Source organism: Brucella ciceri (assembly GCF_041930145.1).
Lineage (GTDB): Bacteria > Pseudomonadota > Alphaproteobacteria > Rhizobiales > Rhizobiaceae > Brucella > Brucella intermedia.
The window spans coordinates 65,134-180,476 of record NZ_JBHEEV010000005.1 but is presented as its reverse complement, the minus strand read 5'-3'; the positions used below and the strand labels follow the sequence as shown (position 1 = coordinate 180,476).

The following is a 115,343-nucleotide window of genomic DNA, read 5'->3' as shown; positions in this document are numbered from 1 at the left end:
CAGCAAGTTTTTCGATCTTGGAGTCGTCGAAGGTAACGTCGCAGGCAACACGAACTCCATTATCAATCTCTACGCAGGGGATTTGCTGTGCATCATGCCGCGCAATCACACCCTGGCACAACACGACGTGCTTGAGATGGCTCATTTCGATCGTCATGATCTCATCTATTATTCCGAAGAAGATTCCTATCGCCGCCAGATCGACGCGCAGTTCGATGCAGCAGGCATTGCGCGTAATCTGGTCGTAGAAACAACGACGGCAACCTCGATCGGCACAATGGTTGCCGCCGGAATTGGGGTCTCGATTATTAATCCACTAAGTGCGCTGGCTTTCGAAAGCGCGGGGGTTGTTCTCCGGCCGCTCGCCCAACCCATCCCTTATTACCTGAATATATGGCAACCGGACCCTTTGCGTAGAAGCCAGCTAGGAGAGCGTTTCATCGAGACCATCGTTAACACGATGAATTCAACTGTTGACGCCCTTATCGCGCGAAATCTGTGCGCTCCACGGTCGAATTGAACAACAGCGGAAAACATATCCTGCTTGAATGAAACTATCATCAAACGATATTTTCCAAGTTTTGTTCATGAAGATATAGTCTACACCCGGCTTGCATCGTATAGGAGACCTGTATCTAAGATGAAAATTGGAATAGGTGGCTTTCAGCACGAGACCAATACTTTCGCACCCGGTACAACAGGTTGGGCCGAGTTCAACACGCCCGGAGGGTGGCCTCCACTGACATTGGGAGCCGCTATCCCCGAAGTCACGAGGGGACGCAATCTGCCTATTGCGGGCATGATAGACGAGGCAATTTCACAGAACGTCGAATTCCACCCGCTTGTCTGGTGTCAGGCCGAGCCGGGTGGAACCGTCGAGCGGCTGGCATATGAGCAAGTGGTCGCCCTTTTTCTTGATGCGATTGCATCGAAAGGGCCTTTCGACGGACTATTACTGGATCTCCATGGAGCGATGGTCGTCGAAGACATAGGAGATGGAGAAGGCGACTTCTTGCGTCGTATCCGCGAGGCTGTCGGGCCTGAAGCCCCTATCGCCTGTAGTCTCGACCTTCACGCCAATATCAGCCCGGAAATGGTAGGCCACAGTGATTTCATGTCCGCCTACCGCACTTATCCTCACGTCGACATGAGAGAAACAGGACGGCGGACAGCACAGGTTTTATTCAACATGTGCAGAAGTGGCACGCGTTTTGCCAAGGCGCTGGTTCAAACGCCCTACCTCATTCCCATTCCATCTCAATGTACATTGGCTGAGCCGACATCCTCGATTTATACCCGGCTGGAGCAAATCGAGCGCGAGCATCGTTTGCATCTCAGTTTTGCGCCTGGGTTTCCGCCCTCCGATACCTTGGATTGCGGTCCGGCGATAGTTGGATACGGCAGGGAAGAAGCCCCCGATCTCGACCGGCATATGCAGTCGCTTGCCGATTGCATCCTGAAGGCAGAAACAGACTACGCCAGAGACCGCGTATTCAATGAAGGAGAAGGTGTCAGTCTGGCGCTGGAAGTGGCGCGTTCAACGACAAGGCCGGTAATTCTCGTCGATACACAAGACAATCCCGGCGCCGGTGGTACGGGTGACAGCACCGGCCTGATCCGCCAACTCTTGGAGCAGAGGGCAGGAGATGCAATCGTCGCTTTTGTTTTCGATCCCCAAGCCGCAGAGATTGCACACCGGCAGGGGACTGGTGCCCGGTTCAAGACGGAAATTGGCGGGCGTTCAGGGCCGGATGGCATTACGCCACTCAAAGCAGAGTTCGAGGTCCTTGCTCTGGGAAACGGAAAATTCAATGGAACTGGTGAATTCTATGCGGGGAGCGCAATTGACATTGGTTTGACGGCTTTGCTCCGAATTTCCGGTACCGGTGTTTCTGTAATCGTGGGCAGCAGGCGGTCGCAGGCAGGAACACAGGCCATATTCTTTCATCTCGGCATAGATCCAAAAAGGGTAGGAATCATCACCCTTAAAAGCTCGGTACACTTCAGGGCAGACTTCCAGTCGATAGCCGAGCGAATTATTGTGATAAAGAGTGCGGGATTTAATACGGCCGATCCATCTGAACTACCGTATCGTAAAATCCGGCCCGACCGGCGTCTTTGTCCCGAACCATCGTCCATAATCTCAACACCGTAAGGATTAATCCATAACACCTGAAATGAACCAGTTCTCGGTGTTATGAAAATCGATCAGTTCCGGTTAAATCGGAATCGCGGAAATGCTCTTGCGGTGAAATTTGCATTCACCGAACCACATATTTTGCCAAGTTATCGTATCGCCGTCTTGAGACAGCACAAGCTGAGCTACCTTATCGTCTTTGCCCCACCAGCGTTCCGGAGCCTTCAGCGAACGCAAGGGATATGTACCGGCAGTATCGGCTTCCATGAGGCAATATTGGTAGTCCGGCAAGAGCTCAAGCGAAGTCGTCAAACAGCCGTTGCGGGCTTCGATCCGCAAAGCACCCATCGGTCCGCCTTCAAAAACGCCGGCAATGGAAGCATCAACTGGAGCCGGCTTCATATTGCGCCAAATGGATTTGCGATATTGTGATTGCCTTCCCGCCAAGGAAGAAACCGCTTGCCCATAAATTGTCGCAACCGCTTCTGCCTCACCACGATCGAGCGCCACGGCAAGATCGGCAGCTGCATTGCGGAAATCTTCAATCTCTGTGCCGCTTGCATTGATGGAAATGAAGATTCCGAACCCGCTATCGGGCACCAGACGAGTGAGAGAAAGTACACCGCCAATAGCGCCGGTATGATCCACAACAGTTAAATCGTTACCGCTGCCTATGCGCCAACCGAGGCCGTAGCCAAGGAAAGTGTTCTCCGGGGTGGTTCGGGAATGAATGCGCTTTAGTTCTGCAAGCCTGGCCGCTGGCAGAACCGCGGCGCCATTTGGATGAGCGTTCAGATTGAACAACAACCACTGGGCGGCGTCATTGGGGCTTTGTGAAACCGACCCCGCTCCGATGAGGTTGGAAAGCTTTTCCAAGGCGACAGGTAGCATTGCATCGCCATTTCGCACATGCGGTCGAGCGAAACGCGGATCGGTTTCCAGATCGGGCCGATCAGCGGATGCCGTGGTCATTCCAAGGGGCTCGAATATATATGCCGCTGACGCATCGGCAAATGTCTTGTCGCTCACCCGGTTACATACTTCGGCAGCGACGGTGAAATGGAGATTTGAATAGGAATATCGATCGCGAAAAGGGGCGATCATTGGAACACCCCCAGCGCCGTTGACCACTTCTTCAAAAGACAGGATGGAGCCGTACTCTACAGCGGTTGCCTGGCCTATGCCCGTCCGATTGGAACACAGGTCCCGCAACGTTACCTGTTCGGAAATAACCTGGGGACCAAATGCAAATTTCGGCCATATCTCCTGGATCGGCCGATCCCAGTCCAGCTTTCCTTGTTCCGACAGGACCGCGCATAAAGTGGTCGTAAAAGCCTTTGAACAGGATGCAACGGCAAACAGGCTATCCGCCGTGACGTTGCGCTCGGTGCCCGCCTCCAGAACGCCGATGCCGCCCGTATAGAGAACCTTTCCCTGGCGAACGATGGACAGTCCTATGCCGGGAATACTAAGCGGCCCGCTTTGTTCGCGCAAAAACGTTAGCAGGCGATCAACGAGAGTATCATCGGAGATGCGGGTCATAGGTATCCAATCCGTTCAAAGCCGATCGAAGCTCGATCATGTTTTTAAATGGCCAGTGAAGCTGCGGCGCAGTGCAAAATCTTTCCAGTCTTGAAGCTCGTCAAGCTTCCGCGGGCACTTCGCTAAGCTTGACGCCTGGAAAATGGCAAGCGGCATGATGCAGACCGACATCCCCGGAAAGTACTGGTTCGTCGGTTCGGCAAATATCCCGTGCGCAGGGGCATCGAGTGTTGAAACGGCAGCCCTTGGGCAGGTTCATCGGGCTGGGTATTTCACCCTTCAAAAGCGGGCGGGCCCTGTTGCGCTGGTGCGGATCAGCACGGGGCACGGCGGAAATCAGGAACTGCGTATAAGGGTGCTGCGGATTGTTGAAGATTTCTTCCGTCGTACCCACTTCAACCAGACGCCCAAGAAACATGACACCGACACGGTCGGCGAATTGTCGTACGACACTCAGGTCATGCGTAATAAATAAGTATGTAAGCTGTAGTTGTTCTTGCAAGTCTCGAAGGAGATTAAGAACCTGGGCCTGGATCGAGACATCCAAGGCAGAAACAGCTTCATCGCAGACAATGAATTCCGGATTGTTGGCGAGCGCACGTGCAATACCGATGCGTTGGCGCTGCCCCCCGCTGAACTGGTGCGGATAGTGATTGATCAGATGCGGACGCAGACCGACCATATTGAGGAGCTCTTTACAACGCGTCTCAATTTGCTGGCTGGTACCGAAATTGTGCGCGCGCAACGGCTCGGCCAGAATATCCCTCACCCGCATTCGCGGGTTCAATGATGCGTAAGGGTCCTGAAACACAATCTGGATCTGTTTGCGCAGTTCGCGCATTCGTGCTTCGTCAAGCGCATAAATATCCTGGCCTTTAAAGCTTACCGTACCGCTACTGCGCTCCAGAAGCCGCAAGATGACGCGTCCAAGAGTAGACTTGCCGCAACCGGATTCTCCGACCAGTGCGAAGGTCTCCCGCTCATAGATTTCCAGCGAAACGTCATCGACTGCGCGAACCACTTTCTCGTCAAACGAAAACAATCCCTTGCCGAGCCGGAAGTGCTTGCTCAGTTTTTCGGTGGAAATGAGAACCTTGTTCATAGAGAGGCTCCTGCTTTGTCATGCAGCCAGCAGCGTGCTTTGTGCCCATTCTCCAATAGGTTCAGATCAGGCGCCTTAAAGCTGCAAACGGACATGGCATCACTGCAACGGGGATTGAAACGGCAGCCACCAGGAAGTCTGGCCAGATTGGGCACCATACCGTTGATGCTCTTCAGACGCGTACCGTCCGGCTTCTCGTTGGCCTTCGGTATCGAGGCCAGCAGGCCACGGGTGTAAGGATGAGATGCACGATCGAAAACATCGTATACATTGGCCTGCTCGATGATCTGACCCGCATACATCACATTCACTTCGTCACACATTTCGGCGATGATGCCCAGATCATGAGTGATCATGATGATGGCAGTGCCGACGCGGTCGCGCAGTTCCATGATGAGACGCAGTATCTGCGCCTGCGTCGTGACGTCCAACGCTGTTGTCGGCTCATCAGCAATCAGCAATTTGGGTTCACAGATCAATCCCATGGCTATCATTGCCCGCTGGCGTAGGCCGCCCGATAATTCATGCGGGTAGGCGTCCAGGCGGGCTTTCGCTTCGGGAATGCCAACCATCTCAAACATTTGCCGGACTTTGTCGCGAACGTCGCGTTTAGAAAAATTGCCATGAATCTGCAGCGGTTCACCCACTTGCTGCGCCATGGTTATGACCGGGTTGAACGAAGTCATCGGCTCTTGGAAGACCATCGACATGTCGCGGCCTCGTTTCGAGCGGAGTTGATCTTTGGTGAGGGTTGTCAATTCCACGCCATCCAGCATGATACTGTCAGCGCTAACGGTCGCGGGGGGTGATGGAACCAGCCCCATCAGGGACAAAGCCGTCATGCTTTTGCCGGAGCCGGACTCTCCCACCAAACCGACAATCCGGCCCTGCCCGACATCAAAAGATACATTGTCGAGGATGCGGACTGTTCCGCGATGTGACTTGAATTCAGTGCGCAGGTTGCGCACTCTCAACAGAGGCCTTTGATCGGTCATATCAGCCGCCTTAATCTTTCATGTAAGGATCGAGAGCGTCACGCATCCCATCGCCGATGAAGTTGAATGCCAGCACCGTGATCAAAATTGCCACGCCGGGCATGATGGCAACGAGAGGAGCAGCAAAGAGATATTCCTTTCCCTTGGCAACGAGCAGGCCCCAACTTGCTTCAGGGGGCTGCACACCAACGCCAAGGAAACTGAGACTCGATTCCCACATGATCGCTTCAGGAATGCTGAGCGAGAACAGAACGATCAGCGTAGGCACTACATTGGGAAACAGATGCCGGAACATGATCGTTGTCTTCTTCGATCCGTTGGCGCGAGCGGCCTCGATAAACTCCTTTTCTTTCAATGCCAGCGTCTGGGAACGTACAACTCGGGCTACACTTGCCCAGCCGACCAGGCTGAGAGCTATGAAGATGTTGAACAAATTCGCGCCAAGTGTGTACATCACCACCATTGCCAGCAATAGCGACGGAAAGGCGATCATCATGTCGGCAAGGCGCATGATCGTAAAATCGATCCGTCCGCCATAATAGCCGCTGACGATGCCCATGATGGCGCCGATTATCAACGATATGAAGCTCGGAACGATGCCGACCACAAGCGAAATGCGCGCACCGTAAAGTATGCGTGTTAAAACGTCCCGTCCAAAATTATCAGTGCCGAGCCAGTGTGTGAGCGATGGCGACAGGAATTGCTCGTTCATATCGACGCGATATGGATCATGAGGACTTATATAAGGTGCAAATACTGCCGTCAGCACCAGAACGACGATAATAATCAAGCCCGTCATTGCCATTCGATTGCGACGAAATATTCGAACTGTGTCGCGCAGAAAGCTGGCGCTCTCCGTTTCTTCGACATAGGCGTCGTTTGCCTGAGCGAGTTCGGTCATTTCGCCCCTCCCTTCATCTGATGGCGAATACGGGGGTCAAGAACGGAATAAAGTATGTCAGCAACCAGATTGCCGATCAGTACCAGTACAGTGGCAAACAGAACCGACCCCTGAAGTAGAGGCATATCGCGCGCCTGAATTGCGTTAACTGATATGCGGCCAATACCCGGAATGCCGAAAATCGCTTCCGTAATGACTGCGCCAGACAACAGTCCGGCAACTTGGATTGCCATGATTGTCACAACGGGAATAAGAGCATTTTTAACGGCATGGCGAAGGATGACGAAAATCTCGCGCAGGCCCTTTGCGCGCGCTGTTCTCACATAGTCGTTTCGCATGACTTCCAGCAGGCTTGACCGCGTCAAACGCGCGATAACGCCTGCCGAACTCCAGCCCAGCACAATAGCTGGCAGAATGACATATTTGAAGCCGTAGAAGCCCGATACCGGAAGCCATTTCAACTGCATGGCAAAAATATACTGCAACAGGAGCGCGGACCAGAAAACCGGCATCGAAACGCCCAGCAGCGAGAAACCCATGAAAAAATGATCGAGCGCTGAATCGCGCTTTACGGCTGACAGGATGCCGACCGGAATGCCAATCATCCATGATACGAGGGCCGCACAGGCCGCCAGATAAAGCGTGTTGGGAAACGCTTGAAGGATCAGGGTCGTGACATCGCGATTGAGCTTTATGGAAACACCCAGGTCGCCTTGAACCGCAGCGAACAGAAACCGGAAGTAACGAGTGATCAGTGGATCATCAAGATGCATCTGAGCTCGCACGCGCTCTATAACTTCAGCGCTGGCATGCTCTTTCATCAGCAAGGCGATTGGATCGCCTGGAATGATATTCATCATGATGAAGAGCAGTACGGTCACGCCGATCAAGACGGGAATGGAGACCGCAATACGCTTAATCAGAAAGGTCAGCATTGCGTGGAGGCTTTCATCTGTATGGCTAAGATAACGCCGCACGAGCATTATCTTCGGCTGACATGAATTGACGAGCTGGAGCTGGCTCATCAATTCATGCTGGGATGGAGCTGTAAGAATGGAAGTATGACCGAGGAGTAGGCATGACTCCTCGGCCAGTATGATTAGTCTTCAACTTCCATCTTATAGTAGCTCATGCTTGTCCATCCGTTCCATGGGACCACAAAATTCTTCACCCGCGGCTGTACGACAAACAGATGGTTGAGACTATACATTGGAACCCACGCAGCATCCGTCTGGACAATACGCTCGGCGAGCTTTGCATACAGTTCGCAGCGCTCGTCGGGGTTGGTCATGCTCCGGGCTTTTTCGATGCCGTCGAAAACTTCTTGATCTTCGTTATTGAAACCACGCACCGAAGTGCCGGTCTTGCTAAAGAAGGTGTAGAAGAAGTTATCCGGATCATTGAAATCGGCAGACCAGACCTGGGAATAATTGTTGATGGTGCCGCCTTTGCGCATGGCGAAATATGCCGATTCATCAACGACTTTGATTTCAGTGTTAAAACCGGCTTCTTTCAACTGCGCCTGAACGAGCTGATTCAGGTCAACCCACTTTGACGACCAGCTGCTCACTTGAGAAAAGGCAATGTCCACCCCGTCTGGATAACCTGCTTCGGCCAGCAGTTCCTTGGCCTTTTTGGGGTTATATTCAATCGGCGTGGCCGGCTTGTAACAGGTGAGACCGCTTGGAAGAACACCATTCTCGAGCTGTCCTTCACCATAGAACATCTTGTCTAGTATTTCCTGACGGTTAATACCCATCTGGAAAGCTTTTCTCACCCGCACATCGTCAAAGGGCTTAATCTTCTGGTTGATGTGGTAATAATCCAAGCCGGCAATCGGACCCTTTCGAATCTGGTCCTTCCATTTTTCGTTCTTCATAAAATATGGAACTTGCGTGATAGCTGAGTCCGTATCGAAAACGTCTATCTCGCCAGATTCGAACAACATACGCATGGTTTCCGCGTCGGGAACAACACGGATGAGAACGCCATCCAACTTGGAACGGCCTTTGAAATAATTCTCATTGGCTTCCATCATCTGGCTGTCGTTCAGATTATACTCTTTCAAAATGAACGGGCCGGTACCGTTAACAGTCTCAGGCGACAGACCATATTTGTCACCGAGTGGCTCGGTAAATTTGCGATTATAGATTGATGCCTGTGGACTGGCGAGCAGTGCAATGAAAGCCGAATAAGGTTGGACCAGAACAATCTTGACTGTATATTTATCAACAGCCTGCAAACCTGAGACGGACTGCGCTGAGCCATCAAGCCGTTCTTTCGCCCCTTCGACGAAGTCCAGGATATCGGTGTTCAACGCTTTGGTTGCAGGATTCAGCATGCGGTCATAGGTGAACACGACATCGTCGGCTGTCAGTTCCTCGCCATTATGGAACATAACGCCTTTGCGCAAATGCAAAGTGTAGGTTTTCCCGTCTTCAGAGACTTCCCAGCTTTCAGCAAGCGATGGAACGATTTCCGACTGCCCGGGAGCTACCGTTTCTGCTTCCACCAGCCGGTCATATACATTCAGCGGAATTGTATAGTCATTCGTCGTCATCTGGACGTCTATGGTCCGAGGATCGTCAGAATTCGCCAAACGTAGTATCTGATCAGCGAGTGCTGGTGACATCAAAGTCAAATTGACCAATCCGGTGGCCACTAGCAATCTAGCTCTTGTAAGCATTCTATCCCCTTTTATACATTCAACCCGAATATTCGGTTGTGTTTTGTTTTTCAGGCTTTGTGGTTCATTTCCAATGTAGACTTAAATATATTGGAAAAAATAATCATAATATCCAATAATATTTGAGTTTATTTAATTCTCCTGCGTCGAATTTACTTCATTTGCAATTGAAGGCGCGACGTCGCCGACCGAAGATAGATCGATGGCCACAAATTGAAGCAACCCTTGCATCTCCTTGAGAGCACATGGCGTTGAATACAGCTGCCCTGTGCTCCGGTTTACGTAGCCAGGTATCGCTAATCACTGGTCGCAACTCTCATTTCCCCATTTTTAGTGAAAAGCATGCGGTAGGTGGGTACAAATGTAAAATCCCAAATGGGTATGGTGTTATTCAAACCTGATATGAATCTACTAACTAAGAGACGGCCTATCTCCAAGAAAGATATGTTAGAAACAGCAGTGGATGGTTAGCCTTAAGCATTCTGTTCTCAGGCTCAGCGGACCCCGTTAAATTACAGAGTATCCGCGAGCCGTTCGAGCAGGAATGAGGGAGTTCAATCCCTGAGGAAAAACTCTTCGCGCTCAATAAGGGTTCAATATGAAGCATGACGATCGGCGTTCCCACTGTGGAAGTCGCGCCTGATATCGGCTGGCGCTGCAAGTCTTACATTGCGTTGATTGGCAACCTTATGAAACAGCCGGCGGAGTACAGCCCGCTTGGCAGGCTGAGGGTAGCAGCGCCGCCAAGCTTGCACTTAAGATTGGCGCACGTAATGCGTTGGACTGATCTGGTTCATTGGTAGATGAATTGGCACAAAATCCGGCGCCCTTACGGCACTCGGAATTTCATCCGACATAGGTTCGCGGCCGATTGGACGCCGTGCGGGGTCGGCAACAGGAACGGTCGAAAGCAGCTTCTTGGTATACGGGTGCTGAGGATTGTTAAAGACCGAGCGGCGATCTCCGATTTCCACGATCTCGCCCAGATACATGACTGCAACCCGATGTGCGATGCGTTCGACGACAGCCATATCATGGCTGATAAACAAGATTGCGATACCGATATCCCGTTGAAGGTCCATCAGCAGATTGATGACTTGCGCCTGAATTGTCACGTCAAGTGAAGCAACAGCTTCGTCCGCGATGATCAGGCGCGGATTGAGCGCCAGTGCGCGAGCAATACAGATACGCTGGCGCTGACCACCGGAAAAGGCGTGCGGGTAGCGGTCAAGGTGGTCAGCCGGGAGGTTGACCCTGGCGAGCAGATCAACAGCCCGTTCCCGCAGTTGTTTTGTTCGTCCTGCCCGATGGACACGCATGGGATCAATCAAGGCCTGTTCTATAGTCATGCGCGGGTTGAGCGATGAGAACGGATCCTGAAATACCATCTGTGCTTCGCGACGAAATCGTGTGAGCGCCGCTTTGGATGCGCCGATGAGTTCGGTTCCATCATACCGGATCGAACCGGACTGCGGTTTGTCCAGTTGCATGATGCTCCGTGCCACCGTGGACTTGCCGCAACCGGATTCGCCCACCAGCGCCAAGGTTTCGCCGGGGAAGATATCAAAGGAAACACTCTCGACCGCATGGACACGGCCGGTAGTACGTCCCAAAAGGCCGCCCTTGAGCTCAAAGCGTGTAATGAGGTTACGAACTTCAACAAGAGGAGCTTTAGCAATATTTTGCATGGCAGCATCATTCATTGCGCCACCTCCGTCAGAACCAGATCTGGCTCGTAAACAAGGAGAGGAAATTTTTCAGGTCCGTCCTTATCTGCCATGCTGCCAAGCCGCGGGACAGCCGAGATCAATGCTTGTGTATACCGATGCCGCGGATTGTTGAATATCTCGTCGACAGGTCCGGTCTCAACTATCTCCCCCTTGAGCATCACACACACGCGATCCGCGATTTCTGCAACAACGCCCATGTCGTGGGTGATGAACAGAACTGCCATACCGATTTCCCGTTGCAGCGCTCGCACCAGATCCAGTATTTGAGCCTGGATAGTAACGTCCAGCGCCGTCGTGGGCTCGTCGAGGATCATCAACGACGGCCGACATGCCAGAGCCATCGCGATCATCACCCGTTGGCGCATACCGCCAGAAAGTTGATGCGGATATTGGTCCAGCCGCCGCTCGGCATCGGGCACACGGACAAGTTTTAGAACATTTAGTGCTATCTGCCTTGCATCATTTGGCGTTTTTTTCTGGTGCCTGATAACGGCTTCCGCAATCTGATCCCCGACGGTGAAGACGGGGTTCAGGCTAGACATAGGATCCTGAAAGACGATTGAGAGTTCAAAGCCGCGCAGCCCCTCGACACGCCTTTCGGAAAGTTTTACCAGATCTGCAATCGAACCGTCCTTCAGCCGCATCAGGATTTGGCCATCAGTAATCCTCGCACCATCAAATTCAGTCAGGCGCATTACCGTCATCGCCGTCACGGATTTCCCCGAGCCGGATTCTCCCACCAGCGCGAGGGTTTCTCCATGCCCGATCTGAAACGATACTTTGCGCACGGCGCGCACGGGCTTTGCAGCGTTCGGGGCGAAACACACTTCGAGATTTTCAACGGACAGGATGATGTTGTCGGGAAGGGCTAAACTACTTGTCGATATCCTGGTCAAACTGGTTCCCCTTGCGATTGGCCCGCTTTTTGGGAACATCTAATGCTTTGTCCAAAGCTCGTGTCAACATACCGTCTTCGTAACAAATGGCTTGCCGCGGGGACAAACAGCTGGCGGGAAGAGACCAACCATGCCTATTCAATCAAAAAATCCGGCCGAGAGTGCTTCTGAAAAAGGTTATGCAAACTTTGCATTACCCTCTCTGTTTTCGCATGGACACTCTCAGCGCAGCTTAAGTGCGGGATCGATTAGGCTGCGCGCGCGGCTCTGGTTTTCTGCGAGATATTTCCAGAATGCCTCTGCATCCCGGTCTTTCGCGCCAGCGCGCCGGAAGATTCGAATTTCTATCTCCAAGGACATTTGCTGGCCGCCGATTTGAGTCAATTCGTTCTGGCTGATCGATTTCTGCACACATATCTGGGGCAACCACGCGATCCCTTGACCGGCGATAGCCATTTGTTTGAGGCCCTCCGCAAGCGAGGATTGATACACGGTGCTGAGGTTGAGCGGACGTCGCCAGCGTGACTGGATGAGAGAAATGAGCTTTCCCAGATAGCCGTCATTCCATGAATAGGAAAGGTAAGGAATTCTTTCGCCCTCAACCGTGTCCAGATCGTAAAGAGGTTTGCCTGCTGCATCAGTTCCCGAGACGAGGATGAGACGATCTTTTCCAATCTGCAAAGATTCGAACGGCCCCGCTTCGAGAACGGGTGGCCCATCAGGGTGGTCATAAGTAATCGCGAAGTTACATTTTCCAGAAGACAGGTGTTCAATACATTCGAGAAAATCACCCGTGTGCATACTGCAGCGAACAGGGGAACTCGGAAATCCGGAACCGCTGATCCAGTTCGGGAAGAAGTAGATCGCCAGTGTGTGCAGGGCGGCGAATGTAAGAAGCTGCGAATTGGCGCCCGCAACATTGTGGCAATCGGTGCGAAGACGGTACATGTCTCTAACGAGTTCCTGACAGCGCGGTACGAACATGTTACCAGCACTTGTCAAATGCACCGGATAGGTACTTCGATCAAGAAGATCTGCGCCGACCCATGACTCCAGCGACCTGATGCGCCGACTGAACGCTGGCTGCGAAATATTTCGCGATGCAGCAGCCGTGGAGAAATTCCGCGTCGCAACAATTTCCAGGAAGTCCTCGAGCCAAGCTAGCTCCATAACGACCTCATGCGTTATTTGCATAATTCATTCTAACTACGCATTGGACACCGATGCAAGTGTGCTCCTAGCTTAAATTCAAAAGAAGACTGCAAGACCAAATAGGGGAACATATCCATGAAACGTGCTTTGGCTCTGGCCCTTTCCTGTGGCCTTGGCCTGGCGGTGGCGCCTGCTGTCGCGCAGACCAAGAATCCAGGAACATTTGTCTTTCTTTGGACTGACGATATTCAGTCCTTCGATCCGGCCTATATTGCAAATACGCCCAGTTCCTACGGCGTGCTGAACGTCTATAGTCGCCTTCTCAATTATAACGGTTCACAGATTTCGGAATTTGTGCCCGCCCTTTCCAGCGAGGTGCCGACGCTGGAAAACGGACTTATAAAACAGGGCAGTGACGGATCGATCAGCTATACGTTTCCCATCCGCAAGGACGTCCACGCTCACAAAGTAGGGATTAAGGGTAGCGACGGTAAGATAACCTGGCAAAACTACGACGGTTTGGCGGGTGACCAGAAGGCGAAGATAGAACCTGGATATGGCCAGATCACACCTGAAGACGTGCGATACTCGCTGTTGCGGGCTATTCTCATGGGTCAATCATGGATGTCGAACGCCATCACCGAGGTGGTAACAGCCGGGAAATATCCGGATGTCACGAAGTGGGTCGAGACCGAGGCAAATGTCAAGGATATCAAAGACGCCGATCCTCAAGCCCTCCGCAATGTTTATGACCAGCTTGCATCACAAATTACCGTCGAAGGGGACAATGTCGTCCTGAAACTTCCGAAATCCTTCCCGGCTACGCTCGGTGTTCTGGCTCTCCCTTTCGGTGCTTCCATTGTTGACAAGGAATGGGTTGCTTCGGTCGGCGGGTGGGATGGCAATGGTGATACGTGGATAAAATATTATCGTCCCGAGCTTGGCGACGACCCGTTGTTTGCCCAGGAAAACGGTACCGGGCCTTTCATGCTCGAAGAATGGGATCGTACTGATCGCCGCATCACGCTCAAGCGGTTCGATAATTACTTCATGGGACCAGCAAAGCTCGAGCGCGTGGTCATGCGCACGGTGCCGGAATGGACGACACGACGCCTGCAACTCCTTTCGGGGGACGCCGATTTCGTCACGGCTCCCGTTGAATTTCTTGATGAACTCGGCAAGACCGAGGGTGTCAAGGTTGTTGACGGACTGCCTAAGGTTTTCAGTCGCGGACTTTATTTTGCGTGGCCTTTGGATGACGCGGACAATCCCGCACTCGGCAGCGGCAAGCTTGACGGAAACGGTATTCCGCCGGATTTCTTCGCCGACATTGATGTGCGCAAAGGTTTCAACTACGCACAGAACTATGATGCGCTTATCAAACAGGTTCTTCTGAACAAGACCGTCCAGTCGCGTGGCCCGACCGTGCGCGGCATCATGGGCTATCGTGACGATTCTCCTATCTATAGCTACGATCCGAAGAAGGCCGCAGAACATTTCAAGAAGGCTTTCGGCGGCAAGCTCTGGGAAACAGGCTTTACCTTCACGGCCTATGTACAGGAAGGCACGCCGCAGGGTACAGCCGCATTGTCTGCACTGCAGCAGGGTTTGCAGCGCATCAATCCCAAGTTCAAGATGAAGATCCAGTCGCTGCCTTGGGCATCGATTTCGGACAAGCTCAATAATCGCGAAAAGCCGGCGTCTCCGCTGACCTATATGGGCTGGGGCCCAGACTATTCCGATCCAGGTGGTCCGCTCGGTGCAGCAACTTACTATCTTTCACCAACAGGTCTCGTTGGCGGCATGCTCGGCGATGGTTATCGGGGGCTGATGGCCGAAAAATTCAAACCCTTGCTGGACGAGGCTTGGGCTTCCTCTGACCCTGCCGTTCGCGAACCAATCTATGCAAAACTGCAGACGATGTCTCACGACTACGCAACCACCCAGTTCCTCTGGGAAGATTTCGGCTACATCGTTACCCGGAGTAATATCGACGGTTACGTACATAACATGATCCTCTACGGTGCCTGGGATTTTTACCCGGTGACCAAGGCTGACTGAGCCCTTGCTGAAACGTGCCGGGCGATACGATCGCCCGGCTCTTTTCCCCAACTCCAAGCGAAACGGATTCTGGTGTGCTGAATTACGCTTTGAGGCGGTTGCTGACGCTTCCCGTCGTCCTTTTTGCCTTGTCATTGATGCTCTTCGCGCTGCAGATGTCGCTATCGCCAACACAACGGCTGGCGGCTTACGCTCCTTCGCCTGACTTTCTCAAAGGGGGACAGGAGAGCATCCGGCGCATGATCGAACAATACGGGCTTAACGATCCCTTCCACGTTCAATACGGCAGATGGATCGGTAATATCATGACCGGCAATCTCGGTTGGTCCGAGACTGCACGTCAACCTGTATCCCATGCGCTGACGTCTCTTTTGCCTGCAACACTGGAGCTGGTTCTACTGGCCTTCATTCCAAGTTTTCTGCTTGCGATCTATCTGGGCTCGCGTGCGGGCATTTATCTCAACAAATGGCCGGATCACCTTATCCGTATATTCACCATTCTGGGGTGGTCGTTTCCTGTCTACGTCTTTGGACTGTTGATGCTGCTGATTTTTTATTCCGCGCTTGACTGGTTTCCGCCGGGAAGGCTCAGCCAATGGGCGCAAGCGACTGTCATGTCCCCGGATTTCACCAGATATACCGGCGCCAATACCATTGATGCGATCCTCAATGGCAATCTTCAGATATTCTGGGATTCCCTTCGTCACCTTGCAGCCCCTGTCATTACGTTGACCTATGTCAATCTCGCCAGCATGACCCGTGTGATGCGAACCTCGATGCTGGAGACCCTCCGTCAGGATTATGTGCGTACTGCACGAGCCAAGGGTATGCCTAAACGCGTTGTGGAACTGCGCCATGCCCGCCGCAATGCGCTTCTACCCGTTACCACAATTGCTGGCATGGAGCTGGCGACGATGATGGGCGGCGTCGTTATCACGGAAACCATCTTCGATTATGCCGGGCTTGGTCAGTTCGCCGCCAAGTCTGCCGCCAATCTGGATTTTCCGGCAATTCTCGGCTTCAGCCTCTATTTCGCGATCGTGCTTGTACTAATGAACCTGATCGTTGACCTGATTTATCCGTTACTCGATCCAAGGGTGAAGACACGATGAAATTGCTGCGATATCTGCTGCGTAATCCTGTCTCGCTCATTGGAGTCCTGATTTTGCTGGCCTTTGTGCTGGTGGCAATATTCGCGCCGGTACTGGCGCCGCCGCAGGAATTCCAGATGTCGGTCTATGACACGCCGCGAGCCGGCTTTCTGGCGACACCGCAACCGCCCTCCGCCGAAGCGATCTTCGGGACCACGGAAGGTCAGTATGACATCTATTATGCAGTCATATGGGGCACCCGTACGGCCTTCAAGATCGGCCTCGGTGTGGTCGCCATTTCCGTGTTGATCGGAACATTGATCGGTTCTGTCGCCGCCTATTACGGCGGTGCAGTCGATGAGATTCTGATGCGCATTGTCGACGTATTCATGGCTGTTCCATTCCTGATTGCAGCCATGGTCCTGACCGCCCTTCTTGGAAAGGGCATCGGTCCGATTACGATCGCGCTGACAACTTTTGGCTGGATGGGATACGCCCGCGTCATCCGCAGCGAAATCCTGCGTATTCGTGAGATGGATTATGTCCATGCCGCCCGAAGCTATGGAGCCGGAGATCTTCGTCTTATTGCGTTGCACATTCTGCCCAACGCCTTTTTTCCCGTCCTTGTTCTGGCCACCATGGCGACGGGCTCAATGGTACTTTCGGCTTCAGCGCTCAGTTTCCTTGGTGTCGGCACTGAGGAAGGCTATGCAGACTGGGGGCAATTCATCGCGTATTCGCGAAACTGGATCGTGGGTCAGCCGGGAAACCCTTTCCAATACTGGTACACGCTGGTCTTTCCCGGCGCTGCAATCTTTCTCTTTGTTTTGTCATGGAACCTTGTCGGCGACGCGCTGCGAGATGTTCTTGATCCTCGCCACTCAAGCTGAACCTCGGGAGTATTGTTGTGTCCAAGCTTTCAAATCAATCAATTGAACTCTTCGAAAGCCTTATCCGCCATGAGGTGGAAGACAAGACCATACCTTCAATTTCCTATGCACTTGTTGATCGGGACGGATTGCTGGCGGAAGGGCATATTCAGCATCCCGAACGACATTTCGAGATGAATGCTCGAACATGTTTCCGTATCGGTTCGATTACCAAAACCTTCACTTCGGTCGCGATTATGCAATTGGTCGAGAAGGGCCTTTTAGACCTCGACGTGGATGTTTCTGAATATCTTCCAGGTTTTCAGCCTATCAATCCGTTCGTCGGTCGTGAAAGTGGGCCTTTCGGCTCCCATATCAGCCTTCGCAAGTTGATGAGTCATACCGCCGGTATCGTCCGGGAACCCAAAAGCGGCCATTATCTTGACGCCCATCGCCCTCCGCTTGCAGATACAGTGGCCGAGCTTGCAACTTCAACACTCAAACAGGACCCCAGCGCCGGAACCATGCATTATTCCAACGCCGGAATTGCGGTAGTTGGACTGGTTATCGAGAAGGTAACACGCAAGAGCTATGCAGACTATATAACTGACAATATCCTCAAGCCTCTCGGTATGTATGACACCTCCTCGGGTATGGCAGAGGGTATTCGCGAACGTCTCGCGCCTGCTGAGATGTGGACTATAGACGGGGATAGTCCCGCGCCGGTCTTCAGCCTCGGTGGTTCTCCTGCTGGAAACATTTTCTCAACTAACCGTGACATGGCAAGCTACGCGAGATGTCTTCTGCGCGGTGGTTTTACGCCCAATGGTCATTCCGTTATCAGCCCTGCTTCATTGCGGGAGATGTGGACGCCGATTGGAAGGCGACCAACCGGCCACGACCGAACCCAGAACGGCTATGGACTGTGTTTTGGTGTTGGCGACATGGATGGCTGGACTTCAGTTGGACATGGCGGAGCGGTTTATGGTTATGCATCCCAGATGACCTTGCTCCCCCGTGCTGGATTTGGCGTTCTTATCTTTGCCACACTGGATTTTGCCAATCAGATTGCCTCGCGCCTGGCTGGCGATGGTTTGCGTATTGCATTGTCGGAAAATGGTATGGGCAAGCGCCCGCACGGCGTCCAGGTGCCGCCCGCTATAACTGACGAGCAGTTTGCCACCCTTCCAGGCCTTTACCGTCAGGTTGAAAGTGGTGAAGTTATCGAGGTAAAGGAAAAGGCAGGCAAACTCTATCTCATGGGAGAGGGTGTGCCTCTGCAAATTCGTCCGAAGTCCAAGAACCATTTTGTCATTGACGGTCGCATCTACGGTCGTGGAGCAGACTATCCTCATATGGATGTCTCGTTTCCCGAACCCGGCAAACTCGATTGGAAAGGTCAGGAGTGGCTGAAAGCCGATAGCCTTCCTACAGAGCAAGTTCCAACGGAAATAGCCTCTCATCTGGGCAGATACGGGCCAGACTTTAACATCACATACCTGACTTATAGCCACGGCCAACTCAAATGCCTGATCGAGTATTTCTGCACGCATACTTGCGAACCTGTCGATGGCAACCGGTACCGCATGCGCGGGTTGCTTTATGAAGAAGAAATACTGGAGCTGGGCGCAACTGACGAGGCCGGGCGAACCGGTATACGGGTCGGACCGATGTTTCTGGAACGTCGGGAAGCCGGAAAGGCCGCCTGAAAGAGGGCTCGCGGCCAGCCAAGTTAGTCTCAGAATATTAACGCACCTTCGGGCGCACGTATGCGGATAAGGAGCGAAGTCATGAAAATATTCATAAGCGCGGATATCGAAGGTACGGCTGGTATCACCAACTGGGACGAGGCGCGAAAAGGGCATGCTGACTACGAAGAGTTTCGCGAATATATGACAGACGAACTGGTCGCCGCCTGCGAGGGTGCACGGGCAGCAGGTGCGAAGGAGATCGTGGTAAAAGATGCACACTCTACCGCGCGTAATCTGATCCTCTCGAAACTTCCCGACTATGTTCGCATCGTCCGGGGCTGGAGCGGGCACCCCGACGCCATGATGTTTGGTATTGACCGCAGTTTCAGTGCGGCGCTGTACACCGGTTATCACAACAAGGCTGGCACCGATACCAATCCGCTAGCTCACACGTTGACTGGCACTGTTTCGCGAATGCTGATCAACGGCGAAGTTGCTTCTGAATTCACGCTGAACGCCCTCTGTGCGGCACGCTATGGCGTACCTTCGACGTTTCTTTCGGGGGATTCGGGAATGTGTAGCGAAGCGCATGAATTCGTGTCTGGTATTCGCACGGTCGCCACCAGCGAAGGACATGGCCCCGCAACCTCCTCTTTGTCACCGCAGGCTGCCGTTAAAGCAATTCGCGACGGCGTTGAGCGGTCGTTATCGCGCGACCTGTCCAAATGCCTTCCAAAACTCGCAAACACGTTCGAGCTCATTGTGGAATACACAAACCCAATCGAAGCCTATCGAGGCAGTTGGTATCCGGGGATCGAACATCCGGCCCCCCGCACACTGCTTTTCAGAGCTAATGACTTTTTCGATATTCAGCGTGCAATTCGATTTGTCGTCTGATTATGCTGAAATTTTGCAACTGTGTCTGAGTTGGGCTTTGATGCGTCGATTTATTGAGGTTCGTGTTGAGATTGTAACGAGCGTCGCACATGGTCTTGACTGTAAAGAAGTATGGTACTCGCAATCGAGCGCCATAATTCGATCTATCAGGACCAACAGGGAAGGCGAACGACACAGTGACTGCCACATTGTGTGATCTTGCCCGCTGAAAAATGCCAAGCTGAAGCGTTTCGCTGCGATTTTACGAGAAGCCATTAAAACTCATTATACCAGATTGAGGCTTTTCATCACTTTGCGCAGGGTTGAAACGCTTTGATAGCCCGCTTCCACGCTCGCCATGGCCAATGGGACACCTTCAGCCTGACGACGCATGACATGGGAAGCACGCAGGCGCTGACGCCATTCAATAAAGCTCATCCCAGTTTCCTGGCGAAACTTGCGCGTCATCGTCCGGCGGCTCATGCCCACCTCTTCAGCCCAGTCATCGATGGTAAGGTCCAGACCCGGATTTCCAAGAAGATTCCTGCACAGCTTTCGGAGCTGCTTTTCTGTCGGAAGCGGTACCGTCAAAGGCTGCCTGCCCGCGCAGCGGATTTCGTCCAAGATGAGAGCGGAAAGATGCCTGCCACGTCCGTTTTCGTCATAGAGCAGGGGCTCCTTGGCAAGCGCCTGTATGCTGGCGTCGAGCAAGGCGGAAACTTTGAGGACCCGCGTCTCCTCCCATAAGTCGCGTGAAATGTTCTCTTCAACATAGACCGAATACATTTCCGTTTCGCCGAACGTTTCCACCGCATGCGGCAGATCTGGTCTCAATAACACCGCGTAACCGCTTGGAAGCATGAACGCGCCCTCTTCGGTCAGCGCCGTCATGTAACCGGTATTCCCGTAGAGCAATTGACCGCGCCGATGACTGTGCCAGCCAAAATTCATGCCGGTTTTATATTCACGCCGCATGACCGCCAGAGGCCGCGGTAAATTCTGATAGTCGATGGCGTGTTTCGGTCGCATGCAGATTTCCGTTTGGCCCAATTTGACTGAAATTGTCATATTTAGCGGAAATTGCAGAATTTTGACCCAATTGCAACGGAGTTTGGCCTGACTCCATCAAGGTTGCTGAAATATATTCAGCTGCGTAACGCGTTCATTGATAAGCACAAATTAGAATTATTCTGAAATTCGAGTTTGCGCAACGCCAAAATCATCGCATAACCCGCAGCCACGATCAGCTAGCGGGAGAAAGTGCCGTCGGCTGGCCGGGCGGCAAGGAGAGCCGAATTGAATACGAGTGGTGCTGCGCGCAAACAGGGCACAACGAACCCACGCCGGACGAGCGTCAAGTCTCTGCTGGAAACCGTAATTTTGGGTGGTGCGGCTTCCATCGCAATCGCATCGCCATCCGCAGCGCAGGAGACCGGAATCCTCAAGCTCGACACGATCGAGATACAGACGTCGGATGGGAAAGGTCCGCGTGCTCCTGTAGAAGGTTATGTTGCCGAGCATAGCCGTGCCGCAACCAAAAGTGACGTGCCGATCCGGGAAGTCCCCCAGTCTATTTCGGTTGTGACCCGTGACAACATGAACGACCGCGCGGTGCAGTCGGTCAGCGAAGCTATGCTCTATAGCGCCAATGTGAACGCACAGCGTTATGGTGCCGATGTTCGTTCGGACTATTTTACGGTGCGCGGCTTTCCGGCCGATCTTTATCTGGATGGCCTGCGCATTCCCCAGATTGCCAGCCAATCTGGCGGCTATTCCGGCTTCGTCGTCGAACCTTATTCTTTGGAAAGCGTGGAAATCCTGCGCGGCCCGAGTTCCGCCCTGTTCGGTCAGAGCAATGTGGGCGGCATCGTCAATATGGTCAGCAAGCAGCCGCAGGCCGAAGCTTCGCGCGAGATTTATCTGCGCGGTGGAAGCTTTGAACGTAAGGAATTCGGTGCCGATATTACAGGGCCTATCAACAACGATCCGCGCTTCACCTATCGTCTGAACGGAATTTTCCGCGATAGCAACACATCCTATGATCTGGGCAAGAATGATCGTATTGCAATCAACCCCAGTTTCGCCTGGCGGCCGGATGCTGATACCAGTCTCGTGGTTTCCGGCGGCTATCTGAAGGATGATATGGGACAGGCCGGCGTCATAATCCCGGCCTATGGCAGCGTGTTGCCAAACCCGACCCGACAGACGATCTCACGCGACTTTTCCGATGGAGATCCGCGCAATGCGATCTACAAGAAAGAGATCGGTTATGCGGGCTACGATTTCGAGCACCGTTTCAACGACACGTTCACTCTGCGCCAGAATTTTCGCTACTCGCATATGAAGACGGATTATCGCAATCTGTTCACAGGCGTCATCCCGACAAAGGGCTGGGACGGGCATACGATTCCCCGCACCAACTATCTGGCCCAGCCCGAACTGGATGCGATTGCCTTCGATACGCAACTGGAGTCGCGTTTCGATACGGGACTGGTGGCTCATACGCTTCTTGTGGGCTTCGATCAGCAATGGCAACGTCTCGACAATTATACTGCCTCGGCAAGCGGCCCCACGCAGGATCTTTTCAATCCGACCTATGGCCAGCCTCTCGCGGAGCTGTCGCCGACAACGCGGCTTTTGCAGAAGCAGTACCAGACCGGCATTTATGTTCAGGACCAGATCGAAGTCGGCAAATTGCGTGTCACGCTGGGCGGCCGCAAGGATTTCGTCAGCATCCGTTCCGAACAGACCGCACTCGCATCAGGGAAGACCACGGATTACGAACAGGATCCGGACAAGTTCACAGGCCGCGTGGGGGTGGCTTACCTGTTCGATTCAGGCCTCGTTCCATATGCCTTGTACTCGACTTCGTTCCTCCCGACATTGACACTCGCCGACACGCCGCTCAAACCTACTACCGGCACCTTGAAGGAAGTGGGCGTGAAATATGCACCGGAGGGAGAGGATTACACCGTCACACTTTCGGCTTTCGAGGCTGAGCAGCAGAATGTCGTGAACCGCATCTCCGGGGTTTATTACCAGACGGACGAAGTGCGGGTTCGCGGGATCGAGCTTGAAGGAACTGCACGTCTCTGGGACAGGCTGAACCTCACCGCTGCATTGAGCTTCCAGGACCCCGAAGTCAGCGAAAGCCAGAATCCTGACCAGATCGGCAAATTGCCTTATACCGTGCCGAAGAACCAGCAATCCTTGTTCCTGAGCTACGACATGCCGTTGCCGGGCAATATCGAAGGCAACCTTGTCGTCGGTGGCGGTGTGCGTCGCATCGGAAAGACGGCGGGCGACACGCTCAACACCTTCTATGTGCCGTCCTATACACTGGTGGACGCGTTTCTGCGTTACGACATCGGCAATTATCGTTTGCAGGTCAATGCTTTCAATCTCGGCGACAAGAAATATGTTGCCGGCTGCAATTCCACCAGCCAGTGCTATTATGGTCAGGGTCGTTCCATCGTCGCGACGACGAGCGTTCGATGGTAACAGTTTTTTCTCGGCGTGATATTCTTGTAGGGGCGGCCTTGGCTGCCCTTACATCTGTCGCCCGCGCAGAGTCCTCGAAAGTTGTAACGCTGGAATGGGCTGCAACTGAAACTCTCCTTTCGCTCGGCATTGTTCCTGTCGGGGCTGCCGATCTGGCTGGGTATCGCCAGTGGGTGAACATTGGGAACGATAAGCTTTCCAGTGCGGTCGATGTCGGCGGGCGTCAGCAGCCAAGCCTTGAGGCCTTGATGCGTCTCAAGCCCGATCTCATTGTCACATCCGCATTGCGCCATGGCGCCATTGCAGATCGCCTGAACGAAATTTCGCCAACCTTGCTGCTCGACGAAGGTTCCGAAAAGTCCGACTTCTACGACAACATCAAAGCCGGGCTTGTGGCTTCGGGCAAAGCGGTGGGGCGAGAGCCGGAAGCACGTGAGGAATGGGTCTCTTTTGAAGAGCGTCTTTCCTCAGCGCGGTCGAAGCGCTTGCCGCAGGAAACCAGGATTGTCATTGCGCAGCCACTGCCGGGCGTCGCCCGTCTGCGCATCTTTACATCCAATTCCGCCGCGATGACGACGCTGTCAAAAGCCGGATTTTCCACGGCTGTCGATCTTGGCAGCCAGTCCTTCGGTTTCACCACGCTGGGGCTGGAAGATCTCGCCGTGCTCGATGCTGACACGCATCTCTGTCTTCTTGGCGATGAGCCTTCGCGGGAACTGACGGAAAGCGCCCTTTGGCCGGTCCTGCCAATGGTGGCGAGCAATCAGGTGCACGCAATAGGTCCTGATATCTGGCCTTTCGGGTCCACACGGTCGATGTTGCGTCTGCTGGATCGCGTGGAAAGCGCGCTCCCCGCCTGACCCAAACGCGATGAGCATTATCTTACGCAAAACCATTCTTGCGGGCGATGGTCCGGCATTCCGGGCCGGATACAAGCAGAGGTTATCGCGATTCACGGCGCATCAGCAGAATGAATAACGGCGCTCCGATGAAGGCGGTGACAATCCCTGCGGGAATTTCCTGCGGCGCTATCAGGGTTCTTCCAAACATATCCGCGAAGGCGGTGAGGATTGCTCCGATAAGCGCCGTAACAGGCACGAGCTGGCGATAGCGGGCGCCGCTGCACAACCGCGCGGCATGCGGAGCGATCAATCCCACGAAGCCTATTGCGCCAACCGTCGCCACAGCACCCGCCACCGCGAGCGAGGCCAAAAGCATCGTCCATATTCGGGCGGACATTGTGTTGAGACCAATGGATTCCGCTTCGTCCCGCCCCATTGCCAGAATATCGAACCACCGTGCGAGTATCATCATCAAGGGGATGAGGACGAGCCAGGGAGCAAGTGCCGTGACATCCTGCCAGTTGCGGCCGTGCGTGGACCCCGCCAGCCAGGAAAGCGCCTCGGCGACCTGCAATTTGGCTTCAATGACGATGATTGTGCTGACCGCCGCGAGACTGGCGGCGACCGCAATGCCGGTCAGCGCGGTGCGCTCGGGCGACATCCGGATCGAAAGAAGCGAAATGCACAGGACGACCAGGCCTGCACCGAGCAAGGCGAGAAGCGCGAATAACGGGCTGCCGGGCACGACCCCGATCAAAAGTCCGGCAAGACCGGCAAGCGCAGTCCCTTGCGACAGGCCCAAGGTTTCCGGACCCGAAAGCGGATTGCGGGTGACGAGTTGAAGCAGCAGGCCAGCGCATGCAAGCAATGCTCCCGCCCCCATGGCGATCAACACGCGCGGCATGCGCAGGGCGTAGACGGTATTCCAATCGGTTTGCCAACCGGCCACTCCGTCACCGAAGAGCAGGCCGAGCAGGAAAGCCGCCACCATCAATCCGGCGAGAACGGGATAGAGCACTGTTTTCCGCTGAAACAAAACCTTATGCGAAACGACGTTTGCGCGCGTACGCGTCTCCCCTTTGATCCTGCGAAGAACCAGAATCAGGACGGGGGCAGCGAAACAGGCGACGAAAACTCCAGCGGGGATGATCGTGCCATGGCTGCTCAACAGCTGTGCCGCAACATCGGCAGCCAGAAGTGCGACAGCCCCCAAAAGCGCGGCTGCCGGCAGAAGAAGACCGTGTTTGTGAAAACCAACAGCCCGCAGGAAATTCGGGACGGCGAGGCCAATGAAGCCAATCGGTCCCGCGATGGAAACCGCCGCGCCGGAAAGGACGACCGTAGCCAGCAAACCGATGATGGCCGGCGCTTTCCCAAGGCCGAGACCCGAGGCCATGTCGTTACCGAGCGCCATAACATCGAATTGTCGCCCCAGGAGTGCAAGCAGCAATATTCCGGCTAGTATTGCTGGCGCCAGCGAAGCAACCCTGGTCCAGCCGGATTGCTCCAGAAGACCGGAAGACCACAAAAGAATGCCCGATGCCCGATCGTCGGCCATAAGCACAATCGCTGATGAAAGAGCCGAGAAGGCGAGGGAGATTGCCACCCCTGCAAGCGCAAGCCGAACCGGCTGCGCGCGCAATCCGCCTCCCACCAGAAGACAGAGACCTCCGCCGATAGCTCCGCCGAGGATCGTTGCGAGAAAGCCCGGAAATGCGAATGGAAGCAATAGACTGGCAATAATGAGGGCCAGCTGGGCACCGCTGGTGACAGCCAGTATGTCGGGTGCGGCCAAGGGGTTGCGCAGCACCGTCTGCATGATCACGCCCGTGGCTGCAAGGGCGGCCCCGACAAGAACAGCGGCAAGAGCCCGGGGCAGGCGGATGGTTTCAATGATGATCTGCGCCAGCGACTGGGGCCGCGACGGCGCTTGCAAAACGTCGGACAGCGTGACGTTACCACTGCCGACAAGGAGTTCGGCGATAATCAGCCCCAGCAGTAGCACCGACGCCAGTAAAAACAGGCCGAACACATGGGTTCGGGGCTTGGCAGCTTCCGCGACGGCGTCCCGTGACCTCATCTCGCGGCCTGATTTTGATCATCGACAATCCAGCGCGGCAGACAGAAGGAGATCGGCAGCACAGGGTGGGCGATAACGTCCATGTCGAATTCAAAGGCTTCCTTGAGATGCTGTCTCGTCAGGACGCTTTGCGGGTCGCCGGAAGCCATAAGCCGCCCCTTGCGCATTAGAATGACATCGTCAGCCAGCTCAATTACCTGATTGAGATCGTGAAGTACGGCTATGATGGTGAGATTACGCTCTCGGTTGAGCTTTTTCAGAAGAGTTAGAAGCTCGGACTGATGCCGTATATCGAGAAAGTTCGTCGGCTCATCAAGGAAGAGTACGGAAGGGTTCTGCGCAAGAGCAAGGGCAACCCAGGCCCGTTGCCGTTCGCCGCCCGACAATGAAGCGACCTGCCGGTGCCGAAGGTTTTCCAGTCCGACCTGTGTGATCGATTGTGCGATGATGGCCCGGTCGGCCTGCCCCAGGCGCGAGAGCAGCCCCCGATGAGGATGGCGACCATTTTCAACGAGTTCCTCGACCGTAAGGCCTGCCGGAACTTCAGGCATCTGCCCAAGTACTGCGACCTTTCTGGCAAGTTCGTGGCGGCGCATGCCACTGATGTTCCGTCCTTCGAAAAGCACGGTGCCCTGCGAGGCTTTTTGCAAGCGTGCCATGCAACGCAACAATGTGCTTTTGCCGGAACCATTGGCGCCGCATATCGCAGTTATCCGACCGGCGCTGACAGAGACATTAACGGATGTCAGCGCAGGCGAACCGTCATAGTCGACGGATAAATCGTTGACCTGAATGACTGCCGGCTTCGTCTCCATTCTCGAATTCTGTTCCGGCAAGGTTCACGCGGCTTTCATTGAAACTAGGACGATCTGAAATAATAACTTTTCTCAACAGAGGCAAGCGGGTTCCTGATCGCGCAGAAATGGTCAAGTCAAGCTATTAAACAATATCTCCTCGCAACCGCGCCTGGGCGAACGAACCCGCCGCGTAGAGACGGTTGCTAGGGCGGTTCCTGTTCTGACAGAATCGCCGGAACCGCTCTAACTATTTGTTTTATCGCATTATCCAACGCAAAACCGTTTCACACTTTTGCTGGAAATGCTCTATGGAAAGCGGTAGATTGTAGCCGCTAATTGGCCCAGCAATAGCCGAAAGCGCAGCCGGAAATGGTTACTTTCTGGGATACTGCGAAGGGGTTTTCATTCTCAAGCGCGATGCGGATCAACCGAGACCGGTCACGTGGACGGAACATGTTCTGGAACTCCGCGGGCAGGGCATCGGCAACGGTCAATATAGTTTCGATTTTACCCTTGGCAGACTGTGCTCCACCGGAAACATTCACCGTCATGCCTTTGCGGACATTGAACAGATATTCATCCGGCAGGTATGCGAGAATATAGGATTCTCCGCCATTGATCTGCATAAGCTCGTCACTGAACTTCACCACCTGGCCCGGGAGAGGCACCTTGGCGCCCACGGTTCCTGCCATGCTGGCACGCAGGAAACCCTGATCATAAATCCCATTCAGTTTGTCCATCGCCTGACGATAGATGGCACGCGATTGCTGAAGGAGCTTCAGTTCGTTTTCCGTAGCTGCCTTTTCGCTTTGCAGTTGGGCAACACGTTCAGCGGCTTGCAGGCTGTTGCGAAGCGCGTCGTCCTTGGCAAGCGAAGACACGATGCCTTTCCCTGAAACAGTATCGAACTGGCTCGAAGTGCCTTTCGTTTCGCGTGCGGTGCGCTCTGCCAGAGGAAATACAGCAGTGATGGAGCCGAGTTTGCCTTGAAGCTGCCCCTCACGGATAGCGAGATCGCTGTCCCGGAAGGCGATATTGGCGAGTTCCTGAATCATCTCGAATGACTCAATGCGCGCAAGCTGCGTACCGGCTTGCACTTCATCACCTTCCTTGACAAAAACCTCTGTCACCTTGCCTGGATAGTTGGCGCTAACCAGATAGCGCTCTTTCAGGACAGTGCCATCGATAGACAGGACGAACATGTTGCCGATGAGGTAATAAGCGAGCGAACCTAGAAAAACGAAGACCAGGCCGAGATAGATCATACGCCCGAGTTTTCCGGAGGACGAGCGCTTCTGAGCATCGAGAACATCGATGCGAGTTTGTTTGCGTAGACGTTTCACTTGATTTTCCGTTTTTACCAGGGACGTTGCATGCGGACTTTCACCGGTGTGTAATTGTCACGGTGAGAGCCGGAGAACACCCATTCGTCAATATAGGCAATGAGTCTGACGGGGCGCATGACATAAGTCATGAACAGGGAATAACCCGGCAGGAACAAGAGGTTGCGCAGGAAAACATGCCGACCCGTACACCAGGCGGAAGCAGCCAGAATGAGCACATCGATTGCCAGCAGACCGATCTGCATTGCGATCAGGATTGCTGGTGTGAAGGCTCCATACTGGATGAACAGCCAGACCAGATAGACCGGGAAGATAAAAGCTCCCACGACGTTGAAGAGCAGGAAATCCCACTGATGGACGGCCTCGGTGATCCGGAATGCGGGCGATAGCGGGTTCATCAGCTGAACGTGCTTGCGATAGCGAATCCAGATCGCGTCGCGTTCCCACCGCAGGCGTTGCCGTATGTACTGATAAACAGTCGTAGGCACATCGGTATAACACACCGCCTCGGGGGCGTATTCGATCCGCCAGCCCTTCAGGCGAAGTCTGATTGTCGTATCCAGGTCTTCCCCGCCGCCAACATCAAAGCCACGGATGTCGTCCAGAGCCTTGCGCCGGAAAGCACTGAAGGCGCCTGACGCGCAGACGACCTGATTGACCGCGCTGGCAATGCGCTTGCCGACTGCAATAGATTGCAGGTATTCGATTTCCTGAAACTGGCTGATAACACTCGCATCGCTGTTGCGAGGAGCGATATCCCCACAGACGGCGCCCACTGCAGGATCGGAAAACGGCCTCAGCAGATATTCGAATGCGTATCGGTCGAACGAACAGTCACAGTCGACATTGATTATGATATCGCCCGAAGCGTAGGCGCATGCTAGATTGATGCCGCTGGACTTGCCGCCGCGCAGACTGGTGGATAGCACTTTCGTTGCCAGTCCCTGTTTGACGAGGGATTGAGCGACCTCGACCATGCGGTCAGTAGAACCGTCGCTGACGATGACGATCTCAAAGTTCTGTATAGACTGCTCGTGCAGAGAGCGGACGCAAGCCTCAAGCGCATCTTCCTCGTTATGCCCCACGAGAATGACACTGACGCTGGGATGCTCGCTGGCCGTGCCGTCTTCTTCGATCAGCGCCTCGGCATCCGGCGAACGCATGACCATTCCCGCCACGAGAAATGGCAGGATGTAGCGTGGAAATTCGAAGATCAACGTGTACCAGAAGACCGACATGATACTAAGGGTCGTCTGGCTCAGCAGAAATGCGAAGCCCAGTTCCAGCGTGTTCACGGTCAGCCTCTTCCGAGACGTTGTTTCACCGTCAACACGGGAGACAGCTTGACACGTAGGACTTCCTCGCTGCTTCGCACGGTGTCCTGCAACTCCCGCTCAAGGACCGCATCAAAGCGTTCTGCCAGAAGATAGGCCATATCACCATCTACAAAGAGCGAAGCGGCAACGCCCAAACGGTTACGCAGATTCTCGAAAAAGAGATCCCGGGACTTGTCGAATGTGGGGCGGCCATTGACCGAGATTACCTGTTCGCCATCGGCGAACCGAATTTCTGCCAGGGCTGCATTCGCACCCGCGGATGCATTGATGCGGTCGATCTCTCTTTGCAGCGGAACTGGTAGAGAAGAGTCGGTCACGGAAAGCCTGCCCTCCAGAAATGCCGCACCGGCGTCCGTCAGGAGATAGCTGTGGAGATCCACTTGCTGGATTGCTTCACCATCCGTACGGGCATTGCAATCCAGACAGACGAACCCGACTTCGACTTCCGACGATGTAGCTTCACATGTGTTGCAAGTATACGCTTCGCCCGGGCGATCGTAGTCTTTCCCGTAGTTGCGAAGCTGGCGCTGGCATTTGGGGCAGACCAGCGACATTCCCTGCCGGAATTGCTCTTGCGGCAATATGGTCGCACAATGGAAATGATGAATGAGCGGACTTTCGCGCAGATCGGCCGAGCGGCAGGATGGGCATTCCTCGCGGACGGACAGACGACGCGAGTGGCAGTTTGGACACTCGTGCAGCCGATCGAAGAAACGCCGTTTCAGGAACCCGCGCAACACAAGGCTTTCGGCAAGCGGGACGATCTTCCCGGCCGAGTAGAATCCCGGATAGCAGACGGCTTCCGGTGCCAGCGGATAGCGCATTGCTCGCAGCTCTTTGTTCGAAACGTACATGTGCGCCAGCAATTGGATCTCGGGATCCACCGACTGACGGAACTGCAGGGTCAGTGCGTCCCCCTGCTGACGAAACTTGAGGATGCGCCGGGCGGTTTCTGTCCACGTCCGGGGCTCTTGCAGGTCGAAATGCGCGTCAGCAAAATCGCCGGCACGCCCCTTGAGGTCTATGAGCGGGGACTGAAGTGAGCCGACAAAATCGCGAATGTTGTGCAGAGGCGACGAACGCCGCTCGTCGGCGAACAGAATGGCATCGACATGCCCGTCTGCGTCCGTGTCAAATAGCAGGCCGAATATCTCGTCCAGATGTGCAGGCATACGTGGAAACCAACGGGCGGTAGGTTTCCACGTCAGGCCATTGTCCTGCCAGACGGCGCGGATCTGGTTGGCAAGTTGCTCGGGGGTGGCGAACCCGCCATGTGCCAGACGTTCGTGGCCATTCGTAGGAAGAGTCATTCTGAGCTCGTAGTGATTAACGTGATGCGATTGACCGGGCCTCAGAGAGGCTCCAGTTCTGTGACGGCTATTGGGACATCCAAGATGAACCGAGCCTGAACATGTTCCTGAAATGCGTTGTTCCCCCCTTTTAGGGGGAGAAATCGCAGACCTCATATAAACAGCAATCGGAAAAAGCAATGGGGTGAATGTGGCGATTATGCAACTTTTAGTGGACCGCGTTTATCCACGGTAACGATCCGCTTCAGATAACGTCCAAATTGAATGAGAACGTGAGATGAGAACGTCTCGATAGACAATTCTCTAAAGTCCCCGGGACCAACCGTCACCGGATTGGAACGACCGCGAAAACCTCATTGCCTTCACTGAACTCCTGCTCTCCTCAGAAACCTAGCGCCTTGCGTTCGTAATAAGAGTGATTGAACGGGCTGCCGCCGTCACAAGAGGCGCATATTTCTCTTCTGCTTCCTCTGGCGTATAGCGGCTGCGAGATACAGCAATATTGATTGCGCCATAGGGATGGCCCCGAGCGTCCAGAATAGGCGATGCGAAGGAAAGATCGCCGTGGAAATATTCCTCAAATGCAGTTGCATAGCCCTTGGCTGCGGCTTGCTTGAGCTTTGCATTCAACTCGTCGCGATTCCATGTGGTGTGGGGTGTGTAGGGATGCAAATGAGAGCGATCCAGCACTGCGTTCGCTTCATCTTCCGACAGGGCCGAGAGGATAGCAATGCCGGGTGCCGTGCAGTAAGCCGGTAGACGCATGCCGGTGACGACATCGTTGTTCAATACATGGCGGCTCATGAATCGCTGGACGAAAACGATGTCGGTCTCGTCCAGAACGGTCAGGTTTACCGTCTCTTCCGTGGTTTTGCTCAGGTGAAGAAGATAAGGCGTACCCCGTTCGACGAGCACACTGGCGCGGCTGTAATGGTAGCCGAAGTCCAGCGTCTTTACGCCCAGTTCAAAACGCTTCGTTTCGCTGCTCTTGGTCAGATAGCCCAGTTTGGTGAGTGTATAAGTGAACCGCTGCGCCGCTGAAATATCCAGCCCGGTCTCTTCCGCGATCTGAGACAGGCTGAGAGTTGGCCTGCTGCCATCAAAGGCCCGCAAAACACGAAATGCTTTTTCGACGGATTGCACGAGCAGTGGATCGCGATCACTGCCCACGCTTTCATTGACTGATTTCACTGACTTTTCCGCTTTGCGTACCATCAAAAACTCGCCTGAGATAATCGTCGTTTAATAGCAGAATTATCAAGAATCTGAAAAGATGCTTGACATTATAATACAATAAAATCACCATAACATAATAGTTATTGCAATGCAATAAAAGATTTGTAAGCGCATAACCCCAAAGGGAGAACACAATGGATCGCTTTATCCTGACTGAGCGTCGAGGCGAGGTCGGCATCATCACGCTCAACCGTCCCCACATCCTCAATGCGTGGCACAGCGCGATGCGCCGCCAGCTCATCGAGGCTTTCGATGTGTTTGAAGGCGACGCCGATATCCGTGCGATCATTCTGACCGGGGGCGGCGACCGTGCGTTCAGCGCAGGTCAGGATCTCAATGAAACCCGGACGTTCGATGCCGAGCGCGGCAAGGAATGGGTTGGCGAATGGGAGCGTCTTTATGATCGCATGCGTTCGCTCTCCAAACCACTGATCGCGGCGCTCAACGGTGTCGCTGCCGGGTCTGCCTTTCAGGTAGCGCTTCTCTGTGATTTCCGTATCGGCCATCCGGCCGTCCGCATGGGCCAACCGGAGATCAATTCCGGCATCGCCAGCACCACCGGCCCGTGGATCATGCGCGAGATCATCGGTCTTGCCCGCACCATCGACCTCACGCTGAGCGGGCGCCTGATGGATTCCGAGGAATGCCACGCCATCGGAATCATAAATCGCATTGTCGATCAGTCCAAGGTCCTGGATGAAGCTGTCGCGCTCGGACGGGAACTCGGCGCCAAGCCGCCGGTAGCCATGCGTCTCAACAAGCAGCGTTTCCGCGAAATGACGGAAGCAGGCTTCCGCGACTGTCTGGCTGCGGGATCGCGCATTCAGAAGGAAGCCTATGCATCGGGTGAACCGGCTCGCATGATGGAGCAGTTTCTCGCCGAGCGTGCGGCCCGCAAAGCTTCCTGACCAACCAATGTCCGTCCGTCCCAAAAAGGGGCGGACGGTTTGATATCGCATACCGAATGACATGCCGGAGGGAAAACAATGAAAAATGGGAAGACGATTACAATTCATCGCCGGAATCTACTGAAGCTCGGAGGCGGGCTCGGCATAGCACTTGCTACCCCGGCCATTCTTACGCGTCGGGCTTCAGCCGCGGAGCCACTGACGGTAGCCGATCCGGGTGGACCTTACAGCCCCGGCTATCGCAAGGCATTCTATGATCCCTTTGAGAAGGCGACAGGGATCAAGGTGGTCAATGTAGCGCGCGATGCCGAACCTACGGCGCAATTTCGCGCCATGGTCGAGACCGGTTCCTATAGCTGGGATGTCTGCACGCTGACGCTATCAGCACGCGATATTCTCCAGAAGCGTAATCTGCTCGAGCCGATCGGTATTGTCGCCGCCGATGCTCCGGGCCTGATGCCGGATTCGCTGACCGAAGTCTGGCTCGGTGTAGATGTCTATTCAACGATCATGGCCTATCGCACCGACCGATTTGACGATGCGGCAGCGCCAAAATCCTGGGCGGACTTCTGGAACGTCGAAAAGTTTCCGGGCCGCCGGTCGTTGCGCAAGAACCCAATCGATACGCTGGAACAGGCATTGCTCGCCGATGGCGTTCCGCTCGACAAGCTCTACCCGCTCGATATTGAGCGCGCCTATGCCAGCCTCGAAAAGATCAAGCCGCATGTGGATGTATGGTGGACGGGCGGCGCCCAGTCGAGCCAGCTTATCCAGAGCGGCGAAGTGGACATGATCGCCTTGTGGAACGCACGTGCGCAAGCCGTCATCGATGGGGGCGCTCCGGTGAAAATCGGCTGGAACCAGGGCCTTTATTCCATCGAAGGTTGGGGTATCCCCAAAGGATCGCCGCGTGCCGATATCGCCCGTCAGTTCGTCAAGTTCTGCACCGATCCGAAACAGCAGGCGCTGTTCACGGAGTTTCTCGCTTACGGCCCGACCAACCTGAAGGCCTACGAGCATATTCCGGCGGAACGGGCATCGTCGTTGCCGACCTTCGAAGCCAATCTGAAACAGATGAGCATCGCCAGCGAAGACTGGTGGAGCGCCAATCGTTCGGAAATGACCGAGCGCTTCAATGCCTGGATACTTGGCTGAGCTGCACTTGAGCAAAGCTGAACCTGGGCGACCCATGCGGTCGGACTGACTACGCAATATGAAAAACAAAAGATGGAGCAGCGGCCGGCGAGGTCGCTGGCTCCGGGTTTAAGGGGAACGACATGCTTGCCAAACCCGAACACGCTCTTGAGCCGAAACTTCTCGTTGACGGACTATCCAAGCGCTATGGCGAAACCATCGCGCTCAAACCGACAAATATTGCGGTGAAGCCGGGCGAGTTCTTGACGCTTCTTGGACCCTCGGGGTCCGGTAAGACGACGCTCCTTCAGATGATCAGCGGTCTCGTTCTGCCGAGTGAAGGCCGACTCTTCATCGATGGCAGGGACGAAACGGATACGCCGGTGCATAAGCGCGATATCGGCCTTGTTTTCCAGCATTACGCGTTGTTTCCGCATCTTACTGTCGAGGAAAACATCGCCTTTCCGCTAAAGATGCGGGGTCAGAAGTCTGCTGACGTCAAGGCTCAGGTGCAGCGCACGCTGGATATGGTGCAGCTTGGTCATCTTGCCTCGCGATTCCCGCGTGAGCTTTCGGGCGGCCAGCAACAGCGCGTGGCTCTCGCCCGCTGCTTTGTCTACCAGCCGTCCATCATTCTCATGGATGAACCGCTGGGAGCGCTCGACAAGAAACTGCGCGAGCATATGCAATTCGAAATCAAGCAATTGCATCGCCAGACAGGTGCCACCATCGTTTATGTGACCCATGATCAGGAGGAGGCACTTGCTCTCTCGGATCGCATTTGCCTGATGAACCACGCAATGGTCGAACAGATTGCGCCGCCGCAAGAAATCTATTCCCGTCCCACGACAGCCTTTGCCGCAGACTTCATCGGGATCTCCAACATATTTCGCGGCAATATCGAAACCGGCAGTGACGGTCGCCCGCACCTTTCGACTAAAAATGCGAAGCTTCTTCTCGATAAGGCATGTGACATTCACGATGGCGAGATGGCGCTGGTGGTGCGGCCTGAACATATGGAACTCGGCGATGCCGGCGCAAATCGCGTTCGCGGCCGGGTAGCGGAAGTGGTCTATGCAGGTTCTGAAACGCGCGTATTGGTGGATGCAGCCGAAGCGCGCCTTCTGACTGTACGGGTGCTGCCGGGTCGGCCTATCCCAGCGCTCGGCGAAAATGTTACCCTGAGCTGGCAGCCGGAAGCGGCTGTTCTGGTGACGCCATGAGTGTTGCTGCAGTTTCTCAGGCGGGTACGACACGTGCTCGCTTCCGTTTCGGTCCGCTTTGGCTGGTCGCGCCGGGACTTGTCTTCCTGATCATTTTCTTTCTGGTGCCTGTCGCGCGGCTGATGGGCTTGAGCTTCGAAAACGCGGACACCGGTGCGATTACGGGAGCGCATTACACGCGAATTTTCGACACGGATGTATATTTTCGTGTTTTGCTTATCACGTTTCGCATTGCGGCCCTGACCACGATGTTCTCGCTTCTGTTCGGCTATCCGCTCGCCTATTGGCTGTCGCGCCTGCCGGAGCGCAAGCGCGGCATGATGATTTTGCTGGTGATGGTGCCGTTCTGGACGAGTTATCTCGTTAAGAGTTTTGCGTGGGTTATTCTTCTTGGACGCACCGGGGTTATCAATCAGCTTGGTCTCGGTTCGGGCGTGATAGGCTCGCCGTTGGAAATGTTACACAATGAGTTCGGCGTCATGATAGGCATGGTTCATGCCATGCTGCCGCTTGCCGTATTGACCATGCTGCCAGTCATGAGCGGGATCGACCGCAGGCTCACACAGGCTTCGGGCACGCTGGGGGCGGATTCGGCCAAGAGTTTCTGGCTGGTTTATTTCCCGTTGTCCCTGCCGGGCGCGGCTGCGGCCGGTCTCCTCACCTTTATTTCTTCCCTCGGCTTCTTCATTGTTCCCGCCCTTTTGGGCGGACGCCAGCAGACCATGCTCGCGCAGTTGATTATCGTCCAGGTGCAGGAAATCCTGAACTGGGCCTTCGCGGGGGCGCTGGCTGCCATGATGCTGGTCGCGGCCCTTGTCACATGCTGGGTCTATGATCGCGTCTTCGGCCTTTCAAGCCTTTCAGGTGATACGGGAGCTGCACACAAAGGCAAGAATGGTATTCTGCGAAATATCGGCTTGCGTATTCTGGAAATCAGTGCACTTGCGTCCAGCCGCATTGCCATGGCTGTCCGCACTTTGCTCGGACAAGCCATCACGAAGCGTCTATTGGGAATTTACTGCTTTCTGTCCTGCGCGTTTCTGATGCTGCCGACGCTGATCGTGATCCCGATTGCTTTCACCAGTTCGCAGTTTCTGGAATTTCCGCCTCCCGGTTTCAGTCTCGACTGGTTTCGAGCCTATTTCACCTCCGACCTCTGGTTATCCGCAACCGTGCGGTCGTTCGGTGTGGCTTTTGCAACGGCAATCCTCGCGACAGTCATCGGCGGCTTTGCTGCGCTGGCGCTGGCTCGCTCGCGGTCCCGTTGGGCCGGGCTGATATTCGCATTCTTCCTCGCTCCCATGATCGTTCCACGTATCGTTATCGCGGTCGGCCTGTTTTATCTGTTCGCCCAGATCGGCCTTGTGGCCACGAATACCGGTCTCGTGATCGGTCATACGGTACTGGCCTTGCCCTTTGCCTTCGTTGCGATTGCGGCAATCCTGAAAAATTATGACTGGCGTCTTGATCAGGCCGCGGCAACGCTCGGCGCGAACAAGGTACAGGCGTTGCGTTTCGTGACCGTTCCGCTCATCCGTAGCGGTCTGACCGCGGCATTTCTCTTCGCCTTCATTACCTCCTTCGATGAACTGACGGTGGCGATCTTTGTCAGCGGCGGCATAAAGACCACTCTGCCCAAACAGATGTGGGACGACATGATCCTCCAGCTCAATCCGACGCTCGCAGCGGTATCAGTCGTCGTATTCCTCATCGTCACAACACTTCTTCTGGCGGCGGAAAAACTCCGCCGCTCCTCCTGACCAAACAGAGTGCCTCCCATGACTATGAAATTTGAAGGCTTCCTTGGAAGCTTCCTGACCAAGGCTGCGCAAAAGCCGGACCAGAACTTTGCACTTTTCAATGGCCAGCCGATCACGTTTGCCGCCATTGACCGTCAATCGGCGGCGCTTGCATCGCATTTCAACGCTCGTGGACTGAAGCGCGGTGATCGGGCCGCCGTGATGATGCGTAACTCAGAACTTTCGTTGACAGTGTTGTTCGCCCTTGCCCGCGCAGGCATCGTGTGGGTGCCGGTTAATGCGCAGCAGCGCGGCGAGGGGCTGCGCTATATTCTGGAACATTGTGAACCTGGCGTGGTCATCTGCGACCCGGATGCGCAGGAAACGATCCGCGAATGCGGTGCGGAATTACCAGCGCATGCCTTTATCCTGACTTCCGGGGAAGGATCGTTACAGGATATTGTCGCTCAGGATGCGTGGGGCCCAGCCGAAGAATTGCCGGTGGCGGACGACCTCTTCGCAATCATGTATACGTCCGGCACTACCGGGCGGCCAAAGGGGGTACTTGTTACCCACGGCATGATGCGTCTTGCTGGAGAAGCGGTACGGCAACTGACTTTGGTGCGTCCGGGCGACGTATTTTTTGTCTGGGAGCCGCTTTATCACATCGGTGGTGCGCAGCTTATTGTTCTGCCGACGCTGGAAGACGTCACACTCGCGATGGTCGACCGGTTCAGCGCCAGCCGCTTTTGGGCACAGGTCCGCGAATATGGAGCAACGCATATCCATTATCTGGGCGGCATTCTGCAAATTTTGCTGAAGCAGCCGGAGCGCGCTTCTGATCGAGATCACCCCGTGCGCATCGCCTGGGGCGGCGGGTGCCCGAAAGAAGTCTGGCCGCTTTTCCGCGACCGCTTCGGGGTGGAAATGCGCGAATGCTACGGCATGACTGAAGCCTCCAGCATCACCACCTGCAACGATAACGGAACAGTCGGTGCTGTCGGCAAGCCAATGCCGTGGTTCACGGTCGAGCTTCTCGACGAAACAGGAAAGCCGGTGGCTGACGGTGAGAAAGGTGAGATCGTTGTGCGGTCTTCCATCGAAGGCGCGTTGTTCCAGGGATATCTGCACAACCCTGAAGCGACTGCAAAGACATTGCGCAACGGCGCGCTTCATACCGGCGATTCCGGTTCGTTCGATGCGGATGGCAATCTCTGGTTCCATGGTCGACTGACCGACAGCGTGCGCTGCAAGGGCGAGAACGTTTCGGCATGGGAAGTCGAACATGTCGCCGGAGCCTATCCATCGGTGGAGGATTGCGCGATTGTCGGCGTTGCCGCCGAAATCGGCGAGCAGGACATAAAGCTGTTCGTCAAGCCGAAATCCGGCTGCGAAGTTGATCCGGGGGCGCTTTCGGAATGGCTGACGAGCCGTCTCGCGGCCTATCAGAACCCTCGTTACATTGCGGTGGTCGAGGAGTTCGAACGCACACCGAGCCAACGCATCATGAAGCACAAATTGTCAAGGGACCTTGGCGATTGCTGGGACCGATATGCGGCCGCGGGTCGGTAGCCAAATCGCAAGCGGCTCATCATAAGAGCGGGAAAACGCTGAAAAGTTGGCTTTCGCGGATTTCGCGAAGGCCATGACATTTGATCATGGACGATCAAGAAGTCTTCGCAGCCTCGTGTTCGAGGGCTGCCGTTGTTGCAAAAGCAACACTGTGTTCCTTCCCCTGAGGCTGGTGCTTCGACCCAAACTCATCATACTGAAGCATAGCGCGTATGAAGAAAAACAAGGAGGCCCGCGTGAAGGGGAATAATGTATTTGCGATGCGCCATATCTGGTTGCACGCGTTTGTACTGGCAATCATCTGTATTTCCGAACTGATCGGTATACGGAAAATATCCATCGGCATCGGTGCCGTAATCTTTCTGCCGATGCTCTATGCCTTTGCTCTCGGTGTCATCCTGAATCCAAATATCTTGAAGGCGACGGGGAAAGTTCTGAAGTCTGACTCGGTCAAGCTGTCAGGCACAATGATCACCATTGCTATCATGCCGTTCATCGCCAAGTTCGGAACGACGGTCGGTCCTCAGATCGAGAATATTATTGCTGCCGGACCTGCTCTCGTTTTGCAGGAGATTGGCAATCTGGGAACGATTGCCGTCGCCTTTCCTATCGCCGTTTTCCTGCTGCGCATGGGACGGGAGACCATCGGCGCAACCTATTCGATTGACCGGGAGCCTAACTTGGCCCTGATTGCTGACAAATATGGTCTGGACAGTCCGGAAGGTGCGGGCGTGATGGGAGTCTACGCTACCGGAACTCTGATTGGCACGTTCGTTTTTGCCTTGATGCCGCCGCTCGTCAACAGTCTGGGGCTTTTTGATTTTCGTGCGCTGGCCATGTCGTGCGGTGTCGGTTCGGGCAGCATGCTTGCGGCCTGCACGGGCGGTCTGGTCAGCGTCTTGCCGGAACAGAAGGATCTCATTCTGGCGCTGGCTGCCGCCAGCAACATCCTCACCTATGCGACGGGACTATATGTCGGCCTGTTTGTGGCGCTGCCGCTCACGGAATGGCTCTATAAAAAGTGCCGCCCCGAAGAATATCGCGACGCGGCGTAAGGGAGAGACTGATGACTTCAAAATCAGTGAAAAATACGATCGACCATCTGACCCTGTCTGTCGAGACGACTGACGAACGCAAGATCGATATTGTAGAAAATGCCTTGCTTCTGGTTATTGCCTGCTTTCTCGGATTAGTCGCGAACTGGGTCGGCACGGGCGTGACACCTGCACAGGCGCTGCCGGGCATGGCGGTGCTTTACGCTGCATCCATCGGCGGCTTGATATTGGCCCGTTATATGCCTTTCTATCTGCCGAGCGTTGCCTGGGTTTCCCTCATTGCCATTGTCATCACCATTCCCGGCGTCCCCGGATCGGAGTTTGTTCTGGCGAAAGTGGGGGAACTGAACTTTCTCGCGCTGGCAACACCCGCGCTGGCCTATGGCGGTCTGGCGTTGACGCGCAACGAATTCGAGATTGCTCGCCGTTCCGGCTGGAAGATCGTCGTTGTCGCTATCTGCGTGATGATCGGCACTTACCTTGGTTCGGTAATCATCGCAGATCTGACGTTGCGCATTACGGGTTAAATGCATCATGGCAGGCTCGATCCGCGGGCCTGCCATGAATAATATAGGGGAATTGCTCGCATGGCTGTTTTTCTCAGTGAAGCCGATATAGCGGAAGCAACGGGATGGCGGCATGATCTGCACCGGCATCCCGAACTTGCTTTCGAGGAAAAACGCACAGCCGCCTTCATAGCGGAAAAGCTCCAACTCTGGGGGTTTAGCGTCCGGTCCGGCTTTGCGGGAACGGGCGTGATCGGCAGCCTGACGCGCGGTACGTCGAAACGCGCTATCGGCATCCGAGCGGATATGGATGCCTTGCCGATCATCGAAAAGAGCGGTGTCGGCTATGAATCGGAGAGACCCGGCAAAATGCATGCCTGTGGTCATGACGGACATGTAGCCATGGCTCTTGCTGCCGCAAAGGTGGTCAGCAAACTTGAATTTGACGGAACCGTACGCTTCATTTTCCAACCGGCCGAGGAAAACGAAGGCGGCGGTCGCGAAATGGTGCGTGGGGGACTGTTTACGGACTTTCCAGTCGATGCGGTTTACGGCTTGCACAACTGGCCGGCGCTCGATGTAGGGACCTGCGTAGCTCGTGACGATGCGATGATGGCAGCATTCGGGACGTTCGAGATCGAACTGATCGGCAAGGGAGCGCACGGGGCGATGCCGCATGAGGGCGCAGACCCGGTGGTCGCCGCCGCGCAATTGGTCACGGCATTGCAGACTATTGCCAGCCGCAATGTTTCGCCGCTGGAATCCGCGGTTGTTTCCGTCACGCAGATGCATGGCGGTGACGCCTGGAATGTCATTCCGGAAAGCATGGTGATCCGCGGAACCACCCGCTGGTTCTTGCCCGATGTCGGGGAGACGATTATCCGCCGGATGCAGGAGCTCGCTGCTTCAATCGCAAGTGGTTTTGGTTGTACGGCACGCGTCGATTACGAAAAACGTTATCCTTCAACGATCAATACAGCAGACAATGCCCGCAGAATCCGTGAACTCGCTGTGTCACCCGACCTTGGCCTCGAGGTTCTTGATGTGGCCCCGAGCATGGCAGCCGAAGATTTCGCTTTCATGCTGCAGGAGAAACCGGGTTGTTACTTCTGGCTCGGTAGCCGTCGTGACGGACGCAATCCGGGTCTGCATTCACCATATTATGATTTCAATGACGCCCTTCTGCCGATAGGTGCCAACTTCTGGATCAAACTGGTTGCAAGCGAACTGGCGTCAGGCTGATGGCTGCTCGGCCTCGTTCCCATCTTCCCTTGATCCCGGACACCAATCAAGCAACATAGTGCCATGGAAACGCTCGATGCGAAAGAATTGCGAATGTTCATGGCGGTTGTTCGGATCGGGTCGATTCGAGGTGCCGCCGAGCATGTGAACGTTGCGCCTTCTGTCGTGAGCCGTCAGATTGCCGAAACAGAGCGCAAGATCGGTTTGACCTTGTTTGAACGAAACGCACGCGGCATGGCTTTGACAGAAGCTGGCGAGCTGGTCCTGGAGCATAGCAGGCGTGTTCTGGAAGAACACAGTCTCCTGAGGGAGCAACTGGGCTTTCTTAAAGGTGTGCAGCAAAGGCGGGTCCGCATCCTGTGCGGCGAAGGGTTTCTCGCTGACATTCTGCAACATGGACTTGGTTCCTTTGTCAGGATCTATCCGGACGTGCAGTACGATCTACAGCTGGGCGGCACGGAAAGCGTGCTGGACGGGATTGCCAACGGAGACGCCGATATTGGCATCGCCTATAATCCGCTGACGGATGCCCGGGTTCGGTCGCTTGCCATTTCCAAACAGCCGCTCTGCGTGGTCGCACCGCCAGGCCATCCGGTATTGGCAAAGGACCGGCTGGAACTCGCTGACTGCGCAGGTTTGCCCAATGCGTTGCTAGGGCCAGGCCATGGCATTACACAACTTGTCACGCGGGTCGCAGCTGATCGTGGATTTGCAATTTCACCCCTGGTCGAAACGACATCGATCGATGTCTTGAGGCGGTTCGTGATTGCAGGGCTTGGCATATCTTTTCTGCCCCGGTTCGCCGTATCCACGGAACTGGCTCGCGAGGCCGTCGCCATACGCGAACTGTCCGACCCGCTTCTGGCTGAAGCGAGTGCACATCTGATGGTGCGTGCGCGGCGCCGACTGCCGCTATCGGTAGAACGGTTGAGCGGGTTTCTCGCCAACAACATGGCAGCGTTTCGATAGGTCTTGCGTGTTGCTGTTGCGCATGACGGGACGCAGCGTTGTCTGCAAACCGGCTATGCGACCGCGCGCTTTGGTGCGAGCTTTTCTCCATTCGAAACGCGATCTGCCGCACGGGGGTCGAGGAGCAATGGAGATTAGGAATGGCGCAACAGGAACTCCCGGTGATCGGTGTGGTCGGCCTCGGCAGCATGGGGCTCGGCATGGCGCAAACCCTGGCGGCAAAGGGGTTCGCTACGCTGGGATTCGATTTGTCGCCGGAGCGTAAGGCATTGGCCCAGAAGGTGAATGTGACGCCCGCAGATACGCTCGACAAACTGTTCGAGAACGCTGATTTTCTGGTTTTCTCACTTCCAACTGCGCGTGATGTCGAGACGGTTGTCAATGCGCATATCCACCAGTTGGGTGCTGGGCGCAGCCGCGTCGTCATTATCGATACATCAACATCCGAACCGGATGTCAGCCGCGCGCTTGCCCAGAAGCTCGATGCGCTTGGTCATGGCTTCCTCGACGCCCCTGTGAGCGGCGGCCCGGCCGGGGCTGCGTCGGGTAAACTGACAATGATGATCGGTGGCAGCGATGCGGATCTGGCACTGGCTCAGCCCGTTATCGAAACCATGGCCGCCAAGGCATTGCATGTGGGACCGAGCGGCGCGGGCAATGTTGCAAAACTCGTCAACAATCTGCTTGCAGCAGCCCACATGGTGACCACCAGCGAAGGCCTGAAGCTGGCGCTTGCCGCTGGAATAAGCCCCGAATCCGCACTCCGTGTTCTGAATGCAGCTTCAGGAAAATCCATGATCAGCGAGGTTCACTTTCCGACTTGGATAATGAACGACCGTTTCGACAGTGGTTTCACGATGGGCTTGATGCGCAAGGATGTGCGCTTGGCGCAGGAACTGGCCGAACGCACCGGGGCAGATATCCCCCTGACATCCGTCGTGGCGAAGCTCTGGGCTGGCTCGAACCATCTTGAGGATCGCGACGACTTCACCCGCATGGGTGCTTTCCAACCTGACTCGTCCAAGTAAAGGCCAGAATAATGACGCACCCAATTGACCCCAAAGCGCAAGCCGCGCGCATTGCCGAAATTTTCCAGAGCTTCTTCCCGAAGAGTGAGATCGGCAGCTTCGTGAATGGAGAAATCGTTGTCGGAAGCGGTGACGAACAGAAACTGACCGATCCGGCGACCGGCAAGGTATTCGCGTCCTTCAGGGATGCCGACCAGTCGATTGTCGATGCGGCAATGGACGCTGCCGCCCGCGCTCAAAAGGAATGGATGGCCCTGACAGCGTCCGCCCGGGGCCGCGTGATGAACGAGATTGCCCGGCGCATTCGCGAACATGCTCCTTTGATCGCTGAAATCGAAAGCCGTTCTGCCGGTCGCCCCATTCGCGATATTCGGGGTGAAGCAGTGCGTGTCGCCGAGATGTTCGAATATTACGCCGGCTGGTGCGACAAGCTCTATGGCGATGTCATCCCGGTGCCGAGCAGCCATCTCAACTATACGCGCCATGAACCCATCGGCGTCGTTACACAGATTACGCCGTGGAATGCGCCTCTGTTCACCGGCGGGTGGCAGATAGCACCGGCAATTTGTGCGGGGAACGGTGTCGTCATCAAGCCATCCGAGTTGACGCCGCTCTCCACGCTTATTCTCGGCCTCATGTGTGAACTGGGTGGCGCGCCGCGTGGTCTGGTGAATGTGATTGCCGGGCAGGGCCCGACCGCCGGACAGGCTGCGGTTTCCCATCCAACTACAGGCCTGGTCGTTTTCGTCGGTTCGGCACAGGCCGGTTCAGCGATCGCGGCAACGGCGGCGAAGAACGTTGTTCCGTGTATTCTCGAACTGGGCGGGAAATCCGGCAATATCGTCTTCGCGGACGCCAATATTGACCGTGCACTGATCGGTGCGCAATCGGCCATTTTCAGTGGGGCAGGCCAGAGTTGTGTCTCCGGTTCACGCTTGCTGGTTCACCGTTCCATTCATCAGGAATTTGTGGAGCGTTACGCCGCTGCCGCAAACCGTATCGTCGTAGGCGACCCTTATGACGACAATTCACATATCGGTCCGATCAACAATGCGCGGCAATGGTCGAAGATCGACCAGATGGTCCGGGACGGCGTGACGGATGGGGCGGTGCTCGCGGCGGGAGGCGGAAAGCCGACGGCCCTGGAGGAAACCGGAGGCTACTATTATGCGCCGACAATCCTCGATCATGTCGATCCGGCAATGACGATTGCCAGGGAGGAAGTGTTCGGTCCGGTTGTGGCCGTCATGTCTTTCGATGACGAAGCGGAAGCAATTGCGCTCACCAATGACAACGCCTACGGACTCGCAGGCGCTGTCTGGACGGAGAATGTCGCGCGAGCTCACCGTGTTGCAGCCAGTGTTCGGGCCGGAACCTTCTGGATCAACGGTTACAAGACCATTTCCGTCATGTCGCCGTTCGGCGGTTTCGGTCGCAGCGGCTACGGTCGCTCGAGCGGTAAGGATGCGTTGATGGCTTATACGCAGGCGAAGAGTATCTGGGTGGAAACAGCCGAAAACCCGGCTGCAACCTTCGGTTACTCGCCAGAAGCCTGAATTGGTCGAATGGCAGCAAGATGTTGCAAATCTTGCTGCCGCAACCTCCCGATCGAAACGAACCCGTGACGTTGTGATCAGCCCCAATTTCAGAATTCGCAAAGGCGGGTGCTTACCGCCGGATATCGGGCAACGAGGGCAGGTTTATAGGTTCACGAAAGGTGCGGTGCAGTTGCCCCCAGCCCGGGTCATGCATATGGCTTTGCAAGCCCGCTCTCGCCACCAGCGCAAGCGCTTCCGCTTCACCGAAGGCCAGCGCTTCATGCATATTGGCGGTGAGCACCTTGCCATCCTCCATGAGGATTTTTCCGTCCACGATCACGGTATCCACGTCGCTTCCCAGCGCCTGATGGATCAGACGGTGAACCGGCATCCAGTTGGGTGTCAGATGAGGCTTGCGCATATCGATAATGGCGATATCGGCCTTTTTGCCTTTTTCGAGAGACCCGATCTCGTGATCCATGCCGATTGCACGCGCCGCGTCGATGGTGATCATTTCGAAGACTTTGCCCGGCGGGAGGATATAGCGATCGTGATTGTGCAGGATATGCTGCGTCGACTGGGCGATGCGTGCGATTTGCAGCATGTCAAAATGGCGGCTGGGAGCCGCGCCGTCCGAAGTGATGGCGACAGGAACGCCTCGGGCCATCATCTGCATGATCGGTGTCGAACGGCCAGGCGGAGCGTGGGTGACATGCGTGCCTGTCTCGGCAAGGATGTCAATCTCTTCATATGAAATACCCCAGCAATGCTGGAGGTGCACGTCGGGGCCGAGAAGCCCATTCTCCTTGTCCTGCCAGGCCATGCGGATTTGTCCGGCAAAAGCGTCGGAATGGATACGCACACCCCATTTGCGCGCGGTTTCACGAATGCGCCTTGCCTGCATCCGGTCATCCTTGGTCAATGTTACGGCGAAATCCGGCGTCGACGCGTTCGACGGTTCAACCGACGGGACGATGGTGAAGGGCGTCAGAAAGACCTTTATGCGTCCATCGGCGGTTCCGTTCAGGCTTTCGATCACGGCCTCGGCACCATCCATCATTTCCTCGAAAGAAACGCTGTGTCGCTCCGGTTCGCCTCTATCCCAACGTGTAACCGATTGCGGCCATGGCAGGCCCCCGGGGCCGACGCAGATGATCTCCCGTAAACCGAGTTCTGAATAGGCGCGAGCATGATTGATTGCGAAGGCCGGATCATCGCTGCGCGGCATGGAGGTGATGACGCTGGCGGATGTCGTTACACCGGCGCACAATCTTTCGAGGCCAGAGACCAGACCATCAGCGTACCAATAATCGCGCGTGACATAGTGATAGTAGGTTGGAGTGACGATCCGCATCCACAGCGAGTTGGTGTCAGCACCGATGCTGCGGATCAAGGCATGCCCAGCATGCCCGTGAGCGTCGACCAGTCCGGGGATGATCAGTTTGCCGGTGCAGTCCATTATTTTTTTACTGGCATGCCGGACATGGAGTTCTTCTGCCGTGCCGATATCGACGATCCTGTCCTTTTCGATCGCCAGACCACCGTCCTCAATGATCCGCCGCGTGCTGTCGACCGTTACGATTGTCCCGTGGAGCAGCAGAAATCCATCCATTCACTTTCCCCTCGTTGTCCGTTTCCCTGCGCGTTTGCCGCATTGAAAACCGCTTTTTAGTGTCGATGTTCTAAAGCATAATTGGCAACAATATCGTTGACAATAATGAAACGGATTATGATACTGCTTAAAAATTCGGACGAACGAATTTGATCGTTACTCATGAAGGGAAGAGCATGACGCGTCTAAACAGATTTCTCATATCGGCGCTGACCGCAGCGGCTGTCGCTGCTCCACTCGCGGTTTCATCGGCGGGTGCGGCTACATTGCGCTGGGGCAGCCGCGCGGACATCTACTCCCTTGATCCGGATTCAGTTCCTTCGACTTCCAATCTCGCGTTCTTGAACCATATTTACGAAGGACTGATCCGCTACGGTCCGAATTTCGAGATTGAACCGGCGCTTGCGACGGAATGGAAGCTCGTCGACAACAAGTACTGGCGCTTTACCTTGCGCAAGGGCGTGAAGTTTCACAACGGTGCGGACTTCACGGCTGACGATGTTGTCGCATCGATGAACCGTGTTTCAGATCCGACCTCGCCGCTGCGTGGAAATATTCCGCTCTATGTCGGCGTGAAGAAAGTGGACGACTTCACAGTAGATATCGAAGTTTCGTCGCCAACCGCATTGTTCCTGAACGACATGACCAACGTCTTCATGTTCAATGCAAAATGGCTCAAGGACAACAATGCCGAAAAGCCGACCGATATCGCCTCCAAAACCGAAAATTATGCCACCCACAATACCAATGGCACCGGTCCATTCAAGCTGGACAGCCGCGTTCCGGATTCGAAAACGGTTCTCGTGGTCAACGATCAGTGGTGGGATGAGAAAAAGCATAATCTCGACCGCATCGAGTATGTCCCGATCTCCTCTGCTGCGACCCGCGTTGCTGCATTGCTTTCCAACGAAATAGATCTGGTTGACTCCGCTCCTATTCAGGATCTTCCAAGGCTGGAATCTTCACCGGGTATCAAGGTGAGCAAGCGTACCGAACTGCGCACGGTCTTCATAGGTTTCAACGGCAAGGAAAAACTTGAGGATGGGCGTCCAAACCCGTTCCTCGACGTTCGCGTCCGCCAGGCAGTCGAAGCGAGCATCGACCGCGATCTTATCAACAAGAAGATCATGCGCGGTCTGGCGCGGCCTTCCGGTTCGCTCATAGCACCGGAAATCGCGGGTTATGCCAAATCCCTCGACGTCTATCAGCCCGCAGATCCCAAGCTTGCACAAAAGCTGCTGGAAGAAGCAGGCCAGAAGGGGTTGACCTTCACCTATCTGTGCATGAATGACGAGAGCATCAACGAGGAAGATATTTGCTCTGGCATTGCAAACATGCTGAAGCGTTCCGGCTTCGAGCCGACCATCGATATGGGTCCGCGTGCCGTGCAACAGCCCAAGCGTACGAACGGCAAAGCTGATATGTTCAATCTGAGTTGGGCCAACGAGCCGACCCTCGATGCCTATTCGTTGCTTTCCCAGGTTCTCTCGACACGCAGCGGTTCCACCGGTGTTTCCAATTATGGTGGATGGTCCTATCCAGAACTTGACGAACTGGTGAAAAAGGCGGCTCAGGAGCCGGACACCGCCAAACGTCTGGCGCTGGAGGAGGAAGCGCTGAAGTTCGCCAAGGAGAAGGCCATCCTGATCCCGCTTCACCAGCAGCCTATCGCCTGGGGAATGCTCGACAAGGTCCAAAACGTGGATTTCCGTGCCGACAACAAGCCGCGTCACTGGCACACCATGATGGCTGAGTAAGGTTAGTCACCAGATAATTGGAAAAATGGAGCGTTTCATCTCGATGAGACGCTCTTTTAGTATCCGGACGACCGTGACATCGGAAGATGCAGGCGAGCAGAAGCGTCAACATCGCTGCCTTTCGTCCCGACACATTTATATGACGCCCAGCATCGGCCCGGCTACGGCATTTGGTGGTAGGCGGTTCTGATAAAGACAGCTTGGAACGCTGCCCCCATCGGCGATCTTTGTCGACATATCAGCCGCGCAAATATAATTATATTGTCAACAATCACGTTGACAACTTTTGACTAATAGCCATACTGTCCCTCGTGGCCAAGAAGCAAGCCGGAAAGGCAGGCCCGTGTTGGAGGGAGGAAAATCACAATCAATGCGAAGCGTGCCATAGGGGTGCGAAGTCACCATGCGAGCCATGGTTGCGGCTATCCATGAAAATAGACCTCGAAAAGAGGCGCAAATTTCCAGAAGCGGAGCAAATCAATGTTGAAAAAACTGGGCCTTGCGGCGACCGTGCTGGCGAGCCTGACCCTGTCAGGCCACGCGGAGACGCTGAAATGGGGGGCATCGCGCGATATCTACTCGCTCGATCCATACTCCTATGGTGACAGCTATACCTTGTCTTTCCTCAATCATGTTTATGAAGGTTTGGTGCGTTACGATGCCGAACTGAAAATCGAGCCTGCACTTGCCGAATCCTGGGAAAATGTTTCGGATACGGTGTGGCGTTTTCACCTGCGCAAAGGCGTAAAGTTTCATGACGGTGCCGAGTTCAACGCAGATGACGTCCTCGCTTCATTGAAACGCGTGAGTGATCCAGTCTCGCCATTGCGTGGAAATCTTCCTGCCTACAAGTCCTCCAAGAAGGTAGACGACCATACGGTCGATATCGAGTTGAGCGGGCCTTACCCGCTGCTGCTCAACGACCTTACCAACATTCATATCTTCGATGCCGGCTGGTTGAAGAACAACAATTCGGAAAAGCCGACGGATGTCGGCGCGAAAATTGAAGGATATGCCACCTACAACACCAATGGCACCGGCCCGTTCAAGCTTGAAAGCCGCGTGCCGGATTCCAAAACCATCCTTGTGAAGAACGCGGACTGGTGGGACAAGTCGCAGTCGAACATCGATCGGATTGAGTTCACACCCATTACCTCGGCGGCGACCCGTGTGGCGGCCCTTCTCTCTGGTGAAATCAACTTTACGGAGAACGCGCCGTCGCAGGATCTTCCGCGTTTGCAGGCCCAGCCGGACCTCAATGTGCTCGAGCGTACGGACTTGCGCACGGTGATGGTTGGCTTCAATCGAAAATCGAAGCTTGCCAATGGTTCGGAGAACAAGTTCAACGATCTGCGTGTGCGCCAGGCTTTTGCCCATGCGCTTGACCGTGACCTGATCCAGAAGCGCATCATGCGGGGCAAGTCGCGCACGGCAGGTGCCGTAGTCGCGCCGGAAATTCCGGGCTATACGCCGGAATTGGACACCACGCTCAAATATGACCCAGAGCTCTCGAAGAAGCTTCTGGCAGAGGCCGACGCCACTGAATATCCATTCACGCTGGTGTGCACGACGGATGCTTATGTGAATGAGGAGGAGCTGTGTCAGGGCCTGGTGAATATGCTGAGCAGGGGCGGATTCAAGCCCCAGCTCGACATCGCCCCGACCGCAGCGCAGGCGCCCAAACGCACAGGCGGCAAGGCCGACGTCTATCTAATCGGCTGGGCGACTGAGCCGATGCTCGACAGTTATTCCATTCTTCTACAGATGATCGAGACCAAGACAGCCAATGCCGGTGTCTTCAACTGGGGTGGCTGGAGCTATCCGGATATCGACAAGCTTATCGTGCAGGCATCGACCGAGATGGATCGAACCAAGCGTCTGGCATTGCAGACCGAAGCCTTAAAGATGGTGAAGGAGGAAATCGTAATGCTGCCTTTGCACCAGCAACCGATGGCATGGGTCATGTCGAAGAAGATCGACAAGATCGTGCAACTGCCGGACAACAAACCGCGTCATTGGCTGACGCACTTTGCAAAATAATACAATCATGAGGCCGCAGGGGACCGGCGTCCCCCGCGGCGCCCTGTTCTTACCGAGGGAATTCCATGCTGGTTTTTATCATTAAGCGCCTGGCAAACGCTGTCATGGTGATGTTGGCCGTCGCTTTGCTTGCCTTTTTGATTTTTCGGCTGGCTGGCGACCCTGTCGAGATGATGGCTAACGAGCAGATGACGCAGGCCGATCGTGATAATCTGCGCGAGCGACTTGGCCTTAACGATGGTCTTATGACGCAATACACCCGTTTTGTGGTCAATGCGGCGCAGGGCAATTTCGGCATTTCCTATCGAAATGGGCAGGATGTATTGAACCTCATTGGTGAACGCTTTCCTGCAACACTTGAGCTTGTGCTCGTTGCCACCCTGATCTCGCTGCTGGTCGGCCTGCCCCTGGGTGTGCTGACCGCGATCAAACGAGGCAAATGGTATACGGAGGGCCTCCAATTTCTCTCCATTGTCGGCGTTTCGCTGCCGAGCTTCGTGGTCGGTATTCTGCTGATCCTCGTTTTTTCAGTGTCGCTTGGATGGCTTCCGGCATTTGGGCGCGGTGATGTGGTTCAGCTCGGCTGGTGGTCTACAGGGCTGCTGTATCCTTCGGGCCGCGCCGCTATCCTGCTGCCATCCATTGCGCTTTCGCTTTATCAAGTGACTCTCGTCATGCGGCTTGTGCGTGCCGAAATGCTGGAAGTGCTGCGTTCTGATTATGTGAAATTCGCCCGCGCTCGCGGCATTCCACGTTGGCGCATCTATTTCAGGCATGCGCTGCGCAATTGTCTCATGCCGGTGGTGACGATGACCGCCATGAATGTCGGGTCGTTGATTGCCTTCGCCCTCATCACCGAGACAGTGTTCCAGTGGCCGGGCATGGGCATGTTGTTCATTCAGGCCGTCACCTTCCTCGATATTCCGGTGATGGCGGCGTATCTCTGCATCATTTCCTTCATCTTCGTCGTGCTCAACACGCTGGTGGATATTGCCTACGCGGTAATCGATCCCCGCTTGCGCACTGCTCGCTGATTAACGGGAGTCCATATCCATGAGCACCCAAACGTCACAAATTACTCCCGTCATGCGACAGTCGCTTTTCCAGCGTATCCGTAAAAGCGATCTTTGGTGGTCTTTTACGCGTAGCAAGACGGCCATGTTCAGCGCCGCTCTTCTGGCAATCCTGATCCTCACGGCTCTTTTCGCACCGCTGATTGCGCCGCAGAACCCCTATGATGGCGCCGCGCTTGATATGTGGAAGGCCGAATTGCCACCGGTATGGGAGGAGGGCGGCGAATGGCCATATCTTCTCGGCACCGATACCCAGGGTCGAGATATGCTGTCTGCCATTCTTTACGGCACGCGCATTTCCATCGTCATAGGCATCGCTTCGGTGGTTCTCTCGCTCTTGATCGGTATGAGTGCGGGGCTGGTCTCGGGGTATTTCGGCGGCTTTATCGACAATCTGCTAATGCGGTTCGGCGATATCACCCTGTCGATCCCGACCATCCTTGTCGCCATTCTGGTATCCACGGTCGTGCGTCAGATGCTGCCGGTCGGCCTGCGTGAAATTGGCGCTTCTGGGGTTCTTATTCTGGCGATCGCCCTTTCGGCGTGGGTTCAATATGCCCGCACAGTGCGCGCGCAGGCCATTGTCGAGACCGGCAAGGATTACGTATCGGCGGCGCGATTGATCGGCGTTCCGGCACGGCGCATCATGGCCAAGCACATTCTTCCCAACACACTTACGCCGATAATGGTTGCGGCGACGCTCAATTTCGGCATGGCAATCCTTACAGAAGCAACGCTTTCGTTCCTCGGCATCGGCATGCCGCCCAGCCAGCCGTCGCTCGGAACGCTGATCCGTATCGGCAATCAGTTCCTGTTTTCCGGCTCCTGGTGGATCGTGCTCTTCCCCGTCATTCAGCTCTGTCTGCTGGTGGTCGCTGTCAACATGCTCGGCGACTGGCTGCGTGATGCTCTTAATCCGAAATTGAGGTAAGTCTTATGAACAATCTTTTGCTCCGCAACGTCCGGCCGATGGCAGGCGAAACCTGCGATATCCTCATCAGGGACGGAAAGATTGCCGGTTTCGGGCGGTTCGAGGCTGAACCAGGAATGGCTGTGGAAGACGGCGGCAGTGCTATCGTCGCGCCGGGGCTGATCGATGCACATACGCATCTCGACAAGACTACATGGGGCATGCCCTGGCATGTCAACAATCGTGCAGCTATTCTGCGCGAGCGTATTGATTTTGAACGCGAGCATCGGCTGGAAATCGGCCTTGATCCGCATCGCCAGTCAATGCGCCACGCCATTGGGCTTGTTGCCCACGGCAGCACGCATATTCGCAGTCACGTCGACATCGATCCGACACATGGCCTGTCATTGGTCGAAGGTGTCTGGGAAACGCGGGAAAAGCTCAAGGGCATTATCGATATCGAAATCGTCGCCTTCCCCCAGTCGGGGCTGATGGTCATGCCCGGCACGAAAGAACTGCTAGATGAGGCCCTCCGCCAGGGTTGCGAAGTCCTCGGCGGGATCGATCCGTGCGGCATCGACCGCGACCCGAAGGGTCAGCTCGATATTTTGTTTGCTCTCGCAACCAGGCATGGGGTGCCTATCGACATCCATCTCCACGAAACGGGGGACCTAGGCGCCTTCACGATGGAACTCATTTTCGAGCGTATTCGCGCCAACGGCATGGAAGGCAGGGTTGCGATCAGCCACGCTTTTGCGCTCGGCATGAACGACTATCTGCGTGTGAATCAGTTGATCGAACAGCTCGCTATCCTCGATGTTGCCATCCTGACCACGGGTGCGCCTTCGGCCACTGTGCCCTCAATCAAGCGGCTCAAGGAAGCAGGAGTGCGCATTGGCGGCGGTTGCGACGGTATCCGTGACACCTGGGGTCCTTGGGGGCAGCCCGACATGCTTGATCGCGCGAAGATCATCGGCATGAAAAATGGTGTGCGTTCGGATCACGATCTGGAGCATGTCCTGCATATCGTCTCTCAGGGCGGTGCAGATGTCATGCGTCTTGAGAACTACGGACTGGATGTTGGCTGCAACGCCGACCTTACCCTTCTGACCGGTGAGACGCTGGCTCATGCGGTGGTAGATGTTGCTCCGCGTCCGCTGGTCGTCAAGGGAGGTCGCGTGACGGCCCGTCAGGGTGTGGCCCTGGTGGAGATGCCGTAATGGACAAGACACTGGAGACCCTTCCGCTTGGCCGGAGACCGGAAGGACGCACGCTTATAACCGCCAGCTGGGTGGTCGGACACAAGGACGGCGGCCACCGGCTTCTGAAGAACGGCGAAGTCGTCTTCGAGAACGGCGAGATTCTATTCGTCGGACATGACTTTGAGGGCGAAGTGGCCCGTCGCATCGACTTCGGCAACGCATTGATCAGCCCTGGATTGATCGATCTTGATGCGCTTTCAGATCTCGACACGACCATCCTAGGCATCGACCACCATCCTGGCTGGGCGAAGGGTCGCGTTTGGCCGCGCTCCTATGTCGAAGCAGGTCCGTACGAAATGTACACGCAGGAGGAACTGGCCTTCCAGAAGCGGTTCGCTTTCGGCCAGCTATTGTTGAACGGTATCACCACTGCCGCTCCGATTGCCTCGCTGTTTTACCGCGAATGGGGAGAAACGGTCGCCGAGTTCGATGCTGCTGCCGACGCTGCAGGTGAGCTCGGCCTGCGTGTCTATCTCAGTCCTGCCTACCGTTCAGGCGGGATGGTGCTGGAAGCACCGGGCCATATGGTACCTGTCTTCGACGAGGAGCGCGGCTTCCAAGGGTTGAGGGACGCGATTGCCTATATCGAGCGCCAGAATGGTCGCTACGGCGATCTGGTGCGCGGCATGCTGGCCCCGGATCGTGTGGAGACTTCGACACTCGGGCTTATCCAGCGTACCGACGCTGCAGCACGCGACCTTGGCTGCAAATTCCGTCTGCATATGGCGCAGGGCGCGATGGAGGTCGATACGGTGCGTATGCTGCACGGTTCGACTGCCCCGGTCTGGCTCGCCAGGAATGGCCTGCTGAGTGATCGTCTGATCGCGCCACATGCCACCAATGCCACCGATGAAGACCTTGGTCTCTATGCCGAATACGGTGTTTCCATCGTCCATTGCCCGCTGGTCTCCGGCCGCGGCGGGTCAATTCTTAGATCGTTCTCCGATTGCCGCAGGCGCGGGATCAACATCGCCATGGGCACCGATACGACGCCTCCGGACATGTTGATGAATTTGCTGGCCGGCCTCATCACGGGTCGCATTGCCGATGGCGCGCCGGATTGCTTGCGCGCAGCCGATCTGTACGACGCCGCGACGATCGGGGGCGCACGGGCGCTCGGTCGTGGGGATCTTGGTCATCTCTCGCCGGGTGCGCGGGCAGATATAGCCGTCTTCCGTCTCGACGATACGTTCATGGCACCATCCATCGATCCGATTACGACAATCGTTACCGGTGGTTCAGGCAAGATCACACAGGCCGTCTTTGTCGATGGGCGGGTCTCCATGGTCGACCGCCGACTGGCCGGGTTCGACATGCAGAAGGCGCGGGATCAGGCGCAAGTCCAGTACGATGGCCTTGTCGATAAATATCCACAGCGGAGCTGGAACAACCCTCCGGTCGCCAAGATATTCCCGCCTAGCTATCCGATAGAAGGGCCGACAGAGGGAAAAGCAAATGGGTGACACACAAGAGCCTGTCATTGACGTCCGCAACCTCCGCGTGGATTTTCCGGGCCGTCGCGGTACTGTAACCGCGCTGTCGGATGTCAGCCTGTCGATCCGTCCAGGTGAGATTCTGGGCGTGGTAGGCGAATCCGGTGCGGGAAAGTCCATGACCGGTCTCGCCATACAGGGACTGCTTGAACGACCCGGTCACATCGCTGGCGGTGAGGTCTGGCTCGGCAAGCGGCGCATCGATACGCTCGATGATCGCGCCATGGAAAAAATTCGCGGACGTGAAATCGGCGCGATCTTTCAGGACCCACTCACGTCGCTCAATCCGCTGTTCACCGTAGGCGCGCAGCTCGTGGAAACCATTCGACGGCATCTCGGTCTCGGCAAGGCCGAAGCGCGTGCCCGCGCTGTGCAACTGTTGCGCGATGTGGGTATTCCGTCACCCGAAGAACGGGTTAACCAGTATCCTCACCAGTTTTCGGGCGGCATGCGGCAGCGAGTGGTGATCGCGCTCGCGCTCGCGGCATCGCCGAAACTGGTCATCGCTGATGAGCCCACAACCGCATTGGATGTGTCGATCCAGGCGCAGATCATTTCGCTCCTGCGCAAGCTGTGCAAGGAAAAACAGACCGCCGTCATGCTCGTAACCCACGATATGGGTGTGATTGCGGAAGCTGCGGACCGAATTGCAGTGATGTACGCTGGACGGTTGATTGAAATCGGGCCGGTGGAGCAGGTTTTGCACCAGCCGCGTCATCCCTACACGCAAGGACTGATGGCTTCGATCCCTTCGCTTGGCGCGCGGGTCGAGAAGCTCAACCAGATCGATGGCTCCATGCCGCGCCTCGATGCGATCCCCGATGGCTGTGCCTTCAATCCGCGCTGCAAGGCAGCGGGACCGCGCTGTCTGCGTGAGCGCCCGGACCTCATTTTTTCCGATCAGACCGCTAGTGCATGCTGGCTAAATGCAGGAGGCACCGCATGACGAAACCCTTGGAGAGAACTCCGGCCCTGACTGTCGATCGGCTCGTCAAAACTTTTGATGTGTCCGCTCCCTGGCTGAACCGTGTGGTGGAGCGCAAGCCCAAACAATATCTGCAGGCCGTGAATGATATCAGCTTTACGGTGCCGGCGGGCGGTTGTCTCAGTATTGTAGGCGAAAGCGGCTGCGGGAAGTCCACGGTGGCGCGGCTGGTCACTGGTCTGCACCATGCGACGAGCGGTGAGATGCGCTTTGCGCCGGGCAAAAGCGGTACCCCCTTGTCAGCCCAGATGATTTTCCAGGACCCATACGCCTCACTCAATCCACGCTGGCGAGTGAAGAACATCATTGCAGAACCGCTGCGCGAGCTGAAGTTGCGCAACAGCGCTGCCGAAGTGACAGAACGTGTGGAAGAACTTCTTCGTATTGTGGGGCTCTCTCCATCGGATGGGGAGAAGTTCCCGCACGAATTTTCGGGTGGACAGCGCCAGCGTATTTCAATTGCCCGCGCCCTGGCGAGCGAGCCGGAGTTTCTTGTCTGCGACGAACCCACCTCGGCGCTCGACGTATCGGTTCAGGCACAGGTTTTGAACCTGATGCGCCGACTGCAGGACGAACTGGGCCTGACTTATCTGTTCATCAGCCATGACATGAGCGTCGTTCGCCATATGTCAGATCGTATCGCGGTGATGTATCTGGGACGTATAGTCGAAGAAGGGGATACAGAAGAGCTTTTTGCCTACCCGCGTCATCCCTACACGCAGCTTCTGCTGCAAACGATCCCCAATATCGAAGCGCCCAATCGCAATCGCGAACCGGCAAGTGGCGAAGTGCCGAGCCCGCTCAAGCCGCCCTCCGGCTGCACCTTTCATCCGCGCTGCCCATTCGCAATCGAGCGTTGTTCCAAGGAAGTACCGGCGATGCAGCTATTGCCAAATCGTACTCGCGTCGCCTGTCACCTGGTCGAGATAGAGGATTGAGAAGCCGACATCCGGCTTCCATCGCTTCAAGCCAAGGCTGCTCGCAGATCATGGGAAAGATCCCGTATCTCGCTCAAGTCCAGTTCGGATTCCACATGTTCCAGATGATGCGCCATAAGATGCACGGCCTTCTGCGCTTCCTTTGCCGAAATCGCTTCAACGATCTCGGCATGCTCATCAGGCCCGCAATTGAACCGGGCAGTATTTCGATAGACCGCTGTGATGAGCGAACTGCGCGCAATAAGGTCCCGCATCGTTGTGAACAGGAAATCGGAGCCGGTCAGTTCCGCCAGCAAAAGGTGGAAGCCGCCCGAAAGTTTAATAATGTCCGTGGTGCTGTCTTTCGCGTTTGCAACACGCTCCAGATTCACGTGCTCGCGAAGCCTTTTCACGCTGTCCTTCGGGGTCAATGTGCAGAGCCGCTCCACGATGCAACGCTCGACGGCTTGCCGAACAAAGAAAACGTCCCGCGCCTCTTCTACAGACGGCTTGCTGACGAAGGCCCCGCGATTGGGAATGATGGTCACAAGGCCATCGCGTTCAAGGACTGTCAGCGCCTGGCGGACACGGGCGCGACTGACGTGAAAGATCGAGGCCAATTGTTCTTCTTTGAGCTGTACGCCAGGACGCAATCGCCGTTCAGCGATCGAAAGCCAAACCCTTTCAACTATCTGCTCGACCGGCATTGCGGCTGGTGCGTTCATCTGTGGTTCTCCTTGTTGACGCAGACAAGCGCCAAACGCGTGAAAAAGTCAACTCGGGCATTTAATTGCTTGCAGTATTGTCGACAATATGAAAGATGATTGTAGATGATAGTATCACCTTTTGGGTCACCAATGGAATTTGATTTCGAAGCCATCGAACCGCAAAGCCGCTATAGGCTGCTGACGAATTTCATCGGCCCCCGTCCTATTGCGCTGGTGACGACCCGATCTGAGGCGGGACATAACAACGCTGCGCCGATGAGTTTTTTCAACGTGTTTTCACACGACCCGGCTATCGTTGTACTGGGTATTCAACCCCGTCTGACGGGCGAGCAGAAGGACACAATGGTCAACATACGTCGTTCCGGCGCGTTCGCCATCAGCATGGTCGACATGGCCCTTTCCCGGCAAATGTTGATTTGCGGACTTGGCTTCGACAGCGAGGTCGACGAACTTGACGTTGCAGGATTGACCCCCGTTGAGTGCCGCAAGATTGATGTCGCTTACCCTCAGGAGGCGCCATGCGTCTTTGAATGTCGGGTCGAACGCCTGATCGATTATCCGCGACGCACTCTGGTCCTGGGCGAGGTGGTGCAGATGCACGTCCGTCGCAATTGTCTTGATGCCGAGGGCCATTATGTGGACCCGGAGTTCTATCAACCCATAGCCCGGCTTCACGCGGACAACTATGTGACTTCAGATCGCCAGTCCGTTTTGAAAGCCCCGCCTATCGGCGATTTCAAGAAGCCGAAACAGTAGGTTAAAAAGCTTAGGCAACGAGAATACCATTATGCATATTCGTCTCATCAATCCTAACTCCACAGATTCCATGACAGCGCAAGCGCTCGAAAGCGCCTTGCTGGTCAAGCATGATCGTACCCTTATTTCCTCCGCAAATCCGACGGATACACCGGTAAGTATCGAAGGTTATGCGGATGAGGCGATGGCCATACCCGGAATGCTGGCGGAAATCCGAAAGGGTGAAGCTCTGGGGGTGGACGCTTATGTTATAGCTTGCTTTGACGATCCCGGTTTGCATGCCGCGCGGGAAGTGGCGAAGGGGCCTGTCATCGGCATTTGTCAGGCTGCCGTTCAGGTGGCGATGACCATCAGCCGCCGTTTTTCCGTGATAACGACGCTTCCGCGGTCGGTGGCTATCATCGAGGATCTAGTGAGTGAATACGGCGCCGACCGTCACTGCCGGAAGGTGCGAGCAATCGATCTTCCGGTGCTGGCTCTGGAGGACGACTCGTATAAAGCTGAACAGTTGCTGCTGAAAGAAATTGAGCGCGCCAAGGCAGAGGACGGTGCAGAAGCGATCGTGCTGGGTTGCGCAGGAATGTCGTCATTGTGCGAACGCCTCAAGGAGGCGAGCGGTATACCTGTTATTGATGGCGTGACGGCTGCCGTCAAAATGGCCGAAGCGCTGGTGGGTGCCAGATTCGCAACCTCCAAGGCGAACAGCTACGACTATCCCCGTGTCAAAAACGAGCGCGGGTGCAGGGTTTCGGCTCAAAAGGGGTGAGCCTCAATAATTGTTGACAATATTGTCCTCTTTGCTTGCTGTGATGGTTGACTTTCTGCTTTGCATCAAGCTTCGTGAACAGAAGAGGGAGCAAAGTCATGGCTGAGTGGAGGGGGGTGTCGACGCAGCAGATTGTCGAGAAAGTCTGGTTGTCCATAGCGGAGCGGCGTCTTCGTCCCGGCGTGCAGCTCAAGGAAGAGAAGATGGCGGAGATTTTCGATGTCAGCCGCGCTCGTATCCGGCAAGCGCTTGCTTCACTCAAACGGGAGGGCCTTGTTGATATTCTGCCTAATCGCGGCGCGTTCGTCTGCAAGCCTACTGTCGGGGAAGCCCGGGATGTTTTCTTTGTAAGGCGCACGGTCGAACGTTGCGTCGTGGAGCGGCTGTGCCGGTCAGCAACGCAAACCGATTTCGGGCGCCTCAGCGATCACGTTGACAAGGAGCGGATCGCCAATGCGGGAAATATCACGACCGACATCATCAAGCTCTCCGGTGGCTTTCATCTTCTTCTGGCCGAACTGGCATCTTCGGATTTCCTGTTCACTATGATGCGTGACCTTGTGTCCCGCACATCGCTTATCACTGCGGTCTATCGCAAAGCTGATTATTTCAATTGCGGACCAGACGAACACGCCGAGATCGTTGATGCGATATTGCAGAAGAATGTGGCGAGAGCCGTTCGTCTGATGGCGCATCACCTCGATCATGTGGAACGCCAACTCGATCTTCGCGAAGTCAATGACTATTCGGATGATTTAAGTTCCGTCTTTGCCTAGGTGACCTCTGAAGCCGGAGAACCCGGCCGGGCATCTGCCGGATTACCGATGATAACGCGTTCATAATCTGGATGACGTAAAGAAACTCACATCAGATATTGTTTGTGCCTGCGTGACTGACGATTTTTTGCCGCTACGAGCAGTCAGATCATGCCGACCCCCGCCTGCATTTCGTCGGCGTGGATATGATCTGGCCACCGATCCGCCGGTACAGCTCGAAATCGACTGCAACTATTTTCGGTTCATCGAATTCACATGGAGCAGTGGAATGCGCGACGCGGTATATTGGTGCAAATACTGATTGGCTAGGGTGTGGAGATAGTCTTCGGGGTGCCCGGTGATACGAACGTACGTTGAAGACGATCAAGGACATTTGTCGCGCCACGCGGCTTGTGCCCTAGGCTGTAGTGACGATTTAACTATCGCAGCCATATGGCTATGGCTGCGATGTGACGAAGCCCCTGAAGTTGGCCAGCAGCTTGTCGTAACGAGTGGCAACGCGACGGAACTGCTTGAGCTTTGCAAAGAAGCGTTCGACGAGGTTTCGTTCTTTATAAATGCGCCAGTTGCATGGGTGTGGTCGCCGCCGCTCGGGCCGTGGCGGGATGACTGGAATAGCGCCGGCATCCAGAATGGTGTCGTGGAAATGCTCGGCATCATAGGCCCTGTCGGCGATGACATAGCCGGGGTTGAGACCAGCGAGCAATTCTTTGCCATAGATCACGTCACCGCGGTGTCCTGGCGCAAGCACAAAGCGCACCGGCAAGCCTAAAGCATCGACGGCAGCATGGATCTTGGTGCCTAACCCGCCGCGTGAGCGGCCAAGGCCTTGGGCGTCCGCTCCCCCCTTTTTCGCCTCGCGCCAGCGGCTTGAGGTTGGGCACGGATGGACGTGGAATCGATAGAGACCCAATCAAGGTCCGCTTCTCGCGCCAGCGCCTCGAACAAGCTTTCCAGAACACCCATCTCGATCCAGCGGTAATAGCGTCGCTTGACGGTCTGGTGATCGCCATAATGCTCAGGCAGATCGCGCCAGCGCCCGCCGGAGCGGGCCATCCAGATCAGCGCTTCGATAAATCGGCGGTTGTTGGAACGCGGACCCCGCCGCCCTTTGCGTCCTCCTGGAACGAACGGCTCGATTCGAGACCATTGTTCGGCACTCAGCCTATCAATATCCATGACCAACCTCCAAAAGTCAGCCTTGAATCTGATTTGCTCCCAGTTGGGAATCCCAAATCCTTAAATCGTCACTACAGCCTAGAGCGTTTCATCTTTTGACGGAATCATACCCGGCACTTTCGAGATAGTTTTGGCATTCGGCGGGCTGAATGGTTTCGACCAGCCTGCCGATATGACGCCATGTGTCGTCGATGGTGCGCTTTTGTGCATTTCTCATCCAGTGTTTAATCTTGGAGAAGGCCTGTTCGATCGGATTAAGGTCCGGCGAATAGGGTGGCAGGAACCAGAGCCTCGCACCGGCTGCTTTGATCAATTGTCGGATGGCTGCCGATTTGTGGCTGCCGAGATTATCCATGACGACAATGTCGCCTGGCTTGAGCACCGGCACCAACTGTTGCTCGACATAGGCGCAGAAGCACTGGCCGTTCATCGGTCCGTCGAAGACACAGGTGCTGTAAGCCGATCGTTTCTCAAGGCACCCAGGAATGTCAGCGTGCGCCAGTGGCCATGCGGCGCGAATGCCCGCAGTCGCTTGCCTTTTGGACCCCAGCCCCTGATCGGCGACATGTTGGTCTTGATCCAGGTCTCGTCAATGAAGACCAGCCGTTTCGGGATCGAGATGATTTTGCAGGGCCTTCCATCGCTGTCTTCTGTGAGCAACGTCGGCACGCGCCTGCTCAAGGGCGAACAGCGTTTTTTTTGAAGCGCAGCCCTTCGCTGCGAATGAATTCCCAGATCGTATTGTGCGAGACGGAAATACCGCGCTCGGACAGCTCCGCCTTCAGGCCATGCAACGTCAGGTGCGGGTTCTCGGCGAGCCGTTGCACAATGATATCACGATGCGGTTCGAGTATCCGCTTGCGATGGCCGCCCATCTTGCCGGGATGAACCGATCCGGTCGCACGATGGCGCTGCGACCATTTCACGACTGAAGACGGGGCAATTTCAAACCGCGCCGCCACGCAACGAACGCTTTCGCCGTCCAGGACGGCGGCAACAACACGTTCGCGAAGGTCATTCGATATCGGTGCGGTCATCGGATGCTGGCCTCCATCCAGCCAGCATCAATGAATCAGAACAAAACTGATTTGGGAACCGCTCTCGATTCAGAAAAAAACATAAATGCTCTAGGGAGCGGACGCGTCTGTACAGAACAACCGCTGCCGACCGAGATAAGCGGCCTTAGGGCCTGACCAAGGATGGCGCGGGCACGACGGTGTTTGCCGGCATGTTCTCATGCGGGTAACTTGCAGCTTGAAAGGCGCCGACGGACCAATAAGTTACGAAACGTCACCAGCTCAGCATCAGAGTATAGATCACAAAGCGGCCAGTATGGCCGATGGCAATTTGTTGCGCTCCGGTGCTGGGGTACCCAAAGTACACTTCGCTTCGGTACTCGAAAATGGTCATTCTCGCAAATACATATCGTTTTTTTGATTCAGGCTCTAAATGGTTATCCGTGGTGGTTATGTTCTCACTGTCGTTGGTGCTAGCATACCTAAGGAAAGCCAAGTCGATTGCCTTAGCGAACGATATCGCCACAGCAAATCTATCCGGTCCGCTCACCAGAATGGGCAGACCGGACGCTATTCAGGGCTCAGCTGACCAGCCCCGCGACCGCCAGGAGAGTGGTGAGCGACGAAGGCTCGGACGAGAACACGTCGTAGACACACGGCGCTGCGAAGGTTGCAATCGTCAGAAAGCCGACAATGAGGATACGCATTGGATGCTCCTGTGGTGAGTGCACTGTTCAGGCGACCTTCAGTTCAACATTGATATTGCCGCGAGTTGCCTTGGAGTAAGGGCAATTCTGGTGGGCGTCGGTGACGAGTTCGCGAGCCAGTTCCCGATCCAGACCCGGCAGGCTGATGGTCAGGCGGGCCTGTAGGAAATACGCCCCGTCCGTGGTTCCGAGATCGACTTCCGCATCAACGGTCGTTTCAGCGGGCAGCTTCAGTTTCCGCTTACCGGCAGCCAGACCCATCGCCCCGATGAAGCAAGCCGACCAGGCAGCTGCAAAGAGTTGCTCCGGATTGGTGCCTGGCTGTGGCGTACCGGGAGGCGAGAGCTTCACGTCGAGCTGGGCGTCGTCGCTGCGTGCGAAACCGTCACGTCCACCTGTGGTGCGGGTCTTGCCGGTGTAGAGAACCTTGTCAATCTGTGCCATCGAACACTCCTTTGGTTTGTCGCTGCTGCGACGTTGTTGATGGAGAGATGTTTGAAGGATCGACGTCTCCGGAATGTTTCAGAATTTGCCCGAAATGTATCGCAATGTAATCGCGCGCTCGGGCGACATGTTTTCATACACAGTTTTACGTCCGGGAGGGCAGGACTACTTCCGCCACCAGTCCTCCCTCCGGTCGGTTGCGCAGCGCAATCGAACCGCCGATCGTGGCGACAAGTTGCTGAGCGATCGCGAGCCCAAGACCCGTGCCCCCGGTTTCCCGGTTGCGAGATTGCTCCAGCCGGAAGAAGGGTTGCATGGCAGCTTCCAGCTTGTCGTCTGGTATTCCCGGACCGTGGTCGAGAACCGAAATGACAATCCCGCCATCTCTCCATTCGACGCTCAATTCAGCCTCTCCTCCATATTTCAGTGCGTTGTCGATCAGATTGGTCAGGATGCGGCGCAGCGCATGCGGTTTTGTCGATGCTGTTCCCCGAACGATACCCAGAACGGTAACCGGCTTTCCGGTGTCCTGATAATCGTAGGCAATGCTATCGATAAAAGAGGATAGGTCGATACGGGAAGTCTTCTCACCATTGCTATGCGAGCTGCGGGCATAGGCAATGCCATCCTGGACCAGCCTTTCGATCTCAGCAAGGTCATTGGCCAGCTTGTCCTTCTCTGGTGAATCATCCGTCATATCGGCGCGCAGCCGCATCCGCGTGATAGGCGTTTGAAGGTCGTGAGAAATTGCCGCCAGGATTTGCACCCGCTCCTCCAGATAGTGGACAATACGCTCGCGCATAGCATTGAAGGCCCGCGCTGCATGGGCAACCTCGCGTGGGCCGGCTTCGCTAATCGCTGGCCCCGCCTTGTTTGGATCAAGCGTATCGGCGGCAGCGGCGAGGTAGGCCAGTGGCCGGGTCGTTTGTCGGACCGCGTAAAAGGCACACAGAAGGAGTAGGAGCATTTGCAAGGCGAAGACGTAGGGCAGCCATTTTGCTAAGGGCATGATCGGGCGGGGGGTCACGTCTATGGTGAGCGGGTCTCCGTCGCTGAGTGTCAGATGGATCTGAAGCCGCCTCACATCACCAGGGATAGATTCAACCCGTAACGGAACCCGATGCCCGGCCGCTTCCTCGACACGTGCAGCGATTTCAGCTCCTGTGGGCGAATTATCGGGGACGCCTTTCAATCCTTCGCCCAACACAAATCTGTAATTGCCCCGGCTCAGCCAGTCGGTAAAATTTGCCCTTTCGTTTGCCGGAAGGCGATCGAGGACGGCGATGGAAGTGGCGACATCGCTCTCGAGCGTGCCGAGCATCACTGCCTTCGCAGACATATAGCGTTCCGCATAAAGGAGGCTGAACGAAAGGCCGTAGGCGACCGCGAGCCCGAGGAGAAGAATGACGAAGATACGGGCGCGCAGCGTGCTTGGCCACGGCACTATGCGGGCAATGCTGCCGAACGTCATGGCCGTGGCTCCGATATCTCTATCGGGACTGAAAACACGTAGCCTTCACTGCGTACTGTTTTGATATAGGTGGCGTCACGTGCATGGTCGCCCAGCCGCTGGCGCAGCCGGCTGACCAGAAGATCAATTGATCGGTCGAACAGTTCCGCATCGCGCCCCTGAGTAAGGTTCAGCAGCTGATCGCGGTTGAGCACGCGCTGGGGATGATCGATGAAGACACGTAACAGACGATATTCCGCGCCGCTGAGCGCAATTTCCGTGCCTTGCTCGTCGATAAGATGACGGCCGACGGTGTCCAGCCGCCAGCTTCCGAACCTCAGCACTTGTCCCGCCTCGCTGATCTGTAGGTTTGGCGGCAGCATGCGGGTGCGCCGCAGCACAGCCTTGATGCGTGCGAGAAGTTCACGCGCCGCGAAAGGCTTCACGATATAGTCGTCTGCACCCATTTCGAGACCGATGATCCGATCCATTTCGTCGCTGCGCGCTGTCAGCAGGAGAACCGGGACGCTTCTGTGTTTGCCGGAGCGCAGTTCGCGGCACAACACCAGTCCGTCATCGCCCGGCATCATTACGTCGAGAACAATCAGGTCGACAGCATTCGCCTCAAGGAATGTACGCATTTGGCGGCCATCGGCGGCAACCGACGTCCGCAGCCCGTTCTTCTTCAGATAAGACGACACCAGTTCTCGAATTTCACGATCATCGTCAACGATCAGAATGTGATCGACATGCTCCATGGACATCCCTCGAATCCTCGCGTGTTATCGCGGCGCGGTTTACTCTGTTTAAGCTTGGAACCGGCTGCCGAAAAGCGGTCATGCGTTTTCCGGCAACCAAAATGCTTCAGAATTTGGCAACGTCCAAAATCGCCTGAGCAAATGCTTGTGGCGCCTCCTGGGGCAGGTTGTGACCTATTCCGCCGCCAATGGTGCGATGTTCATATTTTCCAGTGAACTTCCTGGCATAAGCTGCCGGATCAGGATGCGGCGCGCCGTTGGCATCCCCCTCCATCGTGATCGTCGGCACGGAGATGAGAGGCGCGTTGGCGAGCTTTTGTTCGTAAGGGTCAAATTTCTTCTCGCCATCGGCAAGGCCCAACCGCCAGCGATAATTATGGATGGTGATCGCCACATGATCCGGATTGTCGAAGGCGGCTGCCGATCGCTCGAATGTCGCATCATCAAATTTCCAGGTTGGAGAGGCGGTTTGCCAGATCAAACGGGCGAACTCGCGCGTATTCGCCTGATAACCAAGACGGCCACGCTCGGTCGCGAAGTAAAACTGGTACCACCAGGAAAGTTCTGCCTTCGGCGGCAGCGGTTTCATGTTTGCTTCCTGGCTGCCGATCAGATAGCCGCTCACCGACACCATTGCCTGGCACCGTTCCGGCCAGAGCGCGGCCATGATGTTGACGGTGCGCGCGCCCCAGTCGTAGCCAGCGACAATCGCCTTGTCGATCTCGAGTGCATCCATCAGTGCTATCATGTCTACGGCGAGTGATGATTGCTGGCCGTTGCGTGGGGTTTCGCTCGACAGGAAATGCGTGGTTCCGTAGCCGCGAAGGTAAGGCACGATTACGCGATAACCGGCAGACGCCAATAAGGGCGCGACATCCACATAACTGTAAATGTCGTAAGGCCAGCCGTGGACTAGCAGAACAGCCGGACCGTCCTTAGGCCCCGCTTCCGCGTAGCCGATATTCAGGACGCCCGCCTTGACCTGCTTCAGCGTTTTGAAGGACATATGCCTGCCGGCCCCAGCGACCGGTTGCGGCGAGGCCCCGGCCGGTCGCGCGCTGGCCAGCGAGGTGATGCCGAATTCGACAGCAGCGACTGTCATGGCGGCGATGCCGAAGAAACGGCGGCGCTGATGATTGATTTCGTTGGACATGGCGTGGTTCCGATCCTTGTTGATTGCGATCGAAAATTGCCGCCCGCTTGTATCCCCGTTGTGTCCTGGCGACGGGCTATTGAATGCAAATGTAGCATCCTGTGGTCTGGATACATTTTGATACAATTCGATTTCCCGTCCGCAGGGCCCCTGCATGCAGTCTCGTGCCGGGCGTTTTCTACACTTCGATACACTTTGCCATGTTCCCGGAAATACAGGGGATACGTCGCCTTGATCAGTTTGGCGCCGTTACTGGCCGTGCCTCATCGACGTCCAGATCCCCAAATTTCGGTTTTCGAGGTGACGATTATGACGCTTCTTGTTATTGCCTATCTCGGAGGAGCGCTGACTATCCTCAGCCCCTGCATCCTCCCCATCCTTCCCTTCGTCTTTGCCCGAGCCGGGCACCCCTTCATTCGCAGCACCTTGCCGATGCTGGGAGGCATGGCCGTCACGTTTGCGCTTGTGGCGACACTTGCCGCAGTAGGGGGCAGCTGGGCGATCCACGCCAATGATTATGGTCGCGCCGCCGCACTGCTGCTCCTTGCCGTCTTTGGCATAAGCCTGCTTTCGCCGCGTGTTGCGAGCGCGATCACCCGGCCGATCGTCGATTTTGGCAACCGGATTCTGAATGCTTCCGGCAAGTCCGGTTCCGCACCGACCCTTGCAAGCTCGCTGATACTCGGGATTGCGACCGGCCTGCTTTGGGCGCCATGCGCTGGCCCGATACTCGGCCTTGTGCTGACGGGTGCTGCGTTACAGGGCGCCAACCTTCAGACCACTTTCCTGCTTGCTGCCTATGCAGCAGGAGCGGCGACCTCGCTTGCTGTTGCCTTGCTCGTTGGCGGAAAGGTCTTTGCGGGAATGAAGCGTTCGCTCGGCGTCAGTGAGAAGATCCGCCAGATGCTCGGCCTTGCGGTGCTGGCCGGCGTCACCGTCATCGCGCTGGGGCTCGATACCGGCCTTCTGGCGCGGGTCTCCTATGCTAAAACCAGCGCCTTCGAACAGGTCGTGCTCGACCGCCTGATTTCGAAATCAAACGCCGGTAGGACATCGGGTTTCACCAGCAATGGTATGGCGACAACTGCCGCAGATACCGCAGGACCGTTCCGCAGCGACCTGCCGGTCGAAGGTCGTGCTCCCTCTCTGGATGGTGCTGTCGAGTGGCTAAATTCACCCCCGCTCACGAATGAACAACTGCGCGGCAAGGTCGTACTGGTGGATTTCTGGACCTATTCCTGCATCAATTGCATCCGCACTCTGCCCTACGTTCGCGCCTGGGCGGAAAAATACAAGGATCAGGGACTGGTCGTAATCGGTGTGCACGCTCCGGAATTTGCGTTCGAAAAGAAGATCGATAATGTCAAAAAGGCTGTCGCTGACTTCAAGATCGGCTATCCGGTTGCAATCGACAACAATTACAGGATCTGGCGTGCCTTCGAAAACAGCTATTGGCCCGCTCACTATCTGATTGATGCCAAAGGCCAGATTCGCCATCATCATTTCGGAGAAGGCAATTATAGCGGAACCGAGCAGGCGATTCAGGAGCTGTTGCGCGAAGCTGGCAGCGACAGGGCGGCGACAACTGCAGTAAAACCGACCGTCAAAGGCGCGGAAGCCAGCCCCGACCTGAAGAACATCCGCTCTGGCGAAACCTATCTTGGTTACGAGCGCGCCACCAATTTTGCGTCGCGGGAAAACCTGCGTGCCGATACTGGAGTCGCCTATTCGATCTCCAGACCGGGCCTCAACGAATGGGGCCTGTCCGGGAGCTGGACCGTCGGTGCGGAGCAAGCGAAGCTGGACCAGAAGGGCGGCAGCATCGTCTACCGTTTCAGCGCCCGTGACCTGCATCTGGTCCTCGGTCCGGATGCTTCCGAAAAAGCAGTTCGTTTTCAGGTGACAATCGACGGCCAGGCGCCTGGAGTCGATCACGGCGCCGATACGAACGCAGACGGCAACGGTGTTGTGACGTCGACCAGGCTTTATCAGCTCGTCCGGCAACCCGGTCAGGTGGAGCCCCGCGAGTTCGAAATCCGTTTCCTCGATGCCGGTGTTGAAGCCTATGCCTTTACCTTTGGCTGAAGCGAGCGGTGTGGTCAAACACCGGAAGAAGAATGTCATCGTAGACGCTGGAGGACACTGTGCAGGAAGAACCTGCACCGGGCAGACGGCAACGGCGTGCGCGCCGCGCAGGCGCCATTGTACAATACTCTACAAAACTGCCCGTATGCGGACATATTCAGGATACCTTGGACGACAATAAACCCAGCATCGCTCCTGCCAAAACGGCAAATGCAGGAATTCACGGAGGAGAACCAGCTTGACAAACAATTCAACAGCAAACGCGCGAACAGCTCAACGCACCGTCTTTGTCAACGAACTGACAAATGGCTTGCTCGATCCTGCAGCGCCCATGCTCGGCCCGGTCGCGGACGGAGGCGTGATCATCGCCAACACATCGCCGGGTTGCTGGGGGCCAATGATCACGCCTGAAATCCGCGGTGGTCATGAAGTCACCAGACCTGTCGCCGTGGAGGGGGCTGAGGTCGGAGACGCGATAGCAATCAGAATCCGGTCCCTCGTCGTCACATCCGCCGCCACGGCATCCGGGAACGACAAGGTCATGGAGGGTCGTTTCAACGGCGATCCCTTCTGTGCTGCCGTGTGCCCTGGCTGTGGAACACAATGGCCAGCGACACGTATCGAAGGCATTGGTCAAACCGCTGTCCGCTGCGAGACATGTGGAGCCGACGCTGCGCCATTCACTTCCACCCATGGCTACACGATTGCGTTCGACGATGAGCGCAGCGTGGGTCTCACCCTTGGTCGCGCTGAAGCAGAGAAAATGGCTGCTGACGCTGCCCGGCTCATGGCCCTGCCGGATGCCTCGATCCAGAATCCCATCCTGACCTTCGCGCCAGCCGATCTCGTTGCCGTCGCGACGCGACTGCGGCCTTTTCTTGGCCAACTCGGAACGACGCCCGGCAAGGCTATGCCCGACTCGCACAATGCAGGCGATTTCGGGTCGTTTCTGCTCAACGCTCCCCACGCTTATTCATTGACCGAGGAAGAGCTGATCGCAAACAAGACCGACGGCCATCTCGACGTCAACACGGTTCGCGAAGGCGCCGTCCTCATCTGCCCAGTCAAAGTTCCCGGCGGCGGCATCTATCTGGGAGATATGCACGCATTCCAGGGTGACGGGGAAATCGCCGGTCATACCGCAGACGTGGCAGGCACGGCCACTCTGGAAGTTCACGTTATCAAGGGACTGAGGCTTGACGGCCCGATTCTTTTCCCGGTCGCCGAGGATCTGCCCTATCTTGCACGTCCGCTCACTTCGAGTGAAAAACATGCGGTCAAGGCTCTGGCCGCCAGACACGGGGTCACGACGGTGGAAGAGGATGCGCCGGTCACCTTTATCGGAACCGGAGCCAACCTCAATCTCGCGACGGAGAACGGTTTGCAGCGTGCTGCCGAGGTCCTCGAGATGAGCGTGCCGGAAGTCATGAATCGCGCGACAGTGGCCGGAGCAATCGAGATCGGCCGCAATCCGGGGGTCGTTCGTGTGACCTTACGGGCTCCCCTCCATCTACTCGAAGCAAAAGGTCTGTGCGCCTTCCCGCGCAGCCTTTACGGCCTCTAGCCTACTTCCACTTACTCGCCGCGCCTTTCGCGCTGACATCCAATTCCCCCGATCCACCCTGTGCATCGGGCGGATTCCTGCGCGCCCTGGCCCGCCGGAAAGCTGGTACAAACAAGGAGATTTATCCGTGACAACATTGAAACGACCCGCCGCTTGGAAGTTGGCCGCCTCGGCAGCATTTCTGATCGCAGCCGGGCTTCCGATCGGCGCGCAGGCCGATATTGCGAAGCCCGTGAGGGTAGCTGAAACCCAGCTTCCGGCAGACACCTCCATCAGGCCATTTCATTTTCGCGCGTCCGATGAGGCTCTGGCCGATCTGCGTCGCCGCATCTCCGCCACCAAATGGCCGAGTCAGGAGCTTGTTGGCGACGACACGCAGGGCGGGCAGCTGGAAACGATGCGCAAGCTCGCGCAATATTGGTCGACCGATTACGACTGGCGGCGCGTCGAGGCGAGGCTCGAAAGCCTTCCCCAGTTCGTGACCAATATCGACGGCGTGGATATTCACTTCATCCATGTACGCTCCCGGCACAGGAATGCTCTGCCGATCATCGTCACGCATGGCTGGCCGGGTTCCATAGTCGAGCAGCTCAAGATCATCGATCCACTGACGAACCCCACCGCGCACGGCGGCACCGATGCAGACGCCTTCGACATCGTCATCCCGTCACTGCCGGGCTACGGCTTCTCCGGCAAGCCTACCGAACTGGGATGGGAACCGGCACGCATCGCCCGCGCCTGGACGGAACTGATGAAACGGCTCGGCTACACCAGTTATGTCGCTCAGGGCGGCGATTGGGGGGACGCTGTAACCGAACAAATGGCCGTGCAGGCACCGAAGGGCCTGCTGGGGATACACACCAATATGCCCGGTGCCGTTCCGGACGATATCCAGAAGTCGCTGGATGCGAACCGGCCGGCACCCGCCGGACTATCCGCGGAGGAAAAGCGCGCCTATGGGCAGCTGGATTTCTTCTACAAACACGGCCTTGCCTACGCGCAGGAAATGACGGCCCGTCCCCAGACGCTCTATGGCGTGGAGGATTCCCCAATTGGCCTCGCCTCGTGGATGCTCGATCACGACGCAAAAAGCTACCAGCTGATCGCACGCGTATTTGACGGACAGGAAGAAGGCCTGACGCGCGATGATGTGCTCGACAACATTACGCTCTACTGGCTGACCAACACCGCTGTGTCTTCGGCACGGCTCTATTGGGAAAACAAGTTCGCTTTCTTTGCACCGAAGGGGATCAAGATCCCGGTCGCCGTCAGCGCCTTCCCGGACGAGCTTTATCAGGCACCGGAAAGCTGGGCAAAACAGGCCTTTCCAAGTCTGATCTATTACAATCGCCCGGCAAAGGGTGGCCATTTCGCGGCCTGGGAACAGCCGCAACTCTTTTCCGAGGAGCTCCGGGCAGCGTTCAAAGGTCTCCGGTGAGCGAGCCGTTATAGAAATCGCACGCGTAGTATCCGTCAGGGGCACTCCTCCGGGGATGACCCCGATGGAAAATGTGACGACGGAGACTTTGAACGAAAAGAAAGGGCGCGGAGAATGTTCCGCGCCTTTTCTTGCCGATACGTAGAACGTTCCCGGAAGCCGATCGATCCACTTGCGGTTTCACGCTGTTGACGACCCCCCAATCACGCTCTGGCAAATATATGAAGATCACCTTGCAGCGGCCGCTTCTTCGATCAGGTCCACCACCATGTCGGGATGGGAAACCATCACGACATGCGATCCGCCATTGATAACGACCGTCTTGCGGGATGCGGCTCTCTCGGCCATCCAGCCCATTGCTTGCGGGGGAATGTTCTTGTCCGCATCCCCATAGATGAACCAGGATGGCCTGGATTTCCAGGCGGCTTCCGTGGCCTGTTCCGTCAAGCCTGCCTCGCTGAGCGGTCGTTGCGCAGCTGCCATGAGCAGGGCCTCTTCTTCCGGAACATCGGCAGCGAACTGCTGATGGAATTTATCCTGTTGAATGTAGAGATCCTTGCCGCCATTTTCGATCTCGACCGGCACCGCCAGGGCTGCTCCAAGCGTGCTGCCGGGGAACTTAACCGAGAGACCTGTCAGATTTTCACCCTTTTCAGGGGCAAAAGCGGCGACAAATACAAGCGACTTCACATTGTCGGATTGCGCAGCAGCCTGACTGATAACTGCGCCGCCATAGGAATGGCCAACCAGAACAACAGACGTCTTGAGACTGGCAAGGGTGCGCTTGACATAGTCCGCATCTGTCAAGAGGCTGCGCAGCGGATTGGCGATGGCGATAACCGGGTAGCCGTCCTTTTCAAGGCGGGCGACAACTCCGTTCCAGCTTGACGAGTCCGCAAACGCACCATGCACCAGCACGACAGTAGGTTTGTCCTCCTGGGCGATAGCATTTCCCGAAACGAGTGTGGCGGCTGCAATTGAAGCTGCGATGATCAGCTTACGCATTGTTGTTTCCTTAATGGCCTATGTGTTGTTTGGAGCTGAAGCTTGTAGAAATGGCGTTCGCCACCGGATGCGGCTGAAAGTCATGTCCAGCCGCATTCGGTGAAAGGTTGTCTGGCGCGCTTATTCGTAGCTGGACGGAGAGGCATCACCAAAACGATGCGCGGAGCCGTCATGATAAACGGCGGCATCCTTGCCGATGGAGGCAGGCGCACGGAAGTCCAGCTTTACCGAGACCGGGCTGTTGCCGGGAGCGCGTGCCGCCTTATCCTGAAAGGCAAGCGCCTCTGGCTGGCCAACATAAGGGTTCTCAGCAAATGATGCGCTGCTGCTCAGGGCGATGATGGCGGTGGCGGCTGCAAAAACGATCTTGTTCATGGCGATATCCTTCTTTGTTCTACCTAGCGAAATCTGCTGCCCTGCGTCATTGCGGGGCTCTGCGTCGCTTGATGACGAGAAGATGCATCGACCGATTATCCGGGATGTGTCCGCCAGCCCCCCATTTTGTATCGTTGTGTAAAAAGGGGCGCTCACCGTTTCGTGCTGTGGTGGCGAGCACCTTATGGTGGCTTCGAGGACCCGAGGTAGTTGGCGGGATTCGCTCAGGCTTAGCCCTGCGCGCGACCTATCAAGGAACTTAAATTACCACGTCGCGTTACTCAAAGGACGGAGATGCCAGTTTCCTGCCTTGCGCACCGTTGCGCGAACACTAGTTGGCGGGAATTTCACGGCGAGCCAGGCTTCAAATGTCTATCCGACACTATGAGGAAACGAACTATGGGAAAGGAAAAGCCCCGCGAAGACCTGTTCCGCGATGCGCACAAGGACATCTCCTACGAGCGCAGGCCAGCGCAGGCAGTCGGGAACGACGAGATCGCTCGCTCCGGCACCTTGAAGCGATGGGCGAAAGAACGCGGCTTGAACCATGCACAAAATCTGCTTGATCAGACGCTTCAGGAAAAACCCAGGACCGACTGCAATCTGATGAAGCTTGCGGGCGGTTCAGTCAACCAGCGTCCCACGGCAGCGTAATTATGGAAGGGTGCTGTTCGGCACCTTTTTCATGTGAACAGAGATCACGTAAAAGGAGGAGCCAGCCATGTCAGCCAGCGACAAAGCCGCATCTAAACGGAAGCCACGCCAGATTCATGACCAGACGCTTGAGGCTGGTCAGGGTGGTGAGCTTCATCAGGTTGCCGACGACAAGACACCGGTCATGACCACGGCCCAGGGCGGACCGATTTCAGATGACCTCAATACGCTCAAGATCGGTGCACGCGGTCCGACGCTTATCGAGGATTTCCATTTTCGGGAAAAGATATTTCACTTCGACCACGAACGTATTCCCGAGCGCGTCGTCCATGCCCGAGGCTATGGCGCGCATGGCTATTTCGAGACGACAGCATCACTTAGCGAATATACGCGCGCAGACATTTTCCAACGGGTTGGCGAGAAGACGCCGGTCTTTGTCCGTTTCTCCACGGTCGCCGGATCGAAGGGTTCGTTCGACCTCGCCCGGGACGTCCGGGGCTTCGCCGTCAAGATTTACACCAAGGAAGGCAACTGGGATATTGTCGGCAATAACATTCCAGTCTTCTTCATTCAGGACGCCATCCGATTCCCTGATATGGTACACGCCGTCAAGGAGGAGCCGGATCGGGCATTCCCGCAGGCCCAGTCGGCACATGACAATTTTTGGGACTTCATCAGCCTGACACCAGAATCCATGCACATGATCATGTGGATCATGTCGGACCGCGCCATACCGCGCTCGTTCCGTTTCATGGAAGGATTTGGCGTCCATACTTTCCGCTTCGTGAATGACAGGGATCAGTCGACCTTTGTCAAATTCATCTGGAAGCCGAAACTTGGCCTCCAATCCATCGTATGGAACGAAGCGGTCAAGATCAATGGCGCCGACCCCGATTTCCATCGGCGCGATCTCTGGAATGCCATCCAGGCGGGTGACTTTCCGGAATGGGAACTGTGCGTGCAACTCTTTGATCAGGATTTTGCCGACAGCTTCGACTTCGATGTGCTGGACCCGACCAAGCTGATCCCGGAAGAAATCATAAAGCCCATGCCGGTTGGGCGGCTGGTCCTCAACCGCATGCCGGACAATTTCTTCGCCGAGACTGAACAGGTCGCGTTCATGACGCAGAACGTTCCCCCCGGCATCGACTTCTCGAATGATCCGCTGCTTCAGGGGCGCAATTTCTCCTATCTCGACACGCAATTGAAACGGCTGGGTAGTCCCAATTTCACCCACATCCCCATCAATGCACCCAAGTGTCCATTTCACCATTTTCAGCAGGACGGACATATGGCGATGCGCAACCCTGTGGGGCGGGCAAACTATCAGCCAAATTCGTGGGGGGAGGGACCGAGGCCCGATCAAAAGCTCGGATTCCGATCATTTGCGGCGCAGGAAGATGGGCAGAAGGTTCGCCTTCGGGCGGAAAGCTTTGCCGATCATTACAGCCAGGCGCGCCAGTTCTACCTGAGCCAGACCGAGACGGAGCAGAAGCATATAGCGATGGCGCTGACCTTCGAACTGTCGAAGGTGGAAACGCCCAGGATCCGCGAGCGTATTGTGTCCCACCTGCTCAACATCGATGCCACCCTTGCGGAAACGGTCGCCGGCAAGCTTGGCATCCGCACGATGCCGCAGGCGGCAGATGTGATGGTGCCGGTGCGCGACGATCTTGCTCCGTCTCCGGCGCTGAGCATCATTGCAAACGGGCCCGGCAGCTTCAAGGGCCGGAAGATTGGTGTACTTGCCGCCAACGGCTCGAATGCCCAGGTGCTGGACGCAATCCGGCAGGCCACTGAACAGGAGGGCGCAACGTTGGAACTGGTCGCGCCTACGGTCGGAGGTTTCGAGGCGTCCAGCGGCGACTGGATGGAGGCCGATCATATGATCGATGGCGGTCCATCCGTCTTGTTCGACGCTGTCGCACTTGTACTGTCCGAGGAGGCAGCGGATCGATTGACCAGAGAAGCCGCGGCGCGGGATTTCGTTGCCGACGCCTTTGCCCATTGCAAGTTTATCGGGTTTACCGCAGGCGCGATGCCGCTACTGGCAAAGGCGGGCATTGAACCCGATATGGATGAGGGACTAATCTCGCTGGACAATGAAAAGGGAGCGTCGGAATTTGTTACATCCTGCCGCAAGCTCCGGTTGTGGGCGCGGGAAAATGCCGTCAAGCTTTGACATGCGGCACAAGACCGATGTGAAGAGGCCTTTCGAAGACAGATCACAAAGCGGTCCGGCCACAAGCCGGACCGTTTATCATGTCAGAACGTGAACCAAGTGCGCTGGTCCGGTCGGGACCTACGCGTTCTTCTTGCTGCTCCAACCTGTCGAGCGGGTGTCCTGGGCGATGGCTCTTTCTGGATGGGGATTGACCGCCCTACGCACGGGCCACTTCAATCAGCCGACTGCGACCTGAAAAGGGGCAGGGAAACGACCCTGCCCCAAAGCGGATATTATGCCTTTGCCGCTTCCACGAAGCGTGGATTGAAGGTCTGCGCAAACGAAATATCTGCATTCGCCAACTCTGGGTCGAGAGCCTTGAGCATTTCAAACAGGCTCTTGAAGCCGTCTTCCGCGATCAGACCCTTTTCAGAATACATGGCGCGGGACTTTTCGAAGCCGGTCTTGTACAGTTCCCGGTCACCCAGCAGATATTCCTCCGGCACGGCATCCGCCACTTCATCGGCAGAAGCCTTATGGATCCAGTTCAGCGATTTGACGAATGCATTGACGACACGCTGCGTTGTAACCGGATTGGCATCGATGAAGCTCTGTTGCGCATATACGGTCGCTGCGGGATTGGTGCCGCCGAAAAGCTGACGCGTGCCCTCTTCGGTGCGCGTGTCGAGAAGCAGTGTGATGTCGCCATCCACTTCTAGTCGCGTGATGACCGGATCGAGATGGACGAGAGCGGCAATTTCACCCTTCTTGATGGCTGCGACCGCACTTGCGCCACCGCCCACACCGATGATCGAAGCGGCGTCTTCGGCGAGACCGTTCTTGATGAGCGCATATTGCAGCAACAGCGACGTCGATGAACCTGGCGCCGTGACGCCGACATTTTGGCCCTTGAGATCGGCAATCGTCTTGATCTCACCGGCAAGGTCCTTGCGCACGCCGATGCAGATTCCCGGAAAACGGCCAAGCTCGCAGACGGCCTTGATGTCCTGTCCCTTGTTCTGCATGCGAATGGTGTGCTCATATGCGCCAGTGACCACATCGACCGAACCGCCGATCAGCGCCTGCAGGGACTTTGCGCCACCGCCGAAATCATTGATGGTGGCCTTGATGCCTTCTTCCTCGAAGAATCCCTTGCGCTCGGCAATGGTGAGGGGGAGGTAATAGAAGAGCGGCTTGCCGCCGACGCCGAACATCAGTTCCGGTTTTTCAGGTGCCGCGGATGCATCCTGCGCATAGGCGGGCAGGCGCGAGGCGATGCTCGCAAGCCCGAAGGCAGCGGCGCCCAGCAAGATATCTCTACGTGTTGTTCTCATGGTTTCCTCCTTGAATCCTTTTAACCATTGTGTCCGGCAGCTTTCGGGCGCCAGACCAGCAGGCGGGCTTCGATGATAGAGACGCCCCAGTCGATGACGAGCACGAAGGCCGTCAGCACCAGCATGCCGGCAAAGACGCCGGTAACGTCGAACACGCCTTCGGCCTGATGGATCAGGTAGCCAAGCCCCGCCGATGAACCGAGATATTCCCCCACGACCGCGCCGACGACGGCAAAGCCGACAGCCGTATGCAGGCTTGAGAACATCCACGACAGCGCGGATGGCAGATAGACGTTGCGCAAAAGCTGGCGCTCGTTCATGCCGAGCATACGGGCATTGGCGAGCACAGTCTGGTTCACTTCCTTCACGCCCTGATAGACGTTGAAGAAGACGATGAAGAAGACCAGCGATACGCCAAGTGCGACTTTGGACCAGATGCCGAGACCGAGCCACAGCGCGAAGATCGGCGCCAGCACGACACGCGGCAGCGAATTGGCGGCCTTCACGTAGGGGTCGAAGATCGCGGCGAGCAAAGGCTTGCGGGCAAACCAGAAGCCGATCAGCACACCGCCGATTGCGCCGATGGCAAAGGCCAGCATGGCTTCAAGCAGTGTGATGCCGAGATGATACCAGATCGTGCCTTCCGCAAACCATTTGGAGATGCGAACGGCCACATCGCCCGGCGTGGCAAAGAAAAACTTCGCTTTGGCCGGATTGCCCAGCAAGTGGGTTGCGGTGAAGAGGTGCCAGACCAGAATGACGGCCACCGCCACGCTGAGCTGCGCCAGAAACAGCATAGGCTTTTTCATTTCTTTTCCCCACTCGTCTGCTGATAGCCCTTGAGAACCTCTTCCTTGAGCGCACTCCATATTTCGCGATGAATTTCGTGGAACTTGTCGTCGAGGCGTATTTCGGAAATCTCGCGCGGGCGGGCGAGGGGAATTTTATACTCAGCCATGATGCGGGCACGCGGCCCGGCAGACATGATGACGACGCGATCCGCCAGCGCGATGGCCTCTTCCAGATCGTGGGTCACGAACATGACCGCCTTCTTGTCCTGCGACCACAGGTCGAGCAGAAGGTCGCCCATGATGACACGCGTCTGCGCATCGAGAGGGCCGAAGGGCTCGTCCATCAGCAGATATTTCGGATTGCGGATCAGCACCTGCGCAAGGCCGACGCGCTTGCGCTGTCCCCCCGACAGCATATGCGGATAGCGGTCACCAAAACTTGCAAGACCGACGCGGGCCAGCCACTCGCGAGCCTGTTCGCGGGCCTGTGCCTTTGGCGTGCCTGTGATTTCCAGCCCGATGGCAACATTGTCCAGCACGGTCTTCCAGGGCATGAGAGCGTCCTGCTGGAAGAGATAACCTGCCTTGCGATTGAGGCCTTGCAGCCGCTGGCCGCTGATCTCGACAGTGCCGCTGGCGGGTACTAGAAGCCCGGCAACGGCATTGAGCAATGTGGATTTTCCGCAACCGGTCGGGCCAACAATCGCCACGAATTCGTTTTCGGCAACTTCAAGATTGCTTTCGGCGACAGCATCGAAACGGCCACCATCGGCCAGTTTGAACGAAATCTGCACATCCTTGAGCGCAATTGCTGTCTTGCGTGTCTCTTCCACTTGAATAGGGCTTGGTTCGGCGCTCATCGCTAGTCACATCCCGTGAACTGACGATGTGCTCTGCCATAACGGCTCATATATCCGCTCCTCTTCGGGTAGCGCCTCATGAAAGGGGGAACGCACAAGATGCATAATCTTGTCCATCAAAAAGTGAGGCGCAAAAATTTGCGATAGAGTCTCTTCGTATAACGTCCCGGCAAGAACATGCAACGAAAAGCGCATGGTGCGTTTCAAACTATCGACAAAAAGAAGCTCAGGCGAAATATTGTTGCGATCAGCCGCGCCAGGTCAGGAAACGTTTCTCGATCTGCCCGATGATGAAATTGACAATCAGGCCCATCACCGACAGGATTGTGACCCCGGCAAACAGCTTTTCAAGGTCGTAGAGCGAGCCTGCTTCAAGGATATAGGAACCGACGCCGAACTGGGCGCCGAGCATTTCGGCTGCGACCAGCAGAATGATGCCGATGGAGATCGAGACCCGCAATCCGGACAGGATTGCAGGAAAGGCGCCCGGCAGGATGATCTTGCGGACGATGGACCACCAGCCGAGACCGAAACTCTGGCCCATGCGCACGAGCGACCGATCCACATTGTCGACTGCGCCGTAAGTGGCGACGACCGTTGGCGTAAAGGTGCCAAAAGCGATGAGCATGTATTTCGACATTTCGTCGATGCCGAACCAAATGACGAAAAGCGGCAGGAGCGCGATCTTGGGAATCGGGAAAAGGGCTGCGACGAGCGGTACCAGACCTGCCCGAACATAACTGAACAGGCCGATCATCACGCCGAGACCGACGCCGACTGCGATACCGAGGCTGGCGCCGATGACAAGTCGCCTTAGTGATGGCAGCAGGTGTTGCCACAGGAGGCCGGTCTGCCAGAGCTGGACGAAGGTTTCCAGCACGGCGGATGGGCGTGGCAATGTCAGGTTGGATATGAAGCCGCTACGGGTTCCGATTTCCGCGAGCGCCAGCAGTGCCGCGAACAGGATCAGGGCCATATGGGACACCGGCTGGGGCGCAAAACCGCCCCCCCGGAAAGGGACCGGGCGAACATCCGGGCGGGGCTGCTTCATTTCTGTGATCTCAACCATTGATCAACTCCTGATCTGCAGCCTGCGCCTCCGCCCGCATCAACTCCCAGAGCTCTCTCTGCTTTTCTTCAAGAACGGGGTCGCCAAGATGACGCTCGGAAAGGGGAATATCGATATCGACAATTTCCCTGATCCTTCCGGGCCTTCGCGACAACACCACGACCCGATGACCAAGCCGAACAGCTTCGTTGAGATTGTGCGTGACATAGACCGATGTGAACGGTTGACGCGTCCACAGCGCAATCAGATCGTCCATCAGCAGTTCTCGCGTCTGGCTGTCGAGAGCCGACAGGGGTTCGTCCATCAGCATGACGGCAGGGCGCACCGACAAGGCACGCGCGATCGCCACGCGCTGGCGCATGCCGCCCGAAAGCTGCTTCGGCAATGCCTGCCGGAAATCCAACAGCCGGGTGCGCTCCAGAACATTGGTGACAATCCTGTCCATTTCAGCTCGACCAAGTCCGTGATCCTCAAGCACCAGCTTGATATTTCCTTCGACGGTGCGCCACGGCAGCAGAGCAAAATGCTGGAAGACATAAGTGAGGGGATTGAGCGAATCCTTTGGCGGCGACCCAATTTGCAGCACCTCACCCGAGGAAGGTTTTTCAAGCCCGCCGAGAAATCGCAGGAGCGTGGATTTTCCGCAGCCCGACGGTCCGATCAGGCAGACTATCTGCCCTTGCGGGATGGCGAGCGAAATATCGTTCAGAACTTCGACCGGACCATAAAAATGGCTGACGTTCTTAAGCTGCAGATCCATTTCAACTCCAGTCGGAAAGTACGCTCGCCGACGACAACATCCCAGCTTTGGATGCCTGTTCCGGCTTGTGCTCGGCAAGCCAGCCGGGCACGGAAGATTTAAGTTTAGCCAGACTTAGATCGTCTTGACGTAGGATGTGTCGAAAAGTTTTTCCTGCGTGACGTCTTCCTTGACCATGCCCTCGGAGCGGAACCAATCCAGTTGCTCCATACAGCTGTTGAGCGAAAGGGCCAGCCCCTTGTTGATGCGCATTGCCCCATCGATCAGGTTTTGTTTTGCCGTCTCGAACGGGCTGTCGCTTTCGACATATTTGTGCACGATTTTTGCGATGTCGTCGCGCGCCGCATCATCCGCCGTGTTGTCGACGAAAGCCGCATTATAATCGTCGATTGCCCGGGAGTAGGCTTTCACGAAAGCTTCCGTCATGGCGCGCTCGTCGCTCGCATTCTTAGTAGACGTGAATGCTGTAGTGACCTGATAATCCGGAGCGTAGTCGGAAACGAGGCCGATCTGTTTGGCAGCGCCTTCGCGAATGAGCTTTTTCGCGATATTGGGCTGGATCGCCCAGGAATCGATCTGCCCGGTTGACAGGGCGCCTACCAAGGCGCCGAGTTTCTGTAGCGGTCGGAGCTGGATTTCTGAAAGCGGAATATTATTGGCCTTGGCGAACTTGTGCGCCATGAAATGGAATGACGAACCCGCCGTGGTGATGCCGAAACTGTGTCCGGCCAGCTTGGATGGCTCCCTCAGCCCGCCTTCATAAGCCTTGTTGGAGGCCAGAATAACATTGCCGGTGATCCCTTTTTCTTCCGCAAGCGCTCCGCCGATGACCTTGATCGCGCCTTTGTCGGCCAGACTGATAAGCCCGCCGCTCATCGCGGTCACACCGAAATCAGCGTCGCCGGATGCGATGGCGACCGCCATGGGTTGGGCGGCCTCGAAGAATTTCAGCTCGATATCGAGACCTGCGTCTTTGAAATAACCGCGCTCATGCGCAATATAGCTCGGCGCATGGCTCGCCAGATGGAGCACCGCCAGATTGCGCGTCGCGGCCCGGGCAGGGGAGCCGAAAGCCGTGCTGATGCCCACTGCACCAAGTCCCATCAATGTCTGACGGCGTGTCAGGGTGAAATCCATTCTGGCTCTCCTCCGATGCGGGTGTCAGCCCGGCGCAACAGATTTCCCTGCCAAGCCCGGCAAACAAAATTTCATTACGTCTCTGCCACGGAAAAATATGGAAGATTGCTTTCGCATAAAGCCCCAGGGCCAGATTTTCAATGGTTTTAAGGACTGAGCTTCACAACCACGAGCCTCAATCGCATCGGGAAACAGGCTGAACCGTACTGGATGTGTTCAAAATGGTGGAACCATACTGCGAAGTTTAGCCGAGAAGCCTTCTGCGATAGCAAGCGCGGCCAGAGCGAGTTATAAGACCAAGTTATAGGGTGGGCGAAGCAGGTTGGGTCCTAGCTAAAAAGTGACTCTCGTGGCTCTATTGTATTAAATTAGAGCATTCCGTTCAAACTTCAGGTGACGCCGATGAATGACGAAAATATGGATCAGCAGGGCGGGGTGGTGTTACCTTCGCATTCCTATTCCGGGTCATATGCGTGGCAAACGAGTTTCTATGATGCCGAACTCGATCCACGTGACTGGCTGGCAGCCATCATTGACGGTTCTGATGACGCGATAATCAGCAAGGACCTGAATGGTAACGTTAAAACCTGGAACAGGGGAGCCCAGCGACTATTCGGATACGAACCTGATGAAATTGTGGGAAAGCCGATCACCATCCTTATCCCGGATGATCGCCTGCAAGAGGAGCCGGCGATTTTGGCCCAGATTCGCGCGGGAAACCGCGTGGATCATTTCGAAACCGTACGAAAGAAAAAAAACGGGACGCTTTTTGATATCTCTCTAACCATCTCTCCGATCCGGAATGCAGGGGGCAAAATTATTGGCGCATCCAAAATAGCCAGGGATATCACCGAGCGGCGTCGGGCTCAGGAACAACAGCGCCTCCTGATGGGCGAAATGAATCATCGGATCAAAAACCTTTTTGCACTGGCAAACGCGATTGTTTCCTTGAGCGGGCGGGAAGTGAAAACCGCCGAGGAATTGCGTCAGCATTTGCAGTCCAGACTTTCTTCACTTGCAAGAGCCCACGCACTAACAATGCCCGATTGGGAAGAAGTTGGAGCGGCGTCCATCTCTCTCCACGCGCTTCTTCAGACAATACTCGAACCTTACGATCACCAGAATATAACCGTTACCGGCGCCAATCCCGCGGTCTCCGGAAAGCAGCTGAGCAGTCTTTCGTTGTTGCTCCACGAGTTCGCGACCAATGCGGCCAAGCATGGGGCGCTTTCAGCGCCTGGGGGCAACCTTTCTGTAACTGCCCTTGAAACCGAAGATACGTTTGAATTGCTCTGGTCGGAAACCGTACAGGATCACCCCGAAGAACCCAATGTTGAAGGGTTTGGAACCCGGTTGGAGGCCGCGCTCTCGGGCGCTCTCAACGCCAGGGTTCAACGGAACTGGACCTCGACTGGTCTCGAAATCAGCTTGCTGGTCCCCAAAGCAACACTGGAGCCTAAATAGAAGAACGACTTCACCAAGCGATAACGGCGTAGTGGCTTCGCTGCAATCTCTTGGCGCTTACTACCGGCGCGCCAAAGGTTCCTTGGGTGCCTTCAAGGATGAGTTGTCGCAGATGATATCGAAGCTTACTCCAGCGGACTGTCCGGTGCTGAACAAAGGAACACGAGGCAACGCCGCGTTTCCGATTGAGCAACCTTTGAGATTTCCACAAGTCATCGAAGTTACGCCGCTAATTCCCGTTCTCCAACCACTTTGGGTCTTGCCGCGCTCCCGATCCTCCTCCCATGCGGTTACTCAAACCGGAGGAGTCCATACGGTGACAATCGGAAAGACGAAAATTGCCGCGATCATCAAAAAGAAGATTCGCCAGCCGGGAGGAACAGCCCGATAGCCGAGCCCGGCCGACACGATTGCGAGCAAACCTGTCAAGGGCCAGCCGAAATAGCCAAAGATGATAAGGTAGGCTTCGTAAGGAGTGAAATTGATCACTGTCAGGCCTGCATAACGCGAGCGGGGGGGGGGAGAGGGATGATGCGAATGCTCCAGCGCTTGTCTGGTGACGACCCATCAAATCCAGATGGCAAATCCTAAACATGCTGCAGCTGGAACTTCGTGCCTTTGGTTTCCTATGGGCGAAACAAGGTAAGTTCCTGGAGGAACGTTCCATCACCCTTGGGTTCTGACGACATCTCGCCCAGAAAGCCGGAGAATTTGCCAGTGGTTCCGATTACGGCAAGCGCCGATTTTCCGTTTTCAGCCTCTTGTCCTGCTACCACGATGCTTCCGGCTTCGAATTTCAGTGTCCATTGGCACTGTCCGTGAGCACCGCTTTTGGTCGTCACGCAGCAGCCGCTATTGGTGCCTATATCGCGCCGGTACTAATCCATCAAAGGTTGATCGAAGACGAACAGGTCACCCTGTGATGGTCCGTCTGAGCCGGTGTCCACGGATCTCTTTTCTCCACGCGTCCCGTCCGCGATCGTGATGATCTTTGTTTCGTCCCGTCGCGGCTGCTGCGATTGATCGGGTGGCGAAACCAACCTTGCTTTACCGGCCATGTTTTGCGACCAGCCAATACAAGAGGCCACTCCGACGACGAGTAGCGCGCCAACGGTGACGATATCTCGGTTCATTTCTTCCTCGATGGTAAGTGTTTGCTGTTACGGTTCGTTCGTCAATTGTCGCGCATCTCGCATTGAGACAACCTTGGTCTTTGCCTGGATCAGGGTGCACATCTCATCGATGCAGCCCTCGGCGCGGATACCTCAAAATCCGAAATTAGCACACAGAAAGAGTTCGCCATCGTTTTCGACGGAGGATTTCCGGTCGATGACCTTTGATGGATTGACACCTCCACGTTCTCCGGTATTCTTTTATAAAAGCTTATATAACATAATTGTGGAACAATTCAAAAATGGGGATTTTGTCTTGCGGATCAAACTAGCACTCCTTCTGGCTTCTGCGATGCTCTTGAGTCCCGGTGCTTCACTGGCGCAGGATAAGGGCGGCGTTATCAATGTCGCGACAATCGGCGAGCCGCCGACGCTCGATCCGATGGTTTCCACCGCTGATCTGGTGGGGATCGTCACGCAGCATATTTTCGAAACGCTCTACACCTTCGACAAGGAATGGAAGCCGACGCCATTATTGGCAGAAAGCCTGCCGGAAATCAGCGCGGACGGAAAAACCTATACGATCAAGCTCCGTTCCGGCATCAAGTTCCATGACGGTAGCGACATGACGTCGGAAGACGTGGTTGCGTCGCTGGAGCGCTGGACAAAGCTCGCTTCGCGGGGAAAACAGGCATCGGTCTTTATTGAAAATATCGCGGCGACCGATCCGGCTACGGTGACGATAACGCTCAAGCAGCCATATGCGCCACTGACCTCACTGCTTGCCTTCAACAATTCTGCGGCGATCATCATACCCTCAGAAAAGCAGGCTGAGCCGATGAACGAATTTATCGGCACCGGTCCCTATATGCTCAAGGAGCGAAAGGCAGATCAGTATATTCAGCTCGTGCGTTTCGACGGTTACAAGTCGCGCGACGGCGAGAGCGACGGTTATGGCGGCGCGCGTCATCAATATCTCGACGAAATCCGTTTCGTATCGGTCCCGGACGCCAACACTCGTGTCGAGGCCGCGGTTTCCGGACAGTATGATTATGTCGATTCCATTCCGGTCGAATCCTTTGACAAGATCAAGTCTTCGACAGCTTCCCAGCCATTGCTTCTGAAGCCCTTCGGCTATCCTGTGTTTGTCTTCAACACCAAGGAAGGGGTGGCGTCGAAATTGCCGGTACGAAAGGCTGTAACACACGCATTGAGTATGGAAGACATGCTTGCGGCTGCGTTCGGCAGTACGGAATTCTACGCATTAGACGGTGCCTTCTATCCTTCCAATTTCGTCTGGAATACGGACGCGGGTGTGGAAGGCAATTATAACGTGGCCCAGCCGGAAGCTGCAGCAGAAGATTTGAAGGCTGCCGGCTACAATGGAGAGCCGCTGCGCATTCTGACCAGCCGCCAATATGAGTTCCATTACAAGATGGCGCAGGTGGCCGCCGAATATCTGAAGCTTGCCGGTTTCAACGTGGATTTGCAGGTTGTCGATTGGGCGACGCTGACGCAGCGCCGTGCTGATCCCAAGCTCTGGGATATCTATATAACGCACAGCCCTTTCCTGCCCGAACCTGCTTTGATGGGGTCTCTGTCGACCAGTTCGCCGGGCTGGTGGGACACGCCAGCGCGTAAAACCGTAGTCGATGCTTTCACGTCGGAATCCAATCCGGACAAGCGCATTGCGCTGTGGGCAGACGTTCAGAAGACCATCTATGACGAACTGCCCCTGATCAAGATCGGCGACTTCAATGCTGTCGCGGCGATGTCCACCAAGCTGGAGGGCGTTGAGCCAGCGCCGTGGCCTTACTTCTGGAATGCTTCGTTGAAGAAGTAACTCCCGGCAATGCAAATGCCGTCCGTCCGGTCGGCATTTGCTGAAATCTTCAATCTGGAGAATCTGATCGCATGGTGCGCTACATCCTTCAGCGATTTGTCGGCATGGCTGTCGTCATGTTTCTGGTCGTGACGATCGTGTTCGTGATTGTCCGGGTGACGCCCGGCGATCCTGCCGCCGTCATGCTTGGACCAGATGCATCGGCGCAGGATATTGCCGATCTGCGCGCCCGGCTTGGTCTGGATCAGTCGCTGGTCATTCAGTACTTTTACTACATAGGTCAGCTGCTGAAGGGCGATCTCGGCCAGTCGATATTCCTCAACATGCCAGTCGGCGCAGCATTGCTCGATAGAGCCGAGCCGACGTTCTTTCTGACAGTTCTTTCGCTTCTGATTGCATGCATCATTGCTCTGCCGGTCGGAGTTTATGCGGCTTACAGACGTGGTTCCTTTGTGGATCAGGCTGCAACGACGGTTGCCATGCTCGCAGCGAGCATACCGAGCTTCTGGCTCGGCCTTATCCTCATGCAGTTTTTTGCGGTCCGGCTGAACCTGTTTCCGGTGTCCGGCTATGGCGGGCCGGGTTCGAGCTTCATGGATCGAATGTATCATCTGATCCTGCCAGCCATCGCGCTGGGGCTGGTTTCCTCTGCCCTGATCCTGCGCTTCACACGTGCCTCAATGCTTGATGTTCTAGGTGACGATTACATCCGCACGGCGCGCGCAAAGGGCCTGATAGAGCGGCGTGTGATCATGAAGCATGCCTTGAAGAACGCGCTGATCCCGATCCTGACCGTGATTGGTCTCACCGCGGCCGTCCTGATCTCCGGCGCCGTGGTGACGGAAACAGTGTTCGGCCTGCCGGGGGTTGGCAATCTTGTGGTGTCTGCAGTCCTGCGTCGGGATTATCCGGTAATCCAAGGCGCGCTGCTCGTCATCGCGGGGCTCTATGTCTTGATCAATTTCATCATCGACATGCTCTATCTGTTCGTAGATCCGAGGGTTCGCTACTGATGGCCGATCTGGTTACGACTACGCAAAAAGCACCCTCGGAACGCGCTTTGTTTGTCCGTCGGCTGTTCAAACGCAAGACAGTGGCGGCTGGCATTATCGTGCTTGCGGTCTTTGCCATCCTCGCGCTGCTGGCGCCCTGGATTGCACCTTATTCGCCGTCGAAGCTATCCATCGTCAACCGTCTCAAGCCGCCGAGCGAAATGTTCTGGTTTGGCACGGATGAGTTCGGACGTGACGTCTTTTCTCGTACGATCTATGCCGGACGGCTGTCACTTATGGTGGGCGCGGCTGTTGTCGTCCTGTCGGCGATCATAGGAGTGACACTCGGATTGCTCGCAGGTTTCTTTCAGCGTCTGGATACTCCCATCGCTCGCCTGATCGACGCGATGATGGCGTTCCCCGACATTCTGCTGGCCATCGCGCTGGTCGCTGCGCTCGGCCCATCGCTGGCGACGGTCATCGTTGCCCTGTCAGTCGTCTACTCACCGAGGCTGGCGCGCATCGTGCGCGCCTCGACGCTGGTGATCCGTGAATTGCCTTATGTCGAGGCGGCTCAATCGCTTGGAATCTCGACATTCCACATCATGACGCGGCACGTGCTGAGAAATCTGATCTCGCCCATCATCGTGCAGTGCACTTTCCTCTTTGCGAGCGCAATGCTTGCCGAAGCGGGGCTCTCCTTCCTTGGTCTCGGCGTAAGCCCCGAGATTCCAACTTGGGGAACCATGATCGCCGCGGGACGCCAATATATCGGCCAAGCCGACTGGATGACCTACTTCCCCGGCTTCGCCATCATTCTTTCCGTCCTCTCGCTTCAGATGGTTGGCGACGGACTACGCGACATGCTCGATCCAAGACTGCGAAGGGATTTGTAATATGATTTCCGGTGAACAGGCGAAGCCGCTTCTCATCACCAATGTCAGACCGGTAGCTTTCGGTGAACATTCCGATACGACGACCGATATTCTCGTCGGGAAGGACGGCAATATCAGCGCCATCGGCAAGTCGTTGAACGCACCGGCAGAGGTGGAGCGGATCGATGGCAAGGGAGCCTGGATTTCGCCGGGTTGGGTCGATCTGCATGTTCATATCTGGCATGGTGGTACGGATATCTCGATACGCCCTTCCGAATGCGGCGCTGAACGAGGGGTGACGACACTCGTCGATGCCGGTTCGGCGGGGGAGGCCAATTTTCACGGCTTCCGGGAATATATCATTGAACCTGCCAGGGAACGGATCAAAGCCTTCCTCAATCTTGGTTCAATCGGCCTTGTCGCCTGCAACCGGGTTCCGGAATTGCGCGATATCAAAGATATTGATCTCGACCGTATTCTCGAATGCTACGCAGCCAATAGCGAGCATATCGTGGGGATCAAGGTCCGGGCCAGCCACGTCATAACCGGGTCGTGGGGCGTTACGCCAGTCAAGCTTGGCAAGAAGATCGCGAAGATACTGAAAGTGCCCATGATGGTCCATGTGGGTGAGCCGCCCGCGCTCTATGATGAAGTTCTTGAAATTCTCGGGCCCGGCGATGTGGTTACGCATTGCTTCAACGGCAAGTCCGGCTCCAGCATCATGGAAGACGAAGACCTGTTCAACCTCGCGGAACGCTGCGCGGGCGAGGGCATCCGGCTGGATATTGGCCACGGCGGGGCGTCCTTCTCGTTCAAGGTCGCGGAGGCGGCAATTGAACGGGGACTCCTTCCATTCTCGATCTCGACAGACCTGCACGGACATTCGATGAACTTTCCTGTCTGGGATCTGGCGACAACAATGTCCAAATTGCTGTCGGTCAACATGCCGTTTGAAAATGTCATCGAAGCCGTCACGCATAACCCGGCATCGGTGATCAAGCTCTCGATGGAAAACCGGCTTTCTGTTGGGCAACGTGCCGATTTCACGATCTTCGATCTGGTTGATGCCGACTTGGAAGCGACGGATTCCAATGGTGATGTGTCTCGGCTGAACAGGCTTTTTGAGCCCCGCTACGCAGTCATTGGCGCTGAGGCGATTACGGCCAGCCGCTATGTGCCGCGTGCGCGCAAACTCGTTCGCCACAGCCACGGCTATTCGTGGCGCTGAAACTGGCAGCGCCGCATTGAATTTTGCGGGAACGTCCCGTGACGAAATGATGAGGAAAATTCGTGTCCCATTCTCTCCAAACGACCGAAGTACGATACTCCCCCTATGAGCGCCTGGCTTCACTTGGCATAACCTTGCCGCCGCCGCCGCCGCCCATCGCGAACTTTGTCACGCATGTTCGGGAAGGCAACATCCTCTATCTTTCCGGGCAAGGGCCAAGGGAAGAGAGCGGACATTTGCGGGCCGGTAAGGTCGGCGGCGACATCGGCGTGGATCAGGCCTATCAGGATGCCCGTCTCACCGGTATCAATCTGCTGGCCGTCATGCACGGAGCGCTTGGCGACCTTTCCCGTGTAAAGCGTGTCGTGAAGCTGTTGGGCATGGTCAACGCCGTGCCCGACTTCGAGCTACACCCCAATGTCATCAACGGCTGCTCCGATCTTTTCATCGAAGTGTTTGGTGCAGCCGGTCAACATGCGCGTTCAGCCGTCGGCTTCGGTTCCTTGCCGGGCAATATCACGGTTGAGATCGAAGCGATCGTCGCCCTGAAAGACTAGGACAGCGTCAATGATTGCGCCAGCCCATCAGCTTTTCGATCTTCGCCGCCGAAGCGCGCACCTGACCGGTGTAGCGGCTTTCGTCGGAAAGCACTTTCTGTTCAGGAAGCACGATGGAGATTGTCGCAACGCATTGTCCATCGCGGTCGCAGATCGGGGAAGCAATGCAGGCAACGGCATAGTCGGATTCCGCAATCTGGATCGAGAGCCGCTCATCGAAGGCTTTCGCCGCAGCCTCCGAGAGACTCGTGGCGTCGATTTCGGCCCGACCGGTCGGAGAAGTCCGGGCGCAGCGCTTGAAAAGCTCGATCCGTTCATTCTCAGCCAAATGCCCCACCAGAAGCCGACCGGATGCAGTCCAGTTCAAAGGTACTCTTGTGCCGACACGCGAGGCAACCTGAAACGGGCTTGGTCCGTCCGCCATGGCCAGAACAAGCATATGGTCTCCATCCCGGCCGCACAGTTGCACTGCTTCGTTCGCTTCGCGGCAGAGATCATGCATTTCGTGCGTGGCGACGCTCATGAAATCAAGCGACCGCGCGTAGGCAAGACCGTAATGATAGAGCCGCGCACCGAGCCAGATCGCACCGTCCGCGTTGCGGGCGAGCATGTTTTTCTCAACGAGATCATCGATGGTCACATAGACCGTGGACAGAGGCGCCTTGATCGCCTTGGCAATCGCATAGGGACCAGCTGGAGCGCCGGCCTCATAAAGATAGTCAATCACCTGCAACGCACGGTCGATGCCGCTGACACGCGAGCGGCGTGTCGACTTGGTTTCGGTATCGTCTGCAGGGGACGTTTCGGCGGGAATAGCGGTTGACAATACGCTCACTCAAGTGCTCCGTGTGAAATTCGAGAAGTTATTACATTATTATGGCATATATGTCGATACCTGAGACAGCGAAAGAAATGGGAGAATTGACATGACCGATGATATCCGCCGCAAGATCGGGCTTCGACCGGTCATCAATGTTTCCGGCACGATGACATCGCTTGGCGCATCCATCGTGGTGCCCGAGGCAATAGAGGCGATGGCAGCGATCTTGCCCCAGTTCGTCGAGGTCAACGATCTCCAGCGCAAGGCAAGCGAAGTGATTGCACGGTTGACAGGCGGCGAAGCTGGCTTCGTCACGGCGTCCTGCTCGTCAGGCATTACACTTACTGTTGCCGGAACCATGACAGGCAACAACCTTCTCGCGATTGAAAGGCTGCCGGATACGACGCCTGAAAAGAACGAAGTTCTGGTGCAGACCGGTCACGTGGTCAGTTACGGCGCTCCGGTCGATCAGGCAATCCGGCTTGCGGGAGGCAAGGTCGTCCTGATCGGACAGGCGACATCTACCCATCGCTATCACATGGAGAATGCGATTACCGAAAAGACGGCTGCGGCGGTTTATGTCGTATCGCACCATGTTGTGGACTATGGCCTTCTGCATCTAAGCGAGTTTGTCGAGATCGCGCACGCCAGGGGCGTGCCGGTGATCGTGGATGCTGCATCCGAATATGACCTGAAGCTCTTTCTGGAAAAGGGCGCAGATATTGCAATCTATTCGGGACACAAGTTTCTTGGCGGCCCAAGCTCGGGGATTGTCGCAGGCAAGAAGGAACTCGTTCGCCATGCTTTCCTGCAAAATCTCGGCATTGGGCGCGGCATGAAAGTTGGCAAAGAGAGCATTTACGGCGTCATGGCTGCACTGGAAGCATGGGAAAAGCGTGACCATGCCGGAATTCGCGAACGGGAAACCGGATATCTGGAACTGTGGAAGAGAACGCTTGATGGCCGCCCCGGTGTCACGGCTCTGATCGAACCAGATCCGACGAACAATCCGCTCGACCGCCTGCGAGTGATTGTGTCTGCAGCCGATGCGCACATCACGGCTTGGGATCTCGTAACCGCTCTTGCGCGTGGGAATCCACCGATCATAACCCGTGACCATGAGGTAGAGCACAACTATTTCTATCTCGACCCATGCAATCTGCATCCCGGACAGGAGACTGTCGTGGCTCGACGTTTGGGTGAGGAACTCGACAGAGCCCGGGCATCGAACGAGATTATCGCTACCCCCTTTGAGGACCGAAGCAGGCATCGCTTCGATGGCTTGCTGCGTTGGCCGGATTGATGGCTGGCAGAGGCTGAGTAACGCGGAGGAACATTATGACGTCTGGGAAATTTGCGACGGTTGGAAAACACGAACCTGTTTTATCCGTTCGAGGACTGACTACCTCCTTTCTGGTCGACGGCGCATGGAAACCGGTTGTCGATGATGTTTCCTTCGACGTTCATCCGGGAGAAACCGTCGCAATCGTCGGCGAATCCGGCTCGGGCAAGAGTGTTACTTCGCTGTCGATCATGCGTCTTCTGCAGAAGGATACGAGCCGCATCGAAGGCAGTATCAGCTTGGCCAGTCGGGAGCTTCTGACGCTCTCGGAAAATGAAATGCGCCGCATTCGCGGCAACGAAATTGCCATGATCTTTCAGGAGCCGATGACGAGCCTCAATCCGCTCTTCACAATCGGCGACCAGATTTCCGAAGCATTGCTCTGCCATTCGCAAATGTCGAAGGCAGACGCGCGCGCTGAGACGGTCCGCTTGCTTGAAAAGGTCCGCATTCCGTCCGCTGCATCCCGCTTTGATGAATATCCGCATCGTTTTTCGGGCGGTATGCGTCAGCGCGTCATGATTGCAATGGCTCTGGCATCGAGACCCAAATTGCTGATCGCCGACGAACCGACCACGGCACTGGATGTAACCATTCAAGGCCAAATCCTCGATCTTATCAAAACGTTGCAGGAAGAAGAGGGCACTTCGGTTCTTTTCATTACGCATGATATGGGCGTGGTGGCGGAAATATCGGATCGTACTGTTGTCATGTTTCGTGGAAAGCAGGTTGAGACAGGACAGACGGCCGATATTTTCAGGCAAAGCAAACATCCCTATACGCGAGCACTTTTGTCGGCGGTTCCTGTACTGGGTTCGATGCAGGGCTATCAACGTCCTCTACGGTTTCCGATAGTAGACGATGCGACTGGGCTCGCGGAAAAACCGGTCGAAGTGGCGGATACCGTCGACAACGTCGATGTTCCGGTGCTGGAAGTAAAAGGTCTTACAAAGCGCTTCGAGATTTATTCAGGCTTCATGTCTCGACTGAGCGGGCGTGTCCATGCGGTGGAGAACGTGTCTTTCACTCTGCGCAAGGGGGAAACCCTTTCGCTGGTCGGCGAAAGCGGGTGCGGGAAATCGACGACCGGGCGCGCCATCATGCGATTGACCGAACCGGACTCCGGTGAGGTTCTGGTGGAAGGCCAGAATATCCTCAGCCTCGGCAGGCAGTCCATGCGCGAGATGCGCCGAACTGTTCAGATGATCTTTCAGGATCCTTACGCGTCGTTGAACCCGCGTATGACGGTGGGAGCCGCCATTGCGGAACCTTACATTGAACACCGGTTGGGAAGCGCAAGGGATGCGAAGAATGTTGTCGCAGACATGCTGGAAAAGGTCGGCCTGACGCCGGATATGGCAAAGCGCTACCCGCATGAATTTTCCGGCGGGCAAAGACAGCGCATCTGTATCGCCCGCGCGCTTGCCCTGAAGCCCAAGGTTATCGTTGCCGATGAAAGTGTGTCGGCGCTGGATGTCTCGATCAAGGCTCAGGTCATCAACCTCATGCTGGATCTTCAGGAGAGCCTTGATCTAGCGTTCCTGTTCATCTCGCATGACATGGCCGTTGTGGAGCGTGTAAGCCATCGCGTGGCCGTAATGTATCTGGGCGAGATCGTAGAAATAGGGCCGAGGTCGTCGGTCTTTGAAAACCCCCAACACGACTATACACGCAAGCTGATGGCGGCGGTTCCGATCCCTGACCCTGACCGACGCAAGACCAGGCTTTCAAGCGAAGGGGGAGAACTCAAGAGCCCTATTCGGCCCGCGGATTTTGTCGTGCCTTTGCGTGAATATCGCGAGGTTTCGCCGGAGCACTTCGTGGCGTTGTGGGGCACGTGATCTTACGAGCGGACTTATGATTGATCCGGCGCTGCCCCAGCTTCGCCAACAGCAACGAACGCCTATGGGGTGGCGTCGGGCTGGGCGGTAGCTACAATTGGGATGGCGATAAATATTCGATCTATGGAAAGGGTTCAGTTAACACCAGCCTGGCCGAATTCGGTGATAGTTACTGCTACAAGGGAAATATCGGCTTTCGCGTAAAGTGGTGATTAGCGGATTTATCGCTTCAGAGCATAGGCTCGCACACACCGGGCCCGGAGGCGTCTGCATATCTTTGAGGTGGTCAAGAGAAACCTTCTATGAGCACCTCGACCGCGTTCCAGAGGGGATAAATACCCCCAAATTGTCTTCGTGGCTGGCACCACCAAAGTTTTGTCCTGGAACATATGCCGCAGCTCGCTGTTAGGGCGGTGAGCGAAAGAAAGGACAAGCCGAAATGGAAAGACAATATCCACAGCCGCCGTTCGAAACCCAGCACCAACCCATGCCCGGTTACACAGAAAAGATGAATCCGACGCCCGACCATGGGGAAACCTCCTACAAGGGGTCGGGCAAACTGGAGGGGTTGCGGGCGATTATCACGGGGGGAGACAGCGGTATCGGCCGAGCTGTGGCGATAGCATATGCACGCGAAGGCGCGGATATGCTGATCGCCTATCTGGAAGAAGATGAAGACGCGCTCGCCACCAAATCACTCATTGAGAAAGAGGGCAGAAAGGCTGTCCTGATGAAGTGCGATATCCAGCATGCACAGACTTGCCGCGATGTGGTTGATCGCGCTGTGAGCGAGCTGGGCGGCATCGATATTCTGGTGAACAATGCGGCTCATCAGGCAAGTTTCTCGGCGCTCGACGATATCAGCGACGAGGAGTGGGAACTGACGTTTCGCGTCAACATCCACGCGATGTTCTATCTGACGAAAGCAGCCATTCCTCACATGAAACCCGGATCTGCGATCATTAATACGGCTTCCATCAATTCTGATATGCCGAATCCGAGTCTGCTGGCCTATGCAACGACCAAGGGCGCGATCCAGAATTTTACTGCGGGACTGGCGCAGCTTCTGGCGGAAAAGGACATTCGCGCCAATGCTGTCGCTCCCGGGCCGGTATGGACCCCACTCATTCCCTCAACCCTTCCCGAAGATGCGGTACGAAATTTCGGCAAGCAGACACCTATGAAAAGGCCTGCCCAACCGGCAGAACTTGCTTCTGCTTATGTCATGCTGGCAGACCCGCTGTCGAGCTTCACTTCGGGCGCCACCGTAGCTGTCACCGGCGGCAAGCCGCTCCTGTAGCGGGATGTATCTGCCAGCTGCGGCAGGCGCATTCCACCGCTATTTTTTCGGATCGATCAATGCCAGGCCCAGTTCCGGTCGATAGGTCCGCATCATGGTGCTTGCGTTTTCCTTGATGATCACCTCCAGCGTTGGGCGGACTGTCGCTTCGATCAGATGACCGCCTTTCGCCTCACCACTGCGCATTCCAACAACGACATGCAAATGCAGGCCGGGCCTTCCTTGTTCATCCAGCGCGCAATCGCCGAGCAGGCTGAGCACTTCGCATTGTTCGTTGATCTCGATCCGGTGATAGTCCTGCCGTTCAAGGTCGAAAAATCCCAGCGTCGCTTGGCTGAAAGCGCCGATCCCGGACAACGAGGCCGCAGTGAGGGCCTGTTCGCGGACAAAACGTTCAAGCGTTGCGACCACGGCTTCTTCCCGGGGCAGCACAACGATGAAAGTGCGCTGGCCTTCGCCTTCTCCCAGTACTTTGAACTGCATTTCCTGTCTCCTGTTCCTGGGTTTCGGAAACGCAACCAACAGCGCGGCAAAAGGTTTCAGTTCGCTCCAACCTGAAGAGACAACCGAATTGTTGGAAATTTTTTGGAAGACCGATCCTAATCCTGCATCGGCCCAATGCCCTGCATCAGTCGCGCGGATTCCCTTTCCGGCCAGCCATAGGCGTCCCGGGCATAGCGTTCCAGTTCGTGGCGGTTACGAATAAAAACCACTCCTCGTTCTGACTTGATCAGGCCTAATCCCTCAAGAATGTGAAGGGAAGTCGTGACACTGGGACGACGAACGGCAAGCATGACTGAGAGGAATTCGTGGGTGAGAGAAATTTTATGGCCGGATATTCGGTCATCGCACATCAGCAGCCAACGGGCTAAGCGTTGCGTGACGCCGTGAATGGCGTTCGAAACGGCTGTATAAGCAAGCTGAATAGAAAAGGCCTCGATGGATCGGATCATGATCTTCGAAAAGTTGCGGTTTCCTTCCATCCACCGGCGAAACTTGTCATAAGGCATTTCGTAGCCTTGCGCGGCGACCTGCACGAGGACATCATATGAACTGGTTTCGACCCCGGCGATCGCGGAGGTCGGAATATATCCGTCACATCCGAAGATTCCCGCTTCTGCCCGGCGTCCTTCCGTGGTGGTAACGACAATTGAACCGATACCCGCCGTGAGGAAATAGACCTTTTCGATCGGCTTTCCCGTTTTCGCGAGTATCGTACCGCGTGGGAGTTCCGCATATGATGTCTCGCGGATGACGTTCTCGTAGTCGGACGGAGAAAGCAATGCCAGAAGCTTATTGGCCCTGGCATCTGTCGGCGGAAAAGACATCTGGTGCACCTCGGTCGTTCGTCATGAGGGTGAACCTGCGGAGCAAAAATTGGTTCCGGAAGCACTTTGCAGAGATCTCGTTTCCAGACTGTGAGCAAGGTTCGCCCACCCCGCTTCGGCTATTGCTCCGAAACGCTTATCCCACCCGGGTGTAAATTGCTTTCGAGCCGAGCTCTCGCCCTGTTAAGCCTGCTCTTGATCGTTCCGATCGTGCAGCCGGTTGCCATCGCGGCGTGTTCGTAGCTTAGCCCGTTGAATATCACCAGATCGAGCACCTTTTTATGCGCGGGGGACAATTTACCATATGCCTCGCCGACATCCTGCAATTCGAGCGCCAATTCCTGAGGCGCGCTTATCGTCGGCTCCTCCCACGTCTCGAGCGCATCTTCGCGGCGCGCTTTCTTGATCCTGGTGCAGAACGTGTTTTTCATAATGGTGAACAGCCACGACTTGAGCGAGCCGTAAGGGGTGAACCTGTCTCGATGGCGCAGAGCTTTCAGAAGCGTCTCCTGCACCAGATCATCGACGTCGGAACTTTGATGGCACATCGTCCGGGCGAACTGGTGCAACGCGGGCACCAGCGCCAACACCTCTTTTTCGAAATCCGATTTTGATGGCATGGTGTATTCCTCCTTCACCGGGGAAGTAAGATCGTGCCGGCCAGTTGGTTCCCTCCAAAGTGGGTAAATGTACGCTAGCGTACATTCTTACAGCTCGCCGCCGCGAGAACGATCGCGATCTTTATCGCTCGCACCTCAAACCACCTCTGCTCCAGGAAACATCGCGGGAACGAAAGCCATTCTGGTGAGTTCGGTAAGTCCAACAGGAGTTTGGCAGATGATGATGGCAACACAGGTCGTTTCGATAGAAGACGATGAAGCCTATTCCGTTCAGTTCTTTGACGATTCCGGCAACACCGTTTCCGTTTACTTTCAAAATCCTCAATGTATTCAACTTTCCCCGGCCGATGCGGTGAATGAGGCATTGGCGCGGATGTTGCTTATGATCGAGGGAGCGAGCGGCCAAAGCGCCGTGGAAAGGATCGAAGGATAAATGCCTCTGGAAACCGGGCTTTTACGGGGCAACCTGCGAGAAGGCTGCATGCATCTTTGCATTGATATGCAGAATCTCTTTGGCCCCGCATCGCCCTGGCATGTGCCGTGGGTCGAGGCAATCCTGCCCAATATCGTCGATATCTGTTCCCGACGCAGTGAGGATACGGTTTTCACCCGTTTCATACCCCCCAAGTCACCAGAGGCGGCGATGGGAGCATGGAAGAGTTATTACCGCAAGTGGGAAGCCCTTACCCTTGAACGTGTGGATCCGTGGCTTATTGAACTCGTCGCCCCGCTGCGGGAATTTTCGCCACCCGCCGCTCTGCTCGACAAGACTGTATATTCTCCCTGGACAGAAGGCTTTCTCCAGCGATATCTGCACAAAAGGCGTGTTCACACACTGATCGTCAGCGGCGCTGAGACCGACCTTTGTGTCCTGGCAACGCTATTGGGCGCCGTGGATCGAGGATACCGGGTGATTGTGGTCACCGACGCCGTGTGCAGTGTTTCCGATCAGACGCATGACGCGATCATTTCCCTCTGCCATCAGCGTTTTAGCGAGCAGCTCGAACTGGTTTGCACGGAAGAGTTGATCGATAATTGGCATTAAATTATTGCACGGGGCGGAATTTCTTATCGAGCGGTCACTCGGACTTACATATCCCATCATCGCGCCCTGTGTCGTGAGAGAAATCTGTCCAGTTCCCTTTGCTCTGGCGCCTGGCCTGTGAATGTCTCGACATAATAGGGGATGCGCGCGAGGCGCACATCGGTCTCTTCCCGCGTTCGCATGGAAAAGTATCCGATCTGCACCAGATAGAGCGTGCGGGCACGCACATCGGACACGGGGCCGCCAAAGCCAAAACGTTCAAACATCCGCGCCAGGCCTTCCAGGCGTATGGCGTCGGCGTTCCTCACCTCGTCTTCGACGTCGGTCGATTGAAGCGCCCAGCTGCGGATCGCAAATTCAAAAGCGGAATCGAACAGACTGTGGTCCAGCCAGCAGTCAAACACGTTCAGGACCGCTTCCTGTATTGTTTCAGCATAGGCATCAGCCTGACGCAGAAGAGCGCCCGTATTCTTGTCGCGCCAGCGTGCAATAAGCGCGTCGAGCAGCTCTTCGCGGTCCTTGAAAAACCAGTAAAAACTTGTGCGCGAAATATCGAGCGACTTGGCAAGCGGCATGATGCGAACGGCGTCAATGCCACTTTCGATCAGCGCATCATAAGCTGCCTGAAGCCATAAATCGGGCGAGCCGCGCCACCCTGCATCATTCGTGATGTTTTGTTCCATATCGGAATTTTATCAAGCCGAACAAGTTTGACAAGAGTTATGTACATATATGATTATTAAATTGACACTTATGTACATTTATATTTAGCTCAGGACAAACAATCAACGGGAACTCTCGCCATGTCGGTCGATCCGCTGCTGCAGCCGCTTCAGATCAAGCATCTGATGCTTCGCAACCGCATCATGCTTACCTCCCACGAACCTGCTTATGCCGAAGAGGGCATGCCGAAGGAACGCTATCGCGCCTACCATGTCGAGCGTGCAAAAGCCGGTATTGCCTTGACGATGACAGCGGGTTCGGCATCGGTTTCCAGAGACAGTCCGCCGGCTTTCAACAATGTGCTCGCCTACAAGGACGAGGTCGTGCCGTGGCTTCGGGATCTCGCCGACGAGTGTCATGAACATGGCGCGGCGGTGATGATCCAGCTTACTCATCTCGGTCGTCGAACACGTTGGGATAAGGGAGACTGGTTGCCTTCGCTATCCTCAACGGGCAAGCACGAGCCTGCTCATCGCGCCTATCCCAAAAAAGCGGAGGATTGGGACATTGAGCGCATTATTGCGGATTATGCAGATGCCGCAGAACGCATGCAGGCAGCCGGTCTCGACGGGCTGGAGCTTGAAGCCTACGGTCATCTGCTAGATCAGTTCTGGTCGCCGCTTACCAATGAACTCGACGGCGCTTTCGGCGGCGATCTCGATAATCGTATGCGTTTTTCGTTGCAGGTTCTGACTGCCATTCGGGAGCGCGTGGGGCCTGATTTTCTGATCGGGATACGTTATGTCGCCGATGAAGTTCTTGAGGGCGGGTTGACGAAAAGCGATGGACTTGAGATTTCGCGCAAGCTCAAGGAAAGCGGACTGGTCGATTTTCTCAACGTCATTCGCGGTCATATCGAGACCGATGCGGGGCTAGTCGATGTCATCCCCATACAGGGAATGCCGAGCGCACCGCATCTGGATTTTGCTGGCGAAATCCGTTCCAGCACGGGGATGGCCACATTTCATGCGTCGAAAATTCAGGATGTAGCGACGGCACGCCATGCGATTGCATCGGGTAAGCTCGATATGGTTGGCATGACGCGTGCACACATGACTGATCCGCATATCGTTCGCAAGATTCTTGAAAAGCGGGAGGAAGAAATACGGCCTTGCGTGGGCGCTAATTATTGTCTTGATCGCATCTATCAGGGTGGGGCTGCCTATTGCATCCATAATCCTTCGACCGGGCGAGAGTTGACCATGCCGCATACTCTGCGTCGGGCAGAGAAACGTCGCCGCATCATCGTGGTGGGGACAGGGCCTGCCGGTCTGGAAGCTGCGCGGGTGAGCGCTGAACGGGGGCATAAGGTCATGGTCTTTGAAGCTGCGAACCAGCCCGGAGGACAGGTTCGCTTGACGGCCCAAAGCCCGCGCCGCCGGGAAATGATGGGGATCATCGACTGGCGGATGGCGCAGTGTGAAAAGCTTGGCGTCGATTTTCGTTTCAATACATGGGCCGAGGCAGGTACCGTGCTTGCGGAAACGCCCGATGTGGCGATTATCGCTACCGGCGGCATTCCCGACATGCAAATCCTGCGCGAAGGCAATGACCTCGCAGTTTCCCCCTGGGACATAATCTCAGGCGATGTGCAGCCGGGTGCAAATGTGCTTGTTTTCGACGAAGCGGGCGACCATGCCGGGCTTCAGGCTGCGGAATTCATCGCGAATACTGGAGGAAAAGTCGAAATCATGACGGCAGATCGCACCTTTGCGCCCGAAGTGATGGGAATGAATCTGGTGCCTTATATGCGCAGCCTGCAAAGGAAGGATGTGGCCTTCAGCGTATCTTATCGACTGATAGCGATCCGGCGCGATAATAATCGTCTGATAGCGCAGATTGGCAGTGATTACGTGGGAATCAGTTTCGAGCGCGAATTTGACCAGATCGTCGTCAATGACGGGACGCGACCGATGGACGATCTCTACTTTGAGCTGAAGCCACTGTCACGAAATCTGGGTGTCGTGGACTACGATGCTCTCATGGACGGGCGTCCCCAGAATCTGGTCAGGAATGCGGAAAGTTCGTTCGAGCTTTACCGCATTGGCGATGCGGTTTCGGCGCGCAACACACACGCAGCAATCTATGATGGTTTGCGCCTGGGGCGGCTGCTGTAATCGCGTTGTTCCCTCCATTACTTCAGGTTATGAGGTCCCGGATATTTTTTGCGTTTGTAATCTGTTGGCCGGGAACTATCGTGATTAACCAAGGGAACATTGGCGGCATAAAATATCAACCAGCCGCCGAACACAGCGATCCAGCGTCTGTTGCAGAAAATCGAAATCTGCGAGCCGTGGGGATGATGGGATAATCGTGATGAACGAGGAAAATGGGGAGTTTGCCCGTTGAACGCAACGCGACCGACACTGGTGACCGACACGGCCCATACTCCCGCTTCCACGCCAAAGATCATTCGGCTTGAAGGACTCAGCAAGCATTTTGGTGCGCATCGCGTTCTTGAGAATATCGATCTTGACGTGGCGCAGGGCGAGGTTCTGGCGATCATTGGCCCCAGCGGCTCCGGTAAGAGCACACTGTTGCGTTGCATCAATTATCTCGAAAAACCCGATGGTGGGATGATTACGGTCGGCAAGCTCAGGCTTGATGCTACCCAGGAGCCGCGTAAGGCGCAGTTGAAGGAGCTGCGCAATACGGTTGGCATGGTGTTCCAGTCATTCAACCTGTTTCCGCATATGAGTGTTCTGCGCAATGTCAGTCTGCCGCAAGAGCGCGTTCTTGGCCGCAGCCGCGCTGAGGCGGAGGAACGGGCGCTTCAACTGCTGGAGCGTGTCGGACTTGCAGATAAAGCCACCCAATATCCGGGCAGGTGCTCCGGCGGTCAGCAACAGCGCATCGCCATTGCGCGCTCGCTGGCGCTCGACCCGCAGGTCATGCTTTTTGATGAACCGACCTCGGCGCTCGATCCGGAACTCGGTCTCGAAGTTCTGGCCGTTATGCGGGAACTGGCGGAAAGCGGCATGACGATGCTGGTTGTCACACACGAAATGGGATTTGCGGAGAATGTTTCCGACACCGTGATGATCATGGCCGATGGCAAGATCATTGAAAAAGGTGCATCGAAAGAGGTTATGCGCAATCCTCAAGAGGAGCGTACGAAGCGGTTTCTTCGTGCGGTGCACGACCGATGACGGCCGACAATGTTCTTCTCATTTTGAGCGGGCTGCCGTGGACCATCGCTCTTACTCTGGGGTCATTCGGTATCGGTTGCATTCTCGGCGTGCCCTTACTGGCAGCACGAAGCGCTCGCTTCGCCCTCATACGCTGGCTTGCGGCGCTGTTGATCCAGATCGTGCGCGCACTCCCTCCCATCCTTTGGCTGTTCATCATTTTCTTCGGCATCGGCATGGGCATAATGCCTATCAATCCATTTGTCGCGGCACTGATCGGTCTCGGTTTGATAGCCTCTGCCAATATGGCCGAAATCTATCGCGGGGCATTAGCGTCGCTGCATCATGGCCAATGGGAAGCGGCGACCGCCCTGAATTTTGGCACCAGATATACGTTGATCGATGTGGTTGCCCCGCAGGCTTTTCGCGTCGCTCTGCCATCGGCGGCGAGCTATCTGATCGGGCTCATGAAGGAAACCGCCGTGGCATCAACCATCGGGGTTGCCGATCTGGCCTTTCGCGGCAACCAAGTATCGCAACTCACCTTCAAGGGCATTGAGGTCTTCGCCCTGGTCGGCTTGTTCTACATTTTCCTGAGCTTGCCGGTCGCATGGCTGTCGCGTTCCGCGGACAGCTATCTGAGAGCAAAGGTGGCGCGCTGATGTTTCCGACCGCGGATGAATTTCTTGAATGGATGCCGGCGTTGCTCGGTGGGCTAAAAATCAGTTTGCAGGTAGCTGCTTTGAGCCTTGCCATCGGTATTCCGCTTGGGCTTCTTTTGGCGCTTGGCGTCGGTGCCAAGACGCGCATGGCGCGGATCGTGAGCCTGTTCCTTGTTGAAATAGGGCGGGGCGCCCCAGCGCTGGTTCTGTTGCAGTTCATGTATTTCGGCTTACCTGCGACAGGCCTGACCCTGACTTCGTTCGCAGCAGCGGTCATAGCGCTGGCTTGGAATACCGGTGCCTATACGAGTGAAATCATTCGGGCCAGCCTCCAGTCGATCCATCATGGTCAGCGCGAAGCGGCAGAAGCCCTGGGCTTCAGTGTTCTGGACGAGTTGCGTTTTGTGTTGCTGCCTCAGGCTTTGAGAGTTGCGCTGCCAGCCCTGCTGGGCTTCGCGATCCTTATCTTTCAAGGCACTTCGCTCTGCTTCACCATCGCGCTGCCGGAACTGGTCAGCAATGCCTATGAAATTGGGTCCAATACCTTTCGCTACATGCCTGCGCTGCTGCTGGCCGGTCTGCTCTATGCAACCATCTGCATCCCGGCGGCATGGATCGTTTCTTACGTGGAGAAGCGGTCGTCCGCTTACGCCACCCGATAACGCACAATAACAAGGGGAGTCGCACATGAATAACGGGATCATTCACAAGGGCCTGATCGGCTTTGCCATTTTCGTCGGGCTGTCGGCGACAGCATTGGCGCAGGATTGCAAACCCAAGCACGAATTCAAAACCATTACGCCCGGTACGCTGATGGTTGCCGTCACTACTTATGCGCCGCATTCCTTCATGGATGAAAGCGGCAAGATGAGCGGCCTCGATGGTGACATTGCGGCCGAATTCGCGAAACGCGAATGCCTTACTGTGAAGCCAGTGGCGGTCGATCCCGCGGCTGCTATCCAATATGTCCTGTCGGGTCAGGCTGATATCACGACCGGTGACTGGTATCGCACGGCAGAGCGCGCCAAGGTGATGAATCTTTCCTATCCGCTTTATAAAGACCAGATGGGCCTTTATTCAAAGGATGGCATCAAGACGGTCGAGGAACTCGTCGGCAAGAATGTCGGAACGGTGCAGGGTTATCTCTGGGTGACCGATGCCAAGAAGCTTCTGGGTGCCAATCTTCGCCTTTATCCGAACTCGGTGAACATGCATCAGGATCTTGCATCAGGGCGTATCGATGTCGGCATCGACGGCTACTCGACAGGCGCTTATGCGGCCAAGAATGGCACATTGAAGGACATCAAGGTCGAGATCGCGCAGCCTGATGAGCGCATCCGCGCAACCCGCGAAGCAGCACAGGCCAGTCTGCCTTATGCCAAGAGCGCGACGGATTTTGGTGCTGCTCTCGACGCGAATATCGAGGAAATGCACAAGGACGGCACCATTGCCAAGATCCTGAAATCCTATGGCCTCGACGAGAGCGCCGGAAATACTGGCGCGCCAAAACTCATCGAGTGATCCGGAACGGCACCACTTGATGCAGCGGCTTGCTGCTGCATCCACTTCAACCACATTTCATATCGGAGACTGCAACGATGACTGTTTACGCGGTCAGCCGGAACAGCCAGTCATGGTATGGGGAACAGATCGGCATCCTCATTCTGGATGCCGCCTATCCCTGCGTGCCCGGCAATGTCGGTAATGCGACTACCTATACATATCCGGTTCGCTATCAGGAGGTGCGCGGCGCTTCCATTGACCGTCTTCTGAATCAGCGTGATCCGGCATTGAAAGAAGCTTTTGTGGAAGCGGCTCTGGAACTTCAGGGGCGGGGTGTGAAAGCCATTACTGGCGCCTGCGGGTTCATGGCATATTTCCAGGAAGAGGTTGCTGAGGCCGTCGATATACCAGTCTTCCTGTCGAGCCTGATGCAGATACCCTTCATGCACGCTGTGGCGCGCGGCACTGTAGGCGTAATTACTGCCAATGCAGAGCGCCTCAGTCCACGGCATTTCGCCGCCAGCGGCATTCCAGAAACGATCCCGATCGTGCTTGCCGGAATGGAAGATCAGGCCGAGTTCCGTGAGGCGATTCTGGAAGAGAAAGGGACACTCGATTCCGCCGCCATCGAGCGCGAAGTTTGCGAAGTGGCGATGAAGCTCGTGCGGGACAATCCAGAGGTTCGCTCCATCCTGCTCGAATGCAGCGATCTTCCCCCTTATGCTCATGCCGTGCAGAAGGTGACCGGGCGTCCCGTGTTCGATTTCATTTCAATGATCAACTACGTCCAACAGACCGTCGCCTGTCGCGCTTATCACGGCTTTATGTGACCTGACAGTCAGGAGGTTTCCTATGTCGCTCGATCATTATTTCCTCCTTGGCCGCTCCGGTCTGCGTGTCAGCCGTCTGGCGCTCGGGACGATGACATTCGGAAATGCGGGGATCAGAGGGATTGGGGGGGCTTGGGGTACGGATGAAGAGAATGCGCGGGCCATCTTTGATCGCTATCTCGACGCGGGCGGCAATTTCATCGACACGGCGGATTCCTACGGTGCGGGCTTGAGCGAGACGCTGGTCGGCAGGTTTGTCGAGGAAGCCGGCGCCCGTGATCGGGTGGTGATCGCGACCAAATATTCCAACAATCTGCAGCCTGGCAATCCCAATGCCGGCGGCAATGGCCGCAAGAATATGTTCCGTGCGGTTGATCAGTCGCTGAAACGGCTGAAGACTGACTATATCGATCTTTATATGGTGCATACCTGGGATGGCATGACGCCTGTGGAAGAGGTGATTCGCGGCTTCGACGATCTGATCCGCGCGGGAAAAATCCGCTACTGCGGCCTCTCGGATGTACCATCCTGGTATGCTGCCCGTGCGCAGACCTGGGCAGAAGCCCACGCGCTTTCGCAGCCGATCAGTTTGCAACTGCCCTATTCGCTGGTCGAGCGCAGCATAGAGCAGGAATTTGTCCCGCTGGGACAGAACCTGGGACTGGGTATTACCGCTTGGAGCCCGCTCGCCATGGGGCTTCTGACAGGCAAATACCGGGCCGGTGGTGAAGGGCGTCTTAGTCGCGACGATGCGGGCGGGCTGGGGCTGTTCACCGAACGCAATATGAGGATTGTCGCCATACTTGCGGAAGTTTCTGGCGTGCTTGGCAAATCCATGGCGCAGGTGGCGTTGAATTGGGCGGTGTCGCAACCGGGTATCGGGGCAGCGATCATAGGCGCGAGCAAGCTGTCACAACTCGGAGACAATCTCGGCGCGCTGGCTTTCTCGATCCCTGACGAACTGCGTGCCAAGCTGGATGCAGCGAGTGTCATCCCTCCGACATATCCCTACTCATTATTCGCGGCGGATTATCAGGCTGGCATTCTCAATACCGGCGTGTCGGTGGGTGAAAAGCCCGCCGGATATGCACACCCCCGTTTTGTGCCGAAAGTGGAAGATTACGCTTTCGGTAAGCCCCTAAAACCTTGAAACTTCCCGAGAAAAGATCATGAATGACATGCCTTCTAGGATGCGGCCTGCGGCCAGCATCGACCCTACGCTTTTTGTCTTGACGCTCGATTGTGATGATAAGCCCGGTATTGTTGCAGCGATTACCACAGAACTCGCTGCAATTGGCGGCAATATCGTTGAGAGCAATCAGTTTCGTGACAGGGTGACCAATCGCTTTTTCATGCGCATTGCTTTCAGCGCGCCGCTCGGCATGCCGCGTGAGGCGGTCGAGCACTCACTGAAACCGGCAGGCGAGCGGTTCGGCATGAAATTCGCGGTGGCCGATGCCAGCCGCAAGCCCAAGATCGTGCTTATGGTGTCCAAATTCGATCACGCCATGCTGCATCTTCTCTATCAGATCCGCGTTGGCTGGCTGAATGCCGAGGTCGTTGCCATCGTCTCTAATCATGAAGATAGCCGCGAGACGGCGGAAAGTGCGGGCATTCCCTATCATTGCTGGGGCGTGAACAAGGATAACAAGGCCGAGCAGGAAGCTCGCCTGATCGATCTGGTGCGTGAGACGCAGGCCGATCTGGTGGTCCTCGCACGCTATATGCAGGTGCTATCGGATAATCTATCCAATCGCCTGTTCGGCAAGATCATCAACATTCACCATTCGTTCCTGCCATCCTTCAAGGGTGCAAAGCCCTATCATCAGGCGTTCGAGCGGGGCGTGAAGCTGATTGGCGCAACGGCGCATTATGTGACGCCGGACCTGGACGAGGGCCCAATCATCGAACAGGAAACCGAGCGGGTCACTCATTCCATGAGTGCGGAAGATTTCGTCGCCACGGGGCGAGATATCGAAAGCCGGGTTCTTGCGCGAGCGGTGAAGATGCATCTCGAGCACCGCGTCATGCTCAACGGTCACAAGACCGTGGTGTTCGCGTAATAAGCAAATGGGCCTACAGCTTCAGTTCCGCGTCGGCGCCCTGTTCGAGAAGCCACTCGCGGAACAGTTCCGCACCTCGCTTCGGCGGACGCTGTGCAGGCATCACCAGATGGATCGTGTCGCCGGAACGATGGCACATATGCGTGGCCGGAACCAGCCGACCCGCCACGACATGATCATGAACGAGGTGTTTCCAGCCAAGCGCCACGCCTTGCCCCTGCACAGCCGCCTCGATGGAACTGAGTGCGTCGGTGAAGACGAAATCCTGTTCGATACGCGGGTTCGGCACACCGGAACGCTCAAGCCATTCGCGCCAGCCAAGCCGCGAGCGATGGCGCTCCTCGAAATGTAGCAGAGTGTGGTTCAGAAGGTCGCTTGCTTCCCTGATCGCTCCGCGCTCTTTGAGATAGGCAGGACTGCATAGAGGCCAGACTTCTTCCGTCACGAACGGCCAGGCGAGGATACCCGGCCATTTGCCTCTTCCCAGACGCGCTGAAACGTCGATATCCTCTTCCAGCAGGTCCTGATCGTCACGGCTGCTTTCTTCGATGCGCAACGCTACGTCCGGATGTTTCTCCTTGAACCCTTTGAGACGCGGCAGAAGCCATAGCTGCACGAAAGATGCCGAGAACGACACGCGGATGATATCGCGCGAGTGCTTCTTGCGCATTGACGAGATGACCATGTGCAGATGGTCGAATGCTTCCTGCGTTTCGCGATAAAGCCTCTGTCCTTCAGCCGTCAGTTCAAGGCGGCTCCTTTCACGGCGGAAAAGCTTCAGTCCGGTAGCTTCCTCGAGAAGCTTGATCGTCTTGCTCACCGCTGGCTGGCTGACATTCAGCTCTTCCGCCGCCGCCGTAAAGCTCAGCCGTCGAGCTGCAGCCTCAAACACGAAGAGGTAATTGGCCGAGGGGATGAGCGAGCGGAGCCTGTGCATAATCTGAAGTTATATCTTCGCAGATTTTTTATCAAGCTCACATGGCGCAGAACCCTCTGTAATGTAACGCACAAAGGAGTCCGTACCGTGGCCCGTAGCGGCGCTCCGGCAATCTCCAAAATATACTGGAAGGGAACGTGGAATGCAGACTCATGCGCGCGCGGTTGTCATCGGGGGAGGTTGTGTCGGCGCCTCCATTCTTTACGGGCTGGCCAAGAGAGGTTGGTCGGACGTCGTGCTTTTGGAGCGCACGCAGCTTACCGCAGGTTCCACGTGGCATGCGGCGGGGCTGATCCCTTCCTACGCGCGCAATATCAATATCGGCCGTATGATCAACAAGTCCATTGAGATTTACGAAGGGCTCGAAGCCGAAACTGGTCAGCATGTCGGCTGGCACAAATGCGGCCAGCTGCGTATTGCCAACACGCGCGACCGCCTTGACGAATACAAGAGCTATATGAGTGTCGCCGCAGTGCAGGGCGTGCGCGCCGAACTGGTTTCCCCGGCACGCGCCCGTGAACTGTGGCCGCTGCTTGAAAACAACCATGATATGTTGGGCGCGCTCTATCACCCCGATGATGGCCATATTGCGCCTGCCGATGTCACCATGGCGCTCGCCAAAGGTGCGCGCGACAATGGCGCCAAGATCTATCTCAACACCGAGGTCAAAGGTTTCGAGCGCCTGCCAAGCGGTGAGTGGAAGGTGAAGACCAATCAGGGCGATATCATCTGCGAGCATATCATCTCGGCGACAGGAAATTATGCCCGCCAGACCGGAGCCATGCTGGGGCTCGACATTCCGGCAATTCCTATCATTCATCAATACTGGATCACTGATGCCGTGCCGGAAGTGATCGAGCGCAAGCGTCAGGGCCTGCCGGAAATGCCGATCCTGCGCGATGAGGGCTTTGAAGGCTATCTGCGTGAGGAGGGCGACGGCCTGATGTTCGGCCCCTACGAGAGGACCGAACATTTGAAGCTCTTTGCCGAAAACGGCGTCCCCGAATGGTTTGGAGCGGATCTTCTGGAAGAGGATTTCGATTCGGTTTCATGGAACTGGGAGCAGGCCATCGAGCTGGCTCCCGCTCTCGGCCGCGTTGGCATCAAGGCCAATGTGCGCGGACCGTTCCAGATGACGGCTGATGAACTGCCGCTGGTCGGCCCGGCCTGGGGGCTGGACAATGTCTGGATTGCAGAAGGGGTGCCCGGCGGCATCCTGTGGGGCGGCGCGATCGGCTATTATCTTTCCGAGCGTATCGTTGAAGGCGGCAACAGCATCGACACATCTGATCTCGATCCGCGTCGTTTTGGCGACTACGCCAACAAGAACTGGACCCGCGAAAAAGTGCGCGAAGCATGGGGCACCCATGCCGAGCAGCATTATCCGGGGCAGGATATGCCTGCCGCTCGCCCGCAGAAAACCGCGCCGTCATACGATCGCCTGACGGAACTGGGTGCTGTCTGGGGCTGCCTCAACGGTTGGGAAATGCCGAACTGGTTCGCGCCTGAGGGTGTAGAAGCCAGGGATCAGTATAGCTGGCGCTGGACCGAAAAGGGCAAATATGTAAGCGAGGAAGTCGAAGCCGTGCGCAACGCGGTAGGTCTCGTCGAAATGACGCCGATGACCAAATTCGAGGTTAGCGGTCCCGGTGCCGAAGCATGGCTTGATGGCATTCTCGCCAATCGCTTGCCGAAGGCGGGACGCGTCAACCTTTCTCATCATTTGACCCCGAAGGGCGGTGTGCAGGCGGAATATGTGGTGGCGCGTCTCGATGACGGCTCTTTCTACATGATTTCAACTCCGCGAGCCGAACGTTGGAACTTTGACGAAATGTCGAAACTCCTGCCGAAGGATGGAAGCGTTACTCTGCGTAACGTGACGAATGACAGGGGCTGCTTCACGATCGTGGGGCCGAAGGCGCGCGAGGTATTGCAGCCGCTTACCGAAATCGATCTCTCAAACGAGGCATTCCCGTGGTTCGGCATCAAGTCGGGAACGGTCGGCCTCGCCAGTGATGTGCGTCTGCTGCGCGTCAATTATGAAGGCGAATTGGGCTGGGAGCTTTATCATCCGCTTAGCTATCAGCGGCATCTGCTGGAAGCCTTGCTCGCATCCGGCAAGGAGCACGGCCTGCGCCTTATCGGCCTGCATGCGCTGGAATCGCTGCGTCTCGACAAATCCTATCGTGCCATGTACCGCGATATGAACAGCGAGCTAAGTGCCTGGGAAAGCGGCCTTGAACGCTTTATCCGCCTGGACAAGGGCGATTTCATCGGCAGGCAGGCGCTGGTCGAGGAAAAGGAACGAGGCATCAAGCGCCGCTCCGTCACGCTGGCGGTTGAAACCGATGGCGCCAGCACGCTGACCTGCGAGGGTGTATACCATCATGGCAAGCTGGTGGGTCGCGTCACCTCGGGCGGCTACTCCTATACGTTCGGGCACGATATCGCGCTGGCGCTGCTGCCGGTCGAGCTTGGCGTGCCGGGCACGGAGCTGGAAATCCCGGTTCTGGGTGAGATGCGCAAGGCCCGCGTGATTGAGGAATCGCCCTACGATCCGGAAGCCAAGCGCGCGCGCCTCTGATCGTCCGTCCATTAGTCTGTGCGAACTGGCCCCGATATATCGTTACGACGATCCGGTTCGCTGCAAGGAAAGGTTAGCCCCATGAAGGCAGTTGTCGCAGTGAAACGGGTTGTCGATTACAACGTGAAGATCCGTGTAAAGGGAGACGGTTCGGGGGTTGAGCTTTCGAACGTGAAGATGTCGATGAACCCTTTTGACGAGATCGCGGTTGAAGAGGCGATCCGTCTGAAGGAAGCGGGCAAGGTGACGGAGATCGTCGCGGTTTCGGTTGGCCCGGCACAGGCGCAGGAAACGCTGCGTACGGCACTTGCCATGGGTGCGGATCGCGCGATCCTGGTCAAGACCGACGAGACGGTCGAGCCGCTTGGCGTTGCCAAGGTCTTGAAGGGCGTGGTCGAAGCGGAAAAGCCGGACCTCGTCTTCCTCGGCAAACAGGCAATCGACGATGATTCCAACCAGACCGGCCAGATGCTGTCGGCGCTCTTGAGCTGGAGCCAGGCAACCTTTGCCTCTAAAGTGGAGCTGGGCGATGGTTCGGCCAAGGTAACGCGTGAAGTGGACGGCGGTCTCCAGACCATCGATGTGAAGCTTCCGGCGATCGTCACGGTCGATCTTCGCTTGAACCAGCCGCGCTATGCGTCGCTGCCCAACATCATGAAGGCCAAGAAGAAGCCGCTAGACGAAAAGTCGCCTGCCGATTTCGGCGCCGATATTGCGCCGCGTCTGAAGGTTCTGAAGACGGAAGAGCCGGGCGGCCGCAAGGCTGGCGTCAAGGTCGGCTCTGTCGCAGAGCTGGTTGAGAAGCTGAAAGCCGACGGCATCATCTAAGAAATCGGAAGGGACGAGACAAATGGCTATTCTTCTTATTGCCGAACACGACAATGCAACCCTTTCCGACCAGACGGCCAAGGCGCTGACGGCTGCCGCCCAAATTGGCGGCGACGTGGATGTGCTGGTTGCTGGCAAAGGTGCAAAACCTGCAGCTGATGCGGCCGCAAAGCTCAATGGCGTGCGCAAGGTTCTGCTTGCTGAAAGCGATGCGCTGGAAAACCGTCTGGCCGAGCCGACGGCAGCGCTCATCGTGGAACTGGCTGCCAATTACGACACGATCATTGCGCCTGCGACGACTTCGGCCAAGAACATCCTGCCGCGCGTGGCAGCCCTTCTCGATGTGATGCAGCTTTCCGAAATCATGGAAGTCGTGTCGGCTGATACGTTCAAGCGTCCGATCTATGCAGGTAATGCGATCCAGACGGTGCAGTCGACCGACGCGAAGAAGGTCATCACGGTGCGCACGGCTTCCTTCTCGGCAACGGGCGAAGGCGGTTCGGCTGGGGTTGAAAGCGTCAATGCGGCTGCCGATCCGGCGCTGTCGAGCTTCGTCGGCAATGCACTTTCGGAATCGGATCGTCCGGAACTGACCTCGGCGAAGATCATCATCTCGGGCGGTCGTGCGCTTGGTTCTGCCGAAAAGTTCCAGGAAGTGATCCTGCCGGTTGCCGACAAGCTGGGTGCCGCAGTCGGCGCCAGCCGCGCAGCCGTTGATGCCGGCTATGCGCCGAACGACTGGCAGGTTGGCCAGACGGGCAAGGTGGTTGCACCGGACCTTTACATCGCTGTCGGTATCTCCGGCGCGATCCAGCATCTGGCGGGCATGAAGGACTCACGCGTCATCGTCGCCATCAACAAGGATGAGGAAGCGCCGATCTTCCAGGTCGCCGATTATGGCCTCGTCGGTGATCTCTTTACCGTCCTGCCAGAGCTGCAGAAGACCTTCTGATTACTTTAGAAACCAATTGCGGCGGGGCTGCACCAGCATGTGGAGGAAAGCCCGCCCTGCAACTTTCCAACGGGTATCTGTTAGCGCTTCCAGGCAATGTGGAGTGAACTGCAACTGAACACCGTTACGCCCATGAATGTCACATTGCGAGGAATTTGCGTAAAGAACAACCAGCTGAAAAACCTCGAAGTGGTAATTTCCATATAAGCAAATGGCGCATGAGCGACGCTTCGGTCATCCCATGTCGGCACTGACAGCAGATTCGATTTTGGAAATTAAAGCGCCTGCGCCTTAGCGTCCTCGCCAAACAACGCGCCTTGCCGAGCCCACGCTATTTTTTACTTCAGCGCCCTTCAGTTCTTGGTCACGACCGGCGCAATGTTCGCCAGAAAACATGATGTCATTTAAATGGAGGGGACCCGAAATATGGGGGTAACCCCATTCAATCAATGCTTATCGCATGACATGTCTTTTCCATGCTTGGTTCGTATTGTAGACTTCCATTTTTTAGGGAGATGTTCTGGCCTTCAGGTTACTGCGCTCTATTTCGAGAGGGAGAGGTTTTGCTGTCATAGTAAACAATACAAAATAACATCATTTCAGATGACATTCAGTCTAACTTACGTTTTCTCGAGGCTGGAGGGGAAATGAGTAGCTTAAATTTCAGTATGGTGGCTACACATAAGGTGGAGGATCTAGATGGAATTGAGGTGATTAAAACCAGCGCGGCGTTAGCCTCGCCTAACGCATATGTTTATACATCCAGAATTTGGCCCTTCAAGGCAAGATTTTCGGCAGTGCCATCTCTATTGGTGGGAATGGCTACGAGAGGATATGTGAGAGGTAGATTTTCGATTAGAAACACTCTTTCTCAACTTTCCTTGGCGCCGGGGTCAATTTTCGTAATACCGCCCAATACGACTTTTGACGCCGAGATTGAATCCAATGCCGAAATCATTCAAATATATGTTTCCGACCGCCTTTTTAAAAATATCGAACAGGAGTTTTTGGCGGCGAGTGAAGGTCTTTTTAATCTAGGCTCCAGGTTCTCTATTTCAGACCAGTTTCTGACCCAAACGATCCTATCGATTAAGGAGATAGTAGAAAGGGGAGGGACGTTCGCACGAATAGAGCTTGAATATTTGACCCGGGTGCTTACCGCACGTTTGATCGCCAAATATTCAAATAGCGGTCAGGAAGAACACGTTGGGGAAGGTAGTCTGCCACCAAGCATCCTACGCGATGTGATTGATTTTATAGATAACAATATAAGCCGGCGTATCACTGTAAATCATTTTTCTGCAATGGCGGGATTAGGCCCTGCGCAGTTTGCTCGATTGTTCAAGCGATCAACGAATGTCACGCTGCATCAATATATTATATTGCGCAGGATAGAACGCGCGCGGGCCTTGCTGGAGGAAACAGATCTCCCCATTGTGGAGATCGCTCAGGAATGCGGTTTTTCCGATCAGGTGCATCTCTCCCGATTTTTTAGCCGCATTGTTGGGACCAGTCCGGCTTCTTTCAGAAGGAAGGCGCGAAATCGATTGTCGGGTCAACTTCATAGTTTGTGACCAATGTCAATTTTGTGCAAACGTGTCGATATCTGCATAGAATTTAATATAAACATCTATACTTCTTGTCGGATAGGTCTGGCACTGAATAAATGGATTTGCAGTCGAATGTAGAAGAGAGTGCGACATAAGCTAGAATTGAAAGATTGAGGAGATTTTTGCTCAAGATAAAAGTATCCTCATCATTTGTTAGGCTAATCAATAAAGGGCCTCTCTCTTCTTGACTGCGATTCTTGTCTCTTTGCCGGTCGTAACGCCGAGGAGGGGCTCATCATGGTTATTGTCACGAACAAAGCGACCGGTTCATCCAGTACAGTCGCGGGTAATAACATTATTCTTTCGTCTCCGAGTGTTGTTAAACTGTCATTGAGCCCCCGCGCAATTGCAGATTACCAGAAGATCGGCGATGATCTCGTCATTCGCCTTCACAATGGCGAAACAATCCGAATTGTTCATTTTTATGCTCATTATCCGAATGGCGATGATAATGATTTAGTCCTGCAAGACGAGGACGGGAAGCTGTGGGTTGGTCAGCACGGTGATGGATTAGCAGATTTCAACTTTGCGGAAATTCAGTCGGTTGACCAACTGATGGGTGGCGCAACAGGCGGCGTAAGTCCCGTTCTTCTCGGGTTGCTTGGCCTTGGCGCGGTTGGCGGGATTATTGCTGCGGCGTCAAGTTCCGATAACGATGACGACAATGACAATGGCGCAGGTGTTGATAGGGAGCCCCCGGCAGAGCCTGCCGTGGCGCTTGAAAACGATACCGGCCTTCCAGATGACGGCATTACTGGCGATGGGACGGTCGTTGTAAGTAACCTCGAGGAGGGTGCTACTTGGCAGTACAGCACAGATGGGGGCAAGACCTGGCATGACGGGAGCGGCGCAAGTTTTGAACTTCAGCCTGGTGTCTATGGCGATGGGGATATTCTGGTCCGTCAGATAGACTCCGCGGGGAATATTGGTCCCGCGACTTCACTCGGACCCGTAAATGTTGATGTAACCGCACCGACGACCGATGTCGCCATCACCGATCCGGAAGGAGACAATATCCCGACAGCTTCCGGCACGACGGAACCGGGTTC

The 115,343-nt window shown here is 55.9% G+C and carries 97 protein-coding genes and 4 pseudogenes (1 of these 101 running past the window's edge); 62 read left to right on the top strand and 39 right to left on the bottom strand.

All coding sequences use genetic code 11. The annotated features are described in order from the left end of the window. A protein-coding gene (locus JNC63_RS11815; protein WP_006469623.1) for a LysR substrate-binding domain-containing protein crosses the window boundary here: on the top strand, positions 1-520 show its 3' portion. Its footprint begins 416 nt before the window's first position; 520 of the gene's 936 nt are visible here — the last part of the coding sequence; its start codon lies beyond the left edge, outside the window; its stop codon occupies positions 518-520. Positions 521-544: 24 nt separating this feature from the next. Next, positions 545-2,155: a M81 family metallopeptidase gene (locus JNC63_RS11810; RefSeq protein ID WP_006469624.1), complete on the top strand. Its 1,611-nt coding sequence runs from the start codon at positions 545-547 to the stop codon at positions 2,153-2,155. Positions 2,156-2,218: 63 nt separating this feature from the next. Here the strand turns inward: JNC63_RS11810 and JNC63_RS11805 are convergent, their stop codons facing one another. From JNC63_RS11805 to JNC63_RS11770, 8 genes and pseudogenes are all read right to left on the bottom strand, one after another. After that, positions 2,219-3,679, bottom strand: coding sequence for a serine hydrolase domain-containing protein (locus tag JNC63_RS11805; protein WP_006469625.1), 1,461 nt, complete (start codon positions 3,677-3,679; stop codon positions 2,219-2,221). A gap of 100 nt (positions 3,680-3,779) precedes the next feature. Further along, a complete protein-coding gene (locus tag JNC63_RS11800) occupies positions 3,780-4,781 on the bottom strand; it encodes an ABC transporter ATP-binding protein (protein WP_006470757.1) in 1,002 nt (333 codons plus the stop codon). Then, complete coding sequence (locus JNC63_RS11795; RefSeq protein WP_006469627.1) at positions 4,778-5,776, bottom strand: ABC transporter ATP-binding protein; 999 nt, start codon at positions 5,774-5,776, stop codon at positions 4,778-4,780. The genes JNC63_RS11800 and JNC63_RS11795 overlap by 4 nt, the downstream gene beginning before the upstream one ends. A gap of 10 nt (positions 5,777-5,786) precedes the next feature. Then, the gene (locus JNC63_RS11790; RefSeq protein ID WP_006469628.1) at positions 5,787-6,677 is read right to left on the bottom strand and encodes an ABC transporter permease; all 891 of its coding nucleotides are present in this window, start codon (positions 6,675-6,677) and stop codon (positions 5,787-5,789) included. Continuing rightward, positions 6,674-7,660: an ABC transporter permease gene (locus tag JNC63_RS11785; RefSeq protein ID WP_006470754.1), complete on the bottom strand. Its 987-nt coding sequence runs from the start codon at positions 7,658-7,660 to the stop codon at positions 6,674-6,676. The genes JNC63_RS11790 and JNC63_RS11785 overlap by 4 nt, the downstream gene beginning before the upstream one ends. A 116-nt stretch (positions 7,661-7,776) precedes the next feature. Then, positions 7,777-9,237 (bottom strand): ABC transporter substrate-binding protein, encoded by a 1,461-nt coding sequence (locus tag JNC63_RS11780; RefSeq protein ID WP_006470753.1) that lies wholly within the window; start codon positions 9,235-9,237, stop codon positions 7,777-7,779. 881 nt (positions 9,238-10,118) lie between these two features. Continuing rightward, positions 10,119-12,028, bottom strand: a pseudogene (locus tag JNC63_RS11775) (ABC transporter ATP-binding protein). Positions 12,029-12,211: 183 nt separating this feature from the next. After that, positions 12,212-13,159, bottom strand: coding sequence for a LysR substrate-binding domain-containing protein (locus tag JNC63_RS11770; protein ID WP_006470752.1), 948 nt, complete (start codon positions 13,157-13,159; stop codon positions 12,212-12,214). Positions 13,160-13,276: 117 nt separating this feature from the next. On the opposite strand from JNC63_RS11770, the gene JNC63_RS11765 reads away from it, so the two are divergent. From JNC63_RS11765 to JNC63_RS11745, 5 genes are all read left to right on the top strand, one after another. Next, positions 13,277-15,202: an ABC transporter substrate-binding protein gene (locus JNC63_RS11765; protein ID WP_006469634.1), complete on the top strand. Its 1,926-nt coding sequence runs from the start codon at positions 13,277-13,279 to the stop codon at positions 15,200-15,202. Positions 15,203-15,441: 239 nt separating this feature from the next. Beyond that, entirely contained in the window at positions 15,442-16,314 is an 873-nt protein-coding gene (locus JNC63_RS11760) for an ABC transporter permease (RefSeq protein ID WP_006470751.1), read from the top strand. Beyond that, complete coding sequence (locus JNC63_RS11755) at positions 16,311-17,183, top strand: ABC transporter permease (RefSeq protein WP_006469636.1); 873 nt, start codon at positions 16,311-16,313, stop codon at positions 17,181-17,183. The genes JNC63_RS11760 and JNC63_RS11755 overlap by 4 nt, the downstream gene beginning before the upstream one ends. A gap of 17 nt (positions 17,184-17,200) precedes the next feature. Then, the gene (locus JNC63_RS11750) at positions 17,201-18,871 is read left to right on the top strand and encodes a serine hydrolase domain-containing protein (RefSeq protein ID WP_006470750.1); all 1,671 of its coding nucleotides are present in this window, start codon (positions 17,201-17,203) and stop codon (positions 18,869-18,871) included. 81 nt (positions 18,872-18,952) lie between these two features. Beyond that, positions 18,953-19,750, top strand: a complete 798-nt coding sequence (locus JNC63_RS11745) for a M55 family metallopeptidase (RefSeq protein ID WP_006470748.1) — start codon at positions 18,953-18,955, stop codon at positions 19,748-19,750. Between the two features lie 264 nt (positions 19,751-20,014). On the opposite strand, the gene JNC63_RS11740 is transcribed toward JNC63_RS11745, so the two are convergent. After that, a complete protein-coding gene (locus JNC63_RS11740; protein ID WP_006469639.1) occupies positions 20,015-20,797 on the bottom strand; it encodes an AraC family transcriptional regulator in 783 nt (260 codons plus the stop codon). Between the two features lie 228 nt (positions 20,798-21,025). On the opposite strand from JNC63_RS11740, the gene JNC63_RS11735 reads away from it, so the two are divergent. Together JNC63_RS11735 and JNC63_RS11730 are read left to right on the top strand one after the other, a co-directional pair. Beyond that, entirely contained in the window at positions 21,026-23,230 is a 2,205-nt protein-coding gene (locus tag JNC63_RS11735) for a TonB-dependent siderophore receptor (RefSeq protein ID WP_006470744.1), read from the top strand. Next, the gene (locus JNC63_RS11730; protein WP_050791032.1) at positions 23,224-24,090 is read left to right on the top strand and encodes an iron-siderophore ABC transporter substrate-binding protein; all 867 of its coding nucleotides are present in this window, start codon (positions 23,224-23,226) and stop codon (positions 24,088-24,090) included. Before JNC63_RS11735 ends, JNC63_RS11730 begins: the two co-directional genes overlap by 7 nt. Before the next feature lie 82 nt (positions 24,091-24,172). Here JNC63_RS11730 and JNC63_RS11725 read toward each other — a convergent pair whose 3' ends face one another. The 6 genes from JNC63_RS11725 to JNC63_RS11700 all read right to left on the bottom strand — a co-directional run bounded on the left by JNC63_RS11725 (position 24,173) and on the right by JNC63_RS11700 (position 32,154). Further along, a complete protein-coding gene (locus JNC63_RS11725) occupies positions 24,173-26,152 on the bottom strand; it encodes an iron ABC transporter permease (RefSeq protein WP_006469642.1) in 1,980 nt (659 codons plus the stop codon). Beyond that, complete coding sequence (locus JNC63_RS11720; RefSeq protein WP_006470742.1) at positions 26,149-26,967, bottom strand: ABC transporter ATP-binding protein; 819 nt, start codon at positions 26,965-26,967, stop codon at positions 26,149-26,151. Before JNC63_RS11720 ends, JNC63_RS11725 begins: the two co-directional genes overlap by 4 nt. A gap of 314 nt (positions 26,968-27,281) precedes the next feature. Beyond that, the gene (locus tag JNC63_RS11715; RefSeq protein ID WP_006469644.1) at positions 27,282-28,292 is read right to left on the bottom strand and encodes an HlyD family secretion protein; all 1,011 of its coding nucleotides are present in this window, start codon (positions 28,290-28,292) and stop codon (positions 27,282-27,284) included. A gap of 14 nt (positions 28,293-28,306) precedes the next feature. Continuing rightward, on the bottom strand, positions 28,307-29,587 hold the full coding sequence (locus tag JNC63_RS11710; protein ID WP_006469645.1) for a glycosyltransferase family 2 protein: 1,281 nt from the start codon (positions 29,585-29,587) through the stop codon (positions 28,307-28,309). 2 nt (positions 29,588-29,589) lie between these two features. Further along, positions 29,590-30,801: a TackOD1 domain-containing metal-binding protein gene (locus JNC63_RS11705; RefSeq protein ID WP_244911660.1), complete on the bottom strand. Its 1,212-nt coding sequence runs from the start codon at positions 30,799-30,801 to the stop codon at positions 29,590-29,592. A 528-nt stretch (positions 30,802-31,329) separates the two neighbouring features. After that, on the bottom strand, positions 31,330-32,154 hold the full coding sequence (locus tag JNC63_RS11700) for an IclR family transcriptional regulator (protein WP_006470739.1): 825 nt from the start codon (positions 32,152-32,154) through the stop codon (positions 31,330-31,332). Positions 32,155-32,309: 155 nt separating this feature from the next. Here JNC63_RS11700 and JNC63_RS11695 point away from each other — a divergent pair, with 155 nt between their 5' ends. From JNC63_RS11695 to JNC63_RS11645, 11 genes are all read left to right on the top strand, one after another. Continuing rightward, entirely contained in the window at positions 32,310-33,083 is a 774-nt protein-coding gene (locus tag JNC63_RS11695; protein WP_006469648.1) for an enoyl-CoA hydratase/isomerase family protein, read from the top strand. Positions 33,084-33,161: 78 nt separating this feature from the next. Further along, positions 33,162-34,238: an ABC transporter substrate-binding protein gene (locus JNC63_RS11690; protein WP_006469649.1), complete on the top strand. Its 1,077-nt coding sequence runs from the start codon at positions 33,162-33,164 to the stop codon at positions 34,236-34,238. Between the two features lie 122 nt (positions 34,239-34,360). Beyond that, positions 34,361-35,440: an ABC transporter ATP-binding protein gene (locus JNC63_RS11685; RefSeq protein WP_006469650.1), complete on the top strand. Its 1,080-nt coding sequence runs from the start codon at positions 34,361-34,363 to the stop codon at positions 35,438-35,440. Beyond that, on the top strand, positions 35,437-37,200 hold the full coding sequence (locus tag JNC63_RS11680) for an ABC transporter permease subunit (RefSeq protein ID WP_006469651.1): 1,764 nt from the start codon (positions 35,437-35,439) through the stop codon (positions 37,198-37,200). The genes JNC63_RS11685 and JNC63_RS11680 overlap by 4 nt, the downstream gene beginning before the upstream one ends. A gap of 18 nt (positions 37,201-37,218) precedes the next feature. Next, the gene (locus JNC63_RS11675) at positions 37,219-38,751 is read left to right on the top strand and encodes an AMP-binding protein (protein WP_036564777.1); all 1,533 of its coding nucleotides are present in this window, start codon (positions 37,219-37,221) and stop codon (positions 38,749-38,751) included. Between the two features lie 212 nt (positions 38,752-38,963). Further along, the gene (locus JNC63_RS11670; protein ID WP_006469653.1) at positions 38,964-39,806 is read left to right on the top strand and encodes a DUF3100 domain-containing protein; all 843 of its coding nucleotides are present in this window, start codon (positions 38,964-38,966) and stop codon (positions 39,804-39,806) included. A gap of 11 nt (positions 39,807-39,817) precedes the next feature. Then, positions 39,818-40,333, top strand: coding sequence for a hypothetical protein (locus JNC63_RS11665; RefSeq protein ID WP_006470737.1), 516 nt, complete (start codon positions 39,818-39,820; stop codon positions 40,331-40,333). Between the two features lie 60 nt (positions 40,334-40,393). Then, positions 40,394-41,554 carry a M20 aminoacylase family protein gene (locus tag JNC63_RS11660; protein ID WP_006470736.1) on the top strand — a complete coding sequence of 387 codons (1,161 nt, stop codon included), beginning with the start codon at positions 40,394-40,396 and terminating at the stop codon, positions 41,552-41,554. 63 nt (positions 41,555-41,617) lie between these two features. Further along, positions 41,618-42,523 carry a LysR family transcriptional regulator gene (locus JNC63_RS11655; RefSeq protein ID WP_006469654.1) on the top strand — a complete coding sequence of 302 codons (906 nt, stop codon included), beginning with the start codon at positions 41,618-41,620 and terminating at the stop codon, positions 42,521-42,523. 140 nt (positions 42,524-42,663) lie between these two features. Then, positions 42,664-43,551, top strand: coding sequence for an NAD(P)-dependent oxidoreductase (locus JNC63_RS11650; protein ID WP_006470735.1), 888 nt, complete (start codon positions 42,664-42,666; stop codon positions 43,549-43,551). A gap of 11 nt (positions 43,552-43,562) precedes the next feature. Then, complete coding sequence (locus tag JNC63_RS11645) at positions 43,563-45,107, top strand: aldehyde dehydrogenase family protein (RefSeq protein ID WP_006469656.1); 1,545 nt, start codon at positions 43,563-43,565, stop codon at positions 45,105-45,107. A 112-nt stretch (positions 45,108-45,219) separates the two neighbouring features. On the opposite strand, the gene JNC63_RS11640 is transcribed toward JNC63_RS11645, so the two are convergent. Continuing rightward, on the bottom strand, positions 45,220-46,701 hold the full coding sequence (locus tag JNC63_RS11640) for an amidohydrolase family protein (protein ID WP_006469657.1): 1,482 nt from the start codon (positions 46,699-46,701) through the stop codon (positions 45,220-45,222). Positions 46,702-46,877: 176 nt separating this feature from the next. On the opposite strand from JNC63_RS11640, the gene JNC63_RS11635 reads away from it, so the two are divergent. From JNC63_RS11635 to JNC63_RS11600, 8 genes are all read left to right on the top strand, one after another. Then, entirely contained in the window at positions 46,878-48,458 is a 1,581-nt protein-coding gene (locus JNC63_RS11635) for an ABC transporter substrate-binding protein (RefSeq protein WP_039853406.1), read from the top strand. A gap of 480 nt (positions 48,459-48,938) precedes the next feature. Next, positions 48,939-50,498, top strand: a complete 1,560-nt coding sequence (locus tag JNC63_RS11630) for an ABC transporter substrate-binding protein (RefSeq protein ID WP_006469659.1) — start codon at positions 48,939-48,941, stop codon at positions 50,496-50,498. A 65-nt stretch (positions 50,499-50,563) separates the two neighbouring features. After that, complete coding sequence (locus tag JNC63_RS11625; protein WP_006469660.1) at positions 50,564-51,532, top strand: ABC transporter permease; 969 nt, start codon at positions 50,564-50,566, stop codon at positions 51,530-51,532. Between the two features lie 19 nt (positions 51,533-51,551). Then, positions 51,552-52,502, top strand: a complete 951-nt coding sequence (locus JNC63_RS11620) for an ABC transporter permease (RefSeq protein WP_006469661.1) — start codon at positions 51,552-51,554, stop codon at positions 52,500-52,502. A 5-nt stretch (positions 52,503-52,507) separates the two neighbouring features. Beyond that, the gene (locus JNC63_RS11615; RefSeq protein ID WP_006469662.1) at positions 52,508-53,701 is read left to right on the top strand and encodes an amidohydrolase family protein; all 1,194 of its coding nucleotides are present in this window, start codon (positions 52,508-52,510) and stop codon (positions 53,699-53,701) included. Next, positions 53,701-55,206, top strand: a complete 1,506-nt coding sequence (locus tag JNC63_RS11610; protein WP_006469663.1) for an amidohydrolase family protein — start codon at positions 53,701-53,703, stop codon at positions 55,204-55,206. The genes JNC63_RS11615 and JNC63_RS11610 overlap by 1 nt, the downstream gene beginning before the upstream one ends. Then, positions 55,199-56,182 carry an ABC transporter ATP-binding protein gene (locus tag JNC63_RS11605; RefSeq protein WP_006469664.1) on the top strand — a complete coding sequence of 328 codons (984 nt, stop codon included), beginning with the start codon at positions 55,199-55,201 and terminating at the stop codon, positions 56,180-56,182. Before JNC63_RS11610 ends, JNC63_RS11605 begins: the two co-directional genes overlap by 8 nt. After that, entirely contained in the window at positions 56,179-57,159 is a 981-nt protein-coding gene (locus tag JNC63_RS11600; protein ID WP_006470732.1) for an ABC transporter ATP-binding protein, read from the top strand. Before JNC63_RS11605 ends, JNC63_RS11600 begins: the two co-directional genes overlap by 4 nt. Positions 57,160-57,185: 26 nt before the next feature. Here the strand turns inward: JNC63_RS11600 and JNC63_RS11595 are convergent, their stop codons facing one another. Then, the gene (locus tag JNC63_RS11595) at positions 57,186-57,863 is read right to left on the bottom strand and encodes a GntR family transcriptional regulator (RefSeq protein WP_006469666.1); all 678 of its coding nucleotides are present in this window, start codon (positions 57,861-57,863) and stop codon (positions 57,186-57,188) included. 132 nt (positions 57,864-57,995) lie between these two features. On the opposite strand from JNC63_RS11595, the gene JNC63_RS11590 reads away from it, so the two are divergent. The 3 genes from JNC63_RS11590 to JNC63_RS11580 all read left to right on the top strand — a co-directional run bounded on the left by JNC63_RS11590 (position 57,996) and on the right by JNC63_RS11580 (position 60,164). Further along, positions 57,996-58,622 carry a flavin reductase family protein gene (locus JNC63_RS11590; RefSeq protein ID WP_006470731.1) on the top strand — a complete coding sequence of 209 codons (627 nt, stop codon included), beginning with the start codon at positions 57,996-57,998 and terminating at the stop codon, positions 58,620-58,622. 31 nt (positions 58,623-58,653) lie between these two features. Then, positions 58,654-59,388: an aspartate/glutamate racemase family protein gene (locus JNC63_RS11585; RefSeq protein WP_006469668.1), complete on the top strand. Its 735-nt coding sequence runs from the start codon at positions 58,654-58,656 to the stop codon at positions 59,386-59,388. A 98-nt stretch (positions 59,389-59,486) separates the two neighbouring features. Continuing rightward, positions 59,487-60,164 carry a GntR family transcriptional regulator gene (locus JNC63_RS11580; protein WP_039853409.1) on the top strand — a complete coding sequence of 226 codons (678 nt, stop codon included), beginning with the start codon at positions 59,487-59,489 and terminating at the stop codon, positions 60,162-60,164. 419 nt (positions 60,165-60,583) lie between these two features. Here the strand turns inward: JNC63_RS11580 and JNC63_RS11575 are convergent. The 7 genes and pseudogenes from JNC63_RS11575 to JNC63_RS11545 form a co-directional block, all read right to left on the bottom strand. Further along, positions 60,584-61,343 (bottom strand): annotated as a pseudogene (locus tag JNC63_RS11575) (IS5 family transposase). Between the two features lie 88 nt (positions 61,344-61,431). Further along, positions 61,432-62,380: pseudogene (locus tag JNC63_RS11570) on the bottom strand (IS630 family transposase). 560 nt (positions 62,381-62,940) lie between these two features. Beyond that, complete coding sequence (locus tag JNC63_RS11565) at positions 62,941-63,066, bottom strand: hypothetical protein (RefSeq protein WP_006470728.1); 126 nt, start codon at positions 63,064-63,066, stop codon at positions 62,941-62,943. A gap of 27 nt (positions 63,067-63,093) precedes the next feature. Then, positions 63,094-63,510, bottom strand: coding sequence for an organic hydroperoxide resistance protein (locus JNC63_RS11560; RefSeq protein ID WP_006469676.1), 417 nt, complete (start codon positions 63,508-63,510; stop codon positions 63,094-63,096). Between the two features lie 145 nt (positions 63,511-63,655). Next, positions 63,656-64,981, bottom strand: a complete 1,326-nt coding sequence (locus JNC63_RS11555) for an ATP-binding protein (protein WP_063621190.1) — start codon at positions 64,979-64,981, stop codon at positions 63,656-63,658. Beyond that, positions 64,978-65,718 carry a response regulator gene (locus tag JNC63_RS11550; RefSeq protein WP_006470727.1) on the bottom strand — a complete coding sequence of 247 codons (741 nt, stop codon included), beginning with the start codon at positions 65,716-65,718 and terminating at the stop codon, positions 64,978-64,980. Before JNC63_RS11550 ends, JNC63_RS11555 begins: the two co-directional genes overlap by 4 nt. Before the next feature lie 106 nt (positions 65,719-65,824). Next, positions 65,825-66,871, bottom strand: coding sequence for an alpha/beta fold hydrolase (locus tag JNC63_RS11545; protein WP_006470726.1), 1,047 nt, complete (start codon positions 66,869-66,871; stop codon positions 65,825-65,827). Positions 66,872-67,180: 309 nt separating this feature from the next. Here JNC63_RS11545 and JNC63_RS11540 point away from each other — a divergent pair, with 309 nt between their 5' ends. The 3 genes from JNC63_RS11540 (at position 67,181) to JNC63_RS11530 (ending at position 71,958) form a co-directional block, all read left to right on the top strand. Further along, positions 67,181-68,956 carry a cytochrome c biogenesis protein DipZ gene (locus tag JNC63_RS11540; protein ID WP_006470725.1) on the top strand — a complete coding sequence of 592 codons (1,776 nt, stop codon included), beginning with the start codon at positions 67,181-67,183 and terminating at the stop codon, positions 68,954-68,956. Between the two features lie 238 nt (positions 68,957-69,194). Beyond that, complete coding sequence (locus tag JNC63_RS11535; protein WP_006469681.1) at positions 69,195-70,520, top strand: acetamidase/formamidase family protein; 1,326 nt, start codon at positions 69,195-69,197, stop codon at positions 70,518-70,520. Between the two features lie 220 nt (positions 70,521-70,740). Beyond that, the gene (locus tag JNC63_RS11530) at positions 70,741-71,958 is read left to right on the top strand and encodes an epoxide hydrolase family protein (RefSeq protein ID WP_235691715.1); all 1,218 of its coding nucleotides are present in this window, start codon (positions 70,741-70,743) and stop codon (positions 71,956-71,958) included. Between the two features lie 228 nt (positions 71,959-72,186). Here the strand turns inward: JNC63_RS11530 and JNC63_RS11525 are convergent, their stop codons facing one another. Continuing rightward, entirely contained in the window at positions 72,187-72,963 is a 777-nt protein-coding gene (locus tag JNC63_RS11525) for an alpha/beta fold hydrolase (protein ID WP_006469683.1), read from the bottom strand. A gap of 120 nt (positions 72,964-73,083) precedes the next feature. Next, positions 73,084-73,338, bottom strand: a complete 255-nt coding sequence (locus tag JNC63_RS11520) for a hypothetical protein (protein ID WP_006470722.1) — start codon at positions 73,336-73,338, stop codon at positions 73,084-73,086. 399 nt (positions 73,339-73,737) lie between these two features. On the opposite strand from JNC63_RS11520, the gene JNC63_RS11515 reads away from it, so the two are divergent. Further along, positions 73,738-73,992, top strand: a complete 255-nt coding sequence (locus tag JNC63_RS11515; RefSeq protein ID WP_006470721.1) for a DUF892 family protein — start codon at positions 73,738-73,740, stop codon at positions 73,990-73,992. A 67-nt stretch (positions 73,993-74,059) separates the two neighbouring features. Then, a complete protein-coding gene (gene katE, locus JNC63_RS11510) occupies positions 74,060-76,174 on the top strand; it encodes a catalase (RefSeq protein ID WP_006469686.1) in 2,115 nt (704 codons plus the stop codon). Positions 76,175-76,449: 275 nt separating this feature from the next. Here katE and JNC63_RS11505 read toward each other — a convergent pair whose 3' ends face one another. From JNC63_RS11505 to JNC63_RS11480, 6 genes are all read right to left on the bottom strand, one after another. Beyond that, the gene (locus JNC63_RS11505) at positions 76,450-77,490 is read right to left on the bottom strand and encodes an ABC transporter substrate-binding protein (RefSeq protein WP_006469687.1); all 1,041 of its coding nucleotides are present in this window, start codon (positions 77,488-77,490) and stop codon (positions 76,450-76,452) included. Between the two features lie 20 nt (positions 77,491-77,510). Further along, positions 77,511-78,299, bottom strand: coding sequence for an ABC transporter permease (locus tag JNC63_RS11500; RefSeq protein ID WP_006470720.1), 789 nt, complete (start codon positions 78,297-78,299; stop codon positions 77,511-77,513). Next, the gene (locus JNC63_RS11495; protein WP_006469689.1) at positions 78,296-79,141 is read right to left on the bottom strand and encodes an ABC transporter ATP-binding protein; all 846 of its coding nucleotides are present in this window, start codon (positions 79,139-79,141) and stop codon (positions 78,296-78,298) included. Before JNC63_RS11495 ends, JNC63_RS11500 begins: the two co-directional genes overlap by 4 nt. A 247-nt stretch (positions 79,142-79,388) precedes the next feature. Next, positions 79,389-80,210, bottom strand: a complete 822-nt coding sequence (locus tag JNC63_RS11490; RefSeq protein WP_006469691.1) for an ABC transporter permease — start codon at positions 80,208-80,210, stop codon at positions 79,389-79,391. Next, positions 80,203-80,970 carry an ABC transporter ATP-binding protein gene (locus JNC63_RS11485; RefSeq protein ID WP_006470719.1) on the bottom strand — a complete coding sequence of 256 codons (768 nt, stop codon included), beginning with the start codon at positions 80,968-80,970 and terminating at the stop codon, positions 80,203-80,205. The genes JNC63_RS11490 and JNC63_RS11485 overlap by 8 nt, the downstream gene beginning before the upstream one ends. A 114-nt stretch (positions 80,971-81,084) precedes the next feature. Continuing rightward, complete coding sequence (locus tag JNC63_RS11480; protein ID WP_006469693.1) at positions 81,085-82,107, bottom strand: ABC transporter substrate-binding protein; 1,023 nt, start codon at positions 82,105-82,107, stop codon at positions 81,085-81,087. A 402-nt stretch (positions 82,108-82,509) separates the two neighbouring features. Between JNC63_RS11480 and JNC63_RS11475 the strand changes: the two genes are divergently transcribed. Further along, on the top strand, positions 82,510-83,571 hold the full coding sequence (locus tag JNC63_RS11475) for a PAS domain S-box protein (RefSeq protein WP_100229464.1): 1,062 nt from the start codon (positions 82,510-82,512) through the stop codon (positions 83,569-83,571). A gap of 31 nt (positions 83,572-83,602) precedes the next feature. Then, positions 83,603-83,962, top strand: coding sequence for a hypothetical protein (locus JNC63_RS11470; protein WP_164874701.1), 360 nt, complete (start codon positions 83,603-83,605; stop codon positions 83,960-83,962). A 487-nt stretch (positions 83,963-84,449) separates the two neighbouring features. Here JNC63_RS11470 and JNC63_RS11465 read toward each other — a convergent pair whose 3' ends face one another. Continuing rightward, the gene (locus tag JNC63_RS11465; protein ID WP_006470717.1) at positions 84,450-84,704 is read right to left on the bottom strand and encodes a hypothetical protein; all 255 of its coding nucleotides are present in this window, start codon (positions 84,702-84,704) and stop codon (positions 84,450-84,452) included. Positions 84,705-85,035: 331 nt separating this feature from the next. Between JNC63_RS11465 and JNC63_RS11460 the strand changes: the two genes are divergently transcribed. The 5 genes from JNC63_RS11460 (at position 85,036) to JNC63_RS11440 (ending at position 90,178) form a co-directional block, all read left to right on the top strand. After that, positions 85,036-86,526, top strand: a complete 1,491-nt coding sequence (locus tag JNC63_RS11460) for an ABC transporter substrate-binding protein (protein ID WP_266018360.1) — start codon at positions 85,036-85,038, stop codon at positions 86,524-86,526. Positions 86,527-86,597: 71 nt separating this feature from the next. After that, the gene (locus JNC63_RS11455) at positions 86,598-87,539 is read left to right on the top strand and encodes an ABC transporter permease (RefSeq protein ID WP_006469698.1); all 942 of its coding nucleotides are present in this window, start codon (positions 86,598-86,600) and stop codon (positions 87,537-87,539) included. After that, positions 87,539-88,414, top strand: a complete 876-nt coding sequence (locus JNC63_RS11450) for an ABC transporter permease (protein ID WP_006469699.1) — start codon at positions 87,539-87,541, stop codon at positions 88,412-88,414. Before JNC63_RS11455 ends, JNC63_RS11450 begins: the two co-directional genes overlap by 1 nt. A gap of 1 nt (position 88,415) precedes the next feature. Then, positions 88,416-89,621 carry an amidohydrolase/deacetylase family metallohydrolase gene (locus JNC63_RS11445; RefSeq protein WP_006470715.1) on the top strand — a complete coding sequence of 402 codons (1,206 nt, stop codon included), beginning with the start codon at positions 88,416-88,418 and terminating at the stop codon, positions 89,619-89,621. Positions 89,622-89,683: 62 nt separating this feature from the next. Then, positions 89,684-90,178 (top strand): RidA family protein, encoded by a 495-nt coding sequence (locus JNC63_RS11440; protein WP_006469701.1) that lies wholly within the window; start codon positions 89,684-89,686, stop codon positions 90,176-90,178. A 7-nt stretch (positions 90,179-90,185) separates the two neighbouring features. Here the strand turns inward: JNC63_RS11440 and JNC63_RS11435 are convergent, their stop codons facing one another. Continuing rightward, complete coding sequence (locus JNC63_RS11435; protein WP_006469702.1) at positions 90,186-91,013, bottom strand: IclR family transcriptional regulator; 828 nt, start codon at positions 91,011-91,013, stop codon at positions 90,186-90,188. A 91-nt stretch (positions 91,014-91,104) separates the two neighbouring features. Here JNC63_RS11435 and JNC63_RS11430 point away from each other — a divergent pair, with 91 nt between their 5' ends. The 4 genes and pseudogenes from JNC63_RS11430 (at position 91,105) to JNC63_RS11415 (ending at position 95,481) form a co-directional block, all read left to right on the top strand. Next, positions 91,105-92,301, top strand: coding sequence for an aminotransferase class V-fold PLP-dependent enzyme (locus tag JNC63_RS11430; RefSeq protein ID WP_063620392.1), 1,197 nt, complete (start codon positions 91,105-91,107; stop codon positions 92,299-92,301). Positions 92,302-92,336: 35 nt separating this feature from the next. Next, positions 92,337-94,181 carry an ABC transporter ATP-binding protein gene (locus tag JNC63_RS11425; RefSeq protein WP_006469704.1) on the top strand — a complete coding sequence of 615 codons (1,845 nt, stop codon included), beginning with the start codon at positions 92,337-92,339 and terminating at the stop codon, positions 94,179-94,181. A gap of 38 nt (positions 94,182-94,219) precedes the next feature. Then, a pseudogene (locus tag JNC63_RS11420) lies at positions 94,220-94,393 on the top strand (autotransporter outer membrane beta-barrel domain-containing protein); the annotation flags it as partial. Between the two features lie 227 nt (positions 94,394-94,620). Further along, positions 94,621-95,481: an SDR family oxidoreductase gene (locus tag JNC63_RS11415; protein ID WP_006469707.1), complete on the top strand. Its 861-nt coding sequence runs from the start codon at positions 94,621-94,623 to the stop codon at positions 95,479-95,481. 39 nt (positions 95,482-95,520) lie between these two features. On the opposite strand, the gene JNC63_RS11410 is transcribed toward JNC63_RS11415, so the two are convergent. The 3 genes from JNC63_RS11410 to JNC63_RS11400 all read right to left on the bottom strand — a co-directional run bounded on the left by JNC63_RS11410 (position 95,521) and on the right by JNC63_RS11400 (position 97,429). After that, complete coding sequence (locus JNC63_RS11410; RefSeq protein ID WP_006470712.1) at positions 95,521-95,964, bottom strand: PPC domain-containing DNA-binding protein; 444 nt, start codon at positions 95,962-95,964, stop codon at positions 95,521-95,523. A gap of 116 nt (positions 95,965-96,080) precedes the next feature. Then, complete coding sequence (locus JNC63_RS11405; protein WP_006469709.1) at positions 96,081-96,809, bottom strand: Crp/Fnr family transcriptional regulator; 729 nt, start codon at positions 96,807-96,809, stop codon at positions 96,081-96,083. Between the two features lie 119 nt (positions 96,810-96,928). Continuing rightward, positions 96,929-97,429, bottom strand: a complete 501-nt coding sequence (locus tag JNC63_RS11400; protein ID WP_006470711.1) for an RNA polymerase sigma factor — start codon at positions 97,427-97,429, stop codon at positions 96,929-96,931. A gap of 217 nt (positions 97,430-97,646) precedes the next feature. On the opposite strand from JNC63_RS11400, the gene JNC63_RS11395 reads away from it, so the two are divergent. Further along, positions 97,647-97,862, top strand: a complete 216-nt coding sequence (locus JNC63_RS11395; protein WP_006470710.1) for a hypothetical protein — start codon at positions 97,647-97,649, stop codon at positions 97,860-97,862. Further along, positions 97,863-98,474 (top strand): cysteine hydrolase family protein, encoded by a 612-nt coding sequence (locus tag JNC63_RS11390; RefSeq protein WP_006469712.1) that lies wholly within the window; start codon positions 97,863-97,865, stop codon positions 98,472-98,474. 56 nt (positions 98,475-98,530) lie between these two features. Here JNC63_RS11390 and JNC63_RS11385 read toward each other — a convergent pair whose 3' ends face one another. Continuing rightward, positions 98,531-99,157, bottom strand: coding sequence for a TetR/AcrR family transcriptional regulator (locus tag JNC63_RS11385; RefSeq protein ID WP_006469713.1), 627 nt, complete (start codon positions 99,155-99,157; stop codon positions 98,531-98,533). Between the two features lie 120 nt (positions 99,158-99,277). Here JNC63_RS11385 and JNC63_RS11380 point away from each other — a divergent pair, with 120 nt between their 5' ends. The 8 genes from JNC63_RS11380 (at position 99,278) to purU (ending at position 107,383) form a co-directional block, all read left to right on the top strand. Next, positions 99,278-101,314, top strand: coding sequence for an NADH:flavin oxidoreductase (locus JNC63_RS11380; protein WP_006469714.1), 2,037 nt, complete (start codon positions 99,278-99,280; stop codon positions 101,312-101,314). 228 nt (positions 101,315-101,542) lie between these two features. Beyond that, the gene (locus tag JNC63_RS11375; protein WP_006469715.1) at positions 101,543-102,346 is read left to right on the top strand and encodes an amino acid ABC transporter ATP-binding protein; all 804 of its coding nucleotides are present in this window, start codon (positions 101,543-101,545) and stop codon (positions 102,344-102,346) included. Then, positions 102,343-102,987 (top strand): amino acid ABC transporter permease, encoded by a 645-nt coding sequence (locus tag JNC63_RS11370; RefSeq protein ID WP_006469716.1) that lies wholly within the window; start codon positions 102,343-102,345, stop codon positions 102,985-102,987. Before JNC63_RS11375 ends, JNC63_RS11370 begins: the two co-directional genes overlap by 4 nt. Then, complete coding sequence (locus JNC63_RS11365; RefSeq protein WP_006469717.1) at positions 102,936-103,649, top strand: amino acid ABC transporter permease; 714 nt, start codon at positions 102,936-102,938, stop codon at positions 103,647-103,649. Before JNC63_RS11370 ends, JNC63_RS11365 begins: the two co-directional genes overlap by 52 nt. Before the next feature lie 25 nt (positions 103,650-103,674). After that, entirely contained in the window at positions 103,675-104,508 is an 834-nt protein-coding gene (locus JNC63_RS11360; RefSeq protein ID WP_006469718.1) for an ABC transporter substrate-binding protein, read from the top strand. Positions 104,509-104,585: 77 nt separating this feature from the next. After that, complete coding sequence (locus JNC63_RS11355) at positions 104,586-105,320, top strand: aspartate/glutamate racemase family protein (protein ID WP_006470708.1); 735 nt, start codon at positions 104,586-104,588, stop codon at positions 105,318-105,320. A gap of 22 nt (positions 105,321-105,342) precedes the next feature. Then, positions 105,343-106,470, top strand: a complete 1,128-nt coding sequence (locus JNC63_RS11350) for an aldo/keto reductase (protein ID WP_006469720.1) — start codon at positions 105,343-105,345, stop codon at positions 106,468-106,470. A gap of 19 nt (positions 106,471-106,489) precedes the next feature. After that, on the top strand, positions 106,490-107,383 hold the full coding sequence (gene purU, locus JNC63_RS11345) for a formyltetrahydrofolate deformylase (RefSeq protein ID WP_006469721.1): 894 nt from the start codon (positions 106,490-106,492) through the stop codon (positions 107,381-107,383). Positions 107,384-107,396: 13 nt separating this feature from the next. Here the strand turns inward: purU and JNC63_RS11340 are convergent, their stop codons facing one another. Further along, on the bottom strand, positions 107,397-108,320 hold the full coding sequence (locus JNC63_RS11340; RefSeq protein ID WP_006469722.1) for a LysR substrate-binding domain-containing protein: 924 nt from the start codon (positions 108,318-108,320) through the stop codon (positions 107,397-107,399). Positions 108,321-108,462: 142 nt separating this feature from the next. On the opposite strand from JNC63_RS11340, the gene JNC63_RS11335 reads away from it, so the two are divergent. The 5 genes from JNC63_RS11335 to JNC63_RS11315 form a co-directional block, all read left to right on the top strand. Next, the gene (locus JNC63_RS11335; protein WP_006469723.1) at positions 108,463-110,904 is read left to right on the top strand and encodes a GcvT family protein; all 2,442 of its coding nucleotides are present in this window, start codon (positions 108,463-108,465) and stop codon (positions 110,902-110,904) included. An 81-nt stretch (positions 110,905-110,985) separates the two neighbouring features. Next, a complete protein-coding gene (locus JNC63_RS11330; protein WP_039853418.1) occupies positions 110,986-111,732 on the top strand; it encodes an electron transfer flavoprotein subunit beta/FixA family protein in 747 nt (248 codons plus the stop codon). A gap of 22 nt (positions 111,733-111,754) precedes the next feature. After that, on the top strand, positions 111,755-112,684 hold the full coding sequence (locus JNC63_RS11325) for an electron transfer flavoprotein subunit alpha/FixB family protein (RefSeq protein WP_006469725.1): 930 nt from the start codon (positions 111,755-111,757) through the stop codon (positions 112,682-112,684). Between the two features lie 647 nt (positions 112,685-113,331). After that, positions 113,332-114,258 carry a helix-turn-helix domain-containing protein gene (locus tag JNC63_RS11320; RefSeq protein ID WP_063882950.1) on the top strand — a complete coding sequence of 309 codons (927 nt, stop codon included), beginning with the start codon at positions 113,332-113,334 and terminating at the stop codon, positions 114,256-114,258. Between the two features lie 273 nt (positions 114,259-114,531). Then, positions 114,532-115,343: BapA/Bap/LapF family prefix-like domain-containing protein (locus tag JNC63_RS11315; protein WP_374846339.1), on the top strand; the 812-nt coding region annotated here is incomplete at its 3' end.

Excerpts from the sequence above, each read along its gene's own strand:
- JNC63_RS11805 (WP_006469625.1), bottom strand. The coding sequence starts at position 3,679 with ATGACCCGCATCTCCGATGATACTCTCGTTGATCGCCTGCTAACGTTT.
- JNC63_RS11800 (WP_006470757.1), bottom strand. The coding sequence starts at position 4,781 with ATGAACAAGGTTCTCATTTCCACCGAAAAACTGAGCAAGCACTTCCGG.
- JNC63_RS11795 (WP_006469627.1), bottom strand. The coding sequence starts at position 5,776 with ATGACCGATCAAAGGCCTCTGTTGAGAGTGCGCAACCTGCGCACTGAA.
- JNC63_RS11790 (WP_006469628.1), bottom strand. The coding sequence starts at position 6,677 with ATGACCGAACTCGCTCAGGCAAACGACGCCTATGTCGAAGAAACGGAG.
- JNC63_RS11785 (WP_006470754.1), bottom strand. The coding sequence starts at position 7,660 with ATGCTCGTGCGGCGTTATCTTAGCCATACAGATGAAAGCCTCCACGCA.
- JNC63_RS11780 (WP_006470753.1), bottom strand. The coding sequence starts at position 9,237 with ATGACGACGAATGACTATACAATTCCGCTGAATGTATATGACCGGCTG.
- JNC63_RS11770 (WP_006470752.1), bottom strand. The coding sequence starts at position 13,159 with ATGGAGCTAGCTTGGCTCGAGGACTTCCTGGAAATTGTTGCGACGCGG.
- JNC63_RS11765 (WP_006469634.1), top strand. The coding sequence starts at position 13,277 with ATGAAACGTGCTTTGGCTCTGGCCCTTTCCTGTGGCCTTGGCCTGGCG.
- JNC63_RS11760 (WP_006470751.1), top strand. The coding sequence starts at position 15,442 with ATGATCGAACAATACGGGCTTAACGATCCCTTCCACGTTCAATACGGC.
- JNC63_RS11755 (WP_006469636.1), top strand. The coding sequence starts at position 16,311 with ATGAAATTGCTGCGATATCTGCTGCGTAATCCTGTCTCGCTCATTGGA.
- JNC63_RS11745 (WP_006470748.1), top strand. The coding sequence starts at position 18,953 with ATGAAAATATTCATAAGCGCGGATATCGAAGGTACGGCTGGTATCACC.
- JNC63_RS11740 (WP_006469639.1), bottom strand. The coding sequence starts at position 20,797 with ATGACAATTTCAGTCAAATTGGGCCAAACGGAAATCTGCATGCGACCG.
- JNC63_RS11730 (WP_050791032.1), top strand. The coding sequence starts at position 23,224 with ATGGTAACAGTTTTTTCTCGGCGTGATATTCTTGTAGGGGCGGCCTTG.
- JNC63_RS11725 (WP_006469642.1), bottom strand. The coding sequence starts at position 26,152 with ATGAGGTCACGGGACGCCGTCGCGGAAGCTGCCAAGCCCCGAACCCAT.
- JNC63_RS11720 (WP_006470742.1), bottom strand. The coding sequence starts at position 26,967 with ATGGAGACGAAGCCGGCAGTCATTCAGGTCAACGATTTATCCGTCGAC.
- JNC63_RS11705 (WP_244911660.1), bottom strand. The coding sequence starts at position 30,801 with ATGCCTGCACATCTGGACGAGATATTCGGCCTGCTATTTGACACGGAC.
- JNC63_RS11700 (WP_006470739.1), bottom strand. The coding sequence starts at position 32,154 with ATGGTACGCAAAGCGGAAAAGTCAGTGAAATCAGTCAATGAAAGCGTG.
- JNC63_RS11695 (WP_006469648.1), top strand. The coding sequence starts at position 32,310 with ATGGATCGCTTTATCCTGACTGAGCGTCGAGGCGAGGTCGGCATCATC.
- JNC63_RS11690 (WP_006469649.1), top strand. The coding sequence starts at position 33,162 with ATGAAAAATGGGAAGACGATTACAATTCATCGCCGGAATCTACTGAAG.
- JNC63_RS11685 (WP_006469650.1), top strand. The coding sequence starts at position 34,361 with ATGCTTGCCAAACCCGAACACGCTCTTGAGCCGAAACTTCTCGTTGAC.
- JNC63_RS11680 (WP_006469651.1), top strand. The coding sequence starts at position 35,437 with ATGAGTGTTGCTGCAGTTTCTCAGGCGGGTACGACACGTGCTCGCTTC.
- JNC63_RS11675 (WP_036564777.1), top strand. The coding sequence starts at position 37,219 with ATGACTATGAAATTTGAAGGCTTCCTTGGAAGCTTCCTGACCAAGGCT.
- JNC63_RS11670 (WP_006469653.1), top strand. The coding sequence starts at position 38,964 with ATGAAGAAAAACAAGGAGGCCCGCGTGAAGGGGAATAATGTATTTGCG.
- JNC63_RS11665 (WP_006470737.1), top strand. The coding sequence starts at position 39,818 with ATGACTTCAAAATCAGTGAAAAATACGATCGACCATCTGACCCTGTCT.
- JNC63_RS11660 (WP_006470736.1), top strand. The coding sequence starts at position 40,394 with ATGGCTGTTTTTCTCAGTGAAGCCGATATAGCGGAAGCAACGGGATGG.
- JNC63_RS11655 (WP_006469654.1), top strand. The coding sequence starts at position 41,618 with ATGGAAACGCTCGATGCGAAAGAATTGCGAATGTTCATGGCGGTTGTT.
- JNC63_RS11650 (WP_006470735.1), top strand. The coding sequence starts at position 42,664 with ATGGCGCAACAGGAACTCCCGGTGATCGGTGTGGTCGGCCTCGGCAGC.
- JNC63_RS11645 (WP_006469656.1), top strand. The coding sequence starts at position 43,563 with ATGACGCACCCAATTGACCCCAAAGCGCAAGCCGCGCGCATTGCCGAA.
- JNC63_RS11640 (WP_006469657.1), bottom strand. The coding sequence starts at position 46,701 with ATGGATGGATTTCTGCTGCTCCACGGGACAATCGTAACGGTCGACAGC.
- JNC63_RS11635 (WP_039853406.1), top strand. The coding sequence starts at position 46,878 with ATGACGCGTCTAAACAGATTTCTCATATCGGCGCTGACCGCAGCGGCT.
- JNC63_RS11630 (WP_006469659.1), top strand. The coding sequence starts at position 48,939 with ATGTTGAAAAAACTGGGCCTTGCGGCGACCGTGCTGGCGAGCCTGACC.
- JNC63_RS11625 (WP_006469660.1), top strand. The coding sequence starts at position 50,564 with ATGCTGGTTTTTATCATTAAGCGCCTGGCAAACGCTGTCATGGTGATG.
- JNC63_RS11620 (WP_006469661.1), top strand. The coding sequence starts at position 51,552 with ATGAGCACCCAAACGTCACAAATTACTCCCGTCATGCGACAGTCGCTT.
- JNC63_RS11615 (WP_006469662.1), top strand. The coding sequence starts at position 52,508 with ATGAACAATCTTTTGCTCCGCAACGTCCGGCCGATGGCAGGCGAAACC.
- JNC63_RS11610 (WP_006469663.1), top strand. The coding sequence starts at position 53,701 with ATGGACAAGACACTGGAGACCCTTCCGCTTGGCCGGAGACCGGAAGGA.
- JNC63_RS11605 (WP_006469664.1), top strand. The coding sequence starts at position 55,199 with ATGGGTGACACACAAGAGCCTGTCATTGACGTCCGCAACCTCCGCGTG.
- JNC63_RS11600 (WP_006470732.1), top strand. The coding sequence starts at position 56,179 with ATGACGAAACCCTTGGAGAGAACTCCGGCCCTGACTGTCGATCGGCTC.
- JNC63_RS11595 (WP_006469666.1), bottom strand. The coding sequence starts at position 57,863 with ATGAACGCACCAGCCGCAATGCCGGTCGAGCAGATAGTTGAAAGGGTT.
- JNC63_RS11590 (WP_006470731.1), top strand. The coding sequence starts at position 57,996 with ATGGAATTTGATTTCGAAGCCATCGAACCGCAAAGCCGCTATAGGCTG.
- JNC63_RS11585 (WP_006469668.1), top strand. The coding sequence starts at position 58,654 with ATGCATATTCGTCTCATCAATCCTAACTCCACAGATTCCATGACAGCG.
- JNC63_RS11580 (WP_039853409.1), top strand. The coding sequence starts at position 59,487 with ATGGCTGAGTGGAGGGGGGTGTCGACGCAGCAGATTGTCGAGAAAGTC.
- JNC63_RS11565 (WP_006470728.1), bottom strand. The coding sequence starts at position 63,066 with ATGCGTATCCTCATTGTCGGCTTTCTGACGATTGCAACCTTCGCAGCG.
- JNC63_RS11560 (WP_006469676.1), bottom strand. The coding sequence starts at position 63,510 with ATGGCACAGATTGACAAGGTTCTCTACACCGGCAAGACCCGCACCACA.
- JNC63_RS11555 (WP_063621190.1), bottom strand. The coding sequence starts at position 64,981 with ATGACGTTCGGCAGCATTGCCCGCATAGTGCCGTGGCCAAGCACGCTG.
- JNC63_RS11550 (WP_006470727.1), bottom strand. The coding sequence starts at position 65,718 with ATGGAGCATGTCGATCACATTCTGATCGTTGACGATGATCGTGAAATT.
- JNC63_RS11545 (WP_006470726.1), bottom strand. The coding sequence starts at position 66,871 with ATGTCCAACGAAATCAATCATCAGCGCCGCCGTTTCTTCGGCATCGCC.
- JNC63_RS11540 (WP_006470725.1), top strand. The coding sequence starts at position 67,181 with ATGACGCTTCTTGTTATTGCCTATCTCGGAGGAGCGCTGACTATCCTC.
- JNC63_RS11525 (WP_006469683.1), bottom strand. The coding sequence starts at position 72,963 with ATGCGTAAGCTGATCATCGCAGCTTCAATTGCAGCCGCCACACTCGTT.
- JNC63_RS11520 (WP_006470722.1), bottom strand. The coding sequence starts at position 73,338 with ATGAACAAGATCGTTTTTGCAGCCGCCACCGCCATCATCGCCCTGAGC.
- JNC63_RS11515 (WP_006470721.1), top strand. The coding sequence starts at position 73,738 with ATGGGAAAGGAAAAGCCCCGCGAAGACCTGTTCCGCGATGCGCACAAG.
- katE (WP_006469686.1), top strand. The coding sequence starts at position 74,060 with ATGTCAGCCAGCGACAAAGCCGCATCTAAACGGAAGCCACGCCAGATT.
- JNC63_RS11505 (WP_006469687.1), bottom strand. The coding sequence starts at position 77,490 with ATGAGAACAACACGTAGAGATATCTTGCTGGGCGCCGCTGCCTTCGGG.
- JNC63_RS11500 (WP_006470720.1), bottom strand. The coding sequence starts at position 78,299 with ATGAAAAAGCCTATGCTGTTTCTGGCGCAGCTCAGCGTGGCGGTGGCC.
- JNC63_RS11495 (WP_006469689.1), bottom strand. The coding sequence starts at position 79,141 with ATGAGCGCCGAACCAAGCCCTATTCAAGTGGAAGAGACACGCAAGACA.
- JNC63_RS11490 (WP_006469691.1), bottom strand. The coding sequence starts at position 80,210 with ATGGTTGAGATCACAGAAATGAAGCAGCCCCGCCCGGATGTTCGCCCG.
- JNC63_RS11485 (WP_006470719.1), bottom strand. The coding sequence starts at position 80,970 with ATGGATCTGCAGCTTAAGAACGTCAGCCATTTTTATGGTCCGGTCGAA.
- JNC63_RS11480 (WP_006469693.1), bottom strand. The coding sequence starts at position 82,107 with ATGGATTTCACCCTGACACGCCGTCAGACATTGATGGGACTTGGTGCA.
- JNC63_RS11475 (WP_100229464.1), top strand. The coding sequence starts at position 82,510 with ATGAATGACGAAAATATGGATCAGCAGGGCGGGGTGGTGTTACCTTCG.
- JNC63_RS11465 (WP_006470717.1), bottom strand. The coding sequence starts at position 84,704 with ATGAACCGAGATATCGTCACCGTTGGCGCGCTACTCGTCGTCGGAGTG.
- JNC63_RS11460 (WP_266018360.1), top strand. The coding sequence starts at position 85,036 with ATGCTCTTGAGTCCCGGTGCTTCACTGGCGCAGGATAAGGGCGGCGTT.
- JNC63_RS11455 (WP_006469698.1), top strand. The coding sequence starts at position 86,598 with ATGGTGCGCTACATCCTTCAGCGATTTGTCGGCATGGCTGTCGTCATG.
- JNC63_RS11450 (WP_006469699.1), top strand. The coding sequence starts at position 87,539 with ATGGCCGATCTGGTTACGACTACGCAAAAAGCACCCTCGGAACGCGCT.
- JNC63_RS11445 (WP_006470715.1), top strand. The coding sequence starts at position 88,416 with ATGATTTCCGGTGAACAGGCGAAGCCGCTTCTCATCACCAATGTCAGA.
- JNC63_RS11430 (WP_063620392.1), top strand. The coding sequence starts at position 91,105 with ATGACCGATGATATCCGCCGCAAGATCGGGCTTCGACCGGTCATCAAT.
- JNC63_RS11425 (WP_006469704.1), top strand. The coding sequence starts at position 92,337 with ATGACGTCTGGGAAATTTGCGACGGTTGGAAAACACGAACCTGTTTTA.
- JNC63_RS11415 (WP_006469707.1), top strand. The coding sequence starts at position 94,621 with ATGGAAAGACAATATCCACAGCCGCCGTTCGAAACCCAGCACCAACCC.
- JNC63_RS11410 (WP_006470712.1), bottom strand. The coding sequence starts at position 95,964 with ATGCAGTTCAAAGTACTGGGAGAAGGCGAAGGCCAGCGCACTTTCATC.
- JNC63_RS11405 (WP_006469709.1), bottom strand. The coding sequence starts at position 96,809 with ATGTCTTTTCCGCCGACAGATGCCAGGGCCAATAAGCTTCTGGCATTG.
- JNC63_RS11400 (WP_006470711.1), bottom strand. The coding sequence starts at position 97,429 with ATGCCATCAAAATCGGATTTCGAAAAAGAGGTGTTGGCGCTGGTGCCC.
- JNC63_RS11395 (WP_006470710.1), top strand. The coding sequence starts at position 97,647 with ATGATGATGGCAACACAGGTCGTTTCGATAGAAGACGATGAAGCCTAT.
- JNC63_RS11390 (WP_006469712.1), top strand. The coding sequence starts at position 97,863 with ATGCCTCTGGAAACCGGGCTTTTACGGGGCAACCTGCGAGAAGGCTGC.
- JNC63_RS11385 (WP_006469713.1), bottom strand. The coding sequence starts at position 99,157 with ATGGAACAAAACATCACGAATGATGCAGGGTGGCGCGGCTCGCCCGAT.
- JNC63_RS11380 (WP_006469714.1), top strand. The coding sequence starts at position 99,278 with ATGTCGGTCGATCCGCTGCTGCAGCCGCTTCAGATCAAGCATCTGATG.
- JNC63_RS11370 (WP_006469716.1), top strand. The coding sequence starts at position 102,343 with ATGACGGCCGACAATGTTCTTCTCATTTTGAGCGGGCTGCCGTGGACC.
- JNC63_RS11365 (WP_006469717.1), top strand. The coding sequence starts at position 102,936 with ATGGCTGTCGCGTTCCGCGGACAGCTATCTGAGAGCAAAGGTGGCGCG.
- JNC63_RS11360 (WP_006469718.1), top strand. The coding sequence starts at position 103,675 with ATGAATAACGGGATCATTCACAAGGGCCTGATCGGCTTTGCCATTTTC.
- JNC63_RS11355 (WP_006470708.1), top strand. The coding sequence starts at position 104,586 with ATGACTGTTTACGCGGTCAGCCGGAACAGCCAGTCATGGTATGGGGAA.
- JNC63_RS11350 (WP_006469720.1), top strand. The coding sequence starts at position 105,343 with ATGTCGCTCGATCATTATTTCCTCCTTGGCCGCTCCGGTCTGCGTGTC.
- purU (WP_006469721.1), top strand. The coding sequence starts at position 106,490 with ATGAATGACATGCCTTCTAGGATGCGGCCTGCGGCCAGCATCGACCCT.
- JNC63_RS11340 (WP_006469722.1), bottom strand. The coding sequence starts at position 108,320 with ATGCACAGGCTCCGCTCGCTCATCCCCTCGGCCAATTACCTCTTCGTG.
- JNC63_RS11335 (WP_006469723.1), top strand. The coding sequence starts at position 108,463 with ATGCAGACTCATGCGCGCGCGGTTGTCATCGGGGGAGGTTGTGTCGGC.
- JNC63_RS11330 (WP_039853418.1), top strand. The coding sequence starts at position 110,986 with ATGAAGGCAGTTGTCGCAGTGAAACGGGTTGTCGATTACAACGTGAAG.
- JNC63_RS11325 (WP_006469725.1), top strand. The coding sequence starts at position 111,755 with ATGGCTATTCTTCTTATTGCCGAACACGACAATGCAACCCTTTCCGAC.
- JNC63_RS11320 (WP_063882950.1), top strand. The coding sequence starts at position 113,332 with ATGAGTAGCTTAAATTTCAGTATGGTGGCTACACATAAGGTGGAGGAT.